At 40.3% G+C, this 115,343-nt stretch carries 118 protein-coding genes and 2 riboswitches (2 of these 120 running past the window's edge); of the genes, 40 read left to right on the top strand and 78 right to left on the bottom strand.

The window, feature by feature from the left end; genetic code table 11:
* The 3 genes from mobB to yjfP all read right to left on the bottom strand — a co-directional run.
* Positions 1-412, bottom strand: partial view of a molybdopterin-guanine dinucleotide biosynthesis protein B gene (gene mobB, locus ACZ42C_RS01345; RefSeq protein WP_461180223.1) — the 5' portion only. 116 nt of this gene lie to the left of the window's left edge; the window shows 412 of its 528 coding nt (coding positions 1-412); its start codon is at positions 410-412; the stop codon falls past the left edge of the window.
* Between the two features lie 153 nt (positions 413-565).
* A complete protein-coding gene (locus ACZ42C_RS01340) occupies positions 566-877 on the bottom strand; it encodes a metal-sulfur cluster assembly factor (protein ID WP_461180224.1) in 312 nt (103 codons plus the stop codon).
* Positions 878-951: 74 nt separating this feature from the next.
* A complete protein-coding gene (gene yjfP / locus ACZ42C_RS01335; protein ID WP_461180225.1) occupies positions 952-1,713 on the bottom strand; it encodes an esterase in 762 nt (253 codons plus the stop codon).
* Positions 1,714-1,881: 168 nt separating this feature from the next.
* Between yjfP and ACZ42C_RS01330 the strand changes: the two genes are divergently transcribed.
* From ACZ42C_RS01330 to ACZ42C_RS01315, 4 genes are all read left to right on the top strand, one after another.
* Positions 1,882-2,742, top strand: a complete 861-nt coding sequence (locus tag ACZ42C_RS01330) for a Cof-type HAD-IIB family hydrolase (protein ID WP_461180226.1) — start codon at positions 1,882-1,884, stop codon at positions 2,740-2,742.
* A 253-nt stretch (positions 2,743-2,995) separates the two neighbouring features.
* Positions 2,996-3,145, top strand: a complete 150-nt coding sequence (locus ACZ42C_RS01325; RefSeq protein ID WP_461180227.1) for a hypothetical protein — start codon at positions 2,996-2,998, stop codon at positions 3,143-3,145.
* A gap of 1 nt (position 3,146) precedes the next feature.
* Entirely contained in the window at positions 3,147-3,353 is a 207-nt protein-coding gene (locus tag ACZ42C_RS01320; RefSeq protein WP_461180228.1) for a DUF3813 family protein, read from the top strand.
* Positions 3,354-3,968: 615 nt separating this feature from the next.
* On the top strand, positions 3,969-4,232 hold the full coding sequence (locus tag ACZ42C_RS01315; protein WP_461180229.1) for a NifU N-terminal domain-containing protein: 264 nt from the start codon (positions 3,969-3,971) through the stop codon (positions 4,230-4,232).
* A gap of 207 nt (positions 4,233-4,439) precedes the next feature.
* Here ACZ42C_RS01315 and ACZ42C_RS01310 read toward each other — a convergent pair whose 3' ends face one another.
* On the bottom strand, positions 4,440-4,853 hold the full coding sequence (locus ACZ42C_RS01310; protein ID WP_461180230.1) for a hypothetical protein: 414 nt from the start codon (positions 4,851-4,853) through the stop codon (positions 4,440-4,442).
* Between the two features lie 15 nt (positions 4,854-4,868).
* Entirely contained in the window at positions 4,869-5,711 is an 843-nt protein-coding gene (locus tag ACZ42C_RS01305) for a YitT family protein (protein ID WP_461180231.1), read from the bottom strand.
* A 392-nt stretch (positions 5,712-6,103) separates the two neighbouring features.
* Here ACZ42C_RS01305 and ACZ42C_RS01300 point away from each other — a divergent pair, with 392 nt between their 5' ends.
* The 4 genes from ACZ42C_RS01300 to ACZ42C_RS01285 all read left to right on the top strand — a co-directional run bounded on the left by ACZ42C_RS01300 (position 6,104) and on the right by ACZ42C_RS01285 (position 9,887).
* On the top strand, positions 6,104-6,964 hold the full coding sequence (locus ACZ42C_RS01300; RefSeq protein ID WP_461180232.1) for a DegV family protein: 861 nt from the start codon (positions 6,104-6,106) through the stop codon (positions 6,962-6,964).
* Between the two features lie 296 nt (positions 6,965-7,260).
* Complete coding sequence (locus ACZ42C_RS01295; protein ID WP_461180233.1) at positions 7,261-8,475, top strand: hypothetical protein; 1,215 nt, start codon at positions 7,261-7,263, stop codon at positions 8,473-8,475.
* A gap of 133 nt (positions 8,476-8,608) precedes the next feature.
* Complete coding sequence (gene yppF, locus ACZ42C_RS01290; protein WP_461180234.1) at positions 8,609-8,809, top strand: YppF family protein; 201 nt, start codon at positions 8,609-8,611, stop codon at positions 8,807-8,809.
* 205 nt (positions 8,810-9,014) lie between these two features.
* Complete coding sequence (locus tag ACZ42C_RS01285; protein ID WP_461180235.1) at positions 9,015-9,887, top strand: SDR family oxidoreductase; 873 nt, start codon at positions 9,015-9,017, stop codon at positions 9,885-9,887.
* 53 nt (positions 9,888-9,940) lie between these two features.
* Here the strand turns inward: ACZ42C_RS01285 and ACZ42C_RS01280 are convergent, their stop codons facing one another.
* The 11 genes from ACZ42C_RS01280 to ACZ42C_RS01230 form a co-directional block, all read right to left on the bottom strand.
* Entirely contained in the window at positions 9,941-11,440 is a 1,500-nt protein-coding gene (locus tag ACZ42C_RS01280; RefSeq protein ID WP_461180236.1) for an alpha-amylase family glycosyl hydrolase, read from the bottom strand.
* 573 nt (positions 11,441-12,013) lie between these two features.
* Positions 12,014-12,376, bottom strand: coding sequence for a YisL family protein (locus ACZ42C_RS01275; RefSeq protein WP_461180237.1), 363 nt, complete (start codon positions 12,374-12,376; stop codon positions 12,014-12,016).
* Between the two features lie 274 nt (positions 12,377-12,650).
* Positions 12,651-13,208 (bottom strand): hypothetical protein, encoded by a 558-nt coding sequence (locus ACZ42C_RS01270; RefSeq protein ID WP_461180238.1) that lies wholly within the window; start codon positions 13,206-13,208, stop codon positions 12,651-12,653.
* A gap of 3 nt (positions 13,209-13,211) precedes the next feature.
* Positions 13,212-13,844, bottom strand: a complete 633-nt coding sequence (locus tag ACZ42C_RS01265) for an SCO family protein (protein ID WP_461180239.1) — start codon at positions 13,842-13,844, stop codon at positions 13,212-13,214.
* A gap of 214 nt (positions 13,845-14,058) precedes the next feature.
* Positions 14,059-15,741, bottom strand: coding sequence for a cbb3-type cytochrome c oxidase subunit I (locus ACZ42C_RS01260; protein WP_461180240.1), 1,683 nt, complete (start codon positions 15,739-15,741; stop codon positions 14,059-14,061).
* A gap of 19 nt (positions 15,742-15,760) precedes the next feature.
* Positions 15,761-16,228, bottom strand: coding sequence for a cytochrome c oxidase subunit II (locus ACZ42C_RS01255; protein WP_461180241.1), 468 nt, complete (start codon positions 16,226-16,228; stop codon positions 15,761-15,763).
* A gap of 13 nt (positions 16,229-16,241) precedes the next feature.
* The gene (locus ACZ42C_RS01250; protein WP_461180242.1) at positions 16,242-16,400 is read right to left on the bottom strand and encodes a hypothetical protein; all 159 of its coding nucleotides are present in this window, start codon (positions 16,398-16,400) and stop codon (positions 16,242-16,244) included.
* A gap of 478 nt (positions 16,401-16,878) precedes the next feature.
* The gene (gene addA / locus ACZ42C_RS01245; protein ID WP_461180243.1) at positions 16,879-20,607 is read right to left on the bottom strand and encodes a helicase-exonuclease AddAB subunit AddA; all 3,729 of its coding nucleotides are present in this window, start codon (positions 20,605-20,607) and stop codon (positions 16,879-16,881) included.
* Positions 20,607-24,098, bottom strand: coding sequence for a helicase-exonuclease AddAB subunit AddB (gene addB / locus ACZ42C_RS01240; RefSeq protein ID WP_461180244.1), 3,492 nt, complete (start codon positions 24,096-24,098; stop codon positions 20,607-20,609). Before addB ends, addA begins: the two co-directional genes overlap by 1 nt.
* A gap of 210 nt (positions 24,099-24,308) precedes the next feature.
* Positions 24,309-24,860 carry a signal peptidase I gene (lepB, locus tag ACZ42C_RS01235; RefSeq protein WP_461180245.1) on the bottom strand — a complete coding sequence of 184 codons (552 nt, stop codon included), beginning with the start codon at positions 24,858-24,860 and terminating at the stop codon, positions 24,309-24,311.
* 53 nt (positions 24,861-24,913) lie between these two features.
* Entirely contained in the window at positions 24,914-25,561 is a 648-nt protein-coding gene (locus ACZ42C_RS01230; RefSeq protein ID WP_461180246.1) for a TVP38/TMEM64 family protein, read from the bottom strand.
* Between the two features lie 320 nt (positions 25,562-25,881).
* Here ACZ42C_RS01230 and ACZ42C_RS01225 point away from each other — a divergent pair, with 320 nt between their 5' ends.
* A complete protein-coding gene (locus ACZ42C_RS01225; RefSeq protein WP_461180247.1) occupies positions 25,882-26,271 on the top strand; it encodes a YhjD family protein in 390 nt (129 codons plus the stop codon).
* Here ACZ42C_RS01225 and ACZ42C_RS01220 read toward each other — a convergent pair.
* Positions 26,219-26,737, bottom strand: coding sequence for a competence protein ComK (locus tag ACZ42C_RS01220; protein ID WP_461180248.1), 519 nt, complete (start codon positions 26,735-26,737; stop codon positions 26,219-26,221). The genes ACZ42C_RS01225 and ACZ42C_RS01220 overlap by 53 nt on opposite strands.
* Before the next feature lie 398 nt (positions 26,738-27,135).
* Positions 27,136-28,674: a fatty acid--CoA ligase family protein gene (locus ACZ42C_RS01215; protein WP_461180249.1), complete on the bottom strand. Its 1,539-nt coding sequence runs from the start codon at positions 28,672-28,674 to the stop codon at positions 27,136-27,138.
* 228 nt (positions 28,675-28,902) lie between these two features.
* Here ACZ42C_RS01215 and ACZ42C_RS01210 point away from each other — a divergent pair, with 228 nt between their 5' ends.
* Positions 28,903-30,435 carry a multicopper oxidase family protein gene (locus ACZ42C_RS01210; protein WP_461180250.1) on the top strand — a complete coding sequence of 511 codons (1,533 nt, stop codon included), beginning with the start codon at positions 28,903-28,905 and terminating at the stop codon, positions 30,433-30,435.
* Between the two features lie 181 nt (positions 30,436-30,616).
* On the opposite strand, the gene ACZ42C_RS01205 is transcribed toward ACZ42C_RS01210, so the two are convergent.
* From ACZ42C_RS01205 to ACZ42C_RS01195, 3 genes are all read right to left on the bottom strand, one after another.
* The gene (locus tag ACZ42C_RS01205; protein ID WP_461180251.1) at positions 30,617-31,777 is read right to left on the bottom strand and encodes an acyl-CoA dehydrogenase family protein; all 1,161 of its coding nucleotides are present in this window, start codon (positions 31,775-31,777) and stop codon (positions 30,617-30,619) included.
* A gap of 156 nt (positions 31,778-31,933) precedes the next feature.
* A complete protein-coding gene (locus ACZ42C_RS01200; protein WP_461180252.1) occupies positions 31,934-32,929 on the bottom strand; it encodes a lipoate--protein ligase in 996 nt (331 codons plus the stop codon).
* Positions 32,930-33,003: 74 nt separating this feature from the next.
* Positions 33,004-33,732, bottom strand: coding sequence for an MBL fold metallo-hydrolase (locus ACZ42C_RS01195; protein ID WP_461180253.1), 729 nt, complete (start codon positions 33,730-33,732; stop codon positions 33,004-33,006).
* A gap of 152 nt (positions 33,733-33,884) precedes the next feature.
* On the opposite strand from ACZ42C_RS01195, the gene yhfH reads away from it, so the two are divergent.
* Positions 33,885-34,013 (top strand): protein YhfH, encoded by a 129-nt coding sequence (gene yhfH / locus ACZ42C_RS01190; RefSeq protein WP_461180254.1) that lies wholly within the window; start codon positions 33,885-33,887, stop codon positions 34,011-34,013.
* A gap of 152 nt (positions 34,014-34,165) precedes the next feature.
* A complete protein-coding gene (pepF, locus tag ACZ42C_RS01185; RefSeq protein ID WP_461180255.1) occupies positions 34,166-35,980 on the top strand; it encodes an oligoendopeptidase F in 1,815 nt (604 codons plus the stop codon).
* 576 nt (positions 35,981-36,556) lie between these two features.
* Here the strand turns inward: pepF and hemY are convergent.
* The 4 genes from hemY to ACZ42C_RS01165 all read right to left on the bottom strand — a co-directional run bounded on the left by hemY (position 36,557) and on the right by ACZ42C_RS01165 (position 42,261).
* Positions 36,557-37,960, bottom strand: coding sequence for a protoporphyrinogen oxidase (gene hemY, locus ACZ42C_RS01180; RefSeq protein WP_461180256.1), 1,404 nt, complete (start codon positions 37,958-37,960; stop codon positions 36,557-36,559).
* A complete protein-coding gene (hemH, locus tag ACZ42C_RS01175) occupies positions 37,960-38,895 on the bottom strand; it encodes a ferrochelatase (protein ID WP_461180257.1) in 936 nt (311 codons plus the stop codon). The genes hemY and hemH overlap by 1 nt, the downstream gene beginning before the upstream one ends.
* A gap of 21 nt (positions 38,896-38,916) precedes the next feature.
* Positions 38,917-39,954 carry a uroporphyrinogen decarboxylase gene (hemE, locus tag ACZ42C_RS01170; RefSeq protein WP_461180296.1) on the bottom strand — a complete coding sequence of 346 codons (1,038 nt, stop codon included), beginning with the start codon at positions 39,952-39,954 and terminating at the stop codon, positions 38,917-38,919.
* 156 nt (positions 39,955-40,110) lie between these two features.
* The gene (locus ACZ42C_RS01165) at positions 40,111-42,261 is read right to left on the bottom strand and encodes a transglycosylase domain-containing protein (protein ID WP_461180258.1); all 2,151 of its coding nucleotides are present in this window, start codon (positions 42,259-42,261) and stop codon (positions 40,111-40,113) included.
* A 151-nt stretch (positions 42,262-42,412) separates the two neighbouring features.
* On the opposite strand from ACZ42C_RS01165, the gene ACZ42C_RS01160 reads away from it, so the two are divergent.
* Positions 42,413-42,919: an antibiotic biosynthesis monooxygenase family protein gene (locus ACZ42C_RS01160; RefSeq protein WP_461180259.1), complete on the top strand. Its 507-nt coding sequence runs from the start codon at positions 42,413-42,415 to the stop codon at positions 42,917-42,919.
* A gap of 106 nt (positions 42,920-43,025) precedes the next feature.
* On the opposite strand, the gene ACZ42C_RS01155 is transcribed toward ACZ42C_RS01160, so the two are convergent.
* The 8 genes from ACZ42C_RS01155 to ACZ42C_RS01120 all read right to left on the bottom strand — a co-directional run bounded on the left by ACZ42C_RS01155 (position 43,026) and on the right by ACZ42C_RS01120 (position 49,726).
* The gene (locus tag ACZ42C_RS01155; RefSeq protein WP_461180260.1) at positions 43,026-43,505 is read right to left on the bottom strand and encodes a thioredoxin family protein; all 480 of its coding nucleotides are present in this window, start codon (positions 43,503-43,505) and stop codon (positions 43,026-43,028) included.
* The gene (locus ACZ42C_RS01150; RefSeq protein ID WP_461180261.1) at positions 43,505-43,939 is read right to left on the bottom strand and encodes a disulfide oxidoreductase; all 435 of its coding nucleotides are present in this window, start codon (positions 43,937-43,939) and stop codon (positions 43,505-43,507) included. The genes ACZ42C_RS01155 and ACZ42C_RS01150 overlap by 1 nt, the downstream gene beginning before the upstream one ends.
* 160 nt (positions 43,940-44,099) lie before the next feature.
* Positions 44,100-44,741 carry a response regulator gene (locus tag ACZ42C_RS01145; RefSeq protein WP_461180262.1) on the bottom strand — a complete coding sequence of 214 codons (642 nt, stop codon included), beginning with the start codon at positions 44,739-44,741 and terminating at the stop codon, positions 44,100-44,102.
* Between the two features lie 37 nt (positions 44,742-44,778).
* Positions 44,779-45,819: a sensor histidine kinase gene (locus ACZ42C_RS01140; protein WP_461180263.1), complete on the bottom strand. Its 1,041-nt coding sequence runs from the start codon at positions 45,817-45,819 to the stop codon at positions 44,779-44,781.
* Positions 45,820-45,830: 11 nt separating this feature from the next.
* On the bottom strand, positions 45,831-46,586 hold the full coding sequence (liaF, locus tag ACZ42C_RS01135) for a cell wall-active antibiotics response protein LiaF (RefSeq protein ID WP_464891358.1): 756 nt from the start codon (positions 46,584-46,586) through the stop codon (positions 45,831-45,833).
* A 289-nt stretch (positions 46,587-46,875) separates the two neighbouring features.
* On the bottom strand, positions 46,876-47,526 hold the full coding sequence (locus tag ACZ42C_RS01130; protein WP_461180265.1) for a phosphatase PAP2 family protein: 651 nt from the start codon (positions 47,524-47,526) through the stop codon (positions 46,876-46,878).
* A 249-nt stretch (positions 47,527-47,775) separates the two neighbouring features.
* On the bottom strand, positions 47,776-48,987 hold the full coding sequence (locus tag ACZ42C_RS01125) for an ABC transporter permease (protein ID WP_461180266.1): 1,212 nt from the start codon (positions 48,985-48,987) through the stop codon (positions 47,776-47,778).
* On the bottom strand, positions 48,980-49,726 hold the full coding sequence (locus ACZ42C_RS01120; protein ID WP_461180267.1) for an ABC transporter ATP-binding protein: 747 nt from the start codon (positions 49,724-49,726) through the stop codon (positions 48,980-48,982). Before ACZ42C_RS01120 ends, ACZ42C_RS01125 begins: the two co-directional genes overlap by 8 nt.
* Before the next feature lie 595 nt (positions 49,727-50,321).
* Here ACZ42C_RS01120 and ACZ42C_RS01115 point away from each other — a divergent pair.
* The 3 genes from ACZ42C_RS01115 (at position 50,322) to ACZ42C_RS01105 (ending at position 52,020) form a co-directional block, all read left to right on the top strand.
* A complete protein-coding gene (locus tag ACZ42C_RS01115) occupies positions 50,322-50,750 on the top strand; it encodes an HIT family protein (RefSeq protein WP_461180268.1) in 429 nt (142 codons plus the stop codon).
* Positions 50,751-51,010: 260 nt separating this feature from the next.
* On the top strand, positions 51,011-51,532 hold the full coding sequence (locus tag ACZ42C_RS01110) for a tryptophan transporter (RefSeq protein WP_461180269.1): 522 nt from the start codon (positions 51,011-51,013) through the stop codon (positions 51,530-51,532).
* Positions 51,533-51,660: 128 nt separating this feature from the next.
* Positions 51,661-52,020 carry a YtxH domain-containing protein gene (locus ACZ42C_RS01105; RefSeq protein ID WP_461180270.1) on the top strand — a complete coding sequence of 120 codons (360 nt, stop codon included), beginning with the start codon at positions 51,661-51,663 and terminating at the stop codon, positions 52,018-52,020.
* Between the two features lie 180 nt (positions 52,021-52,200).
* Here the strand turns inward: ACZ42C_RS01105 and ACZ42C_RS01100 are convergent, their stop codons facing one another.
* From ACZ42C_RS01100 to ACZ42C_RS01090, 3 genes are all read right to left on the bottom strand, one after another.
* The gene (locus ACZ42C_RS01100; RefSeq protein ID WP_461180271.1) at positions 52,201-53,100 is read right to left on the bottom strand and encodes a glycine betaine ABC transporter substrate-binding protein; all 900 of its coding nucleotides are present in this window, start codon (positions 53,098-53,100) and stop codon (positions 52,201-52,203) included.
* A 74-nt stretch (positions 53,101-53,174) separates the two neighbouring features.
* Complete coding sequence (locus ACZ42C_RS01095; RefSeq protein WP_461180272.1) at positions 53,175-54,032, bottom strand: ABC transporter permease; 858 nt, start codon at positions 54,030-54,032, stop codon at positions 53,175-53,177.
* Positions 54,025-55,224: a quaternary amine ABC transporter ATP-binding protein gene (locus ACZ42C_RS01090; RefSeq protein WP_461180273.1), complete on the bottom strand. Its 1,200-nt coding sequence runs from the start codon at positions 55,222-55,224 to the stop codon at positions 54,025-54,027. The genes ACZ42C_RS01095 and ACZ42C_RS01090 overlap by 8 nt, the downstream gene beginning before the upstream one ends.
* 335 nt (positions 55,225-55,559) lie before the next feature.
* Between ACZ42C_RS01090 and ACZ42C_RS01085 the strand changes: the two genes are divergently transcribed.
* Entirely contained in the window at positions 55,560-56,051 is a 492-nt protein-coding gene (locus ACZ42C_RS01085; protein WP_461180274.1) for a GbsR/MarR family transcriptional regulator, read from the top strand.
* Positions 56,052-56,105: 54 nt separating this feature from the next.
* Here the strand turns inward: ACZ42C_RS01085 and ACZ42C_RS01080 are convergent, their stop codons facing one another.
* On the bottom strand, positions 56,106-56,462 hold the full coding sequence (locus ACZ42C_RS01080; protein WP_461180275.1) for a DUF1878 family protein: 357 nt from the start codon (positions 56,460-56,462) through the stop codon (positions 56,106-56,108).
* A 229-nt stretch (positions 56,463-56,691) separates the two neighbouring features.
* Here ACZ42C_RS01080 and ACZ42C_RS01075 point away from each other — a divergent pair, with 229 nt between their 5' ends.
* A complete protein-coding gene (locus ACZ42C_RS01075; protein ID WP_461180276.1) occupies positions 56,692-56,877 on the top strand; it encodes a hypothetical protein in 186 nt (61 codons plus the stop codon).
* A gap of 100 nt (positions 56,878-56,977) precedes the next feature.
* Positions 56,978-57,859, top strand: a complete 882-nt coding sequence (locus tag ACZ42C_RS01070; RefSeq protein WP_461180277.1) for a peptidylprolyl isomerase — start codon at positions 56,978-56,980, stop codon at positions 57,857-57,859.
* Between the two features lie 64 nt (positions 57,860-57,923).
* Here the strand turns inward: ACZ42C_RS01070 and ACZ42C_RS01065 are convergent, their stop codons facing one another.
* From ACZ42C_RS01065 to ACZ42C_RS01020, 10 genes are all read right to left on the bottom strand, one after another.
* A complete protein-coding gene (locus ACZ42C_RS01065; protein WP_461180278.1) occupies positions 57,924-58,115 on the bottom strand; it encodes a sporulation YhaL family protein in 192 nt (63 codons plus the stop codon).
* 69 nt (positions 58,116-58,184) lie between these two features.
* Positions 58,185-59,132, bottom strand: a complete 948-nt coding sequence (gene yhaM / locus ACZ42C_RS01060; protein WP_461180279.1) for a 3'-5' exoribonuclease YhaM — start codon at positions 59,130-59,132, stop codon at positions 58,185-58,187.
* 79 nt (positions 59,133-59,211) lie between these two features.
* Positions 59,212-59,715 (bottom strand): GbsR/MarR family transcriptional regulator, encoded by a 504-nt coding sequence (locus ACZ42C_RS01055; protein WP_461180297.1) that lies wholly within the window; start codon positions 59,713-59,715, stop codon positions 59,212-59,214.
* Positions 59,716-59,820: 105 nt separating this feature from the next.
* A complete protein-coding gene (locus ACZ42C_RS01050; protein WP_461180280.1) occupies positions 59,821-62,829 on the bottom strand; it encodes an ATP-binding protein in 3,009 nt (1,002 codons plus the stop codon).
* 10 nt (positions 62,830-62,839) lie between these two features.
* Entirely contained in the window at positions 62,840-64,060 is a 1,221-nt protein-coding gene (locus ACZ42C_RS01045; RefSeq protein ID WP_461180281.1) for a metallophosphoesterase family protein, read from the bottom strand.
* An 831-nt stretch (positions 64,061-64,891) separates the two neighbouring features.
* Positions 64,892-65,248 (bottom strand): DUF1801 domain-containing protein, encoded by a 357-nt coding sequence (locus ACZ42C_RS01040; RefSeq protein WP_461180282.1) that lies wholly within the window; start codon positions 65,246-65,248, stop codon positions 64,892-64,894.
* Between the two features lie 19 nt (positions 65,249-65,267).
* Entirely contained in the window at positions 65,268-66,521 is a 1,254-nt protein-coding gene (locus ACZ42C_RS01035) for an ABC transporter permease (protein WP_461180283.1), read from the bottom strand.
* Entirely contained in the window at positions 66,514-67,413 is a 900-nt protein-coding gene (locus ACZ42C_RS01030) for an ABC transporter ATP-binding protein (RefSeq protein WP_461180284.1), read from the bottom strand. The genes ACZ42C_RS01035 and ACZ42C_RS01030 overlap by 8 nt, the downstream gene beginning before the upstream one ends.
* 326 nt (positions 67,414-67,739) lie before the next feature.
* The gene (locus tag ACZ42C_RS01025) at positions 67,740-68,042 is read right to left on the bottom strand and encodes a hypothetical protein (RefSeq protein WP_461180285.1); all 303 of its coding nucleotides are present in this window, start codon (positions 68,040-68,042) and stop codon (positions 67,740-67,742) included.
* 6 nt (positions 68,043-68,048) lie between these two features.
* On the bottom strand, positions 68,049-68,267 hold the full coding sequence (locus ACZ42C_RS01020; protein ID WP_461180298.1) for a helix-turn-helix transcriptional regulator: 219 nt from the start codon (positions 68,265-68,267) through the stop codon (positions 68,049-68,051).
* Positions 68,268-68,504: 237 nt separating this feature from the next.
* Between ACZ42C_RS01020 and ACZ42C_RS01015 the strand changes: the two genes are divergently transcribed.
* The 4 genes from ACZ42C_RS01015 to ACZ42C_RS01000 all read left to right on the top strand — a co-directional run bounded on the left by ACZ42C_RS01015 (position 68,505) and on the right by ACZ42C_RS01000 (position 70,939).
* The gene (locus ACZ42C_RS01015) at positions 68,505-68,693 is read left to right on the top strand and encodes a YhzD family protein (protein WP_461180286.1); all 189 of its coding nucleotides are present in this window, start codon (positions 68,505-68,507) and stop codon (positions 68,691-68,693) included.
* A 164-nt stretch (positions 68,694-68,857) separates the two neighbouring features.
* Positions 68,858-69,403, top strand: coding sequence for a hypothetical protein (locus tag ACZ42C_RS01010; protein WP_461180287.1), 546 nt, complete (start codon positions 68,858-68,860; stop codon positions 69,401-69,403).
* 150 nt (positions 69,404-69,553) lie between these two features.
* A complete protein-coding gene (locus ACZ42C_RS01005) occupies positions 69,554-70,366 on the top strand; it encodes a hypothetical protein (RefSeq protein ID WP_461180288.1) in 813 nt (270 codons plus the stop codon).
* A gap of 192 nt (positions 70,367-70,558) precedes the next feature.
* Positions 70,559-70,939: a hypothetical protein gene (locus tag ACZ42C_RS01000; RefSeq protein ID WP_461180289.1), complete on the top strand. Its 381-nt coding sequence runs from the start codon at positions 70,559-70,561 to the stop codon at positions 70,937-70,939.
* Positions 70,940-71,139: 200 nt separating this feature from the next.
* On the opposite strand, the gene ACZ42C_RS00995 is transcribed toward ACZ42C_RS01000, so the two are convergent.
* Entirely contained in the window at positions 71,140-71,508 is a 369-nt protein-coding gene (locus tag ACZ42C_RS00995) for a hypothetical protein (RefSeq protein ID WP_461180290.1), read from the bottom strand.
* A gap of 295 nt (positions 71,509-71,803) precedes the next feature.
* Between ACZ42C_RS00995 and ACZ42C_RS00990 the strand changes: the two genes are divergently transcribed.
* The 7 genes from ACZ42C_RS00990 to ACZ42C_RS00960 all read left to right on the top strand — a co-directional run bounded on the left by ACZ42C_RS00990 (position 71,804) and on the right by ACZ42C_RS00960 (position 77,382).
* Positions 71,804-72,778 (top strand): hypothetical protein, encoded by a 975-nt coding sequence (locus ACZ42C_RS00990; RefSeq protein ID WP_461180291.1) that lies wholly within the window; start codon positions 71,804-71,806, stop codon positions 72,776-72,778.
* Positions 72,779-72,951: 173 nt separating this feature from the next.
* Complete coding sequence (locus ACZ42C_RS00985; RefSeq protein WP_464891285.1) at positions 72,952-73,530, top strand: hypothetical protein; 579 nt, start codon at positions 72,952-72,954, stop codon at positions 73,528-73,530.
* Between the two features lie 86 nt (positions 73,531-73,616).
* The gene (locus ACZ42C_RS00980; protein ID WP_461183789.1) at positions 73,617-74,903 is read left to right on the top strand and encodes a DDE-type integrase/transposase/recombinase; all 1,287 of its coding nucleotides are present in this window, start codon (positions 73,617-73,619) and stop codon (positions 74,901-74,903) included.
* Positions 74,896-75,696: an ExeA family protein gene (locus ACZ42C_RS00975; protein ID WP_461183788.1), complete on the top strand. Its 801-nt coding sequence runs from the start codon at positions 74,896-74,898 to the stop codon at positions 75,694-75,696. Before ACZ42C_RS00980 ends, ACZ42C_RS00975 begins: the two co-directional genes overlap by 8 nt.
* Positions 75,693-75,959, top strand: a complete 267-nt coding sequence (locus tag ACZ42C_RS00970) for a hypothetical protein (RefSeq protein ID WP_461183787.1) — start codon at positions 75,693-75,695, stop codon at positions 75,957-75,959. Before ACZ42C_RS00975 ends, ACZ42C_RS00970 begins: the two co-directional genes overlap by 4 nt.
* 359 nt (positions 75,960-76,318) lie before the next feature.
* Positions 76,319-76,669, top strand: coding sequence for a VOC family protein (locus tag ACZ42C_RS00965; protein ID WP_461183791.1), 351 nt, complete (start codon positions 76,319-76,321; stop codon positions 76,667-76,669).
* Positions 76,670-76,968: 299 nt separating this feature from the next.
* Positions 76,969-77,382, top strand: a complete 414-nt coding sequence (locus tag ACZ42C_RS00960; protein WP_461183792.1) for a hypothetical protein — start codon at positions 76,969-76,971, stop codon at positions 77,380-77,382.
* Positions 77,383-77,738: 356 nt separating this feature from the next.
* Here the strand turns inward: ACZ42C_RS00960 and ACZ42C_RS00955 are convergent, their stop codons facing one another.
* From ACZ42C_RS00955 to ACZ42C_RS00935, 5 genes are all read right to left on the bottom strand, one after another.
* Positions 77,739-78,131, bottom strand: coding sequence for a hypothetical protein (locus tag ACZ42C_RS00955; protein WP_461183793.1), 393 nt, complete (start codon positions 78,129-78,131; stop codon positions 77,739-77,741).
* A gap of 121 nt (positions 78,132-78,252) precedes the next feature.
* Positions 78,253-78,678, bottom strand: coding sequence for a hypothetical protein (locus ACZ42C_RS00950; RefSeq protein WP_461183794.1), 426 nt, complete (start codon positions 78,676-78,678; stop codon positions 78,253-78,255).
* Positions 78,679-78,844: 166 nt separating this feature from the next.
* Complete coding sequence (gene istB / locus ACZ42C_RS00945) at positions 78,845-79,615, bottom strand: IS21-like element helper ATPase IstB (protein WP_441163746.1); 771 nt, start codon at positions 79,613-79,615, stop codon at positions 78,845-78,847.
* Complete coding sequence (gene istA, locus ACZ42C_RS00940) at positions 79,612-81,198, bottom strand: IS21 family transposase (RefSeq protein ID WP_464891314.1); 1,587 nt, start codon at positions 81,196-81,198, stop codon at positions 79,612-79,614. The genes istB and istA overlap by 4 nt, the downstream gene beginning before the upstream one ends.
* Positions 81,199-81,370: 172 nt before the next feature.
* On the bottom strand, positions 81,371-81,700 hold the full coding sequence (locus ACZ42C_RS00935; RefSeq protein WP_461183839.1) for a hypothetical protein: 330 nt from the start codon (positions 81,698-81,700) through the stop codon (positions 81,371-81,373).
* 187 nt (positions 81,701-81,887) lie between these two features.
* On the opposite strand from ACZ42C_RS00935, the gene ACZ42C_RS00930 reads away from it, so the two are divergent.
* Positions 81,888-83,069, top strand: coding sequence for an IS256 family transposase (locus tag ACZ42C_RS00930; protein ID WP_464891313.1), 1,182 nt, complete (start codon positions 81,888-81,890; stop codon positions 83,067-83,069).
* A 366-nt stretch (positions 83,070-83,435) separates the two neighbouring features.
* Here ACZ42C_RS00930 and ACZ42C_RS00925 read toward each other — a convergent pair whose 3' ends face one another.
* The 4 genes from ACZ42C_RS00925 to ACZ42C_RS00910 form a co-directional block, all read right to left on the bottom strand.
* Positions 83,436-83,945 (bottom strand): hypothetical protein, encoded by a 510-nt coding sequence (locus ACZ42C_RS00925; protein WP_461182884.1) that lies wholly within the window; start codon positions 83,943-83,945, stop codon positions 83,436-83,438.
* A gap of 246 nt (positions 83,946-84,191) precedes the next feature.
* Complete coding sequence (locus ACZ42C_RS00920) at positions 84,192-84,962, bottom strand: enoyl-CoA hydratase (RefSeq protein WP_461182885.1); 771 nt, start codon at positions 84,960-84,962, stop codon at positions 84,192-84,194.
* A 204-nt stretch (positions 84,963-85,166) separates the two neighbouring features.
* Positions 85,167-86,201 carry an Rpn family recombination-promoting nuclease/putative transposase gene (locus ACZ42C_RS00915; RefSeq protein WP_461182886.1) on the bottom strand — a complete coding sequence of 345 codons (1,035 nt, stop codon included), beginning with the start codon at positions 86,199-86,201 and terminating at the stop codon, positions 85,167-85,169.
* A gap of 184 nt (positions 86,202-86,385) precedes the next feature.
* The gene (locus tag ACZ42C_RS00910) at positions 86,386-86,745 is read right to left on the bottom strand and encodes a YlbF/YmcA family competence regulator (RefSeq protein WP_461182887.1); all 360 of its coding nucleotides are present in this window, start codon (positions 86,743-86,745) and stop codon (positions 86,386-86,388) included.
* Positions 86,746-86,880: 135 nt separating this feature from the next.
* On the opposite strand from ACZ42C_RS00910, the gene ACZ42C_RS00905 reads away from it, so the two are divergent.
* The 3 genes from ACZ42C_RS00905 (at position 86,881) to ACZ42C_RS00895 (ending at position 89,200) form a co-directional block, all read left to right on the top strand.
* Positions 86,881-87,783 (top strand): PucR family transcriptional regulator, encoded by a 903-nt coding sequence (locus ACZ42C_RS00905; protein ID WP_461182888.1) that lies wholly within the window; start codon positions 86,881-86,883, stop codon positions 87,781-87,783.
* A gap of 85 nt (positions 87,784-87,868) precedes the next feature.
* On the top strand, positions 87,869-88,966 hold the full coding sequence (locus ACZ42C_RS00900) for an ABC transporter ATP-binding protein (RefSeq protein WP_461182889.1): 1,098 nt from the start codon (positions 87,869-87,871) through the stop codon (positions 88,964-88,966).
* 135 nt (positions 88,967-89,101) lie between these two features.
* Positions 89,102-89,200 carry a putative holin-like toxin gene (locus ACZ42C_RS00895; protein WP_461182890.1) on the top strand — a complete coding sequence of 33 codons (99 nt, stop codon included), beginning with the start codon at positions 89,102-89,104 and terminating at the stop codon, positions 89,198-89,200.
* Between the two features lie 387 nt (positions 89,201-89,587).
* Here ACZ42C_RS00895 and ACZ42C_RS00890 read toward each other — a convergent pair whose 3' ends face one another.
* From ACZ42C_RS00890 to ACZ42C_RS00830, 13 genes are all read right to left on the bottom strand, one after another.
* The gene (locus ACZ42C_RS00890) at positions 89,588-89,758 is read right to left on the bottom strand and encodes a hypothetical protein (protein WP_461182892.1); all 171 of its coding nucleotides are present in this window, start codon (positions 89,756-89,758) and stop codon (positions 89,588-89,590) included.
* Between the two features lie 225 nt (positions 89,759-89,983).
* On the bottom strand, positions 89,984-90,868 hold the full coding sequence (locus ACZ42C_RS00885; RefSeq protein ID WP_461182893.1) for a MetQ/NlpA family ABC transporter substrate-binding protein: 885 nt from the start codon (positions 90,866-90,868) through the stop codon (positions 89,984-89,986).
* A 308-nt stretch (positions 90,869-91,176) separates the two neighbouring features.
* A complete protein-coding gene (locus tag ACZ42C_RS00880; RefSeq protein WP_461182894.1) occupies positions 91,177-91,845 on the bottom strand; it encodes a methionine ABC transporter permease in 669 nt (222 codons plus the stop codon).
* Positions 91,835-92,866 carry a methionine ABC transporter ATP-binding protein gene (locus tag ACZ42C_RS00875; protein ID WP_461182895.1) on the bottom strand — a complete coding sequence of 344 codons (1,032 nt, stop codon included), beginning with the start codon at positions 92,864-92,866 and terminating at the stop codon, positions 91,835-91,837. Before ACZ42C_RS00875 ends, ACZ42C_RS00880 begins: the two co-directional genes overlap by 11 nt.
* 87 nt (positions 92,867-92,953) lie before the next feature.
* Positions 92,954-93,063, bottom strand: a riboswitch (SAM riboswitch).
* Between the two features lie 364 nt (positions 93,064-93,427).
* Positions 93,428-93,994, bottom strand: a complete 567-nt coding sequence (locus tag ACZ42C_RS00870) for a Uma2 family endonuclease (RefSeq protein WP_461182896.1) — start codon at positions 93,992-93,994, stop codon at positions 93,428-93,430.
* Between the two features lie 104 nt (positions 93,995-94,098).
* Entirely contained in the window at positions 94,099-94,413 is a 315-nt protein-coding gene (locus ACZ42C_RS00865) for a thioredoxin family protein (RefSeq protein ID WP_461182897.1), read from the bottom strand.
* A gap of 25 nt (positions 94,414-94,438) precedes the next feature.
* On the bottom strand, positions 94,439-94,804 hold the full coding sequence (locus ACZ42C_RS00860; RefSeq protein ID WP_461182898.1) for a toprim domain-containing protein: 366 nt from the start codon (positions 94,802-94,804) through the stop codon (positions 94,439-94,441).
* Positions 94,805-94,886: 82 nt separating this feature from the next.
* Positions 94,887-95,267, bottom strand: a complete 381-nt coding sequence (gene gcvH / locus ACZ42C_RS00855; protein WP_461182899.1) for a glycine cleavage system protein GcvH — start codon at positions 95,265-95,267, stop codon at positions 94,887-94,889.
* Positions 95,268-95,336: 69 nt separating this feature from the next.
* Complete coding sequence (locus ACZ42C_RS00850) at positions 95,337-95,693, bottom strand: arsenate reductase family protein (protein ID WP_461182900.1); 357 nt, start codon at positions 95,691-95,693, stop codon at positions 95,337-95,339.
* A gap of 157 nt (positions 95,694-95,850) precedes the next feature.
* A complete protein-coding gene (locus ACZ42C_RS00845; RefSeq protein WP_461182901.1) occupies positions 95,851-97,635 on the bottom strand; it encodes an acyl-CoA dehydrogenase family protein in 1,785 nt (594 codons plus the stop codon).
* Between the two features lie 70 nt (positions 97,636-97,705).
* Positions 97,706-98,881 carry an acetyl-CoA C-acetyltransferase gene (locus tag ACZ42C_RS00840; protein ID WP_461182902.1) on the bottom strand — a complete coding sequence of 392 codons (1,176 nt, stop codon included), beginning with the start codon at positions 98,879-98,881 and terminating at the stop codon, positions 97,706-97,708.
* A 19-nt stretch (positions 98,882-98,900) separates the two neighbouring features.
* On the bottom strand, positions 98,901-101,300 hold the full coding sequence (locus ACZ42C_RS00835) for a 3-hydroxyacyl-CoA dehydrogenase/enoyl-CoA hydratase family protein (RefSeq protein WP_461182903.1): 2,400 nt from the start codon (positions 101,298-101,300) through the stop codon (positions 98,901-98,903).
* A gap of 796 nt (positions 101,301-102,096) precedes the next feature.
* A complete protein-coding gene (locus ACZ42C_RS00830) occupies positions 102,097-102,546 on the bottom strand; it encodes a PCYCGC motif-containing (lipo)protein (RefSeq protein ID WP_461182904.1) in 450 nt (149 codons plus the stop codon).
* Positions 102,547-102,770: 224 nt separating this feature from the next.
* On the opposite strand from ACZ42C_RS00830, the gene ACZ42C_RS00825 reads away from it, so the two are divergent.
* The 6 genes from ACZ42C_RS00825 to ACZ42C_RS00800 all read left to right on the top strand — a co-directional run bounded on the left by ACZ42C_RS00825 (position 102,771) and on the right by ACZ42C_RS00800 (position 107,150).
* Positions 102,771-103,736, top strand: coding sequence for a metal ABC transporter solute-binding protein, Zn/Mn family (locus ACZ42C_RS00825; protein WP_461182905.1), 966 nt, complete (start codon positions 102,771-102,773; stop codon positions 103,734-103,736).
* 21 nt (positions 103,737-103,757) lie between these two features.
* A complete protein-coding gene (locus ACZ42C_RS00820) occupies positions 103,758-104,513 on the top strand; it encodes a metal ABC transporter ATP-binding protein (protein WP_461182906.1) in 756 nt (251 codons plus the stop codon).
* Between the two features lie 16 nt (positions 104,514-104,529).
* Entirely contained in the window at positions 104,530-105,402 is an 873-nt protein-coding gene (locus ACZ42C_RS00815) for a metal ABC transporter permease (RefSeq protein WP_461182907.1), read from the top strand.
* Positions 105,380-105,793 (top strand): Fur family transcriptional regulator, encoded by a 414-nt coding sequence (locus ACZ42C_RS00810; RefSeq protein ID WP_461182908.1) that lies wholly within the window; start codon positions 105,380-105,382, stop codon positions 105,791-105,793. Before ACZ42C_RS00815 ends, ACZ42C_RS00810 begins: the two co-directional genes overlap by 23 nt.
* A 326-nt stretch (positions 105,794-106,119) precedes the next feature.
* Complete coding sequence (locus tag ACZ42C_RS00805) at positions 106,120-106,572, top strand: SH3 domain-containing protein (protein WP_461182909.1); 453 nt, start codon at positions 106,120-106,122, stop codon at positions 106,570-106,572.
* A gap of 113 nt (positions 106,573-106,685) precedes the next feature.
* The gene (locus tag ACZ42C_RS00800; RefSeq protein WP_461182926.1) at positions 106,686-107,150 is read left to right on the top strand and encodes a L,D-transpeptidase family protein; all 465 of its coding nucleotides are present in this window, start codon (positions 106,686-106,688) and stop codon (positions 107,148-107,150) included.
* A 194-nt stretch (positions 107,151-107,344) separates the two neighbouring features.
* On the opposite strand, the gene ACZ42C_RS00795 is transcribed toward ACZ42C_RS00800, so the two are convergent.
* The 8 genes from ACZ42C_RS00795 to aceA all read right to left on the bottom strand — a co-directional run.
* Positions 107,345-108,151 (bottom strand): VLRF1 family aeRF1-type release factor, encoded by an 807-nt coding sequence (locus ACZ42C_RS00795; RefSeq protein WP_461182927.1) that lies wholly within the window; start codon positions 108,149-108,151, stop codon positions 107,345-107,347.
* A gap of 84 nt (positions 108,152-108,235) precedes the next feature.
* A complete protein-coding gene (locus ACZ42C_RS00790) occupies positions 108,236-108,550 on the bottom strand; it encodes a DMT family transporter (RefSeq protein WP_461182910.1) in 315 nt (104 codons plus the stop codon).
* Positions 108,550-108,891 carry a DMT family transporter gene (locus ACZ42C_RS00785; RefSeq protein ID WP_461182911.1) on the bottom strand — a complete coding sequence of 114 codons (342 nt, stop codon included), beginning with the start codon at positions 108,889-108,891 and terminating at the stop codon, positions 108,550-108,552. The genes ACZ42C_RS00790 and ACZ42C_RS00785 overlap by 1 nt, the downstream gene beginning before the upstream one ends.
* 90 nt (positions 108,892-108,981) lie before the next feature.
* Positions 108,982-109,076: riboswitch (guanidine-I (ykkC/yxkD leader) on the bottom strand.
* A gap of 31 nt (positions 109,077-109,107) precedes the next feature.
* Entirely contained in the window at positions 109,108-110,307 is a 1,200-nt protein-coding gene (locus tag ACZ42C_RS00780; protein ID WP_461182912.1) for a DUF4129 domain-containing protein, read from the bottom strand.
* Entirely contained in the window at positions 110,297-111,517 is a 1,221-nt protein-coding gene (locus ACZ42C_RS00775; RefSeq protein WP_461182913.1) for a DUF58 domain-containing protein, read from the bottom strand. Before ACZ42C_RS00775 ends, ACZ42C_RS00780 begins: the two co-directional genes overlap by 11 nt.
* Positions 111,514-112,458 (bottom strand): AAA family ATPase, encoded by a 945-nt coding sequence (locus ACZ42C_RS00770; protein ID WP_461182914.1) that lies wholly within the window; start codon positions 112,456-112,458, stop codon positions 111,514-111,516. The genes ACZ42C_RS00775 and ACZ42C_RS00770 overlap by 4 nt, the downstream gene beginning before the upstream one ends.
* Positions 112,459-112,654: 196 nt before the next feature.
* On the bottom strand, positions 112,655-113,923 hold the full coding sequence (locus ACZ42C_RS00765; protein WP_461182915.1) for a C40 family peptidase: 1,269 nt from the start codon (positions 113,921-113,923) through the stop codon (positions 112,655-112,657).
* Between the two features lie 299 nt (positions 113,924-114,222).
* Positions 114,223-115,343: the 3' portion of an isocitrate lyase gene (aceA, locus tag ACZ42C_RS00760; protein ID WP_461182916.1), read on the bottom strand. Its footprint extends 154 nt past the window's final position; 1,121 of the gene's 1,275 nt are visible here — the last part of the coding sequence; the start codon falls outside the window, past its right edge — the gene reads right to left on this strand; it ends in the stop codon at positions 114,223-114,225.

Below are 115,343 nucleotides of genomic sequence, written 5' to 3'. Positions count from 1 at the left end.
TAACTGCCATAATATGGGATAGTTTTAATAGAGCGAGATCTTCTTCATTTTTAATTATAATTATTTTTGGGAAACCTGCCTGTTTAAAGCCTTCCAGAAGAAGGATATCAATCGGCATAAAAGCGTATAAAGAAAGTAGCTCATCCAACGTATAATCCGATGTATCCGCCACTGTCAGCTGCAGCTGGTTTTCTCCCTGCACCGCACTGATTTGGGCACCTGCCTGTAAATGTCTGTAGCTGTCTGTTCCCTTTACTTTTTTTGGCTCCCCACCATGCCCATGATGCTTTAACGTTGCGGTCTGCTTATTCATGGCGGTAAAGTAACGGATCAGCTTTTCCATTACAGCTGTTTTTCCTGTATTCTTATACCCAACAATCTGGCAAATAGAAAAAGGATGCTCTCCTTGCATATTCATCCCTCATTTTTCAGGGGGTCAGACCCCCGCTGCACTAACACATTAAAGCGTTAACGCGTTAGCGGGGCGGGGGTCAGACCCCCACTCTAAAACTTTATGCGTGCTAAAAAAGGTTAATTCATTCTGTATGAATTAACCTTTTACCTATTAATCCGGTATACCTAAAGCAATTTTGGCGTAGCGGGACATCTTTTCCTTTCCCCAAGGCGGATCCCACACAATGTTTACTTCTATTTCTTTTACTTCCGGAATATCAGCAAGTGCGTGACGGACATCCTGCTCAATATGGCCTGCCAACGGGCATCCCATGGCAGTTAATGTCATGGTCACGGTACAAAGTCCATTATCATCTAAGTCTACATCATATATTAAACCCAGGTTAACGATATCAATACCCAATTCGGGGTCAATTACGTTTTCAAGGGCACCCATCAGATTTTCTTTTAACGCTTCGTCCATTGATCATCCCTCCTTCTTGATCCTACTTACATTTAAACATATTTTCTCCATTTTTTAAATGATATTACTCACACTTACAGGTGTTTTTCAAACCACTTTATCGTTTTCAGTATCGCATTTCTGCTTACTTTATGATCCTGATTGGCTTCCTTGATAAAGGAGATATCTTCTTTGTTCTTATATTGCCTGGAGACATCTTCATAAAATGTATAAGAATGGTCAAATGGAACCACAGCATCATTTTCTCCATGCCAAAATAATAATGGCCTGTTTTCCAGCTTTTCCGGTTGCAGAGACAAATCATACTGCTGCAGTTTTTCATATAATTCCTCAATCATTTCATCCGTTACGGGCAGGTTCCCTGTTTTCTTAAAGCTGTCAACCAATGTCTTTGCATAGGTCGTTATTTTTGGGGAGCCCATGAGAATGGCTGCTGTCTTAATCCATGAATATTGTGTGAGAGCAGCGGATGTAGTAATGCCTCCCATGCTCGTTCCAGCGATACCAATACGATCATCCATTATTAATCCCTTTTCATCCAGTTCTTTCTTCATACCTTCAAGTTCCACGACATTATTCATAACGATATCCCAGAAGGAAACCTGTTTTTTTTCCGAAGAAACATCCATCTCTCTTGCCCCATGATATTGGCTGTCGGGCAAAATTACTCTGCACCCCTTCTCAGCCAGTAAATAAGCTAGTGGAAGATTATGCTCCTTGGCACTCGTAAATCCATGAAAATAAATGACCGTTGGCAATGCATCCTTTTCTTTAGCAGCTTCCACTACATGTAATACGGGAATCTCATTTAGTTGCTGTTCAAATATACCGATCATCTTTTTACTCCTTTGTTCACTTTTATCACATATAAAAAATCGTATCTCTTTTCCCATTTCACTTCAACTTATTTATTCCTTTTTCAACCATTTTGCAAACCTGTAAAGGAAAATTTACTTTACATTACAAGCATCCACCTATAAACTATGGTAAATGAGGTGAACCTAATGAAAAACAGAAGACATTTAATTGCACTGGATTTGGATGGTACACTTTTGACGGATATGAAACTGATTAGCGAACGTACGAAAGAAACCTTATTAGCAGCTATGGAACAGGGTCATATTGTAGTTATTGCCACCGGCAGACCGCATCGGGCAAGTATGGAGTTTTATGAAGCGTTGGGGCTGAATACCCCAATGGTTAATTTTAATGGAGCTTTAATTCATCATCCGAAAGATGATAAGTGGCATGCCCTTCATAACCCAATGCCCGTAAATACCGCACATCAGATCATTGATGCCTGTTACGAATTGGATGTAAATAATATTCTCGCTGAAGTCATGGACCAGGTATACCTGGATCAATATAATCAGCAGATCATTGATATTTTCCAAGCAAACCCGGAACATTCTCCATTTAAGATCGGTAATTTAAAAAGTAACTTGTCGGAAGACCCGACTTCCGTACTCATCCATCCAAGGGAGGATCATATCATTGAGCTCAGAAGCCATTTGGATGATTTCCACGCAGAATTGATTGAACATAGGAAATGGGGAGCACCTTGGAATATCATAGAAATTGTAAAAAAAGGTATGAACAAGGCTGTCGGATTGCATAAAATTGCTAAATACTTCGATATTCCCCAGGAACGCATTATTGCTTTTGGGGATGAAGATAATGATCTGGAAATGATCGATTATGCAGGAGTCGGGGTGGCTATGGGAAATGCCATTGATGAACTTAAATCCATTGCCAAACATGTAACAGACACAAATGAAGCAAATGGGGTCGGAAATTTCCTTGACCAATATTTGAATCTTCAGGAAAAGTCACCTTCATTTTACAAAGCTGATTTGTACAAATAATCCTTTACGTTTTCAGTCACATACATTTGTCTTTTCCCGCTATGCTTAGGTCAATGCTTTGTCTGGCAATAATTACTTGCTATAGGAATTCTGCATTCATTCATACTAATAGTGAACGTAAATTGCGTTCACTTTTTTCACGGATTAAAAGCATCCGATTTGATTATGTGCTGTCTCAATTAGGTCAGGCTTTCCCCAAGTTTCTCCACTGCCTGACAAGTGTAGTTTCATTCCATGTGAAGGAGGAATCATCGTGGGAAAGAAGAGTAAGTCAAAGCGATTTAGTCAACAGAGCGCTGATTCTATCAAGAAACATGATGAACGGTTTCCTTACAGATCAACTTTTTCTGATGCAGAGCGTAAACGTGAGGAAGCAGATCACCATACTGTAGGAGGGTTTTAAGTTGCAAAACAATAACAACAACTTATTTCAACAGGCCAGAGACGCTGTCACAAACTTCATGAATAACCAAAACAGCCAGGCAAATGCCCAGGATAAACAGGCTGTACAAAATGCTATTCAGTCAGCCTATAACCAGGCAACACCTGAAGAAAAGCAGCAATTGCAACAGCTGGAAAATCAACTGAGGCAGCACAACGAAATGCAATAACCTCTGCACTACTGCTGTCGGCAATTTCCACTTCATTTGTTGATGAAACGGGTTTGCTATAACAGCAGCAGAGACTGTGACATAACAGTTTTATTGGAGAAAAAGCCTAACAAACCACTTGCCCAGCTTCGGGAATATACGGAGACTCCTTGAAAATGCTATGCATTTTCTCACGAAGATGTAATGCTGTCGAAGCTTTACTTGTCCAGCAGGATAAAAGGCATCGATGAGATCCCAATGATGGCCATTAAAAACGCCCTTTGCAGGCAACGTCGGCAGCATATACCTTGCAGGGGCAAGGACGCTCGTCAGCTACTGCGGCAAAGTAGACACTAAGAAAACGACCAATGGGAATTTGATGATTGCTTTTCGGTGGGACGAGCATATACGCGCAGTCCCGATGTCGCACTTGTGCCTTAGGTGAAAGCGAAGTATATTCCCGGAGCGGCCGGTGATACTCTATCACCATGATTTGTTCGGATTTTCTTCTAGTCATTAAAGTTATGTCACAGCCTCTTTTCCTTTCACTCATGTGTCATATTCCAGTATAATTTCTTTTTATATCGTACTTTTTCTGCTAATATAAAGGGGAATAGACATAAGGAGGTTTTATTTATGGCAATTCGTGCCGAAGCAACACCAAATCCGAATGCAATAAAATTCACGACGGATAAACTAATCTTTGAAGGTACCAACAGCATTTCCGTGATGCCTGGAGACAAAAGCGAACATGATATTCTAAATGACCTGATGGAAATAGAAGGTGTAGACAACGTGTTTGGGTACCAGAACTTTATTACGGTTAATAAACAATTTGATATGGAATGGGATGAATTAACTCCCAAAGTGGAAGAGGTATTTGAAAAACACGGCTATTAATATACATAGAGGCAGGAAACTTCTGCTTATACGAACCTTAAAGGTTTAGAGAGGCATTTGCGGTGCCTCTTTTTTATTATTTAATTTTATACCATTTGACTGCACACTCCTTCTGTTTTCAACTCGCAAAACAATGAACCTACAAATAACGAGACCGGTAAACAAGCCTCTGCTTGCTTACCGGTCTCGTATCCATCTCTGTCTCCATTATAAATCAATTGGGATAAAATTAGGATTTACCATGTCACCTTCACTATTTTTTCCATATAAAACAATGATTGGCGGTTCCTCGTTTTGCGAGTATTTCCCGGCTAGATCGAGTGTTAAATCAAATTCAATCCATTCGGTATCGGATGCTTCCAGGGACACATGTTCTTCCTCCATAATTACTTCCCCCTCTTCTTCCACCCGGTAATAAAATTCATTTTTCTCCGTGCTTGCTTCTCCGGTTACACTCACCTGAAGATCCTCTGCTTCCACATCTATATTCCGCAATTGAATGGAGTGTGCTTCCTCCTGATCAGGAACGTTCTCATTTCCTGTATCTTCCGTATCTGTACCAGCATCTCCACAAGCTCCGAGAAAAATAGTCACTATCATTAACAGCATCATGTACCTCATATTTTAATCTCCTTTTTAATCCCTTCTAAAGAAACCAAAAACTCCGGTTGTCTGCACTACATTTGTAAATGCATTTGGATCAATTTCATTAACGATACGTTCCAAATCATATAATTCATAACGTGTAATCACAAGATAAAGCATATGTTTATCTGACCTTGTATAGGCACCACGGGCCGGCAGGATAGTAATGCCGCGAACCATTGTCTGATGAATCGCTTTCTGCAGTTCATCCGCTTTATGCGTAATAATCATGGCAGTAACTTTTTCATGACGGGTGTGAATAGCATCAATCACTCGAGTTGTTACATATAATGTAAGCAGCGTGTACAGGGCGTTTTCCGGTTCATACAGGATCCCTGCAAACGCGATAATAATCGAGTTTAAAATCATAAAGTACATCCCGATTGGTTTATCATTCATACGTGACAATATCATGGCTACAATATCCATACCACCTGTAGATGCCCCGACTTTTAGCGTCAGACCAACGCCAATTCCGGCAAGTACACCACCAAACACGGCGTTTAGTATAATATCTTCGGATAGTGTGATTACCGGAAGCAATTCCAGGAATAATGTAGTAAACAAAACGGAAACAACACTGTATACCGTAAAACCCTTTCCTACCTTAAACCAGCCCAGAATAGCAACAGGAACGTTAAATAAGGCAAGTAAAATCCCTGTACTAATGCCAATTCCCACAAAGTCATGGAAAAAACTTGATGTCAATTGGGCAAAACCGGTAAATCCACTAGCATATACATTTGCACCAATTAGGAAAAAGTTCAGGGATATGGCATTTAAAATTGCTCCAAACACAACCCCGAACATTCGTTTCGCTTCAATGAGAAACATATTTTACCTCCTTCCAAGAACTCCTAAAACAATAAACCTTATGAATAAATATTCCATACACGTATTTTTCCAAACACCATCCAATATAAACTGCATGGATTGTACTGACATGAACCTGGTTCAGCAATGATATCTCTCATTTTATTAAAAACTTAAGCTTATCGCTAAAGGAATGCTTGGAAGCAGTTTTGTTTTCCGTAAGCATCTAATTGTCCGGAAGATAAGCCTTGAATTTTGACTGAACTGAAGAACTGTACGAGCATAGCTTATCCGATTGTACAGATATAAAAGTTTTATACTTTTTAAATCTGCAAAATTATCATGCAATATTTTTTGACTATATTTGAATCTGGCATTAAACTTAAAGTAAATATAAGAAAGAAGGTGAGAAAATGACGGTTAAAATAATTGCAGATTCTGCTTGTGATTTATCAACTACACATTATAACGAATATGATATTGAAATGATACCATTAACTGTTCATTTGGATGATAAAGAATACAGAGATGCAGTTGATATCGAACCAAAAACGGTCTACGATGCAATGAGAGAAGGTAAAATGACAAAAACATCCCAGGTATCTCCGCAAACATTCAAGGCCGTCTTTACTTCCTATGCCAAGGAGAATCAGTCATTTATTTATCTGTCCTTTTCATCCGAATTATCAGGTACATATCAAACCGCGAAAATGATGGAAACGGAGATAAAAGAAGAATATCCGGATGCTGATTTTCAAATAATTGATACGAAATGTGCATCGATTGGATACGGACTTGTTGTGCTGCATGCAGCAAAGTTGGCAAAAAAAGGAGCTTCATTGGAAGAAATCGCAGCTTCAGGTACAAAACATGCCCAACATATGGAACATATTTTCACTGTTGATGATCTGGAATATTTAAAGCGCGGAGGAAGGGTCAGCAAAACTGCTGCTTTTGTCGGTTCCCTGTTGAAAATTAAGCCACTACTTCATGTAGAAGATGGGAAACTAATCCCGCTTGAGAAGATTAGGGGTTCCAAAAAGGTTTTATCAAGAATGCTGGAAGTAATGGAAGAACGGGGGACAGACTTCTCCAACCAAACCATTGGCATCAGCCATGGGGATGACCTGGGAAGAGCAGAGCAATTGGCAGATATGATCAGGGAGAAATTCGGTGCTGACGATATACTGATTGAAATGGTCGGATCTGTCATCGGAGCCCATTCCGGTCCAGGTACCATTGCTCTATTTTTCCTCAATAAGACTGATCAATGATCAAGGAAGAAGAATTGAACCTTGTTTGTGCAACGTACTAGCACAAACTGCCTGATAAGACCTGACCCGATTAGCGGGTTGGGTTTTTTTGTAATGACTTGGATCCGGCAATCGAACGTTGTTTGCAATATCCTCCTTAACCATCTTCCATCCTAATAGCCCCCCCCGCCAAAATTGTTCTTTTTTCGCCATATTTTAATCATATTTTATTGACGTTTCGCACATTGTATAGACTTAATTTGCTTCATAATAGATGATAGTATTATACACCTTACCTATAAGTGAGCTGATTTCCAATGCCAAGGTATATTATCCATTTTACATTTATCTTTTTTATCATTACTGCTATATCCGGTGTATGGATGAGAGCTTTTGCCTATTATCCGGATTTCCCGGTACCTTACACCAATATTTTGCATGGACATTCCCATTTAGCCATCCTGGGATGGGCTTTTTTAGGAGTTTTTGCCATATTCCTTATTAATTACTGGCAGGATTTAAAGCAAAAGAAGCAGGCCATTGCCATTGCTGTTACACTATTTATTGTCACACTACTCATGTTTGCAGCCTTTATTTATCAGGGTTATGCTATGTTTTCCATCGCACTGTCCACCATGCATATTTTCATCGAGTACTGGGCTGCTGTTTTTATTTATCGCCAGCTGAAATCAAATCTGGATATTCCCCATACAGCCAAACTATATATAAAAGGGGCATTAATAGCATTGGTCGTCTCTTCGCTTGGCCCGTATGTAATAGCCTATGTTTCTGCCTCAGGCTTGAAGGAAAGTGCATTATATGAAATGGCAATCTATTTCTATTTGCATTTTCAATATAATGGCTGGCTCCTGTTATTTTTGATCGGGTTATTTATTATTATCCTTCACCTGAAAAAAATTACCCTATCCCCACCAATGCTGAAAATTGGTTTTTGGGTTTATTTTGTTGCACTGTTTCCAGGTTACTTTTTATCCGTTTTATGGGTGGAGGAATTAGGGATCAGTGCAGGAGTTATTGCTGCGGTCGGAGGAATTGGCCAATGGATCGGAGTTATTTATATCATTTTTGCGTATGTAAAATCACATCGTGAAATCAAAAGTTTTTATTCAAAGCTAACAACTATTTCATTGCAACTCAGCTTTTTATTGTTATTTCTGAAAAGTAGTATGGAATTGGGATTGCTCTTTCCATCCCTTTTACCGCTCATTTATGATTCCAGAAGCGTAATTATCGGTTATTTACATTTTACCCTGCTTGGATTTGTCAGCATATTTATGCTTACGCAATATTTAATGCAGGACTTATTAAAATCCACGAAACTAACCAAATACGGAGCTGTGATTTTCCTGATTGGTTTTCTTCTCAATGAAGGACTCCTGTTTGGCCAGGGGTTAACCGAATGGCTTCAAGTACAAGGGTTGCCTTTATTTAATTTGGGAGTGCTTACAGCAAGCATTATATTGACCTTGGGAATCTGCGTATTATGGCTATCATTTTGCCGAAATAAATAGCATATCCAACTGCATTCCCTCATAGTAATATAGCAGAGTCACATCATCACGCCTGGTCTTGGCCAAGTAGGGAAGACATCCTCGTTGCATGCAGGAAAAATTGCATCTGCTAAACAAATACAGGGGGGATACGATGCTGATAAGTGAGCTGGTCGATATGTATCAAAATGAATGTAATCATACTCCGGCCTCCGTGAATGACTTACTGGATTACTATCAAAGAAAATACATTAATGATGAAATTGATATTACCTACTATAGGGAAATTTACATGTTTTTAAGCAGACAAGGTGCTATTTCTGCACATGAAAAAGTATCATATGCAGCCCATTAATGATTGCAGTTTTTGACAGCATACAAAAACTGCTTTTTCTTTTGCAGACTAAAAGATATTTTTGAGACTAACTCCAGGCATCTTGTCATATTGGCAACAAACGGTAAATACAGGCTTTAAAAAAACCTGCCGTCCGTCCCCTCATGATTGAAATAATAAATTTTCGGGTAGATGGAAAGAAATATTATTCTGTGAGGTGGGTAACATGTGTATGGAAAAAAAAGACGGAAAAATAACCCCTCCGGCCCAAGAGCAATATAAACAGCCGGGGATTGAAGCAGAAATGCGGCCGGAACCCGACTATATCCGGGAAAATTATAGAGGAAGCGGCAAACTGAAAGGAAAAGTAGCTTTGATTACAGGTGGTGACAGCGGAATTGGACGAGCTGTCAGCGTTCATTTTGCCAGAGAGGGAGCTGACGTAGCTGTTATTTATCTGGATGAACATGAAGATGCAGAAGAAACAAAACGGCTGGTGGAAATGGAGGGGCAGCAATGCCTTTTAATCAACGGGGATATTGGCCAGCAATCCTTTTGTGAAGCCGCAGTAACAGAAACACTGAATAAGTTTCAAAAGATTAATATTCTCGTGAACAACGCAGCCGAACAACATCCACAGGAGAACTTTATGGATATTTCCAGTGAACAGCTGGAGCGAACATTCCGAACAAACGTGTTCAGCATGTTTTATATTACCAAAGCAGTTCTGCCAAATTTAAAAGAAGGAAGTTCAATTATTAATTCTTCCTCCATTACTGCTTACCAGGGAAGTACGGATTTAATTGATTATTCCGCAACAAAAGGAGCAATTGTCTCATTTACGAGATCATTATCCGAAGCTATGGCAGATCAGGGTATTCGGGTAAATGGGGTTGCTCCGGGCATGACCTGGACACCACTGATTCCGGCATCGTTCAGTGAAGAAAAAGTGGATGGTTTTGGCGGAAATGCACCGATGAAAAGACCGGGACAGCCGCAGGATTTGGCACCGGCCTATGTATATCTGGCATCCGAAGATTCCAGTTATGTCAGTGGTCAAATGATTCATGTAAATGGCGGCATTATAGTTGCAGGCTGACGCATTGTCAGCCTGCAGTTTAAATAAGGATATGCTTTTCCATATAGTGGGTTCTATTCCTGCGCCTCTCTTTGTTTTTGCTTTCGGCTCAACACAATAATAGCTCCGACAAAAATAATAAAGACTCCGGCCACAAATGATATAAACACCCAATTAATCCCGGTGTCAGGCTGAACTCTAAATATTTCGGCCGATTCTCGGGCAAGCCCTACTTTGAATTCCCCATTAGCATTTCCTCTAACAGTATGATCCTCCAAAAATCCTCTTAACTGCATGCCTTCGCCGATCCCATCCAGGGTAACTACCTGGGTTTCCACATCATTATTAATGGCGATATACATTTCTTCTCCATCCAGTGTTCTTTTGAAGACACTCATTGCACCACTGGAACCGACCAATTCAAAATCTCCATGCACCAGGACGGGAAAGTGCGCGCGTAGGGAAGAAACCCGATTATGAAACTCATCCAAATCAGGTTCTCCGCTATGAAACGGGACGAGGCTTCTCGTTTCTTCGACCTCTTTACCATACATGGGCAATTCAGAACCCTGCAGAAGAGACGGAACTCCAGGCGAAGTATACATATACGTAAGAGCCAACGTCCAAGTGGTCAATGAATTACGGCCGTTTTCCGCAAATAATTGCGTAAAGCGTTCTGTATAGAAGTCGTCTACAAATAGGATATCTTTTTCTGTACCGTGCTCATCATACGCCTGATATAATTCCGAGACCGGATTTTCTTCCTTGGCAAACACCTCAGTTATTGCTTCATACATACGATAATTTTCCACTGCATCAATAGCTGGAATTTCGTAAAGGTGTTCCACTTCTGCTGCCGGATCCAAGACATCCGCAAGTAAATAAAAGTCCTCATTGATACCTTTCAATTCATCAGAAAGGCTTTCCAAAAAGGCGGGATCAGTCTGATCTGCAGCATGAAATTTAAACCCGTCAATATCCGTTTCTTCCATCCAGAAAGTTGCTGCATCGGTAAGAAACTGTTGTACCTCCGGATTCTCCTGATTTAATGTTACTGCATTTTCGGACCAATCTGTCGTTACATTCATCTCTCCCTGTATCCAATCTTCCCTGTCTGAATCTTGGGCAATTGGATGACTTGATGCAACATAGTTGGTGACAAGTTCCAATATTACTTTTATTCCGCGTTCATGTGCTTCTTCAATCAATTCATGTAAATCATCCATATCTCCAAACTGATCTTCCACCTCGAAAAAATCCTCTATCCAGTAACCATGGTAACCATCAGGTGCATTTGCCATGATGGGGGATAGGGAAATAGCAGTATATCCCAGCTCTTCATATTCCGGCATTTTTGCTATGATACCTTGAAGATCCCCGCCATGGTATGCATAAGGATTATTGACATCCACCTGGTCATCCCGTTCAAAATCACCATTATTATACCGGTCCACAAGGATATCGTATATGATTTCATCCTGAATCAAGCTTTCTCCGTTGGCTGCTGATTGTGAAGGGTGGTATGTCATGAGGATCAGTAGAAATATAAGTAAAGAAATTATAAACTTTTTCATACAGCAGAATCCTCCATTTGTTAAAATACTCTTGTTCTATTATTACGATATTGGCCAAATAGTCAATGAAAAGGGAGGTATTGTCAGAAAACCTTCATAAATTATCCGGAAGCCAATGGATCATGGGGCAAAAGTCAATTTGCAGACGTGAATCAGTACCGGGTACATGACAGAACAAGTCCATATTACTGTGTAAATTTTTTATTCCTCTATAATGTTATGAATGAAGTTTTCACGTTCATTCACTCATCAGCCCTATCAGTCAACGAACGACACAAGTGTTCTTTTATTTATTCACTCAAAAGACTTAACAGGAGACTCCAGTGAACTGGAGCCCACTTTCTCTTTTAGTTCTCCCAAATTTATTGTAAATTAATATTGTAAAAAACCACTTTATTTCCTCCATGTTTGTTTTTTGGTCGAAAACATTTTAGCATTAGGCATGAAAAGGTGGTCTTCTTTTTACAATTATATTGAGTTTATCACATGACAGAGGTGTGGAAGCATTAATAGAATCAAAAGGACGCCTCACCTGAAGCATAACAGATGAAGCGTCCGCTTTTCCTGAATTCATTACATCGGCAGTCGCCAGAAGCCAAGAATTAATGTGATAAGCAAGGCAATAATCAACTGAATCCATACGCTTTTCACAGGTTTGCCCTTGTTGTTTTTCACTAGAATCATTTCCATTGCCGCAATCACCCAAATGCCTGCAAGCCCTTTTACAATGGCTTCGGGCAGCAAAGCGCCCATTTCGCCTCCGCCAAAATAATGGGCAAGTAAATCCCCGCCGGTATACAAAATAAGTAAGTAAACAAGTCTCAAAATCATGTGTAAGATCTTTCCGGGCTTCGCTTTTCCCTGATTATACAATACCAATGCAATGATAAATAGGATTAGTGCGAGCACCCAGCTGGTAATATGCATATGTGTCATTCATTTCATCCTCCAATTTCATCCAAGGCTACGAACATCATACCATGTTCCCGAAAAAAATCCTATAATTTACTTTTCCAAAAGCAAGGCAGTATGATGAAAATAATGGAAGATGTGAAGCAGTCTATTCTTTTTATTTAAAAAACCTTATTCATGCAAATGCTACAGGTTTTAATATTTAACAAAAAAAAGCGAGGCTGGCACCTAAATATTTTCACCGAAAAAAATGTTCCAGCCTCACTTTTATCTATATTTGGATTTTATCCCATATCTACTATTCGTATTCTGAATGATCGATAAAAAACTGTTGAATAATATATATAATCAGAGCTAATGCAATAAACCCAAAAGCCCAGCCAAGTGTAATTTGTTCAACGATTAAATAGTTATTGCATAATTGCGAGTCAGCAAAAATATAAACAACTGCCATGAGAATAAATAATATACTAAGAATACCCAATACAACATTTTTACCAAATACTGAAAGTTTGTTCCAGCTGTCGCGTAATGGGACTCCTACAAGAAAAGGCCAACTGATAAATTTAAATACTTGCACTGCGGGCACCGTAAGTGCTTCATCCATGGCGCGCGGAAGCAACCAATAGCTTACAACGATTAATAATAAGATAATACCGGGAATACCATTTTTATTATATTTTTCAAAAAAACCAGGGAACTTACGCTTTAAATAAGGATACATTAACATACCAGCGGCCGCCAATAACGGCATTTGCATATGCATGTGTATCGTCATATTAAATTCAAACAATGTTGCTACTGGAGGGAGCATTAGAAATATATACAGAATTAAACCATATTTGGTCTGTCTCATCGTTTATTCCCCCACTTCTGTTTCAAGAATGGAATTTACCTTATCAGCAGCTTCATCAATTAGTGTATAGTCCATGACATCTATTAAAGAACCTTCAGGATTCACCAAATAGAATGCGGAGTTATGCGTGAAATGACCGTTGTCTTCCGGTATTACTATTACGCCAAATTCATTCAATAAATTGTCCAACTGTGCTTGATCCGGAATCCGTGCCATTCTCCACGTCTCCCCATCAGCTTCAAAATAGCTTCGGTATTTATCCAGCACTTCCGGCGTATCCCGTTCAGGGTCGAAGCTTATCGTGAGAAATACAATATCTTCGCCAATATATTCTTCCGGAATCTGATCATATACTCCCGCCTGATTAACTTCCAGTTCAAGACATACATCTGTACAAGAGGTATAAATAAATGTTGCAAATACATACTTTCCTTCAAACTCGGAAAAATCATAGGTTCGTTCATTACTGTCTTCCAGTGTAACTAAAGGAAATTCAGGTTGGTCATCGATTAATTGGTTGGTCCTTGCAGTCTCTGCCGTATAAGCTGTAAAACCGTCGGTACCAACATAGAAGAGTCCTATTCCAAAGAGAACAACAAGGATAAGGGCAATGGTATTATGTTTATTTTTGATCATCATGATCACATCCTACATAGATTTTAACCATAGACTCAGGAGGCGTTATTCTTTAAAGTGGATGCTGAGAAAATCCGGCTTGGCACCAAGCCTTTATTTCTTATCTGCCAAACAATTCACGGTGACTTTATGCGGGGAAAAAGTGGTGAAGAGATAGCCCGCTTTATAAGACTATCTCTTTTTCGACCAACTTTGTGTTCTTTTCAATCACATTTTACCAAGGCTGAAATGGAGGTGATCCTGGAGGTGCGTTTACAATCATATCCACGATTGGTATGACATAACCCATGGAAATGATAGCAAATGCTACTACAACCCAAAGGCCCCAGCGTTCTGTCCATTTCGGAGTTTCAATATCATTTTCTTCCCGCTCTGCAATTGGGAATTCTGTTTCTCCTTTTGGTGCTTTGAACATTAAGTGGAATACGATATAAGTCATTAATGCCACACCGATAAACAATAACGTTCCACCGATACCGAGCATCATGAGGTACGGATCCCAGCTTAATGCTGTAGCGTTATCGCCATACGTGGAGAAGGAAGTTCTTCTTGGTGATCCAAGTAATCCAACCCAATGCATGGCACCAGACATCAATAACATTCCAATGGTCCAAACCCAAGTTTGAATCAGTCCTAATTTATTTAACCTCGGAGTAAGTGTCCTCTTTGTCAAATAAGGCAATAGCCAATAAGTGACACCAAAGAAAGTTAATGCCACCGTTACCCCAACAGTTAAGTGGAAATGACCAACTACCCATAATGAGTTATGCACAGTCTGGTTCAAGTGGTGGTTTGTTTGAGCAATACCACCTGCTCCACCTGGAATGAATGCAATCATGGCAATCATTGGAGCAAGGAAGCGGACGTCTGTCCAAGGTAATTTCTTAAGGAAACCGAAGATTCCTTTAGCACCTTTTCTTTTACCAGCTCTTGCAAATACAGCAAACATAGCAAATGCTGTCAGAAGTGAAGGAAGTGCAATGGATAAGCTCATGAATACGTGCATGAATTTAATGCCTTCCCCGATAGCAGGGTCAATAATTTGGTGGTGGAACCCACCAGGTACGTTCAGTACTACCGAAAGAATAACAACTACACGTGCCAACGTATCATTAAACAGCTTGCCGCCGACAAATTTCGGTACTGCTATATACCATGCAGATACAGCAACCAGGTACCATACGTTAACAGCTGTGTGACCGAATGCCCAGAATAGAGTTCGACTGAGCATGACGTTTACTGTTTCTACCCATCCGAAAGCCCAAGGAATTAACATCGCCATTTCTGCAGTTACTCCCAGACTTCCAAGGAATAAGAGCAAGAATGCACCTACGCCGAAGAACGTAAACAGTGGTAAATGTTGTCCTTTATTTTCTTTTTTCCATTGTACAGCAGACGTCCAGATTCCAGCGGCTGCTACCCAGATACCAACTACCATAATGGTTAAACCGACATAAAACCAAGGTGATGCCTGCATTGGCGGATAAAATGTGTACATAACGGATGAATTACCTGCAATCACTGTTGCAACTGTTATGGCCACACCGACAAGCATTAAGCCAAGTCCAGTCCATCCCATTTTTCTAACCTTTGGCGAGAGTCCTCCGTGTACGTGTGAAACCCCCGCGTAAAAATATCCGGTCATAAATAATGTTGTAAAGACAAGGACTAAAAGAATTCCGTGTGAAGTCAACACCTGGTAATAATCAAACCAAGGTGGAAGCTCATATAATCCCGCCCGATTCAACCCTTGAACCAATCCTAGAAATCCACCAATAAATAGTACAATAAATGCTAGACTAAAGTATGTTAATGACAATTTGGAGTCTTCTGGACTAACGCCTAATTTACTTTTTGTTTTATCAATCCAACTGTCTTTTAAAGTTGTTGCTTCCATGATATTTTTCCTCCCTTCTTTATTTAACCGTAATCGTTGTGCTCATATGCTGGTGACCAGAACCACAATACTCATTACAAATCACTAAATATTCGCCAGGCTCATCAAATGTTTCGGTGATCGTTTGTATATGTCCCGGTGTTACCATCGCATTTACGTTTGTCCCGGCAATTTGAAATCCATGTACAACGTCTTTGGATGTCATAACAAATTCCACTGTTGAACCTGCAGGGATTTCAATATCCCCCGGTGTGAACGAGAATATTTGCAAAGTCATAATGACCTGGTATTCATTTTCACCTGTCTCGTATACTCCAGGCTCTGAAAACAATTCATGTTCATCTACTTTTTGCGGATCAATTGTTTCCGTACCGCTTGGCGGCCCCATTCCCAAAGCAAATCCTTGATAACCTGTAATTACCATAGAAAGAACAAGCACACCGACACTGATTACTAACCAAATTTCTTCTTGACGTGGCATTTTCATATTTTAACCCTCCCTATAATCTGATCATATAAATTGCAAGCAGTAATACAATAAATGCGACTATTCCTCCGCCTACAAATAACAAGGCTGAATATAAAGCTGATTTTAGAGCATCCTGCTCTTCTTGTACTTCCATTTCCTGTTCCGGTTGCTTTCCAAGGTTTGTTTCCATTCAAGTCAACCTCCCTTTCGATTTCTTAACTCTATAATAATTTGAATTTGGTTTTCGAGAAGTGAACTAAATCACATGTGGGGAAAAAAATAAAATAGGATCTATTATGGTTTTTCACAATTTGTTCACTATTTATCAGCGGGGTAAAAATAGTGTAAACCTTGATATGAAAGGGGTTATAGCTTGTTTTATTTTTAAAAGGAAATAAAAGGAATTTAATTTATCCTATTTCCACTATAATTGCAGTGGATAACATGACAAAAATATGAACAGTGGTGTTACTTTTAAACTGAAAATGTGTAAATATGGAGGGAAAAGTGGATGAAAAACTTTAAGCGAAGTGAAATAAAGATGGAGACTTTTTAAAGACAACAATGGTTTTCGTAATCATACATTGTTAAAAAATATTTTATGTAACACCCGTCACATTTTGACATACCAAAAGCCAACCCCCAAACAGAAGGTTGGCTTCAATAACTTACTCTCCTGGCACTTCCAATAATAGCTGTCCGGAAAAGAAATATAAATAAGCTTCTTTTACAGGCTGTCTCCATATTTGTTCCACGGCTTGTCGGTACAGATTGAGCTGTGTTTCATAGCGTTTAATCAAACTTGCTTTCATCTCTGTATCCGTCTCTTCGGGAATGGCATCTGTTTTATAATCCAAAATGATCCACCCATCATCTTTCGGGATTAGGCAGTCAATGACACCCTGAATCAGCACCTGTTCTTCCGTGTCTGCAGTTAAACCGGCATAAACTTCATTTGCCGGCAAAGTAAGGCTGAATGGAACTTCACGGTACACCGGCTCAACTTCTCTCATGTATTCAGAGATCGGCGTCGTGAAAAATGAGGCTATGGCTGAATGATCTATGATGGCTGCCTGTTCCTCTGTTAAAATCTCCTTTTCTTTCAAGCTCTCTACAAAGGCTGCAATTTCTTCTTCCTTTAAGGCTTTCTCCATTGGTATATGCTGCATGACCGTGTGCATTGCTGTACCTTTTTCCGCCGATGTAATGGTCTTTTCCTTCTGCATGAAATTCGGACGTTTTACAATGGGGGCCTTATATTGCTGAACAAGCTGATCCGCACTGTATTCGTCCTTGATTTCCCGTTGTCTTTTTATTTCGGTTACGGTTTGTTTTGCCCTTAATTTTGTCGCTTCTTTTAATGCATATTCAAAGGATAGACGATGATCCACCTTTCTTTCCAGGTTTTCATCGGAAACGGGAGCTTTCTTCCAATTGACGATCACATCTCTTAAGTTTTCATGTTTTTCCTTCCGGGATTCATCCAAATTGGCAAGTTCACTTCCATGCATAACGGAAACGTCCCATTTGGAGGGATCCAGATTGATTTCATTTAAACCAGAGATTAATTGTTCTTCGCTGCGGAGTACATCATTATCCTTATGCCGAATCAGTGCAGGTCCCACCCAATCCAGATAGGTTTTGGATTCCATCCGAAAATGTGCCGGCAGCACCCATTCTCCATGATCCATCATTCTTTCCCACTTTTTCAGCTTATCTTCCAAGGAATTGACATTACCAACCATGACGAGTTTTTCTTTGGCTCTTGTTAATGCTACATATAAAACACGCATTTCTTCAGATAAAAGCTCCCGCTTCTTTTCCTGTTTTAACGCATGGTAAAAAAGCGTCGGATACGTAATGCGTTTTACCGGATCAATGTACTTGGAGGCAAATCCCATTTCCTTATGAAGTAAATATTGCTGATTTAAATCCATTAAATTGAATTGTTTATCCATCGCTCCCATCATGACCACCGGAAATTCCAGTCCCTTACTCTTATGAATGGTCATAATTCTTACTACATCTTCCTGTTCGCTCAGGGCTCTTGCGGCACCAAGATCATCATTGTTTTCCTCCATCCGTTCAATAAAGCGCAGGAAACGAAACAGTCCGCGGAATGATGTTTCTTCATACGTCCTCGCCCGATCGTACAATGCACGAAGATTAGCCTGGCGTTGACGCCCTCCCGGCATCCCGCCGACAAAATCGTAGTAGCCGGTCTCCATATAAATATGCCAAATTAATTCCGACAATGCCCCTTGCCTGGAAGCAAAACGGAATTTCTCCAATTTTTCTAAAAAGCTGGTGATTTTATCTGCCGAATTATCCTGATTAATCTTTATATATTTTTTCAGTGCATCATAATAATAGGAGCCTCTTTCCGCCAGCCGGACTGCTGCCAGTTCTTCCTCATTTAATCCGGCAATCGGAGAACGCAATACCGAAGCGAGTGGAATATCCTGCCTTGGATTATCAATTACTTTCAGAAAACTGATCATAACTTTTACTTCGATAGCATCAAAATATCCGGTGGAGAGCTCTGCATAAACGGGTATCCCCTGTTTTTTCAGTTCTTCCACGATAACCGGGCCCCAATTACTCATGGCACGAAGTAAGATGACAGCATCCCGGTATTGAAAGTCCCGCTGCATGCCAGTTGCTTTATCTACCACCTGCAGCGGCTTACCACCCTTTTGTCCTATCCAGGTTTTTATTTTTTCTGCAAAGACACGAGCTTCAAGCTGAGCCTTTTCCAAATCCTGATAATCCTCTTCTTCCTCTGAAACTGGTGTATTTTCTTCAGCTTCTCTGTCAATAATGACAAGTTCCGGATTTGGGTTGACATATGGCATCTCATCATACGTTTTATTACCATAAATTAATTCAGCATCTTCATCATAGTCAATTTCCCCCAGTTCCTGATCCAAAATTTGCCGAAAAATATAGTTTGCCCCCGTCAATACATGTTCCCTGCTGCGGAAATTCCGTGCGAGATCAATTCTTTCTGCGGGACTGGCAGCTTCGGCAAAACTTCTGTACTTTTGAATAAATAAATTTGGTTCTGCATGCCGGAAACGATAAATGCTTTGTTTTACATCACCAACCATAAACATATTTCCCGGTCCGGACCTGTCGCTGATTAAGGTTAAAAGTGTTTCCTGCACCAGATTTGTATCCTGGTATTCATCAATCAATAATTCGCTGAATTTATCCCTATAATAACGGGCTACTTTGGACGGCACCAGTTTGTCACTTGTGGCACTATCATCCAAAAACAGTTCCAGACAATAATGCTCCAAATCGGAAAAGTCCACGATGGCCTTTTCTTTTTTCATGCTGGTAAATTGGTCTTTGAAGGTTTTTACAAGTGATGTCAGCTTTTCGACAACCGGCGCCATTTCCTGCATATCTTCCACATGGCTGGACAGATTTCGCTTAAACCACTGATCTTTCATTTTATTCCAACGTTTCTTATAGCTGTCTCTCAGGTTTTTCACCTTTTCTTTCTTCCGTTCGTCGCATTCCATTTTTTTGCCTGATAACCTGACGAAAGTGCTGGAAGACATGTATTCCTGCAAGTCATCCCAGTTATCCAGGAGATCCAAGGCACCCTGCAAACCGGCAAGATCCTTTTCAATAGTATCTATATAGTGATAGGGTCCATCTGCTTCATTTGCTATATTCATTGCCAGCTGCATTTCATCGTGTAGCGCGGCAAATTGGCTCCGGACTTCTCTTTTTATAATCTCGAGCCAGGCCAGCTCCGATTCCTTCCATTCCTCTTTAATGTCATATGCTGTGGCAAGGTCATCCAGCCAGGCGTCCGGCCACGGGTTCTGAATGGCAAAATGATACAATGACAGAATTAATTCTTCAACAGCCGCATCACTCCGGTCATTGGAGAAACGATCCACTACATCGAAAAATCCTTCCTGTTCTATATCATCTGCCCCGTACCACTTCTCAAACAAATCCTCCATAACTTCCTGCTTCAACAGGTCTGCTTCCATTTCGTTTGCAATCCGAAAAGCAGGGTCCAAATCCAATAAATAGGCGTGCTGCTTAACAACATCCAGGCAAAAGGAGTGCAAGGTGGAAATAGAAGCACGCTGAAGCAGGGATAACTGTTTTTTTAAATGAATGGATGTTGGATCGGCTGCGACCGCGTTCTCCAGGGCAGCACCGACCCGGTTACGCATTTCCTGGGCGGCAGCATTCGTAAATGTTACGACAAGCAGGCTGTCAATATCCACCGGGTTTTCCTTATTTAATAGTTTTTGAATGATTCGCTCCACAAGAACCGCTGTTTTTCCCGATCCCGCTGCCGCAGCGACAAGCACATCCTTCCCTGATGTATAGATGGCTGCTTCCTGTTCTTTTGTCCATTGAACCATTATTTTTCCCTCCCTTCAGCTATTTTTTTTAAGATCTCATCATCTTTCATATCTGCTAATTGATGGTAATTATTTTCATCCAATGACGGGTCAAATTGACAGACGGAATGAAACGGACAAAAAGTGCATGCGATATGCTGCTTATGTTTATACGGATTTAAATGAACGTGCCCGTCCGTAAAATCCACGCCTGCATCCACCATCAGACTTTGCACATGGGATTGCAATTTTTCAAAGGTTTCCTCATCCGCAATTTTGGAGTTATAAAACCCGCCCGCTTTTTTAATGGCTGCAGGTACAATTTGGCTGTATCCCTGCTCCAGGTTGGTATCCATCATTTTTACCGCTTCTTCATCAGACAAAAGCAGCCCGTCCATTTTAAACTTCTTGAAAATCTCTTTTTCTATTTTTTCCTCATCTAATCTATCATTTCCGGAGATCATCGGATTATGCACATGGAAATACAATACCCCCGCAGGCGTTGCTTTTACACCAAGCCACTTTTCCGATTGGGACAATACAACATCCAGATAGGTGAGCATCTGCAGGGCCAGTCCATAGTATACTTCTACAAGACTCAGCCCCTTGGAGCTTGATTTGTAGTCAATAATTCTTAAGAGCAGCGGATCTGTATTTAATGATTTATCTACCCGGTCAATCCGTCCTCCAAGCACGAGTTCGTACCCATTAGGCAAACGCAGTTTCCGTGCATCCAGCGTTTGTCCTTTCCCAAATCCCAGCTCAAGTCCGATAGGGGAAAATTGGCTCTGCCTTGCCTGCTCACTTAGCACAAAGGCTGCCCTGGCAATGACCTGCTGCAGTTTTTGCTGTATATATTTATAACGGTTGGAGCTGTGCAATATTTGATGCTGCAGGACAGGGGCAAGCCGGGAAACAGCTTCATTTGCATATTGAGCCGTTTCCTGTTTGGAAAGTGATGCAAAATCCCTGTTCTCCTCCTGTATCCATTCAGTAATTGTTTTTAATGCTTCATGAAACAGCTGCCCAATATCCGGGGCGTCCAATTTATACGTTTTGCGTTCTTCCAGTTGCAGGCTGTATTTCGCAAAATGCTGATAGGAACAGCGGTAATATGTTTCCAGTCTGGATACACTGGCATTTACTTGTTTCGGGTACAGTTTCTCTGCTGTACCTGCCGATAAATTCCCCGGTCTGTTCTGATAAAACAAGCTCTGCAGTATTCTATAGGTGGTACTGTGTATCGTGTGGTTTTCCACGTACCAGTTTAATACATGCCACCATACATCCTTCACCGGATAACCTTTTCTATATCTCGCAAGCTGAGCAGTTAAAGCGGATCTTGTTTTCATTGGTGTTGTTATAAACTGATCTGCTTCCACCAATTCTTCAGGATCCTGCAGCAGCATATGGTCACAGCATACCGGGAATAAATCTTCCATCCGCTTAATAAGCTGGGATGGCATTTTTGCATTTCCCTCTTCGTCACTTAAAGGATAGCTGATCCAAAGTTGATCCTTGGCTGCTGTAAAGGCAATATACATATAAAACCAATCATCCAGCAGCTGCTGCCTGCTGCTTTCCGCCAGTTTGAGGCCATGTTCACCAAGCAGCTCTCTCTCTTCTTCATTAATAATTCCATCAGCAGGCGGCTTCATCGGCCAAATACCCTCATTAACTCCAAGCAGAAGAGCCACTTTAATGCCGCTGATCCGGGATCTGTCAATGGTGCCAACAATAACCTGATCCATGCTTGGCGGGACATGGGCAAATTTCAGTGCTTCCAATCCGGCATCCAATGTGGAACGGAAAGTAGCAAGTGTCATTTTTTCATCTCCTGCCATTTCCACCATTTCATCAAACAGCTGAATAATGGCATCCCATACCTGTTCCTGCTCGCGCCCTTTTTCAATTTCTCCCCTGTCGTCATATAACGTTCGCATTTCTTCCAGACGTTTAGGCACTCCAACAGACTCCAGCAGCATATATGTTATTTCACAAAATTCTTTTACCGTATTTGCATTTCGGATATCTTCGTCAAAACTTTGAAGGGCTTCTACTGCCTGCCAGCGATATTTATTGATTTTCTTTTGCATTTCCCTTTCTGCATCCGTTTGGCCCTTTTGTTCAAAACCGCGGAATCGCTGGAATTTCCATTCGTTTTCACCCAGCCATCGTTCCCTGGAAAGAATACCATATTCAAGCACATAATTCTCCAGTTCATCAATAGCATCATTGGTAAGCGGGTACTCTTTATCCGCAGCAGGGATAAACCCTGTCTTCAGCACCCTGAATACAGCGTCATACCGCCAGTTTCCCTCCACGATATCCATGGCGGAACGAATAAACTCAATGAGGGAATGATTGATCATTGTTCGTTTTTCGTCAATAAATACCGGTATATCATAGTCGGCAAATATTGTGGAAATTAAATCGTTGTACGTATCTGTTTGTCTTATCAATATCGCAATATCCTGATATCGATAATTTTCATCGCGGACGAGGCGAATAATTTCCTGTGCAGCTCCTTCAACTTCTGCTCGGGGATGTACTGCCTCTGCGATCCGGATCGGCACTTCCCCTTCATACTGCGGAGAAGGCAATGTGTTAAAATGCTGCTCCAAATGAGCAAAATAAGGACGATCTTTAAATCTTCCATTTGCAGGATCCAAAGCAACCGTATCTTCAATCCGAATGCCATTTTCCTCTGCCATTTGGGTAAGTACGTCATATGTTTCTGCCGTCTTGTAAAAAAGATCCAGTTCTGATGGCGATGTATGCCCGTCAGCATGATCCAATGTGAGACTGACAGTGACACGTTTACACTTTTTCATTATTGCTTCGATAACAAGTAATTCTTTTGGCGTAAAACTATGAAATCCGTCCAAATAGATTTCAGCATTCTCAAGCACAGCAGACACTTCAATTTTCTCAGCGAGGAGATGAAGCTGATCTTCACTGTCAATATAATTATCCTGCAGGGTGTAAAGTGATTTTTCATATATATATAACAGATCTGTCAGTTTATTTAACAGTGCGACCTCTTTAGGGTCTTTATGTACAAACCGGTCGATTTCTTCCATTTGGGCATAAAGCAATTCCGGAGTAACATTATAACGTTTAAATTCGGTGATGATATTTTCCAGTTGCTGCAGGAAACCCTGCTTTTCAATCGCCTTGCCAAACGTAAGCCAGTCACCTGTCTTCTCCTCAATAATTTTACGCAGCATCATCTGCGTACCGACAGAACTGATAAATTGCCTGGTGCCGCCGCCTGCTTCCTGGAGCACACGCCAGGCCAGCCTGGAAAAGCTGACAACCTGTGCACGGATACTTCCCGTTATATGTTCATCACGGAATAACGTGTATTCCTGCTGAAATGTCATCTGATCCGGAACAATATAAAAAATGGCAGGTCCCTGTGGATGCTCAAGCAACTTTTCCCTGATTTCATCCAGTGTTCTTCCGCTCTTTCCGGTGCCGGCCCTGCCAATCAAAAATCGGATTCCCATTCTGACTCCCCCCATCATTAGAAAACTTCACTTATCGCTAACAATAATTTTTCAAAGCGCATCCCTTACCCTTCGAAATAGACGTCCTCTCATCTTTTGGAAAATGCGTCAATTTCTACTAATTAAGTTCCCCGCATCTGCTTTCCAACATAGTTTCACGTATAAAAACTTCCATCTTCTATTTTACCAAAGATGGAAGTTTCGACATAGCTATTTACCCAGTGTGATACTTGCATTAGGAAGCGGCCAATAAGTCATACCGACTTTACCTACGACGGTTTCCTCATCAATAAAACCAAATGACCTGCTGTCCAGACTATCCTGCCGGTTATCTCCAAGCACGAAAAGTTTCCCTTCAGGCACTTCCGTTTCACCTGTCAACTCCTTCAGAGTAAAGTCTTCCGTAAAAGGAACAGCACTGCTTGCCATTTTATAAGAGTCAAGAAAATCCTCTTCTACATACTCCCCATTCACATACAACTGATCGTTTTTATATTCTATTTCGTCTCCCGGTGTTCCAATGACCCTTTTTACATAGTCGTCTTGTTCATTTGCTTGAAAAACGACTACGTCAAATCGTTCAGCTTCCTGCAAGTCATAAATTAATTTATTGACGATGAGCAAATTGCCATCATCCAATGTTGGCTGCATCGATTCTCCAACAACCGAATAATTTGCAAATATGACTCCTCTCAGGACAATACCGAGGATTAAAGTAATTACAATGACTAAGACCAATCTTGGGTAGTTTATTTTTCTCATGGTTATCTTCCTCCAAAAACCATTCTACCCTTTTTTTTGACGGTTTAATCGTCTTAAAGCCCGGCCCCGTCCTGTATTGACGTTTTTTTCCCGATTCTTTGTTCCATATACTTGCCGAACATCCAAAATAATATAATACATAATCCAACGACAATTGTCCGAATTGGATGTTGTGCAAAATCCTTTACACTTGAACCTATATAAGAGATGGAAAAAATCATCACTGCCTTCCCTAAAAACACTGCCAGGATAAATTGCTGCACAGTGATTTTTGATAACCCGGCAACGATATTAATAACAGCAGAGGGAGAAAACGGGAAGCACAAAAGTAAAAACAGCGGCCCGAATCCATGCCTTTCCACCCATATGGTCACCTTTGCAACCTGTTTATTATTCCGGATCTTTTTTAGCAGACGACTATTTCCCAAACCGCGGATGATAAAGAATACCAGGAGGGTCCCAATGGATGTACCTGTCCAGGATAATAAAAAACCTTTCAGCAAACCATAAGCTGCCGCATTTACCATCACAAACACAACCAGCGGCAGAAACGGCAGAAAAGCCTCGATCAATGGCAGGAAAAACCCCGGTAAGGGCCCCAGAGATTTATAGAAGTTCAATGCTTCCATCATCTTTTCATTTAATTGATGACTCTCGTGCACAGACCCCCATTCGGAAAACTGGATATTCATTATAAGCATGTAGCTAAAACCCCTTAATGTGCATTGGCAATTCAATGGGCTGGAACGGCCTTCTCTGTTTTTATTTTCCCCTATCATTCATCCCTTATGCTTCAAGTGGTCATACGTTCTTTTCATTGCATCCATTCAAAGGTATTTTCCTTGATAAAACTGTTTTCAAAGAACTTCTAACCACTCACACTCCCCGACATGCCATGCCATAACAACGGAAGAGCTACTTTCTTTTCATTGTTGTATAATTTTTCTATTGTATTTTTCCGTTGGGATTGCATATAATGTAAACAAGAGAACACTTGTTCCTTTATTGGAGGGAATTAACTATGCGGTATCTTCAGGATGATGAATCAAGGGTTATGATTCGTTTCCTCTTTTTATCCATGGCCATGGTCGTCATCGAGCAGGACATGGAGCATGTGGAAACCGGTTCATTTAAAATTAAAGAACCTTACCGGCAGTTGTTAAAAGAAATGCTGCTTATTGCTTCAGGTGAACGAAAACAGTTGAGGAAAGTCATGTTGCAGAAAAAAATGCAAGTGGTGAGGCTGCATAAAAATGATTCTTTTACCACCTATTTATTTGTCTGTAAGGGAATGGAAGAAAAAAGAAATTTTTTTAATCCGGCAATCAGAAAAAAGGTGGAAGAAATATTGCAGGAGCTTATGCATAAGGCTCTGCTACCATCCCGGGAGTATGTTTCTTCAAATACTTGATTCGATGGTCCAGTATATAACGAAACTGTGCCGTCCGCTGGATTTGATTTTGAATCGACCCATAGGAGACGTGAAGGTACACCCGCTGAGTATTTTTTAATATAATTTCCGTGCCTTTACCTGCTTTTTTTACATGTTCAATATGGGAATGGCCAATCCACGAGCAGAAGGTGTTAAGCGGAGATGTTGTCGGAAAGAAATACATACCACTCAAGGGGTCAATCGCAATTGGGGATTTGTAATTGATCCCGCAAACATCCCGTGTTCCTTCCTGTCTGCCTTTCAGACTGGATCCAAAAAATTTGCAGGCCTGTTCAATCACCTTGGTTGGAGAATGCGCGACAATATATTTGGTCTCCTCCTCAAATATCTGTGAAGCGATATTGCCATTTCTGTCACGATGTGTAATAACAGCCATCGTTTCGGGAGTAACTTCCGGAGTTTCATCACATAAATTGTAAAACATCCAATCAATCCTTTCATTTTAACAATGAAAAGAAAGTAGCTATCTACCAATCTACCAAATTTGACCGCAAAAAGAAAGAAGAAAGATTGAATTTTTTAAAATATTTTAGATTTTTATGTTTTTCTATGCTCATCCTTCTCTTTGTTTTCAAGTTGCTTGGTTTCAGCAACCGAAAAGTCAGGGTTTAATAAAGTAAAAGTAGCCAATTCCAGATTATTTTTTTCCTTATTCACTTTGCATACACTCCTCTTTCCATAGTATGGCTTATTTTTAAATAATTATACCTTTCCTGATGAAATGTCTTAGATTCGTGAAGGGCCTTATTTTTTCTCTTTTCAAGAAAAAATTGGGGAGCAGCGTCCCCAATTTATGTTCACAGTTAATATATGTTTGTAATGTTAATTTGTTACTTTGTCCCGAAGATTTTTTCGGAGTATTTTTCCTGTTGTATTTTTTGGCAGTTCATCAAGAAATTCTATCTTTGCCGGAACCTTATAGGTTACCAGCTGCTCTTTACAATACTCTATTAAATTCTCTTCCGTTAATTTTGGATCATCAGCCACAACAAAGCTTACGACAATTTCCCCGCTTTCTTCATGTGGCGCCCCGATCACGGCCACTTCACTGACGTTCGGATGAGAATAAAGCACTTCCTCCACTTCTCTCGGATATACATTATAACCACCAACGAGGATCAAATCTTTTTTCCGGTCCACAATATAGAAATATCCTTCATCATCCATACGTGCCATATCCCCGGTATACAGCCATCCGTCCTTTAACGTCATCGCTGTTTCTTCCGGCAGTTTGTAGTATCCAAGCATTACATTTGGCCCGCGGACGATTAATTCCCCAACTTCCCCGGGCGCCAGTTCTTCCCCGAATTCATCCACCACCTTGTTCTCCACATTGACAATGCTTTTTCCGATGGAACCCGGTTTCCGCGGACGATCCAACGGGTTGAAACAGGTTACCGGAGAAGCTTCGGAAAGACCGTATCCTTCCTGAACCTGTACATCAAAGGTTTGTTCAAATTCTTTTAGTAAAGCAACCGGCATGGAGGCTCCGCCGGAAATAAACAGGCGCATATTAGAGAATATACCCTTATTTTCTTTCCCGCTTTGCAGTAAATAATTATACATGGTAGGTACACCGGCAAATACAGTCGCATCATATGCTTCTGTCAAACGGAATACTTCCTGCGGGGAGAACTTAGGAAGAATAACGACCGTTCCCCCATTCATCAGTGGAGCATTCAATGCAACCGTTAAACAAAAGACGTGGAACATCGGCAATGCAGCAATGACTTTATCATCTCCGCTGATAGCCAAATAATCAGCTGTATCCTTGGCATTGGAGTAAAGATTTTTATGGGATAGCATGGCGCCTTTTGGCCTCCCGGTCGTTCCCGACGTATAAAGAATGAGTGCTAAATCATCCTCGTTCAATTCTGGTCCCTCAAAATGGGTACTGCCATCCTGGATCAGCTGTGTAAACGATCTCAATTTTGGCTGCAGGGAGCTTTCTTCCAGTTTTACATCACTTCCTGATTCACAGGATATGTAATGGTTTACATTTTGCAGATCTTCTTTCATGGCCTCGAATTTTTCAAGTAATACATCCATAGTAATTACTGCCTTCACATCGCCATTCTTTAAAATAAACGTCATTTCATGCGGTGTGTATAATGGGTTAATTGGTATCACAACCAAACCCAACCGGAGCGCTCCGTAAAGAGCAATGATAAAATACGGGCTATTTCCTACCACCAATGCAATATGGTCACCTTTCCTATAACCCAATTCTTCCATTCGTGATGCAAACTTTCTAACAGATCCTTCCAACTCCCGATAGCTTGTTTCTTTGTCCTGAAAAATATACGCTGTTTTATCAGGCATATTTTTTGCCGTAACAGCCAATTGGTCACTTAGATTCATACGTCACCTCTCCCCTGAATGAATAATCATTCATTTCTTTGTTGCCATTTAATTATAAATTACTAAACTATAATATTCAAGTGGAAGCAAACCGATCGATCGCTCCATTTGACAAAACCAGAAAGTTCATATTTTCTGGTGGGACGAGCATTGAGCCCAGTACCCCGCCCTTCCATTTTTCATGTGTGATGCATTACTTATAAGTAGAAAGAAATGGAGGTGAATATATTGCGTCCAAAACTGGAAAAGTTTGTTGATGCCCTGCCTATGGCAAGGGTTGCAAGACCAAAAAAGCGTACGAAAGAAGGGACTCATTATGAAATAACAATGGAGCAGTTCCGTAAAAAATTACATCGGGATTTACCGCCAACAACTTTATGGGGCTATAACAGACAATTTCCCGGACCTATCATTGAAGCATTTCGGGATGAGCCAGTCCATGTAAAATGGCAAAACAATCTGCCAAGCAGACATTTATTGCCAGTTGATAAATCCATTCATCAGCTCGATCAGCTGCCGACCGTCCGAACCGTTGTACATTTACATGGTATCGAAACCAAGCCTGACAGTGATGGCCATCCGGAAGCCTGGTACACGAGAGGATATAGAGAAACAGGAGACTTCTTCACACGCAAGACCTTTACGTATCCCAACCATCAGCGGGGGGCATTACTTTGGTATCATGATCATGCGATGGGTATCACGCGTTTGAACGTATACGCCGGACTTGCCGGGATGTATATTCTTCGGGATGAACATGAAAAAGCATTAAACCTCCCTTCAGGAGAATACGAAATACCGTTAAGCATTACTGATCGCAGCTTCAATCGCGATGGTTCATTATTTTATCCATCACAGCCTGACGATGCAGAAGAAAACTTTCCTAACCCTTCTATCCTGCCTGCTTTTTTAGGTGATGCAATTCTTGCAAATGGAAAAGTCTGGCCATATGTGGAGGTTGAACCGCGGAAATATCGCTTCCGTATTTTAAACGGATCAAATACAAGAACTTATCAACTTCACCTTGACTCTGGTGATACACTGCATCAAATTGGCTCTGATGGAGGTTTGCTGAGAAGACGTGTTGATATGAAAGAAATTGGATTACAGCCTGCAGAAAGAGTTGATGTCATTATTGATTTTTCAAAAGCTGAGGGAAGAACCATTGTATTAAAAAATAACTTAGGTCCAAACGCTGATTCGGAAGATGATATGAGCAATATTTTGCAATTTCGGGTTACAAAGCCATTAAAGCATAAAGATTTAAGTAAACTGCCGACAAACTTATCTGTAATTCCTTCTCTCAAACAAAATAACATTTCTGCCCTTCGCAATTTGAAGTTAATGGGCGAAACAGATGAATTCGGCCGACCTGTGTTGATTTTAAACAATAAAAAATGGCATGATCCGGTTACAGAGAACCCTCGGCTCGGTGCTACAGAGATTTGGGCTTTTACAAACGTTACTGCCTTTTCCCATCCAATACACATCCACCTCATACAATTTCAAGTACTGGATCATCAGCCATTCGACCTCGAACGATATAACCTGGATGGAAAAATTAATTTCACCGGGCCACCACAAGCACCAGCACCTAACCACCGAGGACTTAAAGATACAATCGAAGTGCCCGCAGCAACAATAACCCGAGTCATCGCTAAGTTCGCACCATACGCCGGTGAATTCGTCTGGCATTGCCATATATTAGAACATGAAGATTATGACATGATGCGACCCTACCTCGTCAAAAAAGATAAATAAAGCTACAAAGGGACACGGTTTGCAATGAAAACCGGTCCCTCTGTACCTGCAGCAAATAACTTTTACATTTGCAGCCAGCTATTTGGTATTCTAGGTGGTCGCCTATTCCTATACGGCAGAAGAGCATACATTTTCTTCAACGATTCACACAAATGCCCGAAGAGGTTACCTGAAAATTTTTCTATTTAGCATTGTTTTTGATCGATTGATCAGCTAGCTGCATGATCGTCATATCATCCATCGGAGGATTGTGCAAACCAGCCCGCACATCCCGATAATACCGCTGCAGATTGCTTTTTTGCGACAAACTGCGCGCACCGACAATTCTCATGGCAAGATCCACAGCCTCTACCGCTTTGTTCGTAACAGATAATTTTACTGCCCCCAGTTCCGGCCCCATTGTTTTTCTTACTTCTTCACTGCTTTCATCCCACTTTTTGGCGATGGAATGGAGAAAATGTTGGGATTCCATAAGCAGCAATTCGATTTCGCCCATTTTCTGTTTTACATTCGGCAATTCGGAAATGGTGCCGGTAATACTGTTTGGCGAATAGCCTGTTGCAAATTCCACCGCTTCTTTTTGTGCAGCTTGCGCAATTCCCAAATAGCAGGCAGGAATATGAAGCAGCCACCCGGCAGGAGTTCTTTTCTTTGACGACAGCATTTCTACAAGATCATTTTCTTCCACTTCCACATTTTCCAAAACCAGGTCGTGACTGCCGCTGCCGCGCATGGCAATCGAGTCCCATGTTTCTTCCACTTTCACGCCAGGACGGTCCCGTCTGATAAGGAAGCTGCCTACTTTGTCTGTCCCTTCTATCGAGGCGCTGACCGCAAAGTAACGGAGAATCGGGGCCATGGTAGTAAATGTCTTTCGACCATTGATCACCCACCCGTTTTCCCCTTGCTTTGCACTTGTTTCCGGCCTGCCTCCCCGTGTTGGGCTTCCCGTTGCCGGTTCAGTTGCTGCATTATTAAACAGTGCCCCGCTTTCTATGACCTCTTTCGCTACAGAAGCGTATGTTTCTTCTTTCCAAACGTCGTTTTCCCCCAGGTGTTTCATTAATCCCATATGCCATCCTATGGATAATGCGGTCGAGCCATCCGCCTTTCCGAGTATTTGCTGATAGGTTAACATTTCATTCAGGGAAATACCTCCACCTCCATATTTCTTTGGTATCGTTAAGGCCGGGTATCCAATCGTTTGCATATCTTCAAAGTTTTCAAATGGAAACGTGACGTCCTGATCATGCTTTTTCGCACGGTCACCAAAAGAGGCAGCTGTTTTGGCCAGGAGTGTTATTCTTTCTTCTTTTGTTTTAAGATCCAACATATTTGTCATCACTTTCATCCTCCATCCTGCTTAAATCCATTTAATCTTAGTAAAACAATATGTATAATCCTTTTCATTGTTTCACGATGAATAATAAAATTCAATTCTTTCACATCACTGCAATATGAAAAGTCAGACTGCCCAATAAAGCAGTCTGACTGAACTTTAATAGATAAGATTAATGAAATCTTCCTTGGTTATTTTTCCAAGGTAATGAGGCACATCAACATCTTCCAATGCTTCCTCAATAGCCTGACGGTTATGCCGGACACCTGTTAATTTGTCTTCAATAACTTTCACTTCCCCTATACCAAAGAAATCACCGTATATTTTACAGTTTTCAATGATACCCTTTTTCACATCCAAACGAACGTCCACCAGACCGGCGTCAAATTTATGGGATTCCTGAATATTGAAATCAGGAGACTTTCCGTAATTCCAGTCCCACTTTTGGTAACGTTCTTCAGATATTTTATGGATATTTTTCCAATCTTCTTCCGTTAATTCATAGCGGGGAACCTTTTCCACATCTTCCACATCGAAAACATAACGTAAAATCAGTTCTTTAAATTCCTGCATGGTGATTTTTTCATCCATATATTCAGAGATATTGGCCACGCGGCTGCGGATGGATTTAATACCTTTTGATTCTATCTTTTCTTTCCTGACTTTTAAAGCTGAAACGACATTTTCTATCTCCGAATCAAGCATTAAGGTTCCATGGCTGAACATGCGACCTTTAGTCGAAAACATCGCATTTCCGGAGATTTTTCTGCCTTCCACAGCCAGGTCATTTCTTCCCTGCATTTCTGCCGGTACTCCATGCTTATTTAACGCTTCCACCATAGGCTTGGTAAACTTGGCAAAATTTTGGAAGCTTTCCCCGTCATCTTTTGTAATAAAGCTGAAATTCAGATTGCCTTCATCATGGTACACCGCACCGCCTCCGGACAGGCGGCGGACTACTTTAATATTGTTTTTATCAACATATTCCGTGTTTATCTCCTCAATCGTATTTTGATTGCGGCCGATGATGATCGATGGCTCATTTACATAAAATAAAAGATATGTATCTTTCTCTCCAAAATTCTGTAAAATATATTCTTCAATGGCAAGGTTAATGCGTGGATCGGTAATACCTTTATTATCAATAAATTTCATAATGTGCCTACCTCCTGATTTTATCTATAATTTAATTGTAATGTAAAAGATTTTTTGAATCAAAAGTTTCAGCTCTATTTCCACACCAAACCTTCTTCAGCCAGCCGGATTTTCCCTTGATAATATTGTTTGGCTTCTTCCATTAATTGCTGATGATTGCCAAATTGAGGCAAATGACTGAGCATTAATTCTTTGACGGCTGCTTTTTCTGCTATTTTACCGCCTTCCTCACTCGTCATATGCCCTGCCTGTGCAGCGTTTCCTCCAGCATAGAAATTACAGTCTGTAATCAGGAGATCGGCATCCGCGGCAAAGTCAAACCATGCTTCCTGATAAGAAGTATCTGCTGTATATACAATTGATTTCTCTCCATCGGTAATCCGCATTCCATAGCAAGGCACTGGATGGATTGACTTTTGAAAAGTAATGAAGAAGGGTCCGATCTTCAAACTTCCATCAGGGTCATAGGCGTACCCTTCCGTAAATTTATGGGATAAAGATTCAAAACCTGCACGATCTTCCTTATGTCCATAAACAGGGAGCACTTTCTCCTCCTCTGTTACATAATAGTTCACCAATCTGGCATATTGCAGCACACCAATGTCTGCAATGTGATCCTGATGGTAGTGTGAAATGATAACAGCATCCAGATCTCCCGGTGATATATAATTTTGCAGTTTTGATAACGAGCCACTCCCGGCGTCAATCATAAGAGAAAAATTATCTTTCTCTAATAAATAACAGGATGTAGCCCCATTTTTGGCAGGGTAACCACCCCAAAACCCTATGACTGTCAGCTTCATTGTTAGTCCTCCTATGTCTTTTGTATATAAATATAGTATAACCTTCCAGCACAATGATGAAAAATTTTTAAAAATGTTCTAATACAGTGTTGCAAAATACGCTCTGTTGTAATACAATATAATTAATCAAACACAACGAGGAGGATTTACAGATGGTAAACGTCGTTGAATTCTTTAGAAACCTGCCCAAGAAAAAATGTAGTAAATGCGGTCATGACATGCATGAGAAAGCGGATTGCTACGGCAACCTATGCGATGATTGTGATCATCCTGCGAGATAGGAGTTCCTTGTGAAAGCCATTGTTATAACCTAAACTGTTATACCGATCCAAATTTTAAAACAGCTGTTTTATAATAGCTGTTTTCTTTTTGGCTAAAAACCGATGAAATGATATAATTATTTTTAGTTTCGAAATAATTACACGGAAGGGGAATGATCATGTCTACCGCAAAAAGACAGACTCGCTCGGAAGTATCCGAGGAACAAACATGGGATTTAACAGATCTATTTGCATCAGAAGAAGCTTGGAATACAGCGTTACATAAATTGCAGGAAGATGTACATCTTGTTGAACAGTATAAAGGTAAATTAGCTGACGGAGCCACTATGCTGCTCAACTGTCTGGAAGCATTGGAGTCTTATCAGGAGCGGCTCGTCCGGGTGGCAACATATGCCAATTTACGGGCAAGCAGTGATGGGAGTAATCCTGATAATCAGCGTGATGCAGCTATCGTCGCAGCGTCTCTTGCAGAAATCAGTACAAAATTATCCTTTTTTCAATCAGAATTGCTGGAAGTCCCTGCAGATAAAATAAAACAGTTTTTGAGTGAGGAACCAAAACTGCAAAACTATGAAAAAGTACTGCAGGATACTTTGGAAAAAAAACCATATACACTGGCTCCGGAACTGGAGGAAACATTGGCTGCACTAAGCGAAGTGCATGACGCCCCCTATATGATTTACAACCGGAGTAAATCTTCAGACATGGAATTTGAGGCGATTAAAGACCAGGACGGGAAGGAACACCCGATGTCAGCGGCATTATATGAAGATCGCTATGAATTAACTTCAGATACCACATTGAGGCGCAATGCGTATAGATCCTTTACCAAAACATTAAATCAGTACAAAAATACGATTGCAGCGAATTACGCCACTGAAGTAACGAAACAGATTACCATGTCGCGTCTCCGTTCCTATGATTCCGTGACAGATATGCTCCTTCAGCCGCAGCAGGTAACGAAGGAGATGTATTATAATCAACTGGACGTCCTGCAGCGGGCGCTTGCACCACATATGAGACGGTATGCCAAGCTGCTGAAAGAAAAGCTTGGACTGGAGGAATTGCGTTATTCTGACCTGAAAGCACCCATTGACCCGGAGTTCACTCCTGTCACAACGTATGAAGATGCAACTTCCACGATTTTGGATGCACTCGAAGTCATGGGGCCGGAATATACGGAAATAATGAAACGTGCGATAAATGAACGCTGGGTGGATTATGCCGATAATGTCGGCAAAGCGACCGGTGCCTTCTGTTCAAGCCCTTATGGTGTTCATCCGTATATACTCATCACCTGGACTGATAACATGCGAGGGGCATTTGTTTTAGCACATGAGCTCGGCCATGCAGGACATTTTTATCTGGCGGGAAAAAACCAAACATTGGCAAACACCCGTCCTTCCACGTATTTTGTGGAAGCACCATCTACTTTAAATGAATTGCTGCTCGCCGACCATTTAAAGAAAAATACCGATGATCCAAGAATGAAACGCTGGATTGTCTCTCAGCTTTTGGGAACTTATTACCATAATTTTGTCACCCATTTATTGGAGGGGGAATTCCAGCGCAGAGTGTACACGCTTGCTGAAGAAGGGACACCTTTAACAGAATCGGTCCTGACCCGGCAAAAAAGAGAAGCACTGGAAGACTTCTGGGGAGATGCGGTGACATTCGACGAAGGAGCAGGGCTTACTTGGATGCGCCAGCCGCATTATTATATGGGACTTTATCCATACACCTATTCCGCCGGCTTAACAGTATCTACCGCTGTCGCTCAAAAAATCCGGACGGAAGGTGATCAGGCAGTTGATCGCTGGCTTGACGTACTTAGATTAGGAGGAAGCTTGAAACCGTTGGACCTGATTAAAAAAGCAGGTGTGGACATGACAAATGCTGAAACCATTCAACAGGCTGTAGCATTCGTCGGTTCCCTGGTGGATGAATTGGAAAAAAGCTATGAATAATTAACCGGTAACTGTTATTGGGATGAGGCTGGGACATAACTTTAACGTCTAGAAGAAAATCCGGACAAATCATGGTGATAGAGTATCACCGGCCGCTCTGGTAATACACTTCGCTTTCACCACGGGCACAAGTGCGACATCTAATCAAACTCCCGTTGGTCGTTTTCTTAGTGTCTTCTTTGCCGCAGGCGGCTGATGAGCCTCCTTGCCCCGACAAGGGGTATGCCGACGTTGCCCGCAAAGGGCGTTTTTAGTCGGCCTTCATTAATGTTGCCCTGCGGGGTCTCATCGATGCCTTTTATCCTGCTGGGCAAGTGGTTTGTTTGGTTTTTTCTCCAATAAAGTTAGTTATGTCCCAGCCTCACTTTTCTTGCTTGGGGAGCATATATAAATACGATGATTTTCTTTGAAAATGGACTTTATAAAATGATAACAGACTTTTGTCGAGCTAATCTTACACTATTATGTCCTACATTAACTCCATATAGAACATTTTTTAAAATAACAATGCAGGAAGAATAACGACCCACATAGGAAAAAAACAGCAGAGAAGTTCCCTTCCCTGCTACTTTCAAATTATTTATGCAAATAATTCAGCACCTCTTGCACAGCCTGTTCTCCCTGATTGATACAATCCGGGATGCCTACTCCTTCAAAAGAGCATCCTGTTAAGAATACTCCCGGAATCGACCGTGCTGCCTCGTTCCGAACTGCGGAAATACGCTCTTTATGGCCAACAGTATACTGCGGCATCGCGTTCTTCCACCTTGAAACGACACTGAATTCCGGATCTTTTTTTATCTTCATTGTTTTGCGCAAATCATTTAAAACAATATCCGTAATTTCCTCATCCGAATAATTGACCACGTCCTGATCATTCGGTCTGCCGACATACGCACGAAGGAGCACCTTTCCTTCCGGTGTCGTGGCAGGCCATTTTTTATGTGTCCAGGTACATGCGGTGATGCGGTGATCACTGTTTCTGGAGACGACAAAGCCGGTGCCGTCAATATCCTTTTTAATGGCCGACCGGTCAAATGCCATGGCAACGTTTGCTACAGATGTAGCCGGCATATCGTTTAATGTCCTGAAAAAATCATACTGGCTGAACACTTTTGGAATGGTGTGATGCGGCGTCGTCATGACAACCGCATCTGCTTTTGCCACTTCGCCATTGCTTAAAAGCAAATGATACAATGTATCTTTTTTCTCGATATGGTCCACTGCCACATTGACATTCACTTTTACATCAGTCAGCTTTTTCTCCATTTCTTTCACAAGAACTTCAAGCCCTTCTGCAAAGGAAAAAAACATCCCGGGCTTTTTGCCCGCCGGCTTTTTTGGGGCAGGCATGCTTTCCTGCAATCCTTTAATGAGACTCCGATGCTTCTGCTCCAGATGATAAAAGTTTGGAAATGTTGCCATGAGACTCATATCATCAATATCGCCTGCATAGATCCCTGATAATAATGGTTCAATAAGATTTTCCACAAGCTCATCACCAAACCGGCGGCGGAAAAAACCGCCCAATGACTGGTCACTGACTGCTTTCCCCTTTGGCAGCACATAATCAGCACCCGCCCTCAGTTTCCCTTTCATGGAGAAAATACCCGAAAACAGAAATGGTTTTGCCTGTGTTGGAACTCCCATAAACGAGCCGCTCGGCATTTTATGCAACTTGTTGCGGACTAAAATATAAGATTGTCCTGTTCCATTGCGAATTAGTTCATCTTCCAATCCAAGATCCTTTGCAAGCTTTACAGCAGGCTCTTTTCTTGCCAGAAAGGAATCCGGTCCTTGTTCAATGATGAAGCCGTTCTTTTTTTTCGTTTTTATTTTCCCGCCCAAGCGGTCACTTGCTTCAATTAATTGAACAGAATAGGGGAGGCTATGCTTCCTGATTTCCTTCTGCAAATAGTAGGCAGCGGATAAACCTGTTATCCCGCCGCCTACAATCACTATATTTTTATTATTTGCCATTATGCTTCACTCTTTACTTTTCTTAATACAACATCCCTCAGTGTATCTATAAATTGCGAATCCGCATTTGGCATGTCCGGCCGGTAGTAATTTGCACTGATCTCATCACATACCACTTTACATTCATAATCATTATCATATAAAACTTCCAGATGATCTGCTACAAACCCGACAGGTGCATAAACGTAGGATGTATAGCCTTTTTGCTCAAACAGATCCCTGGTTAGATCCTGGACATCCGGGCCGAGCCATGGGTCCGGTGTATTTCCTTCACTTTGCCAGCCGACTTCATAATTTTTCACACCGGCCTCTTTTGCAATTAATTCTGCTGTTTCTTCCAGCTGCTTCACGTATGGGTCGCCATCTTTTAGAATTTTCTCGGGTAGACTGTGCGCAGAAACAATGAGTACTGCTTTTTCCCGCTCAGTGTCATCCATGCCGGAGTATATGTCTCTAATGTTATCGGCCCAGAACTTAATAAACCCTGGTTCATTGTACCAACTTTCGACAGATTTAATATTTATTTCATGCTTATCGGCTTCTTCCTGTGCCCGGCCATTATAAGACTTAACACTAAACGTGGAATAATGCGGAGCGAGCACAATGGAAACAGCTTCTTTAATGCCGTCCTTCGCCATTTCCTCCACAGCATCTTCAATAAATGGCGTAATATGTTTTAATCCGATATATGCTTTAAACTCAATTTCATCCTGTGCTTCATTCACACTTTTTTCAAGTGCATATGCCTGCTCTTCTGTAATTTTCGCGAGTGGCGAAATTCCACCTATTGCCTTATAACGGTCCTTTAAGTCCTGAAGCGCACCCGGCTCAGGCTTTCTTCCATGACGGATGTGCGTATAGTATGGTTCGATGTCTTCTTCTTTGTACGGTGTCCCATAAGCCATCACAAGTAATCCCATTTTTCTTTTTTCCATATTCAAGCACCTCTTTTATCATTATTGCTGTTTAGAATGTGAGTGAATTAACTCCGTTAGTTTTTTTAATGTAGCAGGCTTAATATCCGGTGTAACACCATGTCCCAGATTAAATACATATCTTCCCTGCTCTTTGCCTTCATCAAGTATATCTTTTGTACGGGTTTCAATAGTTTCCCAATCCGATAGTAAAATGGCTGGGTCCAGATTACCCTGCAGTACTTTCGTTACTCCCATTTGACGTGCTTCCGTGATGGAAGTTCTCCAGTCCAAACCAATCACATCAACCGGAAGATCATTCCATTCCATTAAAAGATGTCTTGCTCCTACGCCAAATAAAATAAGGGGGACGTTTTCCTCTTTTAGTTTCGTAAAGATCCTGTTCATAATCGGTTTAATAAACACACGATAGTCGGGTGCGTTCAAAACGCCTGCCCATGAATCAAAAACCTGAATTGCTTTGGCTCCGGCTTTAACCTGGGCTTTTACATAAGTTATGCTCATGTCTGCCAGCTTATCCATTAACGCAAACCATGTTGCAGGGTCACGATACATTAAAGATTTAGTTTTACTGTAATTTTTGGAAGGGCCACCTTCAATCATATAACTGGCTAATGTGAATGGTGCTCCTGTAAAACCAATCAGCGGTACTTCAAGCTGCTCTTCTGTTAGTAGACGGATCGTGTCCAATACATAGGGCACATCGTTTTCCGGAATAATTTTCCCAAGCATCTCAACATCACGCATGGTTTCTATCGGGTTATGAATAACCGGCCCAATGCCTGATTTGATTTCCACATCTATTCCAAGCGCCGGCAGCGGTGACATAATATCTTTATACAAGATTGCTGCATCCACACCATACTGCTCGACCGGCAGCCTGGTCACATAAGCACAAAGCTCCGGCTGATGCGTAATTTCAAACAAGGAGTATTTTTCTTTGAGCTCCCTGTATTCAGGCTGTGACCTGCCGGCCTGACGCATAAACCAGGCGGGGGTGTAATCTGTTTTTTCCCCATTATAAGCTCTTAGTATCGTATCATTTACATTTTTCACTATTATTTTCACCCTTTAAGTTGTTATCAACCATTATTAACTATATCTTTTCCCATTACAAATGTATAGGTAAGTGAAAAGATTGTCATGAATTTGTCTCATTTGTTACCTATTATAGGCAAACAAATCATTTATGAGTACAGAGGAGATCATTATTCGCTACCATGCAAAAGATACGGCAGGAGATCTTTTCCCTTCCTCTTTTGTCAATGGATTGAAGGGGACGACATAATAGCTTCCTGAATTAAATAATGCTCGATCTATTGTATATTCTGTTTCTCCTTCGATTTCTCCGACTCGTTTATCAATGCCATCCCTTTCCTCGTATATACGATACACGACCCGATCGTCATCAGAGCCCTGCCATTTTAATATCCCTTGCACGAGAGAAAGACTTCCAAATGCATATGTTGCTTCTATTTCGGTCACTTCCGGCAATTGAATCGGTTTAGGCAGAGCTCTTACATTTTCTGGCCTAACAAAGCTGTCTGCCAGCGGCTGCTGTTTATCCACCTCCGTTAAAATAGCCTTTGTCAGTTTCGTAGCATATTCACTTCCGCCTGTCAGATAGTGATCTTCATCCAAGCGATCGTATCCTATCCATGAAGCTGTAACGTATTCCGGTGTGTATCCAGCAAACCAGGCATCATTCGTTTTCCCTTCCACAAAAGGGTGCTGGGTAGAACCAGTCTTACCGGCCAGTGCCTTTTCATAGGTACCGGCAGAGGCTGTTCCCTTTTCTACGGTTTCCATTAAAATTTCCGTCATATTCCAGGCTACCTGCGGAGTAAACACTTCTTTTGTTTTCGGATTTGCCTGGAAGAGTAACTCCTGATCTTTACTGTAAATCCTTTCTATCGTATAGGAATCAATCACCTCACCATATTTTGAAAAACCTGCGTAGCTTTCCATTAATTGCTTCGGCGTGATCCCTTCTGACAATCCCCCCAAAGCAATGGCTAACCCGTCATCTTCCAACATAATATCCATTTTCTGTAAATAGTTTTTGGCATATGGTATGCCAATTTGGTCCAGCAGCCACACGGACGGAGCGTTTTTTGAATACACAATGGCATCATACAATGTTACCGCTCCATCATAAGTATTTGTAACATTGGAAGCACTGTAGCCATCATATTCCGTTAATTGGTCCGGTATGAGTGTATATGGTGTAAATTGCTCATTTTGCATCATGGCAGGGCCGTAGACAGCAATTGGTTTTATCGTGGATCCAGGCTGCCTGTTTACAGTAACTCTATTCAAGTCCCCCAGCTGATACTCCCTGCCGCCAATTGCTGACACAATTCTGCCTGTTTCCTGCTCCATCATAACAAATGCGCCTTCCACACCATCCCTATTTCCTGGGAAATAGTCATCCTTCTGAAATTGGCCATAGGCCGCTTTTTGTGCAGTTTCATCCACGTTAACGATAATCCGATATCCCCCGCGGCGTATTTCTTCTGCTGATAAATCATGTACTTCCCGGGCTTCTTTCATGACCAAATCTATATAGCTGTCCATCCATGGGGATGCCTGTTGGTCTTCAACATTTAAACCAAGTGGTTTATTTTGTTCCTTCATCTTTTGTTCCATCGAAAGTAATCCAGTATCTTCCATGGAATGAAGTACAATATTTCTTCTTTCCAACGCTTTTTCCGGATATTCAATCGGTGAATAACCGTTGGGCGCTTTTGCAAGACCTGCCAGCATTGCACCTTCTGCTACTGTTAAATCTCCTGCTGTTTTGGAAAAGAAATAATTAGAGGCTGCTTCCACACCGTATAATCCATTACCAAAATAAATCTCATTTAAATATAATTCCAATATGTGGTCCTTGGAATACTGCTGTTCCAGATATATGGAGGCCATAACTTCCTTTGTTTTCCGCATCCATGATTTCTCATTGGTTAAGAACAGGTTTTTAGCCACCTGCTGTGTAATGGTGCTGGCCCCTTCCAGCTTTTCCATGGCGATCAGGTCCCTGGCCAACGCCCTGACTACAGACCTGAAGTCAACTCCCGCATGATCGTAAAACCGTCTGTCTTCAATAGAAATAAAAGCCTGCTGCACATGTTCCGGAATCTGATCAATAGGCAGAATGAGCCGGTTTTCATTATACAGCTTTCCAACCACTTCGCCTTCTCGTGTTTCTATGGTTGTGGCAGCATCCAATACCAGATTCTCTTCATCCACAACAAGTCTTCCGCCAAATAAAATGAATGAAAAACCAATTAAACCCAACAGAAGAATCAATCCTGTGGTAAATAAAGCCCACTTCATTTTCTTTGGTATGTTAAAATATTTATTCATGTTTATGTGTTCACCTCTACACAATGTCCTTTATATTATACGATAGATTAAGAGATACATAAAGTATCAGGGATTAATGTTAAAGATTTGACTAACCCCTGTTTTTCTGAAGTATTATATAAGTAGAAGGAAAAGGAAAGGAGCTTTTCAGATGAAAGCCTTTATGACAAACGGCACCGAAGATTTTTTGAAAAAACTGATGGGTAAGCACCCAAAGATTAACTTTCATTTCATGAAAAATGCGAATGGCGCACTTTCCTACTATGAAGGTGAAAATAAAAAAGTCTTTTCTGCTGGGCGGCAATATGAAGTGGTCATTCAAACAGGAGAATTTCAGGAAGAAGGATATGTGGTGATGAATAACATCACCGTCACCAAGGATGGCAGAGCGCCTTTTGAAGATAGGTTTAAAAGGCGAAAAAATAAAGTGGAGGATATGCCAGGTTTTCAGGCTTTTCGCTTTCTAAGACCAAAAAAAGGAAATACTTACGTAGTAATGACCCAATGGAATTCTGTCAGCGATTTTGAAAACTGGAAGGAATCCGATCAGTTTAAAAAGGCACATAAAGATCAGTCAACGAAACCCCCTGCGTATTTTGCCGACAAGCCTTTTATTACCACATACCATATGCGTGTGGAAGAAGAGGAAACGGAATGATACCAGCCAGACTTATGCAAAAGTACGTACCCTCCCCCCCTAACAATACCGGCAGAAGAAGAAGCCATCAGCTCCCTAATAGCTGATGGCTTTTTACTACGTTCTATTAATTATGCACATATTCATCAAAGAATGCCTGGAACTCTTCTTCGGGACGCTGACCAACGATACGAGCTACTTCTTCCCCATTTTCATAATGTATGAGAGTTGGTGTTGATTCGATGGCATAACGCCTTCCTTCCTGTCCGAATTCCAATAGATTAAATTGCTTCATATCGATATTGTTCTCTTCGGCAAGCGGCTTCAGATACGGTGTAGTTTCCACACAGAATTGACAAGTCGGACTAAAGAAATATACTGTCACGTCTTCCCCGCTGTCGACCTGTTCACTGAGTTCATCCGGCAAAATAATATTATCATAATTTGGATCTCCCAATTGGTCAATGGTCGGCCCCTCCAGGTCGGTTGTTCCATATGGATTATCATTTGTTTCCAACGCCTGGTTATTTTGGTAAGTAACGACAAAGTATAAGGCACCAAATAAAACAACTATTACCCCAACAAAGATTAATACTTTCTTTTGCACTAACTTTTCCTCCTTTGCTCTTTCAATAGGAGCAGATGTAAAATAAATATAACGACAAATGCTGTACCCGCCAGAAATGGAATGGTAATAAAACCAAAGTAATTCACATACTCGAAATTACATGGGATGAGTCCACATGCATCACCTGCACCTTGCAATACTGGCATTTTTTGCACCAGGTAATGATATAAGGAAACAAGCATCCCGATCCCACTTAAAATTAAACCGGGTAAAGCAATGGATACTTCTTTTTTAAACATGGCTACCCCGTAAATCACAACAAGCGGATACATGAATATGCGCTGTACCCAACACAATTCACAAGGGATGTATCCTAAAACTTCCGAATAAAACAGACTGCCTGCCAATGCAATAAATGCCTGCGCCCAAATCAGCATCAGCAGGTTTTCTGCCCGCTTCGTCAAATTCGACATAGGCAAGATTCCTCTCTTAAGTGTACATTAGTATTATACAAACAATACCGGATAAAAACAAAGGGCTTGCCCAATATAATTCTTACATTTCATTGAACAAGCTTATTATACTTTAATTATACAAGGTTACATTTAGTAAGTAAAAGGTCTTATCTTATTTTTATCCATCTACTTCCCCGATCAGCTGATTTTTGTGGGCGTAAACAGCTGCCTGTGTCCGGTCATGGACTTCCAGCTTGGACAAGATATTGCTTACATGGGTTTTCACTGTTTTAATACCAATGTACAGCTTCTCACTAATTTCCTGATTTGTCATCCCATTTCCAATACAAATCAGTACCTCCAGCTCTCTTTCCGTTAAGTCATCATGCAGCTTCCTTTTTTCCCTGCGAAAATTAGTCATCATCTTACCAGCTACTTTCGGTTCAATTACATTTTCTCCGACTGCTGCTTTTTTTATAGCATCAGCAATCTCGGTGGCGGAAGAAGTTTTTAAAATATAGCTGAACGCCCCTGCTTCAATAGCCGGAAACACCTGTTCATCATCATAGTAGCTTGTAAGAATTATAATTTTACATCCCGGGTGTTTTTCCATTACCTGCTTCGTTGCTTCGATCCCTGTTCCATTCTCCATAATTAAATCCATCAGCACCACTTCCGGTTTTTTTTCAACAATTAACGCTGCCCCTTCATTGCCACTGGAAGCTTCCCCGATTACATCAATGCCGTCCTCTGTTTGCAGGTATGCGATGATGCCCTTTCGAACTACCTCATGATCATCCACTACAATTACACTGACCAATTTCTCCACCCCATTTATTAAATTAAGAGCATTCCGATTACAATGGAATACGTATATCAATATACGTCCCCTCATCCAATTTTGTACGTATGGTAAACCTGCCCCCAAGCTCCTCTGTTCTTTCACGCATTGTTTTCAGTCCATAGGAAGCTTTTTTTCCGGAATCGTGCTCCAAATCAAAGCCTTTTCCATTATCTCTAATATGTACAAATAATTCCCTTGCTTTTGCCGATACCTCTATTTTAACCAACGTGGCATTGGCATGACGCAAGATATTTGAGAGCGCTTCCTGCACAATCCGAAATACATGCTCTTCCACCGTATCCGACAGTATCAGGTCTGATTCAAGTTCCAGCTGGAATTCAATACTGCTTTTTTGTTTCAGCTCTTCGACCAGCTTTTGAATACCTGTTGAAAGTGAGTCACCGGATAATTGGACAGGCCTCAGATGCAAAAGCAACGCACGCATTTCGGTCTGTGTCTGTGAACCTGCTTTAACTACCTCTGTCAATTGTTCTTTCGCTTTTTCCGGGTGTTGTTCCATTTGTCTAAGCGCCGCTTCCGACATCATCGTAAGTGCAAAAAGCTGCTGACTTACTGCATCATGCAGATCCCTGGCCAATCTCTGTCTTTCTTCAATAACGGCAGACTTATGTGCACTTTTCGCCAATTCCGACTTTTCATCAGCCATTCGCTGCAATGATTTTACTTGATCCTGCAGCTTTACTCCCAGCTCATTTAATTCATCCCCGATCCTGGTAATCTCGTCGTTTTCTTCAAGAAAATCAACACTCGAACCGTATTGGCCATTTGCAAATTGTTTAATTACAGCTGAAATGGCGTTCAACTTTGATTTCATACCGCCGCTTGTTGCAAAACTCGTGTATAAAGCAATAACGATACCCAGCACAAACTGCAGCGAAATAAATAAAAAAATGCTGCCTGCTGTCAGCCATTTCGGTTCAAATAGTACATAGACAGTCAATAGTATAGCCAAAATCGTTACAGTTGTAATAAACCATCCATTTAAATGAGAGCGGATAAAAAGGAAACGGACACTGGAAAATTTTTTCTTCATTTTAAACCCCTCTATGCCTGATCAATTCGAATCGATCCGGCTTTTAATTTAATGGTAAAATCGATTTTTTGTATAGCAGTATCATAGTTGACTGTTTCATATTGAAGTGATCGCTGAATTCCATCCTGTCGTTGTCCGACAATTTCAATCTCGCCTGCTTTCACCGACGCATCCACTCGAAAGTCCACATTCTCAGGTAAAATTATATTTACATCCCCTGCGAGTGAATTAATCATGATCGGGATTTTTTCTTCAGGGATAAAAGCTTTTGTAAAATCAAAATAATAATCTCCTGCCATATTACTTATGTTCATCGGCTCCACCTTCCAATTCGGTGAATTATATTCATGGGAGCCAACAAAAGATTTGCTCGGACTGTAATATGCTTTCTTCCCCCCATTGTTTTTCAGTACAACCACTCTGTTCGATGAAACCCCGAAAATCATAAAACCAATATAAACAATCAATAAAGGCCATAATTTTAAGACATCACGAAAGACAAAAGAAATAACATCGAACCGGTCAAGGAGCAACAATGTGCCAAAGATAAGAAAAAAGGAGCCGAATACCCACGTTCCTCCCTGCCTTTTTAAATAATCAATCAGCCATTTAGAGCCGATGACTACAAAAAACACCGGATAAATGTAAGCCCATACCGTACTGAAATCATATTCTACTAAACCCAGATTAGTAAGGACGAGCACTATTCCAACAACAACGAGAAATATGGCCAGAAAATAACGGATAAATCTCCTCAATTTATTCACCCCTTTCAACATACTAACAATATAAACTTCAGGACAGATAGCAGTTAATGAAATAATTATACCATTATTAATGATAGTGACGTATGCCATTTACTTCAACAGCAATAAATAAGGCGGTATTCCAATCGTTTCCGAGAAATAATCAAAAACATGAATTGATTTAATACAGGAGCTTTACATTCTTTTCGATTTTCTGAAGTATGTCCATGTTTTGGTTCCCCTTAGATCCTCTGCTTTTATTTTACTTTACAGCCATTCCAGGAGAAACCGGCTGAAGGTTGCACTTAACTCAGTCTCTGGACGGAGATTGCCGTTTATGAAGATCCTCATATAAATAAATAAAGCCAATAAGCAATAGAAAACCTATGATGAAACCTGCAACGATATCTGTAAGAAAGTGAACGTTAATGACATAGCGGCTTATACCAATCAAAAAAATCAGTAGAGCAAAAAAGCTCTGGACTACCAATTTAATCTTTGGCGAATTTATTTTTTTCGCAATAAAAAAAGCCAATAAACCGTAACACACCATCGGTATCATGGAATGACCCGACGGAAAACTGTACCCCTCCGCATTGGCAGCCGCATAGATGCTCGGCCTTTCTCTCTCCACAGCATGTTTAATCAGTAAATTAAATAGGTGGGTAAGCAACGTCCCGCCGGAAAAAATAAGTGCCGGCAACCAATTTTTAAATTGGATCCATAAAATGATAGCAACAGTAACAACAAATGGTACGAGAAACCACCTGGAACCCATTTCAGTAATATATCGAAAAAATATATACATGTACGTATCACTAAACCAATCCACCTGGTCCCTTGTCCATAAGTCAACGTAAGGCATATCCCCCTGTAAAATACGAACAACCCATAAACCGATCGTGATTATAACAAAAATTAATAGAAATAATAAAATCCAATAACTCCGATTTATTTTCAATTTCCTGCCTCCTCAACAACACCTGAACGCTTCTTCGTGGAAATATTAAAAAAGAAGAGCATAACCACGGGGATTGAGCTCCAAAGAGGCAACATATAGACGAAGAGAGTTAATATCTATTGGCTCACCTGTAATGGCTCCCCGTACAAGTAAACCCTTCTAGGCTGGTCATCCTGAAGGGTTTACTTGTCTGGAATTCATTACTGTATCCAAAGTTATATTTCTTCTTCCTTTTCTCCCCGTTTAACTTTAAACAAGCTTTTTTTTCACATATCCATGGATAAATACATAATTAAAAAGAATCCCTGAAACGAGCATAATCGCAGTATAGATATACAATTCCATCACTAAAAACATCAGTGAAAAGACGAATGTTTGAATCAATGTTAATTGAAACAGTAATTGTATCAACGATTTTTTACGAATATAAGGTTCCACCGGGTAAAGATCCAACCACATAATCGTCCGATGATGTTTATACAAACTCATCATCTGAAAACTGCTTAAATACAAAAACAAAACACCAAGCAACACTTTCAAGGTTTCATTTGGAATAAAGTAAATTGCAATTAGCCCGATTAGTAATAAGCGGAAATACATCCCGAGATAATCCCCGCTCCGAATAAAGGTAATTCGATATAAGTAGTCATATGTATGCTTTTTTATTAAGGGCAATTTACTGAAAAGCGACACCAGCCACGCCCGCTTTTTAATAGGAGACTTCAAATGCGGTACATCGGCAAACATATTGGCAAGCCGGTAAAACGCCTGCATTCGCTGGTTGTCTTTTTCCACAAGCAGCATCCAGTTAATCCCTGCCTGCTTTCCGGCTAACGAAAAATCATAGAGAAATACAATGGCAAATAAAACGGTTGCTATTCCTGCCAAAAGCATAGCTCCGTTGACCATAAAATAAAAAACAGCCACATTCAGCACGACGCGAATAACCATTTCAAACTGCCGCAGTCTTGGGTTTCTTACTTTTTGCATCCACCAGTTTGCTATTAAATTTCCTATTTTAAAAATAAGTAAAACAGCAATCGTCCATAAATATACATTGCCGGCCCGCTCGGGAAAAGAAGCAAAGTACAATGGCCCCAGCGCGGCAGCTATCAGGAAGATCACATACAGTTGAATAAGAAAACTATATACAAGTGAATTGCGGAAGTAGGCATTCATTTTGCTTTCGGCAGCGATTAAAAAAACCAGATCCGGCTCTTTTAACAACGTACGCACAGGACTATAGCCGGCGATCAATCCAAAAACAACACCAATAATGATGGAGGTTGGAAAATTATCCGGCAGCTCGGCCAAAGCCTGTTGGTAATAATACGCTGCTACGGCAATGAAAAAAAACGTGGCAAACGCAATATGCCCATTAAAAATATACCGTAAATACCGGCTTGTCTCTTTTAAATGAGCAGAAATTCTTTTTTTATAAAAAGCATGGGAATCAAACATGGCTATCTTCTTCCTTTGTCAGCTCCACGTATAAATCATCGAGGGCAGCATTGGGCATATGAAAGCTTTCCCGTAACTCTTCTAGCGTCCCCATTGCCCGGATTTCTCCTTCATGCAAAATAACAAATCGGTCACAATAGCGTTCAGCTGTTGCAAGAATATGCGTGGACATTAATACACCGGATCCGTTATTTTTCATTTCGCCCATCATCTGCAAGTAGGATTGAATACCCAATGGATCCAAGCCGACAAACGGCTCATCAACAATATACAAAGGAGGCTCAATTAAAAACGCACACATGATCATTACTTTTTGCCTCATCCCTTTGGAAAAATGAACGGGAAACCAGTGCATCCTCTTTTCCATACGGAATTCCTTTGCCAATACACCTACCCTTTTTTCGTATGTTTCTTCCGGAATACCATAAGCCATCGCTGTCAAACGAAGATGTTCAGATAACGTTAACTCATCATATAAGATAGGCATTTCCGGTATATAACCGATTTGTGAACGGTACACTTCCGGGTTTTCCTGAAAGGTTTGTCCATTTACAGCAACTGTGCCTTTTTTGGCCTGCATTAATCCGATGACATGCTTAATCGTCGTACTCTTCCCGGCACCATTCAAACCAATTAACCCGACAATTTCTTTTGGCTTTACATCAAAGGAAATTCCGTGCAAAACATTTTTATGTGTATAACCACCATGCAGGTTATCTATACGTAATAATGGTTCCACCATAGTCCACCTCTTTCTCTGTCATTAATTTTACCATTACTAAAAGAAAAATCCCAACTAAACCGTCAGACGGAAAACGACAATTTTTTTAGTTTTTTATGTATATATTTGCAGAAAAGGATCCATACTATTTAATGAAAAGTGGAGATCACCAAACGTGCCAAACACAAAATGAGGTGTTAGCGATCGGCAACTAATGAAGTTTCGTGTGATTTCACACAAATGAGGTGTTAGTGATCGATACTCTAATATAGGTTTTGTAAGTAACATGGAAGGTGTTTTAAGAAAACAATCTAATGCAATAAAACCCTTTTGCCGGAAGAAGACTCACCGAAATGAGTTACCGACAAAAAGGTTTTTGTAATCATTAGGTTAAGTGGCGTCAAAGCTGTTTAATCGATTGCATTACGAAGTCCCCACATTAGATTAATTTCCAAATCTCCACTTTTCCCTGCAGGCTGGTCCAACTGGGCCAGCCCTGTTTGTTTTTTTATCTTACCTCCCACAACTGATGACATAAAAACACAGAATACTTTACTTTCTCTGCAATTCCTTTATACAATGAAGATAAACTGATAGGGAGTAGTGATAAAAAATGGCACATGAAGATTGCATTTTCTGCAAGATCATTAATGGGGACTTGCCATCTGCAAAAGTGTATGAGGACGATCACGTGTACGCTTTTCTGGATCTCAGCCAGGTTACCAAAGGACATACATTGGTCATACCCAAAACACATACGAAAAATATTTACGAAACTCCACCGGAAGTGGCAAAAGAACTATTTGCCCGAATACCGATTATTGCAAATGCTGTAAAAGAAACGTACAAACCGATCGGCATGAATTTACTTAACAATAATGAAGCGCCGGCAGACCAATCTGTTTTTCACCTCCATATTCATATCATCCCACGCTATGGTGATGGGGACGGGTATTCATCCAATTGGATCACCCATAATGATGATTACACACCGGAAAAATTACAGGAAATGGCGAAAGAAATTAGTGCACAGGTCAAATAAAATACTGATAGCATATTGCGGCACAGGACAAGCAACTTATTATCGCTATCAAAGCAATGCTTTCAAATTGAAGAAATAGCTAATTTTCTTGCTTTTCTTATAAAAATATAAACGAAAGCTTTTTATTAGCTGCAGGATCTGTTATAATAATGATAAGTTTTCGCAACTGACAATGAGTGTACAGTTGGAAAACAGATCTTCCGCTCTTTTTAAGAAGAACGGAAAAAAAGACGAGTATAGCGAGAAGAGGAGAGGTAAAATTGAATACGAGAATTTTGGTCATTTTGTCACTGCTGGTAGGTATCGGTGCCGTGCTGCACGCTGTAGTTCCGCCTATTTTATTTGGGGTAAAGCCGGATATGATTCTGGCAATGATGTTTTTGGGAATTATTTTATTTCCAAAGATGAAGTATGTAATTGTTTTGGCCCTGGCTACAGGAGTTATTTCCGCGCTGACAACTTCTGCACCAGGCGGTCAAATCGCCAACTTCATTGATAAACCAATTACAGCGCTGGTTTTCTTTGCTTTGTTCCTGTTAATCAGAAATAAGGTAAAAGACCAGATCAGTGCACCGGTATTAACTGCTGTCGGTACAATGGTCAGCGGTTCCATATTCCTTAGTGTTGCATTATTCATTGTAGGATTAATGGAAGGCGGATTCTTTGCATTATTTATTGGTGTTGTTTTACCTGCTGCGGTAGTGAACACGCTGATTATGGCCGTTGTTTATCCAATAGTGCAAGGGATAATGAAAAGATCTCGACCAATAGAAATTGCGTAATTAAAGGAATGGCACCCTCTGGCACTTGTTTGTCAGAGGCTTTCTTTTTTTAAAGTGATATTTTACGTTTGATGACACCTCGAAAAGAGGAAAAAGAAATAGAAAGATGCGAAAGGAGTTAAAACGATATGGCAAATGGAAAATCATTGCTCCTCGGCTTTTTGGTTGGTGGAACAGTGACAGTTGCAGCTACTTTATTAACCACTCCGGCTTCCGGCAGAGATATGAGAAACCGGGTAAAGGACCAGGGTGCAGAGTGGAAATCACTTGTCGGTAACCTGAAAGAAGATGGCGAACGCCTTAAAGAGCAGCTGTTTAAAACGTCACAGGAAGGCAGTATATTAATTAAGGATTTAACCCAGGAGATGAAAAAAACTGTTATGGATTGGAAAGAAACAGTGGAACCTCATCAGGAAAACATTCATAATTACCTGGCGCAAATTGAAAGCAGTTTAAAAGATCTTGAAGAAAAAGTAAAAAGTCAATAATATGCTGTTTACAACATCAGGGTATTAACATACATCAAGCCTGCAGTATTTCTTATTCTTAAGACTTAAAAAGTTTTACATCCGCGAATCGACTTTCCTGCTAAAGCCATATACTTTCTTAACGTAAAAAAAGAAGGCAGCCGCCTGGTTTCCACCAATGCGGCTGCCTCTTTTTATTACTTATTGAACCCATTCATCTACAACATCTTGATTTTCTTCCACCCAAGCTGCTGCTGCATCTTCAGGGGATGCTCCCTCGGAAATTTCCAGCATTACTTCTTCCATTGCTTCACTTTCCCAATAGAAGTTCTCAAGGATGGAATATGCTTCAGGCATATCTTCTGCCAATCCTTCACGAGCCATTGTTTCAATGGTTTCCGCTTCTCCAAAGGTTCCTTCAGGATCCTCGAGATACTTTAAGTCATAGGCAGCGAATTTCCAGTGTGGGGACCAGCCTGTTACAATAATTTCTTCCTCATTATTGATAGCTGTACCAAGCTCTGTCGCCATTGCACCGCTGGAGGATGTTTGCACTTCCCATCCGTCCAAATTATAATCTTCCAGTGATTGTTCCGATGCCGCTACTACGCCTGCACCAGGCTCAATACCTGTAATAATCTGGCCTGCTTCATCCTGCAGGTCCGCAATGGAATCAACATCCATGTACTCAGGGACTACAAGACCAATTTTTGCACCCTCCAGGTTTACACCCACTTCGTCTACTTGATCCCCGTATTCTTCATACTGTGCCGCGTGTGTTGCCGGAAGCCATGCTGCTACCATAGCATCTGCTTCACCAGTAGCTACAGCTTCCCACATAACCGCATTATCCAGTGGTGTAACAGTAACATCAAAACCTTCGTCTTCCAGAACTTTACCGATTACGTGTGTAGATGCAATCTCTGTATCCCACTCCACATAAACCAGTTCAATCTCACCGCCATCACCATTGGCTGCACCATTTTCATCTGCAGTATCGCCATTATCACCGGTGTCTTCCTCATCTGCACCGCAAGCAGCTGCAAATAATGTTAATGAAAGTCCCGCCACAAGGCCAAGACGTTTCCATTTTTTAAACATAAATATGAACTCCCCTTTTCTTATATTTTATTTATATGGAAACTTTTCTTTTGCAAGAAAAGGTACCAACAATATTAAGCATCTCTTTCTTTATTCATATTTTGCGTAATACGGTCCATAATTATTGCCAGAATAACAATACCTACACCGGCAACAAATCCAGGTCCAACCTGTGCACGCTGAAGTGCTGACAGAACCTCTCTTCCAAGACCAGGTGCACCGATCATGGAGGCGATCACCACCATGGATAATGCAAGCATTACCGTTTGGTTAATGCCCGCCATAATAGTTGCTCTGGCCATCGGTAACTGTACCTTAAACAATTTCTGGGCACCTGTACTTCCAAATGCTTCGGAAGCCTCGACCAATTCTTTTGAAACCTGACGGATTCCCAGGTTTGTAAAACGCACCGTTGGCGGCGTTGCAAAAATCAAGGATGCAAATACTCCCGGCACCATTCCGATGCCGAAAAACGCAACCGCCGGGATTAGATATACGAATGCCGGCATCGTCTGCATGAAATCGAGTATAGGCGTAATAATTGCCTCTGCCGTCCGGCTTTTCGACATTAAGATGCCGATTGGAACACCTATTATAACAGATAAGAGACTTGCAAGCAGCACCAGCGTAAAAGTGCTGATTAAATGTTCCCATAGACCTTGGTTATAAATTAACCATAGACCTACAATCGAAAAAGCAGCGAGTCCAAATTTTTTCCCTGAAATAAAGAAAGCAATAACGGCAACGATCAAAATGATAATAATGGCCGGTATTCCCAGCAGCAAATCTGAAGTAAAGTCCATAAAATTACCGAAATGTTCTTTTATCGGGTCAAATAATATGGAAAATGTATTTGTCACCCAATCCGTAAAACTGCTGGTCCATTCGGAAAGCGGTATTCTTGGTATAGATCCCATTATATTATCAAGCATTTTCCATATTCACCTCGCCATCACTGGATAGTGCAGCCAACACAGCACCCCGTACAATAATTCCTTTAAGTTTTCCATCTTCCACCACTGCCACTGGCATTGGTGCATCGTGAATAAGATCAAAAATTTCATTGAGTGAGGTGTCTTTATCCACTTTTGGTATGTTATTCGTTAAAATTTCTTTCAAATCATTTATATTTTTCTTTCTTGCGTCAGAGGCATCATCAGCGGTAACATAACCCTTTAAGTTCCGCTTGTTGTCAATCACATACATGCCTGACAGACCTTCCTCCCTCATGCGCTCCAACGCTACACGGGGACCATGTTTTTCAATATTGACTGTTTCCGGCCGCTTCATAATGTGTTGAGCAGTTAATACTTTGGAACGGTCGATGTCTTCCACGAATTTTTCCACATAATCATTTTCAGGATGGACGAGAATTTCTTCCGGTGAACCGATTTGAACGATGGAACCGTCCTTCATCAAAGCTATCCTGTCACCTATCCGCAAAGCCTCGTCCAAGTCATGCGTAATAAATATTATTGTCTTTTTCATTTTTTCCTGCAAATCCATCAGTTCATCCTGCATATCTTTGCGGATTAATGGATCCAATGCCGAAAAAGCTTCGTCCATTAACAGTACTTCCGGATCATTTGCCAATGCACGTGCAAGGCCTACACGTTGTTGCATACCACCTGAAAGCTGACTTGGTTTTTGATTCAAGTAGCCACCGAGGCCAACCAGTTCCAAAGCTTCTGTCGCTTTCTTTCTACGTTCTTCTTTTGGAACGTTTTGGATTTCCAAGCCGAATTCAGCATTTTCCAGAATAGTTCGGTGTGGGAACAGAGCAAACTTTTGAAAAACCATTCCCAGCTTCTCTCTTCGGACATTTCGAAGGTCTTTCTTATCCATTGCAGCCAGGTTTTCACCTTCAATTTCGATGCTGCCTTCCGTGGGCTCAATCAACCTGTTAATTAACCGTACCAATGTTGATTTCCCGCTTCCCGAGAGTCCCATAATAACAAATACTTCTCCGGCTTCCACAGAAAATGTTGCACGATTTACACCTACCGTGCAGCCTGTTTCTTTCAATATTTCTTCTTTGGATAAGCCTTTATCCAGAAGCTCGACTGCCTGTTTTACGTTTTTCCCGAAGACCTTTGAAAGGTTCTTCGCTTCAATAATCGGCAAAACTTCTCACCCTTTCGAATATTACTTTACTCCTAGGTTTTTAGACTCAGTCAAAAAGCATATAAACGTAATTGTAGTTGCTTGGATGTACATAAATCTATATTTAAATCCGTACCGTTTGACCTACTCCAATACTATAAACTTTTTATCCGTACAATTCAAATGTTGAAATCTATTATTTTAGTATAAATTTTACGTACAGTTTATTCTGTATGAAAATTATACGCTATATGCTTTTATTAACGTTTAATTTCTCCAATTTACTCCCCGATTATCCATTTTTAATGAATTGCAATTTAGTGTAACCTTAAATTAACAACAGTGAGGGTGATAAAATGAACCAACCTCGGACAGAACAAATTACGGATAAAATCATGCAGGAGTTCGCCAAAACACTTGAAATGTTCGACTTGTCTCCATCAGAAGCTCGATTGTTTGCTTACCTGTACATTTCGGAAAAAGCACTTACACTGGACGAAATGGCAGTAGCATTGGGGAAAAGCAAGACGTCAATGAGCACCAACATACGAAGTCTGTATGAAATAAATCTGGTAACGAGAGTATGGAAAAAAGGTGTCAGAAAGGATCACTATCAGGCGAATCCCCAGCTTTTCAAGGCTTTTATGAATACTTATATCAGCAAATGGGTGGATGCAGCTACCCATCAAATGCAATCGCTGAAAGAGATTAATCATTTTTTGGATGAATATAAATCAGATGGTACTTCTGCGGAGCTCGTTAATATAGAAGACCGCCTGGAAGACATTATTGATTTTCATCAGCGGATTGAGGTTTTATTTAAGGAATTGAAAGTGGAAGAGAGTTAGGCAGGAACAAATTATATGCAGTATTAAAAGGCCAACAGGAAAGTGATGGTATGTTCACGATCTGTGTTGGCCTTTTCTTTTATCCATTTCGATAATATTACTGAATTCACGCATCAAAGCAGGATAATGTCCTTCCTGCTGCAGCGCAAGTATCGTTTGATCCGGATCAAGCTTTTCATTCAGCATACCTGCATATTCCACAAGCAACGGGGTGAAATCCAAAAAACCTTCCTCCTTTTGCTGTTCATATCGCTCGTTCAATTTATTTAACTGGAGAAATAATTCCTCGGATTCTTCTTTGGTCAGGTTATTTTCGATGATTAATTTCACAACGGGATAGTTGTCCAAATTCAATATTTTCGATAATAATTGGACATGAAAGGATGCCGTCTCATCTTTTGCTTCGCTCAACTTAACCTACCCCTTTCCGTATAGTTACACCTTTTATAATTATACGTGATTCATGTGAACAAAAAAAGTTAAAATCACCTTTTGTACGGGAATTTGTTTAAAAGCTCCATTCGGGCATCAAAAAATTCTTTTTGGTACTGTTCATATTGGTCATCATTTGATAAAGTTAATAGAAGGATGTAATTATAAAGCCGATTTATATTTCCATCCTGTTTTAGGGGGGGTTACCATGAGCTATACATTTATTATTTATGCATTTATCGTACTATTTATTTTTAACTCATTAACACATTCATTTTGTACAAAGACCGAAATGGAAGCTGCCAAGCAGAATAAAATATTCCGCGTAACAAATATTATGATTGTCATCTTATTGGTGAATGCATATGTAAGGATATTAAATGTCACGGTGTAATAGGAACAGGAACTGACAAAGGACTGTTATCTTCATAGCAGAATATGTTATATTTAATCATAGTTAAAAACTCAAGCAAAAATTATAGGAGCGTGCACGAATGAAGAAAATGGCAATACCTGCCGTTCTGGCAGCGGGAATTCTTACACTATCAGCTTGTACTGATTCAGATTCCGAAGTTGTTGTGGAAAGTGATGCAGGTAATATAACGAAAGAAGAGTTTTATGAAGAGCTAAAAAATCGAAATGGTGAAGCTGTTCTCAATGAAATGGTGACTATTCAAGTACTTGAAGAGAATTATGAAATAGATGAGAACGAAGTGGAAGAAGAGCTTGAATCCATGCAGGAACAATTGGGAGAACAATTTGAAATGTGGATGCAGCAGCAGGGAATTCAGGATGAAGATGAATTGCGTGAAGTACTTCGATTGAGTTTACTGCAGGAACAGGCCATTTCCGAAGATATTGAAATTACAGATGAAGATATCCAGGAAAGATACGAGCGTATGAATACTGAGATTGATGCCCAGCATATTTTGGTGAATGATGAAGAAACAGCAAATGAAGTCTTGGACAGGCTTGATGATGGCGATGACTTTGAAGAACTTGCCAGTGAATACTCAACAGATGAATCAAATGCCGAAGATGGCGGAAACCTGGGGTATTTCTCCACAGGTATGATGGTTCCGGAATTTGAAGATGCTGCCTTTACTATGGAAGAAGGGGAAATCAGTGATCCTGTCGCAACCCAATACGGTTTTCATATCATTAAAGTAAATGATATCCGCGAATCAGAGGAAAATATCGGCGAGCTGGAGGATATGGAGGAAGAAATCCGCCGCCAACTGCTTAATGAAAGAATGGATCCTATGGCAGCACAGGAGAAGATAAATAATTTAATTGAAGAATCCAATGTAGAAGTAAATATCAGTGATTTTGAAAATATGTTTGAACAGGAAGAAATGGAAGAAGCGCAAGGGTAAGATACTAATAAATAAAGCTGATACAGGACTGTATCAGCTTTATTTATTATCATCGGTTATTTTCCTACTGGGATGATACTTGCTGTTTTCTCTTTTCCTTTTCCGCCTCTATCCGTTCCATATAAATCCGCCCTTCTTTTTCAATGAAGTGCTCTTCCAGTTTCTGCTCAGCCCTCATTGCCCGAAACGCCATAAATCCGCTTAAAAAAATGAATAGAATCATCATAAAAACCCACCATGGGATACCGAGAATCATTTTTCTGCCTCCCTTGTCCATCATTCCTATCATAAGTATATGAACAAGACGGTGAAAAAATGACCATCCTTAACTCTCTTCAAATAATGGCTTGTAAAATGACCGATTATCCATCGCGAACAATCTTTCTGTAAATTCTCCCGGTTTCACCTTATCCAATGCCCGGTTTAACATATTCATTTTTGCGTCAATCAAATCAATAAGATGGAGTAATTCAGCCTCTTTCACGAGCGGAGGTATCGGGCTTCCCCACTCTGCCTTCCCGTGATGGCTCAATACAAGATGCTGTAGGATGCGTACCTCTTCACCCTCAATTTGAAGTTCTCTCGCCATAACCCCAATCTCTTCCACCATCATTGGAATATGTCCCAATAATTTTCCTTCCACCGTATAGGAAGTGGTGACCACACCGGACAGTTCCTTTATTTTCCCGAGATCATGAAGGATGATGCCCGCATACAATAGATCTTTATTAAGTTCCGGATATAGCTTATGCAACTCTTTCGCCATGGCCAGCATGCTGACAATGTGATGAGCAAGACCGGAAGCGTATTCGTGATGATTTTTTGCTGCTGCCGGATAAGTTAATAATGCCTCCTGGTACTTTTTAATGAATGCCCGGACAATTCGCTGCAGGGCAGGATTATTCATTTCAAAAATGGCTTCGGTCAGCTTTTCCGTTAAAAACTGTTTTTCCACAGGTGCCTTTTCCACAAAATCGGTAACATAGACCTGATCCGTCGGCTGAGCCAGTCTTACAGATAATATCTTCAGTTGCGGCTTACCACGGAACTGATTGATTTCCCCGGTTAATTTTATAATCTGTTCCGGTATAAACAATGCTTCATCCTCTTTGGTTGCGTCCCAGAGTTTAGCCTCTATTTCACCTGACGCATCCCGCAAAATCAATGTCAAAAAAGGTTTCCCATTGCTTGTAACACCTTTGGAAACCTCCTTAATCAGCATAAAATCATCAAAAGTATCTCCTACACTTAAATAACCTATCCCTTTTTTCATCGTCTCCCCCCTTGACAACAAAACTTTGTCAGTCTATGTAGTAAGATGGAGTTGCAAGAGCAAATTCCCCCATCTCCCTTTACTGTTTATTTTTAGGAATATAATCAAAAATTTCTCCGGATTCCACGACATTTATAAATTTCATCAGCCATTTATAATAATTTTTTGCATTATGGAGTTTCTCTATATCACTGACTATTTTTTCTTTTAACGTTTCATCGGTTGTTTTCGAGAGAATCTCTTCCAGTTCCTCCATCGTTTCCTCCACTTCTTCAATATTGGATTCCGTATGGTTTTTCCAACGATTTCCAAATAATGAAGTGAACGATTTATACCAGTCTTCCTCAGACCGATAGAGATCTTTCCTTACTCCCTTTTTATATGCCGGTTCCACCATTTTCATATCCGCCAGTGCTCTGACACCGGTGGACATACTCGTTTTGCTCATAACAAGTGCATCCCGCATATCATCCAGTGTCATCGGCTCGTCTGCGAAATATAATACACCGTATAACCTGCCTACTGAAGAGGTGATTCCATATAGATTCATATTTTTGGCAATCACCTGTATAAATTTTTCCATGGTTTCGTCATAGTTTTCCCAGTCCTGAGTCACATCGTTTTCCGGCAATGGGATCCCTCCAAGTGCAATAATTAATATGGAATAAGTTTATCATTATTTTTTCTTTTATGCGAACGGAATTCCCTGAACATTGACCGTTTTTGCCCTATTTTTTGAAAGCTCTTCCATTTTGCTCTTACTCTCCAACTCAATTACTTGCGATGATGTAACCAAATTGGCTACTTCTTTCCTGCAGGTAAAAATGATCATCTGCTGTTTATTATCAGATATGCCGGAAAGCAATTCCATCATCCGCTTCGTACGGATGTTATCAAAATGAATAAAGGCATCGTCAATGATAAAAGGGATACGGTATTCCCTGCTCATAATATTGCTGATAGCCAGTCGTAATGAAACATAAAGCTGATCCACCGTACCTCTGGATAGTTCATTGACATGATACCTTATGCCGTTTCTGGACACTGCATAAAAGGATTTCTCTTTGTCCGGGGCAAACACTTTCGTATAACCACCATCAGTCAGTGCTGCAAAATATTCCGTTGTTTTTTTCATCACCTGATCGAGGTATTTGTCCCGGTAATTTCGCTTCGTTTCCAATAGCATCTCTTTAGCCGTTTTGAATACTGCCCATTTCTTCATAAGATGCTTCAGTTCTTCCTGTCCCATCTCCATTTCATGCATGAGAGAAGAATAACTTTCCGATGCTTCCATTTGATCCAGTTTTGCATATACCCCTGCCAATTCATCCCGTTTCACATCCAATGTCAATTCAAGTTCTTCCATGGTTTCTTTCGTATTCTGTTGTCTGTTGATTAAAGTACTCTCAACCGGCTGATCAAGGAGCAGACTTTCCAGATCTGTTTCCGGTAGAAAACGGGACAGTTGCGCTTTTGCTTTCAGTTTCCCCTCTTCATATGCCGCTTTCTCTTCTATCTGCTTTGCTTTTTCATAGAATTCATCCTCTGAGGAGACTTCTGCATAAGAAAATAAATCGTCCATTTCTTTTTCGTACACTTGCCGTTTTTGTTTTAGTCTGCCCTGGTTTTGTATGTTTTCATCCAATAGCTCATTGTAATATTCCATCTGCTTTTTACTGTTATTTGCACTTTCCCATATTTTTTCCAGGCTTTCCAGTGCGGCTTCCACTGGCAATGTTTCCTCTGGAAAGAAAGCTTTCACCTCATTCTCAAGGTAGGCATTTTCTTCTATTATTTCGTCCATGTTTTCGAGTATCCGTCTTTTATCCCGGATTAACTGTAAGATTTGCTTCAACCGGTGATATACTTCCGGCCAGTAGCGTACATCCAGCTTTTGAAGAAACGGATATTGTCTCCATTGCTCAGCCAATTGTTTATGCAGCTGCTTGTTCTTTTCTTCCATGAAGCTTCTCTTCTCTTCCCATTTCAGCCGCTCAAGATACAATTTCTTCCCCTGATCTTCCAACGCTCTCCATTGCAGCTCCAAGTCCTCATGGCAGGCTAACAGCTGCTCCGCTTCCTCTTTCTCATCCAAGGTTATATCCGGTCGTTGCAGCTCACGCACGTTTTTTTCAAGTAATACAGTCATTTCCTTCAAAGACTTTCTTTCACCGTACCACATGATGATCCCAATCAGGATGGAAGCCATCATGAAAAAATACAGCATGGACAAATCGAGAAAGATTCCTGACCCGCCAAGTACAAGCCCCAGTAATAGGCTGCCGGCTAAAAGTCTATTGGCATGTTTCATCTTATTCTGTTTATTTTTCTCCAGCTCTTTTTGTTGATTGTTCGCATTTTCCTGCCATTTGATGAACTGACTTTGTTCCTGAAAACTTTTTATTCTATCTTCCAGTTCCTTTTTATGATGTTCCGGCAACATTTCAGCTTTCAGTTTTTCTTTTTTCTGTGTAACAAAATGCTCCTGCCTGTCCAATTCTTCTTTTTCCTGATCCGTCTTTTCCTGTTCCAGACTGTTTGTTTCCGTATTGTTTTTTAGATCCTGCCACTGGCGTTCCACATGAAAAGGCAGGTGCAAGGCAGCAAGCTCCTCTTCTGCGATAGGGATATCCAGCTGTTCCAGTTCATTGTCTATCTGTGCATTTATTTTCTTAAGACTTTCTTCATGCTGCTGAAACGCTCTATTCCGAAGCTCATGGTTATCTTTCATTTTCAGCAGACGGGTAACCCGATCCCAGGGGAATTTAGCCAATTCCTCCTGCAGAGAAGCAACTTTTTGTTTATACTTTTGCTCGTTATCCTGTAAAACATTTTGTTCGCTTTTTAACGGTAGCCATTGGTCCTTGATTTTCTCCAGTCTGGAAATACCCTGCTCCGGGAATGGAATCGTATCCGGGTATGCTGCCAGATGTTTCTCTGCAGTCAAATAATCCTGTATATATGGGAGTGCCTGCTGCTGTTGTTCGATCCATTTTACTGTTTTTCTTTTTTGGTGAAGGCTTTCCTGATACGCTGAAATCTCCCCGTTCAATTCGCTTTGCCTATCCTTCAGCTCTTTGTAGGTTTCCTCCGTACGCTTTGCCTCTTGAAGTTGTGTATGTAAGTGATCCAGTGAGGTTAACTGCTTATTGATCAAAGGTTTTGTCCCTCTTTGCTTGTACAAGTCCCCGATTTGCTGTTCCAGCTTTTTTTCAACAGCATAGATCTTTGTGGAGCCGGTCATGCCAATCCCGAGAAGTATTTCGGCCAGATCATCCTCTTTCATATTGTTCATTACCTGCAAATCCATGGAGGAAAAGGAAAATATAGACTGATAGGTTTTCTTTGTCATCCCTTTTAAGCGTTCATCCAGCCATGCTTCATCAAATGCTTTTCCATCCTCTGTATAACAGGTGGCCGCTCCATTGTTTACTTCATCCAGTCGTTCAATGGTGAACACACCTGTATCCAGGTCTTCCACCGTTAACCTGCCGCCCATTTTCCCGCTCGTTTTCGGCCGGTAAAAATTCCGCTGTTTCGGTGGCAATCCAAATAACATGAAAAGGACAAACTGCTGCAGCGTCGATTTTCCCGATTCATTTTCTCCATAAATACAAGTAAATCCATCTTCATGAAAATCAATGCTGTAATCTATCCACTTTCCAAACCCATAAATAGTTGCGCTTAGGATTTTCAACTTTCTCACCTCATTCCTTCAACAGTTCATACATTAATAATTGTTCGGCTTTATTTTTAATTTCCTGTTCATCTTCAGCAGACAGCTGATCTGCATATTTGCGCGCCTGCCGCTGTTGATATAATTCTTTTAAGTACGGGTGAATGGCAGTCTCAGAAAATTGCCGATGCAGTTCGCCAAAAAAATGATCATCCTTCCAACTATTGTCGTACATGTTTATTGACCGGTTGCGAACACGAAAAATGTAACGCCAATTTTGTTCATGTACGGTTATCTCATTGATCAGTTCCACTGCTTCATCCACCAGACCGGCATTCTCCCAATCCCGAAGCTGCGTATGATCGCTGAACAGTCTTAAATCAATCAAGGCAGGTTCTGCCAGTTGCAACTTTTCCATTTCCTCACGAAGCTTCTGTTCCAGCTGATGAATTTCTTTTACCTTACTCACATCTATCTCAACGGAAAGGAATTGAATGGTTTGTAAAGGTATGAAATCCATGGATACATCATTTTCAGTCACAATAACATGATAACAGCCTTTCTCCCCTGTTTCTTTCCGGTTTCTTCCTTGAATATTTCCGGAATAGACAACAGGTGGGTCCCACTGTAGGATCTGCCGCTGATGAATGTGGCCGAGCGCCCAATAATGAAAACCTTTCTCCGCTAATTCACGTGTTTGGAAAGGTGCATATGTATCATGCTCCGTATTTGATTCCACACTCCCATGCAGCATTGCTATATGAAAGGGAACATCCCGGTCTGCCACCTCGTATTCAACTGCCTTATTCCTGGTTACCGCCCGATTTTCATAGCTGAACCCGTATATAGCAGCAAGCTTTTCATTATTTTTCTTAAATGTGAAATGGCTGACATCTTCTCCGGGAAAAATAAAAACATTGTCCGGATACGTTACAGGATGAGCATTTCCTTTTATGTAATCATGATTGCCGTAGGATAGATAAACAGGAATATGATGCTGCTTCAGCTTTTCAAATCCGTTCCTTAACCTGACTTGGGCTTTTAAGCTCTGTTTTTCATTATCAAATAAATCTCCGGCAAGCAGCACAAAGTCCACCTGTCTATCAATTGCTGCATCCACTAAATTCCCGAACGCTTTAAACGTACTTTCCCGGATATCTTCAAAGATAACATCCGGCGTATGTGCCAGCCCGCCGAATGGACTGTCCAAATGCAAGTCGGCAGCGTGAATGAAAGACACCTGTTTCGCCACGGATCCGCCTCCTTTCAGAGTTTTACTTAAACTCATTTTAGCAAACCCGGGAACAGAATGCACGTTCTATAAACTCAAAGGTGTGCCTATGGTGTGCCATTGTGGAAAACTTGCAAAATGACGTACCGTTGGGCGTTTCTATAGTATGCCATTGTGAGGAATAACACATAATGACAGTCCATTGAGCGTTGCTATGATGTCTCATTGTGGAAAAAACACAAAATGACGCACCATTGAGCGTTGCTATGGTGTCTCATTGTAGAAAAAACACAAAATGACGTACCATTGAGTGCAGCTATGGTGTCTCATTGTGACAAAAACACAAAATGACGTACCATTGAGATCCCCTATAGTAGGTCATTATGACAAAAACTCAAGATGACCTACCATTCACCGCTCCTATAGTAGGCCATTGTGAGGAAAACTCAAAATGACGTACCATTGAGACCCGCTATAGTAGGCCATTGTGAGGAAAACTCAAAATGACGTACCATTGAGACCCCCTATAGTAGGCCATTATGACAAAAACACAAAATGACGTACCATTGAGACCCCCTATAGTAGGCCATTATGACAAAAACACAAAATGACGTACTATTGAGACCCCCTATAGTAGGCCATTATGACAAAAACACAAAATGACGTACTATTGAGTCCCCCTATGGCACCCCTTTGTATGAAAATGCGCTGTAATTGCTAGACAGTCCTTCGCTAATAATATGGTTCAGTACAATAATGCAAGGTAAAAAAGAAATCGATATAAAAATACCTGACTCCTGCAAAAATAATAATGACCCGGTTTCACCATAAACCGGGCCATTATATATTGCATCAACCGTCATATTTAATTGCTTCTCTAATCAAATCCCTAAATTTCTCCGGCTGGATATCTTCCATCTTTCTGATCCGGATATGCCGCATTTTTTTGCCTTCCCCTTCCAGAAGGTTATTTTCATCCTGAAGACTGGCACCTGAATAAAACCCAAGATTCACATGTTTTTTGGCTGTTTGCAGGTAACATATATCTGTGTTGCTCCTGGAGAAACAAGGCATTTTCCATTTTATTTCCTCTTTCAGTTCACCATCTGTTTCATGGATCAGCTTCCGCAGGCTTTCCGTCATTTCTTTTATATCTTCGGGTAATGCATCGATATATTCATCGACCTTCGCACTTCTACTGTTATCCATCTACACACCTCCAAACACACTATTTATCTTTTTTCGATAAAGCCATCGCTTTTTTAAAGTCTTTCAGTGAGGAGGATTTTCCATACATCAGCACCCCGCCTTTATATACTCGTGCCCCGATCAGGCCCAAAACAACAATCGTTCCTATTAATATACCGATAGATAGAGCCACTTCCCATGCCGGTATATCCAGCATACCTACCCGCAAAAACATGACCATTGGCGTAAAGAATGGAATGTAGGAAGTAACTGTTACAAAGGTGGCATCCGGTATACTGATTCCAAACATCGCAATGAAAAAGGCAATTAGAATCAGAAAAATCATTGGCATAAGCAGCTGCTGCACATCCTCCACTCTGCTGACCAAAGATCCCAGCATAGCGGCCATGGTGGCATACAGGAGATATCCCAGCAGGAAAAATACAATCGCATAAACATAAATGGATATGGATGTATCCTGGATGCCAAACACTTCAAAGAATCCTCCTGTCAGTTCATCCTGCTTGGAGGAAATCAACACATAACCGACACCGACAAACAGGACGACCTGCGTTAAACCCAGTAGTGCAACTCCTAATATTTTGGCAAACATATGTGTAACCGGTGGAGCACTGGAGACAAGGATTTCCATTACCCTTGAAGATTTTTCCGTGGCCACATCGGTTGCAATCATTTGTCCATATACAATTACGGCCATATAGAGAAGAAACAGCATGATATAGACGATGCCTCTAGCCTGGCTCAGCTCCTCTTCTGTTCTGGAACCTTCATCCAATGCCACTGTTTGAAACGATGCTGGTGCATAGATGTCAGCAAGCGCCTGTTCATCCATTCCCGATTGCTGGGTTGCAATGGCAACTTTTAATTGTTGGAACTGCTGCTCGAGCATCAGTTGATTACCATTGCCGGAAACGCTGTTCGCATAATAGGTGGCGCCCGGTATCCCTTCTTCATCTGCCTCCAATGTCATGAGTGCATCAAATTCACCTTCCTGCACCATTTCTTTTGCTTCCTCTTCCGTTCCGTCATAGGCAATTATTTCCACGGATTCACCAGCATTTTCTACCTGCTGGCTAAATGACTCGAGGAATTCGCCGGATTCATCAATCACTGCAACTTGATCATCACTCTCGTCGCCAAAAACATCTATAATGGATTGAATGTTTGCTAAACTAATAATAAATAATAATGTGATTGCAGTACTGATTATAAAAGATTTTGATTTCACCCGGGTCATGTATGTATGAGACAAGATGATCCAGAACTTATTCATAGGAAGCACCCACTTTCTCAATGAAAATATCATTTAATGAAGGTTCTTCCAAATCAAATTTACGGACGAACCCTTTTCCTTGTAATGCGACAAGTATGTCCTGGGAAACCTCTTCATTTTCAATTTGCAGTTCGCACCCCTCGGTTGTTTTTTTATAGGATACGACACCACGGAAATCACGAAGAAATTCCAGTGGAAATGCTGCATGCACCACAAGGTTTTTCTTTCCGAATGATTCTTTAACCTCACGCAATGATCCCTGAACAACCGGACTGCCTTTATGTAATATACAGAGATGCTTGCACATTTCTTCCACATGATCCATCTGATGGGAAGAAAATACAATGGAAGTTCCCTGCTCCTTTAAATCCACCACTGCCGCTTTTAGCATTTCCACATTAATCGGGTCGAGTCCGGAAAATGGCTCATCCAGTATGAGCAATTCAGGTTTATGTAGCACAGCGGAAATAAACTGGATTTTTTGCTGGTTCCCCTTAGACAATTCTTCCACTTTTTTATTTAAATACTCCGGCACTTTAAACCGTTCCAGCCAGCTGTCCAGTTCTGTCAGAACATCATTTTTCTTCATTCCTCTCAGCCTGCCAAGATATATCAGCTGTTCTTTCACCGTTAATTTCGGATATAAGCCCCTTTCCTCGGGTAAATAGCCGATCACATGGCTTTTATCATAATTGATCGTGCTGCCGTTCCATGTTATGGTACCTTCCGTCGCATCCAGTAAACCCAATATCATACGAAAGGTCGTGGTCTTCCCTGCCCCATTTCCGCCTAAAAACCCGAACATTTCCTTTTCCGGGATTTCCAGTGAAAGACGGTTCACGGCAGTGTCTTTCCCAAATCGCTTTGTTACATTGTCCAATAGTAATGTCATTTTCAATCCCCTTTCCCCTTCTTTGTTTACGTATGCCCCGATAAATAGTTTCATCTTTTAAAAATACTTTATAGAAAGCAATTAAGATTAATTTTTGCGGGCTTATAAATTGGTTGACTGCTTTATGTATAATTTACCTCATATCCTCTATATTGATAAAGAATAAACCCCGGTAATTAGTATGTGCTGCAAAAGTTGCTCTTTAACTTCGCCCTTTTATTTTATCAGTTGAACTGTCTTGCTTTTTGTTCTGCCAATCTCGTAATGCTCATTTCCTATTAGCAAACAAGACAGTCCGCTGTGGGTTAGAAAGCTTTTTGGAACAATTAATTTCGCCGTTTCTGTATCAATATCGCCATTCCATGCACAATGAATATGGTGACTACAATCACCCACATGATCGTTCGATAAGTTTCATAATCCAGCTGTGATATGAAATCTGAATACAGCTCTGTCAGAAGCCAGGCAATCGGAAAAATCGGAAATGCCATCATATATGCCTGGTTAAGGATTTGCTGACCGCGCTCATCCTTTCCCTCCTCACCGAATTGAAATCGAAAAATGATAAAAAGGGAAAAGAAAAATACTGTCACAAATATGATATAAGCAATAACTTTTATCATTTCCATATCGTCTCACTCCTCTGTAATATACTGAAAAACTTCAGTGATATCCTTCTCAAATAAATTTGCAACTTCAAAAGCCAGTTTCAATGATGGATTGTAGCGATTATTTTCCATAGAAATTATGGTTTGCCTGCTGACTCCCAATTTTTCAGCGACTACTTTTTGTGACCATTTCTTTTCAGCCCGCAGCACTGCAATGCGATTACGAAGTGTTCCTGTTTCTTTCAAAGGCAAATATAAAACCTCCCTCTTTATAAGAGTAATATTTTTTTAACATAAAGTCAATCATTTTTTACATTTAGTTAAAAATACATTACCATACAAGTTAAAACTATGTTTAATTCCGGCTGCGGCTCCATTTCACTTTTCATTTTCGGAAAAAATAGGTACGATAGAAGCAGAATGAATTACTTTTGCATCAAGGAATCTCACACAGTATTTACAGGACTTCGGGGAGGAAAAAACATGCAAAGAACGTATGCATTAACAGTATTTGATCAATCAGGGGAAAAATTGCTGGATGAATCTTTTACAGCAAAAAATGATGAAGAAGCGAAAGAAATCGGCCAGGCCAGGTTGGAGGAAGAAGGGCACACTGAACGAACCCACCGCTGCGTATCACCGGAAGCCAAATTGATTCTTTTTCACAGATAGGATCATGGACAGGATTTGTTTTGAGTCACAGAGAAACAGAAAGCGTTCTCTGTGACTTTTAGTGATGTGCGGAGAAGGAATACAGTACATTTGTTGCTCTTACCCACAAATTTCCTCATTAAACAGTAATTATCGATTTCATCAGTAAAAGAGAGGTATTTACCATGTTTCAAAAACTTTTTTCACGAGTCCATATGATTATAACGAGATTTTCCATATATTCCCTGCTGAAATCGCAGGGGTCCAACTTAAAAAAAAGCAATTCCAATGTAAACATCACCATGATCCTGAAACAATATGAAGATAACCTCGTTCAATATCATAATCTGAATGATGATTTATCAAGAGGCAAAATAACTGCCCAATCAAAGAATGGCCAGCGGCTGGTATCTGCATTTGATGCCAACCACGGCAATAAGGACGAAGAAGATTTTTATTTCCGGGTAGCCGAAGACTGGGTAAGCGGCTTCGGAAAAAAGCTGCAGCAACTATCTTTCCTGTTCATTTTGCTATTTTTGATTTGGTATGCTGCAGGCCTATTCCTGGAGCAGTATATAGGTGGCTTTTTAGGATCACTTTTTATATTCGGATTAATTTTAATTCCTCTTTTCGGCTTTCTTTTTGCCAGCATGGGAAAAGGGTGGAAAAAGTACATTTTTATCGCATTACACATCCTCTTCTTATTTGCCGGTGTCATGACCGTTGTATAACGTGATCAACATGGAATGTCTGTAAATAGGTGCCAATAGATACATAGAATTAAGTTTGACCTGACTTGTAATGTTTAGATCCCATTAATAATACATTCCAAATAATATGATGTAAAAGTAGAAATTTGTGTGCAGACGGGGGGATATATATTGATCGCAGAAATGTACAAACGGCGTGAAAAGCTGGGGTATTTTTTCTTGGGATACACTATATTGATCATGCTTTGGTGGATCATATTTCAGACGCCCAATACATCAGGGGAGTGGCTGGAAATGTTGGTTTTTCTTGTACCGCTTGGATTCATTTTCTCCATTATCATCATGAGCCGTTCCCATTACAAATCAGTAAAAGACATAGCGATTCCGCATTCACAGCAGGAAATACTGGACCTGAATCATGTAGTGATAAAAAAAGATGCAGCCTTCACACCAAGGTTACTCCTTTTTGAAAACAATGGACATTATATCGGGATGATCAAACCAGTGATGATGCCATGGTGGATGTATCCGTTTCAATTTTTTTACGATGCCTTGCTTCAATTTCTTCCGTTAACATATGGTTTTATATCACATAAGGGAGAAACCCTGTTTACTTTCCGGAAAAAAGGATGGCTGAAACAGACGAAGCTGACAATATTTAACAGGGATAAAAAGAAAATTGGTATCTACGTACAGGAAGAACTGAAATCTCTATTTCAGATTAAAGGCACATTATTTAACGAACAAAAGAAGCAGATTCTATCCATTAAAGCATCTGGTTTTTCCGGGAGTTTCAGCTGGAATGATGAAGAAGGAAATCAGTGGGCGTACTTTTATAATGGAAAATTTCCCCATGAGTACACAAATTTATTCAGAGATATACAAAATGATATTGTCGCGTTGTCGGATACGCTTTCTAAAGAGGATAAGATCCGGCTTTTGGCGATTATTGGGTATTTGTTTATAATACGAATGAAACAGTGAAGCTGCTTTTTCAGTTATGAAACTTCCCGTAGTTTTCCTCATGTAAAACATGCAGTTTTTAAAACCATATTTGTCAATACATGTTCCCATTATGGTATTTTTAAATTAACTTCAAAAATACATGCGTTAAGTTCTTTATTTAATTCATTGGACATAGTATATACCAATTACTTAACGAAATGGGTCTAAAATATGAGAAAAACTATCATTGGATTAATTATAATGACTTCATTGATGTTCTTTATATTTGTATTTGTAAAAGAAAATAGTGCAAACACCACCAATAATGATAAAGAAAAAATGGCAAGTGATGAAGAATATCATCAAATCGTAGAATCCCAAATTTTAACGGAGATTGGAAACACCCTTTATGAAGAAAAAGGTTATTCATTTGGCATAGAATATGATGTTCTTTATGATAAGCGTGTTGATGTAACAATTAAGATAGCAAATAAAAAAGTAACCGAAAATATTGATAAAGAAATACAGGAAATAGCAAAACAGATCATAGAAAAAAACGAATTTGATCCACAATTATTTAGTATTACTGTAAAAAACTATGAAAATTATTAAATAAAGATATCATACCCTGCCATACTTCTGAGCACCTCATATATAATTTTACCTACACATGTATCAAATCATTATAAATATATATGAGCTTTTTAACTTACTGTGATATGGTTTATCTCATATATGGGTAACAAGTATAGGCAGTACAAAAAGATGATATAGATGGTTCTGCTCAATTGAAATATCAAAATAACTATAAACTATAAACGAAAAAGCACTGCATCATTATCCGAGCATGGAGAATATTGATAAACATATGCACGATAATAACCATCACTAAAAGTCATTGACCGATAAAGCACTCCACTACTAGGTATATTAAAATAATCTACAAAACTGTAATTACCGTCATCCCATGAGTGTACAGAAAACTGAACTCTATTACCTGGAGTACCAGTTATTTCAAAAGTTACTCTATTCGTATCCTTATTTTGATAAAGAAGACTTATATCTATGTTTCTACATGCTTCTGCAGGGTTTAAAGAGTCTGCATTAACTGATTTGGTTGGTAATGAAATAGATATAATTATCATCAAAACAGCCAACATACTTAAAATACATTTTTTCATAATGATTCCCCTTTTTATAATTTAAATTCTATACCATCTTAAAATATTAAATTCTACATTATTGTAGAAAAAACCTATTTTCTTAAAAATTTGAAATATAAAAATGTTATACAGCACTTGAACAAATCACAAAATAAAAATAGCTCAATATGTATTGAAGGACAACACAAAATAGGAAGTGAGAGGTTTAAAGGAAATCCCTTCTTACCCGGAAGGAATTTAGATGTTGCATGTCGAATAGAATGTTAAGTGCAATTTTTGCACAATGTATATTTCTTCAAGTAAGGTGTTGACAATGAAAAAAGAATCTTTCGGAAAACTTAAAACATATTTGTTGATCATCCTTTCTTTGGTCCTCATCATCACCGGCGTGCAACTATATCAGGCAAACCAGGAAAGTCAGCGTCAATTTGAATCATTTTTGAACCAGTTTTATTTTAAATTAGAATCAACAATAAGCTCTTTGGATTCAGTACTAGAACAGCAGTTGGAAGGAAATGATTTGGAACGGGCTCTGCTTCAGCTCGATCGGGATCTGGAACAAGCAGCTCTCATACTGAATGCGGGCAATCTTTTTGTTGATCGGGCAATCGGCAGTCATATATTTTCAAACCACCCAATTAATCATTTTGCTGATCATAATACGCTGACCGACGAGGAATTGCATTATCTGGAAAATCTGAAAAAGGATCTGGAGACCATACATACTGGTCTGTACTCGTATGAAACCGGGCAGGAGAACCCGAATCTGAGCGTCCATCGATTTAATGACATCATAAAAGGATCAGCCCATGAATCGGGCTTTTTAACAGAGCATAAGTCTGTAGCGGTTCCCTTCCAAGTAATTGATCCGGGAGAAGCACCGGAACGTATTCAGAAATGGTTGGAGAGAAATGAAACAGAGGAACAGCATAAAGTCTTCCTTGCTAAAGGCAAAACATATGTCGTCATTGTGGCCGGACAAGGACAAGACCAATTAAACCAAGTGGAAATAACTGATATGGCGCTGAAACGTGGCGGGGTGGATGTTACCCATCAAACTGTGCAAAGTAATGATTCCAGTCATAAAGACATAGTAGCAATTGCCGAGTTGGAGGAGATGGAACGATCTTTTCAATTTACTACGTCTGTGGAGCCCAAGTCTGTGAAGACCGACGATGTATTTGAAAGTACAAATAATGCCAATGCAGAGTATTCCAGTGCCCAAGCAAGTTTTCATTTGGTTCGACCTGAAAAGTTGTCAGAAGATGGCGTGATTGTGGACGAATGAATGATGAAAAGGGAACTAAAATACATTATGGATTTTGACTTGGACAATTGATGTAAAACGTCACTTTATTCCCTCCGAAATAGGGGCATTCTATTCAAATTCCTCCAGATTAATTATTTACTTCCCTGAAGTAATGTGCTAAATTTTTTGCATATTATAAGGGGGAGTTTTTTATGATGATACCACATTATTTTGGAAAAAGTCTTAAAGGTTATGCTTTAGAGGGGAAAGATAATGATTTCCCAAGGTATGAAAGGTGTCCCGGCTGTAATTGTATTGCTGAGGGCAACCTGCACCGTAACGGATATTATTTTCGTTATGGAATTGATAGGGAGGCAGATCAGTGTATACCGATATGTCGAATGAGATGTTTGGCTTGTAAGGTAAACATTTCTATTCTTCCTGAGTTTCTTATTCCGTATTTTCAACATACCTTGGATACGGTCATTCATAATATACACCGTATCATTGATGGGGAGAAATTGGATGGTTGTCGCCAGCAGTTTGCCCAGCACTTCAAGCGTTTTAAAGAAAGGCTACCTTGGATACATAGTTTTTTTGTGGACGAGGGGCATCAATTAGGGTTTTCCCGGGACATAAAAAAAGAAGCCCAAAAATACGTGAAAATGATCCTGGATTTAGGCGAATCCACCTTCTTTCGAAGGTCCTGGGGTCATTTGTCATCATATTTTATGGGCAAATTAATTTTACCATATTTATCGCCTGAAAAAAATAAAATCAGTCCCACATAAATATTGCCTATGAATCTCTTGTCGGAAAAGGTAGAATAAAAGCAATGGATAACCGGTTGTCCTTCTATTCAAAGGAGGAAAAATTCATGAATGAAAAAACACGGGAAGAAATTGCTTTATTTCGCTATGGCCTGATTGCCCCGCTTTTCAATGGGCAAAGGGAGCCAAAGGAATATTTTCAGGAATTGGAGGGGAAAGTTCACCAGGTTCCTTACTACGGGGAACGAAAAATTGCGGCTAAGACGATGCAGGAATGGCTTCTTCATTATCGGAGAAATGGGTTTGAAGCATTAAAGCCCAAAAGACGGGCAGATCGCGGGAATTCTCGCCGACTCTCTCCCGATGATAAGGATCACATTCTCAAAATAAGAAAAGAAGAATTTTTTCACATGCCGGTCAGTGTGTTTTACGAACAGCTGATTAACCGCGGAGAGGTTCATAAACATGAGGTATCCTATTCGACCATTAACCGATTACTCAAAAAACATAACCTGGCCGGAAGGAATCACATGAGCTTTCACCCGGAAAAAGAACGGAAGCGTTTTGCCTATGACAAAGTCAATGTGCTATGGCAGGCAGACCTGTCACATGGACCATATATACCCATCGATGGGAAGATGAAGAAAACCTTTCTAATCGCCTATATCGATGATTGTTCCAGGATCGTGCCATATGCCGAATTTTTCTCTTCCGAGAAGTTTGATGGATTAAGAGAAGTGACAAAAGAAGCGCTAGTGCGACGTGGAAAGCCAACCATGATTTATGCGGACAACGGAAAGATTTATAGATCAGAAACGCTGCAGTATGCCTGTGCGGAGTTGGGGATCACACTGGTGCATACGCAACCATACGATCCAAAAAGCAAAGGGAAAATAGAAAGACTATTCAAAACAATACAAACACGGTTTTATCCGTTATTAAAAAGTGATCCGGCTCATTCTCTGGAAGAATTAAATAAAAGATTTGGGCGGTGGCTGGAGGAGGATTACCACCGAAAGCCACACGCCTCACTTGATGGAGAATCACCCCATCAAATATTTCATTCACAGTTAGATCATATCACATTTTTAGATGATCTATCCATATTAGAAACAATTTTTTTAAAAAAAGCAGAGAGAAAAGTGAAATTGGATGGAACGATTACGTTAGAAAAGCAATTATATGAGGTTCCCGCTGCATATATTGGGCAAAAGATTGAACTTCGACTTGATGATCAAGCAGTTTATGTATTTGAGGATGGAAAGCAAGTGGCTGAAGCTATTCCGGTTTCCATGGGAGATAACGCGCACGTCAAACGAGGGCCATTACCATCTCCGTTCGCTGTCACGGATACAACAGATGAAGATGAAGGGGAGGAAACGGCTCATGTATAAATCCTTTTATTCACTGGCAAAAACCCCATTTCTCAAGGATGTGAAACATGCCGACGCTTTTGAATCCACTATTTATCAAGAAGCGTTAAACGGGTTGTCATATTTACAAAAGTCCAAAGGCATTGGTTTAATTATTGGTGATCCGGGTGCCGGGAAAACATTTACACTGCGTTCATTTAAGGAGTCACTTAATCCGGCGTTATATCATGTGGTCTATTTTCCATTGTCTACCGGAGGTGTAATGGATTTTTACCGGGGACTCGCTTATGGTTTGGGGGAAGAACCAAAGTTTCGTAAAGTAGATTTGTTTCGCCAGATTCAATCAGGAATTGAACAAATGGCGCAGGAACGTAAAGTTACCCCTGTTTTTATACTGGATGAGATGCATATGGCAAAAGATGCTTTTTTACAGGATTTGGCAATACTTTTTAATTTTCAGATGGATTCATCGAATCCATTTATTCTCATATTGGCCGGACTACCACATTTAAAAACACGACTGAATTTGAATCATCACCGGCCATTGGCTCAACGAATCATTATGAAGTATCAAATTCAACCATTAAGTAAAGAGGATGTGTATGCGTATATAGAGCACCATTTAGAACTGGCAGGATCCAGAATGCCGATTTTCAGTTCCACCGCCCTGGAAGCAATCGCTTTGCGATCACAAGGCTGGCCGCGTGTCATCAATACATTAACAATGAACTGCCTTTTGTACGGGGCACAACAGAAGAAAGAACAAATTGATGAGGAAATCGTCCGTCTGGCAGCTGAGGAAAGGGCTTTATGATGGTTGAAGGTATTATGATTTTTCATATGGGTTTCTGGAAAATATGGATTGATCAAGAGGAGTACGTAGCGTACGAAGGATTGCCTATAGAAATAAAGATACAGAATCATTATGTGAAAGTTAATATAGGAAAAGATTATACTGAATACAATTCGTGGTTTGTGGAGTTTACTGAAGATGTTGCTTTTAATCTTCGGGAGTTTGAGGCTTATAAAGTAAGAGTAGTGTCCATAAATTTATTGAAAGAAGAGGATGTCCTTTAAGAGGCATCCTTTTTTCATAAAAAAACAGAAGAGAAATAAAGTGATTATTTATTGCCAAAGCTGGAATAAAGTGGGAAAAATAGCACATTACTTCAGATATTCCACTGTATTAATTTGAAATTAGGGACCTGAGATAATGTGCTAGTTTACACAATTGAGTTAAAAACAATCTGCGGTTGTACTATACTTTACGAAAGAAAATATAAAACTTCATACCTTTCAAACGCTTTCATTCACGTATCCAGGAGATGAACGAACAATCCAGTTACGGAGCTGAGGTTGCCTCAAACTGAGATATTAAATAAATCTCTAATTGGAAAATAGAACTTCATTATAAAATATACAGGGGGGCGAGGAACATGAGCGTTCTTTTCAGGGTTGAATTGTATGTAAAAGACATCGAAAAATCTTTAAAATTTTACCAGGACATTATCGGATTGGAACTGTATGGCAGGGGTAAACGGGGCGCACGTTTCAATTATGATTGTTTTTCATTGTTACTGACGTCTGATTCAGCTTTGGAAGACAACCATTACTTTAACAATAAGGTTAAAACTGACAAAAAAGGAAATGGTTTTGAACTAATTATCGTTGTAGATGAATTGGAAAAAGTGTACCAACGATGCCTTGACAACAATTATCCCATTGAGGTTGACGTGGAAAAATACCCATGGGATATGAGAGGTTTTAAATCAATCTCTAAGTGTTGAAGCTTATCCAGTCATTCATCCAATTGGTCAGGAAACTTTCTCATTATATGCAGCATTCCCCACTGGCGTATTTGAATATGCTATAGACATTGACCGTGCTGCTTCACTCATAAAAGAAAAAAATATTAAACCAGTAACGTTCTCTCCATCAAGTATTATTGATTCTGTTGACCCAGGAAACATAAATAAAGAGCCAGATCAGATAAAACCAAATCATAAAAATCCTGTAATGATACTTCAAAGTCACTATCCAGTAACAGAATATATTGTTCAAAACATACTATACAAGGGGGGGTTATATGAAAAATATACTTAGTATGCTATTCATTTTGATTTTTATTCCAGCCTGCACAAGTGATGAACCAACAGTTTACGATTCGGAAGGAGAAAGTGAATCATGGAGAGGTACTTTACTGATTAAAGAAGCGGAGCCATCTGATGAAGCAAATGAAGAGCAAGTTGGTTGGGAATTTGAATACTTGGGGGATAATCCAGATACTGTCCATTCAATAGAACTTACTTACCCAACAGACTCCAGTATTGCACAAATAACGATTCCCTATGAACAATTATCTGACATCAACACAATCAATGACACATTACCTGACCAAAGGTTTTTATCACGAATATATATCAATGAAGAGGTTGATTTTGAGATTAGTTGGGTCAGCGAAAATAAGGAAAAGATAGAAACTATTGTTTTTAGTTTTTAAGAGTGTTACTTGGATAGTAAAATTTTTGTGAATGAATTTAACTGGTGTTAGTTGAAGAACAAGTAATATTAAATCAGAGCTTGGATTTCCAAGCTCTTTTCCCCTCCCAAGTAGATGACCTCATTTTAATTAAATTCTTTCGAGGTTCGTCCTAATCGCTGAGCTGGTGTTAGTGATTTTTTTATCTGAAGTTTTGAATTGAATGGTAGACAGAAATTATAATAGGTTCTCAAAATGTGGTAGCGTACTAAGAGTATTTAGGATTAAAGTAAAATGTTGATATTGATATTAGTTGAAAAGTTGAACTCCCCTAAATTATCGGATTATTTAACTAACTCTCTTTATCTTTAATTAGTTTAAGAGTGTTCAACAAGAGCACTTAATGAACCAGCTATTTTAAACGGTACTTTTTCATTTTCTTCAACTACACTTCCATCAAAGTCAATCTCCAAATCACCAGCTTCAATACCCTCTTTGAGTACAAACGGAATTGAAAATTCTTTTGTTTCAGTAGATTTAATTTTGAGGTCTTCCATAAATTTAAACGTTTCTCTTTCAGCATTACTGTTATTTGAATTTATCACATCCAAGGGGTAGCTTATTTTCAAAGAAAGGTTTTCTAAATCATAGCCAGTTTCATTTGTTATTTTGATTGTATTAGATTGTAATTCATCGTTTGAATTAGTATTGACTTCAAAAATAATATTTTCATCATCAAATGCCTCTGTTTTTTCTGAACAGCCAACCATCACACCAAGAATTATTATTATACAAAATAAAACTGTATTTTTTTCATGTTTACTCCATACATTCTCTATGAAGAATTTTAGGTTCTCACTTTAAAAATTCATTACCTACTGAAAGACCTTTTCACTCAACTACTTCCATGATAACTTTTTCAGCGTATGAATCGAATTCATCTTTCCATTCCATGTCAATCGCCACGTCGTAATCATATTCATAAGCATGATAAAAACGATGGTTAAACAATTCAACAGAAACTTCTTCCTCTTCCAACACCTCTTGAGGGGACCCAAATGCACTGTCACTCCATGGCCGTTCAATAAAAAAACTATAGGATTCAACATCTTCATAATCGCCAGGATACGTTAATGTGATTGTGGCTTTTTCAAAATGTTCATCCGTTTCTTCCAATAGTTCAACAAAAATTGAAGCCTCCCAATGATCTGAGTCCCCTTCATATAAAACCTGGTCTGATTCCTCTTCATTTGATTGACATCCGACCAAAAAGGAATTCATAAGAAACCCAGCCGTTAACAAAAGAAATACTCGCAATTAATTCACTCCTCTGTTTCTAGTCCTTAGACAGGCTTAAAAACCTTGTAAGTATGTAAACTACAAATAATGATTTACAGAGAATACTCAAATATAGTATCACCTTTTTTATTTAACCCAAATATCTCTTTGTAACCGTCAAGTGAAAATGGACACTTTTTGCTAATTAATTCTGGACACTTTTTTCCATAAAAATGGAAGAACGATGTTTCATCCGATAACTGTCATCATTTTGAAAATGAAGTACTTCTGCACGGTGTAAAAGTCTGTCCAGGATGGCTGTTGTTAGTCCGGGATCTCCTAATAATTCTCCCCATTCATTCGGCCCTTTATTTGATGTTAATATCACGGAAGCCTTGTCATAAAGGTCGTTGATCAGGTGAAAAAATAGATTTGCTTCCCGTGTATCCATGGCCATGAACATTAAGTCATCAATGATGACGAGATTGGCGCCCCGGATGCGTTTCATCCTTGTCTGGGACTTTCTTGTAACTTCCTCCGTCTTTAACGTATGAATAAGTTGACCCATGGATATGAAGGCAACCTTATAACCCTGATGGATTGCTTCTATTCCCAATCCCGTTGCCAAGTGAGTTTTCCCCACGCCCGGAGGGCCCAAAATAATTAAATTGTACAGCTGGTCCAGCCATGTAAACTCGGTTAGTTGCTGGAGCTGTTTCTTGCTTAAGGATTGTTGTTCATCCAACTCAAACGCCTCTATCGTTTTGTAAGTAGGGAATGCTGCCCATTTCAAACGTTTTTCAATTTGTTTCTCTTCGCGGCGTTTCTGTTCATATGCAGTTAGATGATGTAAGAAAGTCCGGTATGTCCAATCTTCTGATTCAGCTTGCTGAATCAGAGAAGGCAAATGTGCTGCCGTCTCTGATAGCCTTAAAGAACGAAGTTGTTGTTGTAACTGTTCAAGAGAATATTTCATACCGTTACACCTTCTTTTAACACATTTAGATAACGATCCAATTCCCTTGTCTCTGCCTTTGTGTTTAATAATGCCGGATCAACGTAATGCAGTGTTTTGATTTCCTCACTTGCAGCTGTTTGGTCGGAATCGGATGGATGCTGCCGCTGAACGAATGCCACCACATCACGAAACTCTGTTGCGCTGTACAATCCGCGCTTTACACATTCTGATAACGCTTCGTTTCGGATGGCTTGATCCACCGACTGAGAAGCTTTTAATACCATCTTTAACTGATCTCTCACATAACGCGGATATCTTTGATGAATCTCCTCCAGGAAAGCCGTGGCTGTTTCCTTATCCTCAAACCCTTCGGAAACAGTGGCAATATAAGCTGGAATGCCTTTGGAACGATCCCGCATATGTTGGGTAGCCTGTATAAGTTTCCCTTTTTCAGTAGAAATGAGATGATCTGCAATAATCGGCCCATCCGATTGCTCTCGTATAACTAAACGGTTTCCATCTGTTACCTCGATAATGACCACTTTATTTTTTTCATAGGTACCAAGAGGAACCGAGTAGCGATTGGATTCATACATAATCGTATTGTCCTTTCGCACCGTTCTTGTTATACTTGAGGCAATACTTGTTATATGAATTTCTTTGGTGACTGGTCTGAGGTGTTGCTTCTCTAATTTGAACACTTCAGCCGGTCTCTTTTTTGTTGTATTATGCACGTTCCCATTTCCTGTTCTCTCCAGCCATGCTAAGCAATCATCATTCCATTTGTCTATGTGTTGAAATACTCGGTTTCTGGCGAAGTTTTTCTTTACAAAGCCAACCACATTTTCAATTCTCCCTTTGCTCTCCGGATCGGCTTTCCTACAGATAAAAAATTTAAGTTTACGCTCATCGCGGTAAGCCTGGAACTCACTTGTCAGTATTAAATCACCTGCATTCTCACTCACCACGAGCAGGGAATCCTGGTCATAGACAAGTTCATAGGGGATGCCGCCATAATACTGAAATACATGTTCATGCGCTTGAATCACATCTTTTGTGGTAAATGGCCTGTCCAACCACTCTACATATTTATATCTGGAGTGCGAAAGCACGAAACTGATAAAGTATAGCTTGATTACCTTTCCTTGAGACGTTTTCTGTTTTGTTTCCCCAAAATCAACTTGCGCCTGTTCGCCCATTGGCGGATCAGGAATAGCTTGATAGACACGTTTAGGCTCTGTTTTAGGAATATCATACTTATTTCTAAGGTCTTTGACATAACTTCTCACTGTGCTGTCTCCAACGACTAACTTGGGAAATCTCTCCTTCAGCCAGTCATGGATCTGTGATGCCGATAGGTCAGGATGTTCACTAAGCCACGTGTGAATGAGCATTTCATATGGATCCAATTTCCTGGCTCGCGTTTTGGTGGATGCCATCCACTCCGTAATTTCCTCCGGTGACTTCTCCAGGTATTTATACACTGTTGTCCTTGATACTCCAAGCTTTCTGGCAATTCGCCGTATCTTAAATCCCTGTTCTTTTAATTGCTTGATCTTCATGTACATTTCTAGAATTTCCACCTTTTCTCTTTCCCCCATTACATATAATCAACATAAATGATTATATCCTAATGAAGCGAATTTTTATTGGGCAACGGCCGCCGCGATGCATTTGAGAGATGCTGCCCCTCCCCGGGGCAGCATCTCTCAAATGCAAATACTCCCCCAAAAAAGTGTCCATTCTTATCTAGCAGAAATGGTCTATTATAGTTTAGCAGTTACACTCTTGTACGGAGGTTTCGTTTCCAACCTCGTAATCAATGAATAATGTTTGATTGTCACCTAATTTCATTATTTTTTGTATGTTATTATCATAGTTAATTCTAATTTCAGCAATTTCTTTATTGTTAATGTAACCAGCTGTTATCATAAAGTGTTGCTCAACATCATCTCTAGAAACAACCGCCAGATTGTGCTTAGTAAAAGGAACATCAGTATCCACTGTAGCTAGATCAATCTCAAGAACTTCCCATTCATCTTCAAGCATTGATGAATAAGCAATTCCTTGATGTAGACCACCTTTATCGTTAAATGAAAACACAGCAAATGCTTCACTGTCATTAAACAGGACTTCTGATATGTGTATTTGTTCAACATTATTCTTTTGGCTTACTTCGTTTGTAATCCTTTCGATGACGTAAAATAGTTTGTGTAAATTATTTGAGACAAAAAACGAGGTAGGGTACCCTCGGAATTGGCTAAAATTCTAAGAGAGGAGAAACCCTACCATGTCTCATAGTATAACCAATAATGACTTTATGAATCAACTTGACACACTTGTTCGTGACTTTGTCAAAGAGCACCTGGAAACCATTATGAAAGAAGAAATGGAACAGTTTTTTAAGGTGGAGCACCCTGAACTGAAACAGGTGAAAAACGGGTACTACACACGCACTCTCGACACCAAGCACGGTCATATCGATGACCTTGCTGTTCCGCGTGATCGCAACGGTGAATTTAAGACGGAGTTGTTTGATCCTTACCAGCGCCGTGACCAATGGGTTGGAGAAACGGTCACGAGAATGTACCAGAAAGGCATCAGCACCCGTGAAATCGGTCAAATGATCGAGCACATGTTGGGTTCTGCTTATTCGGCAACAACGGTAAGCAATATAACGGATGTCACACTGGAAAATATCGAATCATGGCAAGAGCGCAAGCTGCAGAAACGCTATTCGGTTCTTTATCTTGATGGAACCTATCTCAAGCTGCGTCGCGATGACGTTGATAACGAAGTCGTCTACCTGGTCATTGGCATCACCGAAGATGGTTATCGCGAGATTCTCGGTTTCTATGTCGGCGGCCAAGAAAGTTCACTCGGTTGGAAAGAAATCCTTCTTGACCTTTACAAGCGTGGTGCCGAGGAAGTGCTGCTTGGTGTATTTGACGGCCTGCCTGGTTTAGAAGACGCAATGAAAGAAGTTTATCCAAAGGCTGATGTGCAACGCTGTGTCGTTCACAAAATCCGAAATGCCATAAATGCCGTGCGCAAAAAAGACCAAACGGCCGTTGCCGAGGATCTAAAGCCCATTTACGAGGCAAGTACAAGAGAAGAAGCCAAAAAGCAATTCCAGACTTTTAAACATGCTTGGGAGGCTAAGCATCCTAAAATCGTCAAATCGTGGGAGAAAGACTTAGATGTGCTTCTGACGTTTTTAAATTACCCGTCATCCATCCAGCGCATGATCTACACGACAAACATCATTGAGCGAACGATGAAGGAAATCAAAAAACGTACCAAGACGATGAACAGCCTGCCCAGCGAAAAGGCGGCAGAGAAAGTGGTTTATCTCCAATCCATTGACTACAATCAAAAATGGGCAGAACGGAAACTGCGAGGCTTTGCGAGTGCTTATCAACCGCTTCAAGACATGTTTGAAGCAAGATATGGAAAAACAAGCAAAGTGTAACCGGGAGAATTTTCAGACATCATCCCCCGGGTACCCGGGGGATGATGTCTGCTCCCCCACCAATTCTGTGGAATACCCTATTAAAATTTACACATACTTCTTGACGGAACCATCCTTTCAATTAGTTCTTGTTCTGTATGGCTATAAGCTTTATTTACCTTTTGTTCAGAACGTTGATTATCTTGACAAGCAACAATTTATAGTACAGGAATAAAAATAATAAAGATTTTATAAATATTTTCGTTTTTCGATTCATATTTACCACCTTTACAACTTAGTATTTTATTACTTTTTTTAATTTTGGCCTTTATACTTGAGATGTAACAGATGGAACTGCAATAGATGAACCTAAAATAGATCCTGCATTTACAGGTCACTGAATTGAGGTGGACTTTCAAAAAATCCATTTAACTCTTCTATCGAAATAGGGTTTTTCATACTAGAATGATCCTCAAATAAAACACTCTGAAGATATGAAAGTTGCTCTTTTAAAAGTATTAAATACTCTTCTTCTTCTTCCGTTAAACTACCATCTTTTGCATAAGTGCCGAAATGTTGTGTAGAAAAATAAGTTACAAATTTAATATCCTCTGACAAAAAGTGATGTGCAGAATAAAATAGCACCTCTAACCTATTAAAGATCGTGTCAATATGATTAAGATATGCATGTACATCTCCGTGTCGCGTTGAATTTACAGAAAGAGCTTGATTCATTCGAACTTGCACATTGTTTAATTCTGTATCGAGTTGAATGATGAAATTTTCATATTTGTTTTGATTAACACTAGTTTCATAAATATTGAGGGAAATAAGAATAAAAGAGCACATGAAAAAGAGCACAATAAATTTCTTTAGAGGTACATCATACTTATACACATTACCACCTCAAAAATTAGTTACAGTTACTACTATTTTATCACACTTTTTGAACGTGGAAAAACAGATGGTGATTGGAAGGTACAAACGGGAGTCGAATAAAAAAGTTTGGGGATAATCATGACTTGTTTAGAGGCGGCTTCCGTCAACAATGTACAGGTCAAGTTAATAAAAAACAGCACCGATGAAAAAGATAATTTCTCCATCGGTGTTGTTCATTTTAAAACAGACTAATGCTTTCCTATACTACTTCCCTCTAAACACCGGCTTCCGTTTCTCAAGAAAAGCCGCCACACCTTCCTTATGATCTTCCGTACCGCGAAGCTCCCACTGGGCCTTTTTCTCTTCTTCCAGGTAGTAAATTAAATCTTTTTCTTTTGCAGCATGATAGATTTGCTTTGTTTTCAGCATTGCTATTATTGGTGTAGTCAGCAGCTTATCGGCAAATCCTTTTGCATAATCGCCTACTTTTTCATCCGTGGTCATGTCCACAAGACCCATTTGTTTGGCTTTTATACCTTTTACCTGTTTCAAACCCCATGTGAATTCTTTCGCTTTCTGTGTGCCGATTCTTTCCTGCAGCCAGAAATGGCCGCCTCCATCCGGTCCGAGTCCAATGCCGATAAACAACATGCCGAGCTTGGCGTCATTTTGTGCAATAACGTAATCTGCACTTAGTGCCAGACTGAGACCAAGTCCCACAGCTGAACCCTGGATTGCCGAAACAACAATTTTGGGCATCATGTATAACTTTAAGGCAATTTTACCAATGGTATCCATGACTTCATCAAAAAATTTCTTCTCGGAAAAATCCTTCATCATGGAAATGTCCCCGCCTGCACAAAAGGCATTTCCTTCACCGGAAAGGATTAAAATCTTATCCTCGCTTTTTTCAGCTTCTTCAACCGCTTTCAGTAAGTCCACCAGCATTTCTTTATTTAATGCATTATACCGTTCCGGACGGTTGAAATGAATGTACGAAATATTATTTTGTCTATTAAACGAAACCAAACTCATTGCTGATCCCCCTTGTAAAATATCGCTCCTAACATATTTCGACATTTAATGAAGAAATCCTGCTTAGAACTTAATATTTAAAGTTTCTCTGGTCCACTTTAGAGGCAGTTATCAATCAGATCAAATCATACATTACTTGGATATATGAAGAAGGAGCATACTCCCAGTTGAGCATGCTCCTTCTTCATATATTTGATACAGGGGTTACTTCTGCATATCCCGTTGCATATCAACAACTTTCTGCTTTGCCAGTCCGGTGGAATCTGCAACGTTTTCAATCTCCATGCCTTTTTCCAACAGCCGACGGGCAATGCTTTCTGCCTTTTGTTGCTCTGCTTTTCTTTCTGCTTCCTGTATTCGCAATTCAGCTTCACGCTTTGCTGCTTCTTCATCCATAATACGTCTTAACCTGGCATCATAATATTGCCGTTGTTCCTGTTCCATGCTCAATTCCTCCCAGTTTTGAAAGACATCCCTTAATGATTCATCTTCCAAAGCGATCTCTTCCAATTCTTGATAAATATCCTCGTAGACCTTCCCATTTCTCGAATCTACCATACCAAGCAGCAAGAGCCATTTTGCAAGTGCATTATTCCATGGATCCAATCTATCCTCTTTCCAGTGCTTTATTAACTTTCCCATTTCAAGGAAATGAAACTCCATTACATTTGTCAATTTGAATTGCTCTTCATCTTCATACAAATGATAGGAAGTATGGAATCGTTCTGTTTGCTCAAACAAATCGAAGTTCAGAATATTAATTGCAATTATCGGTCGCAATTCTGTGTATCCCATTCCTTTTTGCAGCGGTTCTGTATATACCTTGGACCAGTAATAAAGAGATCGTTTAACCATATTATATTGATTTGTGAACTGAATTTCCACATTAACCAGTTTATCGTCTTCTGTCTTTACCAATAGGTCCAACCTTGACTGTTTATCATCCACATATTCTCTGCCAAATTCTACATTCTCAAATAAAATATCTTTAATCCGGTTTCTTTCCGTTTTCTGTAAAATTGCATTCAGAAAAACTACGGTAATATCTTTATTCTTCTCATTGCCAAAAAACTGTTTGAACGCATAATCCACTTTGAGATCCATGAGCTTCTTAAGGGAGATGCGTTTTAGTAATCTTAGCCTGGGTTTTCCTTTAAGATATTCATTTCGGTTTTCCTTTACTGAAATCATTGCAGTGTAATTAGAGGCTCTTTGATAGTACGGGGTAACCAATTCCATTTTAACACTTCCTTGTTTTATTGTGAGGACTAAACGGGGAGTATTTCTAGTTAGAATATATCAAAATCAATAAACACAAACAAGTGTTTCGTTGCAATTATATATATATATATCTTAGAGACCGTAAAAAATCCCGGAATCAATAAAACCCGCAGTCCTATGCCTGCGAGTCTCTATGTAAAAACTATTCAGATGTCTGTTCGTCTGTTCCGTACAATTCTTCCAGTGGTTTCGTGATAATACGGCTTATATCGTTAATGACCATGTTCAAACGCTGTTCTTCTTCCATCAGCTTGGAAATATCTTCATGCTGCTGAACCAGTTCCACAACCTGCCTGGCCTGATCCACTTCTTCCTCTGAAATATCTTCACCCTGCATTTGTTTTTCCTGCAGTTCCATTTGAACATGACGGAAACGATCAAACATCTGCTTTGCCTGCGGATCATTCATTACTGCTTCGAAAGCGGTTTTCAAATTATGAAATTCATCACTCTCACGGATTGCTTTTTCCAAATCATATGCACTATCATACATATTAGGCATATATAAAATCCTCCTCTAAATTACAACTTTTATTACCCATCAACTATAACAAACTGAGGATGCCATGTATAGCAAGAAGGGAAAGGCAATATTTTCTCTTTTTTCAGTACGTTTAAAGAAATGGAGCTGCCAATTATGATGATTCATCTGAAAAAAATTTTTCCCTCCCTGATACGTTATCATGAAAAATCACCGGACATATCTGATGCCTATCAATGGTTTGTTACAGACAACGGGGAGATTATCGGAATACAAAAAAATGAATTAACACCAAAAGATATGAAACTGCTTACTGCTTTTTTATCGCCATATAACAACAAAATGCCGATTCCCACAAAAGCAGAAAAGTATTGGCTTGACCTGCTGCATGATGATTCAGGCGGAAATATTGCCGGCGACACTAAGCAAACTCCATTCCGGTTTGTTTATTTTTCAATTAAGAAAAACCAGATCCCCGCTCCTGCTTTTAAAGCAGCTATTCATGAATTATTTGCCGAACCTGTTCCGATTCTTTGGGAAAATGAGCATGAAGGAATAATGGTGGACGAGTTAAAATTACAGCCGGACGAAAGAATTTCCTATGAACAGATTATTGATATTTTAATGAGTGATTTGAATGGTGCGATTCATTTCTATGTCGGTGCCTATATGGATGATTTATACAACGTAAAAGATTACTATACTTCCATCATTCAGGGGGCAAAAAGTGTCTTCGCTTATACAAGTAAGTCTGTAATAACCTATGCGGAAGCTGTTCCTTTTATGTTAATGGATCAGACGGAAGGCAGTTTTAAACAATTACTGGCATCTACAATATTAAAGGAATTTGCAGATGAGGAAGATTTTCTCCATATGCTGCAAACCTTCATAGGCTGCAATTTAAACATCACACTAACAGCAAAAGAATTATATATGCACCGGAACACCCTCCAGTACAGACTGGACAAATTCCAGGAAAAAACCGGCATGGATGTCCGCGAATTCCATCAGGCTTTCACCGTATATTTAGCATTACTCGCCAACATGCACAAAGAATAACATCAGCTTTGTGCATGTTTACCATTTTCATAGATTCCTCGTTTCTATACAATGAACGTAACATGTATAGAGATGGGGGAAAAGAATGGCTGAATTACGATTGGAAAATATTAAGAAAGTGTATGACAAAGATGTACTGGCAGTGGATGATTTCAATTTACATATTAAGGACAAGGAATTTATTGTATTTGTCGGTCCATCCGGTTGCGGTAAATCGACCACACTAAGAATGATTGCCGGTCTGGAGGAAATTACAGAAGGTGAATTTTATATTGATGATAAAAAAATGAACCAGGTGGCGCCGAAAGACCGGGATATCGCAATGGTTTTTCAAAATTATGCGTTATATCCGCACATGAATGTCTATGATAATATGGCTTTTGGTCTCAAGCTCCGTAAATTTAAAAAAGACGAGATTAAAGAACGGGTGGATAATGCAGCGGAAATTTTAGGATTAAAAGAATACCTGGACCGTAAACCAAAAGCGCTTTCCGGCGGGCAGCGCCAGCGTGTTGCTTTGGGAAGAGCCATCGTGCGCGATGCAAAAGTATTTTTAATGGATGAACCATTGTCCAACCTGGATGCCAAATTACGGGTACAGATGCGTGCAGAGATTCAAAAGCTTCACCAGCGCCTGCAGACAACAACGATCTATGTAACCCATGACCAGACGGAAGCAATGACGATGGCCACCAGACTTGTCGTGATGAAAGACGGCATTATCCAGCAGGTTGGTGCGCCGAAAGAAGTATATGATGCGCCGGAAAATGTATTTGTCGGCGGATTTATCGGATCTCCTTCCATGAACTTTTTCTCAGGTAAACTAACAGATGGTCTGTTTGATCTGGGGAACGTAAAAATTAAAGTTCCAGAAGACAAATTGAAGTTATTGAAGGATCAGAATTACGAAGGGAAAGATCTTATTTTAGGTGTCCGGCCTGAGGATATCCATGATGATACTGAATTTCTCGAAGCGAATCCTGGTTCAACCGTCACCGCAACCATTGATGTGGCAGAATTAATGGGAGCGGAATCCTACCTCTATTCTAAAATAGATGAGCAGGATTTTGTAGCCCGGGTTGATTCCCGCACCGACGTTTCAGGAGGCAAGCAAGTGAACCTGGCCTTTGACATGACAAACGCGCATTTCTTTGATGCGGATACGGAGGATCGCATTAGATAAATATACTGATGCTAATGGTAAGCTTGGGTCTGTATTAAATATGGAAGTCAGTTTTATATTCATATAGTATAATAAAAGAACAGTAGCTCTCATGGATGGGTTGGCATCACCTCCGTATAAAAGGAGGTGGTGTCGATGACAGTATTTCAAACGCTAATATTGATGATTGCTTTTTCCAGCTTGATCGTAACCGTACGGTCATTTCATCAAAAAAATAATCCACCCCTGAGTTGAAGACTCTGGTGGATTATTTTTGCCAAACGCCAATCCCCTTGCAGGAAATCAAGCTATTTTTGTGGATCGTTAGCGTATTAGCGCTGACGATCTTGTCATTATTATATTTACTTCTACTTATAATATACCGTATTTTAATCAAAGTTAAAACATTTTATTATTTGACAGGTGTCATCTAATTAACTTCAATCATATAACTTGATTCATTATAATAGGTTTCCGTTACACTTCCGGTAAGATCCCAGTCTGAAAAATAATATGTAAAAATATATATTCCTATTGCAAGCCCAATAATCAATATGATGATATAAGCTGCATTCTTTTTCATTAACTCTTTTCAGATGCAAAAAAAACTGATGCCCACCCGGGAGCATCAGTTTTTTTAGATTATCTTTGAATTTGACTATCAATATCCGTAGTTAAATGCTTACATGCTTCATATTCTTTTTCTCTTCTTTTCTCCACATCAAGGCGTTTATCCAGCTTTCTTTCATACTCTGCAAACCCCATTTTATGGGACTGCTGCATTGCCTTTTCCATTTCCTGCGTGTGATTCACGCGTATGCCACTATGAATAGTGAACCATCCTTTCGTTTTCTGTCCATAACAAGGTTATCACAAGGACGATTCCCTCTACAATGTAGATTTAAACGTATCTCATACGATTACACAACATATTATTGATTGTGACATTTATTGTTATAGTCATTCATAAACATTTGGCTAATTTCTCGCGTATAATATACCATGCTTTCAATTTGCAGAGAAATAATCCACCACTGATTAGTTGTTTCCTCCAACCGGAACAACTGCTCCATCATAGTTTTCCAAAATAAAATTCTGGATTTCCTCTGATTGCAATACTTCCACCAGCTTATTCAAAGTCTCATCCTCCAAGTCCTCAGCACGCACACCAATCACATTCACATATGGAGAATCTTCCCCTTCAATAAACAATGCGTCCTCAAGCGGATTAAGGTCGGCATCAATCGCATAGTTAGTATTGATGGCTACCAGCGCATCTTCTTCGGCAAAATATTGCTCAGGCAGTAATGCAGGATCTACATCCGGTGAAAAAGTCAGATTATGCGGATTGTCTTCAATATCATCCAGAGAAAGTTCCTCAGGATCAGTGCCTTCCGGAAGTGTAATCAGACCTTCTGACTCAAATAATGCCAAAATACGACCGTGGTCTGCTACAGAATTACTAATAATTACCTCTGCCCCGTCTGGAATCTCATCCACACTTGCTATTCCCTGGGAATAAACACCCATCGGCTCAACATGAATGCCATCAATATAATCCAATTCATACCCTGTATCACTAACCGTCTGTTCTAAATAGGGGATATGCTGAAAATAGTTTGCATCCAGTTCTCCACTTGCCAAGTCATCATTTGGAAAGACATAATCCTGATACTCTTCAATATTTAATGTAATACCTTCTTCTTCAAGCAGGGGTTGCGCTTCTTCAAGGATTTCTGCATGTGGTGTACTGGAGGCGCCTATGGTAATTTCCACAGGTTCTGTTTCTTCAGTTGCCTCATCTTCGGTTGTATCCGCATCATCAGCTGCGCCATTTTCCGTGGTGTCATTCTCGGAATCTCCTCCACAGGCAGCCAGGAATAATATTAATAGAACAGATAAAAATACTAGTATTTTTTTCATAAGTCATTCTTCTCCTTTGATGTGTTTTTTATGATAAATAGGATTCACCTAATTATTCATTATTCAACATACTATAAAACTTGTAAGCTTTGGATAATTTGGCAAAGGTATTTAGCCACGTCCAGCTCCAATGCCCAGCGATAGCGGGTCTTTACGGTGGGGCGAGGAACGACTGTACCGCAGTCCCAGACTTCCTTCACCTCCGTCCGATTGGTCAACATCGACTCCTTTCGTTGTCGTGTTTCCTTTATCTCCTGCGGCTCAGTCCACTCTATACGTCGCTAAACGGGCATTTCCACCTTTAGTCTCTAACGTTTATCCAGTTTTTTCGTAATGAAATCACCGATAAACTGGAACAGAAACACGATGATTACGATCAAAATGGTAGAAACAAGCACGATGTCCCAGTCCCTGCGCTGGAAGCCAAAGTAATAAGCATAGTTTCCAAGTCCTCCTGCTCCGATGGCACCGGCCATAGCAGTATAGCCGATTAAGGCAATGGCTGTCACCGTTAAGCCTGAAACAAGTGCAGGCATGGATTCGGGGAGCAGCACTTTAAATATAATGGTGGAAGTTTTTGCCCCCATGGATTTTGCTGCCTCAATGACACCTTTATCCACTTCCTTTAAAGCAATTTCCACGAGTCTCCCATAAAACGGTGCCGACCCGATGATCAATGCCGGCAAAGCAGCAGTGGGCCCGCGAAGGGTTCCTACCAGTAAATTAGTAAATGGAAATAATAACAAAATCAAAATAATAAATGGAATTGCCCGAAATACGTTTACAATAGTAGCTGTAATCATATTTAAATACTTGTTTTGCCAAATTCCGCCTTTATTTGTCATATATAACAGTAAACCAAGCATAATCCCGAGAACGAGCGTACCTGCCAGTGCAACAATGGTCATATAAAGTGTTTCATAAGTTGCTTCAATCAAGTCCTGGGCATCCAGATTGGAAAAGAAATTATCCATCATATCCGACATCCTCCATTTCCACAGAGGTATCTTCCTGAATAAAACGGGCAGCCTTATTTATTTCTTCTTCATTTCCTTCCAGCTGTACAATTAAAGTTCCATATGCGCCAGCCTGGGTTTGCGTAATTTTCCCCTGCAAAATATTAATTTCAATATCAAATTGCTTGGCCAGTTGGCTGATCAAGGCCTGATTGGTTGTTTCACCGACAAAATGGAGACGGACGACTTTGCCTGTTTCATATGTTTGAAGCAGGTAGTCCATGCTCTCATCCTCATCATTTGTCCCCATGACCTGTTCCACAAATTTCTTTGTCACCAATTGCTTTGGCTTGGAGAAAACATCGAGCACATCACCCTGCTCGACAATTTTTCCATTTTCCATCACCGCCACCCGGTTACAGATTTTACGAATAACATGCATTTCATGGGTAATCAATATAATCGTTAAATCAAGCTTCTCATTAATATCCACGAGCAGATCCAGAATGGAATTGGTCGTTTCCGGATCAAGTGCAGAAGTCGCCTCATCACACAGCAATACTTTTGGGTCATTTGCCAAAGCTCTGGCTATGCCGACCCGCTGCTTTTGCCCGCCGCTCAGTTGGGAAGGATATGCTTCTTCCCTGCCGGAAAGACCAACCAAATTGATAAGGTTTTGTACTTTTTCTTTGCGCTCTGCTTTGGAAATCCCGGCTATTTCCAGCGGAAAAGCAATATTATCCTCCACTGTCCGGGACCAAAGCAGATTGAAATGTTGAAAAATCATGCCAATATCCTGTCTGGCAAGGCATAACTCTTTACTGTTTAATGCAGTGATTTCCTTTTCGCCCATGACTACCCGTCCGCCGGTAGGCTCCTCCAGACGGTTAAGCAAGCGGACAAACGTACTTTTTCCCGCCCCGCTGTAGCCAATGACACCAAAGATTTCACCTTCATGAATCGAAAGGGTCAAATCATCTACAGCCGTTATTTTTTTCTTATTTGAAGCAAATACTTTACTCAACCCTTCGATGGATATCACAGTAATCCCCCTAACTTATCTCGGCCAAAAAATCAAAAACGCCTTTCTGCCGGAGAACAGAAAGACGCAATAATCGGTCTTTACGTTCTCTCATCTGTCAAAGCGATTGCTTTGCAGGAATTGGCACCTTTCAAATTCAGGATTTGAAGGTTGCCGCGGGTTCACAGGGCCAGCCCCTCCACCGCTCAGGATAAGAGATGAACATTTTATTTCGGATGATAAATAGTATAATAGCACTATTCCTTATAAGTGTCAATCAGTAGTTGTTGTCGTAAAAATAAATAAATTTGTACATCCAATCCCAGTAATTATTGCACAGGATTTTATATTAGGTTACGCTAAACAATATTTAATCTTCTTCGCTCTTTAGTATGGGAATCGAAGTTAGAATAGGAGATTTTATTTGGAGAAGCGGGCATGATAACATCGAATGCGTGAGCCAACATTCCTTAATGCTTGGCGGCTTGGCTCATAATTCATGCCCGCAGAGGCTCCATGTCAAATCGACTTTGATTCTACTTTCTGACTGTACTCTCAACACTAAATAGCGGAGAGCCATATTTAATCTTTAAAAATATTTGCAATATCCACCTTGAAACCTTCAAGAAATTTAGAGGTGATTTCTCCAGTATTTGTTTTTATGTCATGCTGCTCATACATTTTGTCATCATTAAGCGTGTATACAGTTATGGTACCCAGCATCGGATTAACAATCCAATACTCTTCTACACCATAGTTCATATAGATATTTAATTTTGTAATCAAATCATGTGATTGATTGGACTTGCTGAGAATTTCCACAATCAGATTTGGCACCCCGACATATCTGGCATCCGTAAAACCAGCCTTGTCACAAATTATACTAATGTCGGGAATGACAACTTTGGAATCTTCTATTTCTTCGCTTTTTAATTCAATGTCATATGGCGCATGAAATAATTCACATGACTTACCTTCAAGAAAAACGCCAAACTTGGCTTCCAGTTTTCTGGTTATACGTTGATGTTTGGTAGAAGGAGATGGCGACATGTAAATAAACCCATCAATATATTCCAATAAAGCATCAGAGTTTTCCCGTATTTGAAAGTATTCTTCAATGGAAACTGAATCACTTCGGTATTGATTCATTTTATTTCCCTCACTTTTTATCTGCTGATTTTATTTTACCACGATTTGTAACCGTCTACAGCAGAAATTAAAAAAAGGTATAGGGATTTTTTAGACAATACCTGCTAATTCTTCGCAAACATCTCCGGTCTGTACTCATATAAATACGTATAAATATTGGGGATTGAATAAAAGGTATACACTTTTTCTTGTATCTTGCCGTCTCTTTTGATAAGCAGGCAAGGCACGCTTTCTATCTTTTTTTCCTGCATGAATTCCGGGTAAAAAGAGGCGTTCATTTCATGAAAAACATCCTCCTGATGGACAGATTCAATTTTTTCCAGCATGGATCTGGCTAGATTGCATGTACCGCAAAAAGGGGTATAAATATATAATAAATAATCATTCTGTTCCAGTTCCTCTAATGTTGCTTGTTTCAAAAAAATCACCTTTGCTTTTAAGTTTCTAGTATTCCCTGTCAATCAGAAAAAAAGGATCCACTTTTATGTGTTTACCTAAAAGTGCTGCTGCCAAAACATGCCCGGGCGTTGTTGCAACTTCCCGGTATTCACTGCTCACATAAATATGCTCCGCATGCGGAAGTTCCCGTGCCAGCTGTTTGCGGAGCTCTATACCCGGCTCGTCTTCATCTGTCAAAATATAGACTTCTTTATGATCCAGTTCATATTCATCCAAAAGTTCATCAAACTTTTCCACCCCAAGTGTACCGTTCGTACAAATAATCGTAAGATCCTCGGCAATTACTTTATCGAGCTCCCTTTTATCTGTCAACCCTTCCACAATAATGATTTTTTCCGACTCATTCATCATGCTGACATAGCACTCCTACTAAATAAGTAATAAAAACAAGGCTGACATGTAAACGCCAGCCAGGTAGTTACCGATGAATTAACTATTCACTTATTTCTGCTTCATAGCCTTCCGCTGACAGCAAATCATCCAATTCAGACTCTTGGGATAGTTCCACAACAACCATCCAGGCATTTTCATATGGTGACTCGTTCACAAATTCCGGGCTATCCTCCAGCTCTTCATTGACTTCCACAACAGTGCCGCTGACAGGTGCGTATAATTCGGATACTGTTTTTACCGATTCTACACTTCCAAACGGTTCGTTCAGTTCCAGCTCGTCTCCAACTTCGGGAAGTTCCACAAATACTACGTCACCAAGCTCATCCTGGGCAAAATCCGTAATCCCGATCCGAACTTTGTCTCCTTCTTTTTTTATCCACTCATGTTCTTTTGAGTACAATAGATCTTTCGGTGTGTCCATGTCAATCCCTCCAATAAATAATCATACTTCAACTATACTAATTAATCAGCCGTTTATCCAGTTCTTTTTCTAAAGCCATGTTTCTTCAAATGTTTCCTCTTTAAAACCAATAGTTACCTTTTCCCCATCCGTAACAATTGGCCGCTTAATCAGCATACCGTCCGATGCCAATATTTCCGCCATTTCTTCCATGCTTGCATCTTTTATTTTATCCTTTATGTTTAATTCCCGGTATTTTTTGCCGCTCGTATTAAAAAACTTCTTGGCAGGCAGACCACTTTTTGCCATAAAGTCTTCAAGATCACTTTGAGACGGCGGGTTCTCCACAATATGTATGCTATCGTATGCTATGTCATTTTCATCCAGCCATTTTTTTGCTTTCCTGCATGTACCGCATTTGGGATACCAGTAAAATTTAAGTGCCATAATCGACCCTCCTTTGTCTCATCCACGTTTATTATACCAAATATATAGAGGCATATTCTACAAATTCAACTGTTCATCATGCGTTTTGCATAATACTGGAATAAATAGAAAAGGACCCTCGCCTGAAAAGGACAAGGATCCTGTGTAATCTCTTCTATTAAACTACATACTTCTCTTCTTCAATAATCTTCGCAGCAATCTCACGCTTCTTCGCAATCACATTTGTTGGTGTATGACGTGTCAACTTGCGCAGGGAAGAAAGCATCATTCTTAGTGAGTCTCCTTCTTCTACAGCGATAAGGATTTCTTTCGCATCTGCTTCAATCCGATTAAATGCTTCCTGTGCATATACTTGTGTATATAGTAACTTCTGTTTATTCTTGTCTTCGCCGGATTTGCCGATCGCTTTTTCCGTGCGCAGAATGGCTGCTTCCATGTTGTATACTTCTGCCACCATATCTGCCAGGTTAGCCAGGATTTCCTGTTCGTTTTCAATTTTCTTCATATATTTCTGTGCTGCCAGCCCTGCACCGAGAAGAACAATTTTCTTCGCGTTAGTGAGTAAATGTTTTTCCTGTTCCAACGCTTCTGTTCCTACTTCTTCTGGCATCATCATCATGATTTCTTCCTGGAGGCTTTGTGCTTTTTCGAATAAAGGAAGTTCACCTTTCATTGCTTTTTTCAGCAGTGTGCCGGGAACAAGCAGACGGTTAATTTCGTTTGTTCCTTCAAAGATCCGGTTGATACGGGAATCACGGTACATACGCTCCACTTCATATTCCTGCATAAATCCGTACCCACCATGCATTTGAACTGCTTCGTCCGCTACATAGTCGAGCAGCTCTGTCGCCATATATTTATTCATGGAACATTCGATTTGATACTCAGCAATCGCTCTTGCTACTTCGCGTCCATCTTTTAATTGTTCATCTGTCAAGGCCCCCATACGCTGCTCGAACAAACCTACGGTGCGGTATACCGAGCTCTCGTTGGCATACGTTTCCGCTGCCATCGTTCCCAGCTTTTCCTGTGTTAATGGGAAGCTGGAGATTGGCGTATCAAACTGTTTACGCTCATTGACATATTTGGTAGCTAATTCAATTCCCTGTTTGGCACCGCCAACACCACCAATAGCAAGTTTATAGCGACCTACATTCAGGATATTAAATGCAATAATATGGCCGCGGCCTTTTTCACCAAGCAGATTCTCTACAGGTACTTCTGCATCTTCAAGCACCAGGGTACGGGTGGAAGAACTTTTAATTCCCATCTTCTTTTCTTCCGGTCCAGTGGAAACACCCGGGAACTCACGCTCGACAATAAATGCAGAGAAATGCTCACCATCAATTTTTGCATACACAATAAACACGTCTGCAAACGCAGAGTTCGTAATCCATTGTTTTTCCCCGTTTAAAATATAATGGGTACCTGCTTCATTCAGTTTGGCTGTTGCTTTAGCCCCAAGGGCATCGGAGCCTGAACTTGGCTCTGTCAGCGCATAGGCTGCCAGTAGTTCACCTGTTGCCAGCTTTGGCAAGTATTTTTCTTTCTGCTCGTCGTTACCAAAGAATACGATAGGCAGGGAACCGATGCCAACATGTGCCCCGTGGGTGACGGAAAAACCGCCTGCACGGGAAAATTTTTCGGTGATTAAGGAAGAACTGATTTTATCAAGACCCAGTCCGCCATATTCTTCAGGTACATCTGCCCCTAGCAGCCCCAGTTCTCCGGCTTTCTTTAATAGATCAACAGAATGCTCAAATTCATGATTTTCCAGATTGTCCACTTTGGGTAAAACTTCCCCGGCAACAAAATCTTCTGTTGTTTTGGCAATCATATGATGTTCTTCTGAAAAATCCTCCGGTGTAATTACATCTTCTCCGGTTAAGTCCTCAACAAGGAACCCTCCGCCTTTGAATAATTTATCTTTTGTTTCACTCATGTTTATCTTTCCTTTCCATTGGGAGTAATTTTTAAAATTACTATTCTTTCAAGCTAATAATTTCATAGGTTTACAGCAGTTCGAAAACGCCGGCAGCACCCATTCCTCCGCCGATACACATCGTAACAACACCAAACTGCTCATTGCGTCGTTTCATTTCATTGATCAGAGTCAATGTCAATTTTGTCCCTGTCATACCAAGCGGGTGGCCAAGTGCAATAGCTCCGCCATTAACATTTACTTTGGTCGTATCAAGGTCCAATGCTTCAATAACTCGGACAGATTGGGAAGCAAATGCTTCGTTAAGCTCGAACAAACCAACGTCCGATAAATCCAGACCGGCAATCTTCAATGCTTTTGGTATAGCTTCAACAGGGCCCACACCCATAATTTCCGGTTCTACTCCAGCTACTGCAAAAGAACGGAATTTCACAAGTGGTGTTAATCCTTCGCCCTCTGCTTTTTCCCGGTCCATGACCAATACTGTACCTGCTCCGTCACTCATTTGTGAAGAGTTTCCTGCAGTGACTGACCCTTGTGCATGGAAGGCAGGTCGCAGTTTTGCCAGGATTTCCGGTGTGGTATCTGCACGTACCCCTTCGTCCATCTCAAACAGGGATGTTTTTTCTTGCATCTTGTTCTTCTCACCAATAACACGCTGGGTTACTTCCACAGGTACAATCTCATCCTTAAATTTGCCTTCTTCCATCGCTTTCGCCGCACGCTGATGACTTTGCGCCGCAAATCTGTCCTGATCTTCCCTTGATATATTGAAGCGGTTTGCCACTTCTTCCGCTGTATGCCCCATTCCCATATAGTACCCGGGGGCATCCTGAACCAGCGTTGGATTTGGTTTAATTACATGACCGCCCATCGGGATGAGGCTCATCGATTCTGCTCCCCCGGCGATGATCGTATCACTGGCTCCGACCATAATCCGCTCGGCTGCATAAGCAATACTTTGCAAGCCTGATGAACAATAACGATTAATCGTAATTCCCGGCACGTCATTTCTTAGTCCGGCAAGACCGGCAATATTGCGTGCCATATTCATTCCCTGTTCCGCTTCCGGCATGGCACAGCCGATAATAACATCATCAATATTTCCATCATAATTGTCAGCACGTTTTAGTGTTTCTTTAATCGTCAATGCGGCCAAATCATCCGGACGTGTGTCTGCAAGTGATCCTTTATTCGCTTTGCCTACAGGGGTTCTTGCTCCTGCAACAATTACTGCTTCCTTCACATTTCTTCCCCCTCTTCTATTAATTGCGTAATGGTTTTCCTTTTAATAACATGTGCTGCATTCTTTGCTGTGTAAGTGGTTCTCCGATTAAGCTTAAGAACGCTTCTCTTTCCAAATCAAGCATTACCTGTTCGTCAATAACGGTCCCCTCTTTTATACGACCGCCTGATAATACATATGCCAACTTTTCGGCTATTTTCACATCATGATCTGACGCGTATCCGCTGAATTGAAGTGATTTTGCTCCAAGCAGCATGGCTGCATAGCCCGCATCTCCAACAACAGGGATTTTTTCCCTTTGCGGTGCCTGGTATCCGGCTTTTGCCAGTGCCAATACTTTTTCCTTCGCGTCATGAAGCAGATGATCCGGATTTTTACTGATGGCGTCATTTGCGTCCAGGAAGCCATTTTCACGGGCTTCTTCCGCTGACGTGGATACTTTCGCCATGGCTACTTTTTCAAATACATCATTCGCAACTTTGGATAAATCAAAATCAATTCCCTGCGGCAGATTGCGGAGTTCTTTCAGATAGAGTTCTTTTGTTCCGCCACCGCCCGGGATTAATCCAACACCAAATTCAACGAGTCCCATATAGGTTTCCGGTGAAGCCTGAATTGCCGCTGCCGGCAGGGAAACTTCCGCACCGCCGCCAAGCGTCATATTAAATGGCGCAGCAACTACAGGTTTATTGGAATATTTAATGTTTGTTCCCATGTCCTGGAACTGACGGACAACCATATCCAGTTCAAAGAAATTTTCATCCTGTGCTTCCATTAACATTAATGCCAGGTTGGCACCTACAGTAAAATTTTTCCCCTGGTTTCCTATGACTAGTCCTTCATAATTTTTATCCACTTCTTCTATGGCATAATTGATTATTTGCATCGTATCCAGGCCGAGCGCATTACTCTTGGAATGGAACTCCACAGCAGCTACCCCGTCTCCAAGATCAATCATGCTGGCTCCGGCATTCTTTTTAATGACGCCTTTTGTATCTTTTAAGCGTTTCAGATTGATTTCTTTCGGATTGAACTGTTGCTGCTTATATTCACCCTGGTCGTAATAATACACATTTCCGTTTTCCTGTTTATAGAAGGATTCATTGCCTGCTTCCAGCATGTTCAGCACCCACTCGGGTACCGTTTCTCCTTCTTTCTGCATACGCTCCACTGATTTTTTCAAGCCAATGGCATCCCAGGATTCAAACGGTCCCATCTCCCAACCGAATCCCCATTTCATTGCCTGGTCAATGGAGAGTATGTCATCGGCTATTTCCCCTGTTAACTCAGCGGAATAAATCAGTGCCGGCTTGATGACAGACCAGACAAGATCTCCGGCTCTATCACCTTTTGCGGATACAAGTGTTTTCAATTTGCGTTTTGATCCTTTTTCCTGCTTGGCTGCTTCAGTTGCACTGGTTTTCAGTTTTTTGCGGTCTTCATATTCCAAGGATTCCGGATTCAATTCATAAATGACACTGCCGTCTTTTCCTTTTTTCTTCAGGAAAAACCCTTGCCCGCTTTTGGCGCCGAGCCAGCCTTTCTCATTCATTGTCTTCATGAATTCCGGTACATCAAACACTTCTTTTTCGTCGCCTTCCACCTGATCATACACATTTTTTGCAACATGGAGGAAGGTATCCAAACCAACTACATCCAGTGTCCGGAATGTAGCACTCTTTGGACGGCCGATCATCGGGCCGGTTACAGAATCAACCTCGCCTACACTGTAATTTCCTTTCAGCATTTCCCTTACTGTAACGAGAAGGCCATAAGTCCCAATGCGGTTTGCGATAAAGTTCGGTGTGTCTTTCGCTTCAACGACCCCTTTGCCTAATGTATCTTCTGCAAAGGTTTTCATAAATTTCAAGACTTCCGGATCCGTGTCTTTTGTCGGGATCACTTCAAGCAATTTCAGATAGCGGGGCGGATTGAAAAAGTGTGTACCGAGAAAATGCTTGCGGAAATCCTCGGATCGCCCTTCAGCCATTGCTTCTACTGAAATCCCTGATGTATTTGAGCTGACAATCGTGCCTTCTTTCCGATGTTCTTCCACACTGGCATACACTTTTTTCTTAATGTCCAGATTTTCCACAACGACTTCAATGATCCAGTCCACTTCAGATAACTTTTCCATGTCGTCATCCATGTTTCCTGTCGTAATCAGCTCCAGACTTTTCTTCGTTGTGATTGGACTTGGTTTTTGTTTTAACAATGCTTTCTTGCTGTCTTCGGCTATACGGTTGCGAACCTTTCTGTCTTCCAGAGTCAGCCCCTGTTTCTCTTCTTTTTTCGTTAGTTCCTTTGGTACGATGTCAAGCATCAATGTCGGAATGCCTGTGTTGGCCAAGTGAGCTGCAATGGCAGAGCCCATGACACCTGACCCCAGAACAGCAGCACGCTTGATGGAACGAGTCATATTTTATCCTCCAATCATATTTTGAATGAATCCTCATTCATTTTTATTGCGAAAAATAAAGATAGTTTCCTATCTGTCTATAACACTACTATAAATTATCCGACGATTTTTCGCAATAAATAAGAGCAATTATTTTTAAAAGCACATTGATTTAATTTCAGTTAAAGAGAAAACCAACAGCTTCGGTATCCGATATATACTGCACTTATTAGGTTTGGGTCTTTTTCAGGTAATTAGAAACAGTATAGAACCCTTTATTTGAATTTCCCTATCGAAATGATCCTCTCTAACCCGATGAAGGTCAGTTTGAGCGGGGTTCAACACTGTAATGACCTTCATAAACTCCATGAACGTTAATTTGATGCTGTTTCTACTCTGTAATGAGCTTCATAAACTCCATGAACGTTAATTTGATGCTGTTTCTACTCTGAAATGAACTTCATAACCTCCATGAACGTTAATTTGAGGGAATTTCTACTCTGAAATGTTCTTCATAAACTCAATGAACATTAATTTGATGCTGTTTCTACTCTGTAATGATCTTCATAACCTCCATGAACGTTAATTTGATGCTGTTTCTACTCTGAAATGACCTTCATAAACTCGATGAACGTTAATTTGAGGGAATTTCTACTCTGTAATGACCTTCATAAACTCCATGAACGTTAATTTGATGCTGTTTCTACTCTGTAATGATCTTCATAAACTCAATGAACGTTATTTTGAGGGAATTTCTACTCTGTAATGACCTTCATAACCTCCATGAACGTTAATTTGATGCTGTTTCTTTCATAACCTATCCCTTTGGAATTGGAGTAGGAGTCGGTCCTACACTGCTGCCAGTATATTTTTGGTCAATGTAATCGCGAATTTCCGGTAAGGATTCCCCCTCGTCGTATTTCGCCATTGCTTCTTCTACGGTTTCTATACAGATCGCACAGCCGAATCCCATGTTGTCCAACGCTGCAATATTATCGTTATAACTTTCTACAAAGCAGTGTCTGACATGTTCATGCCCGTTACTTTCATAACAACCGCAATAACATGGCATATAGTCAAGCACTTCAGGGTGTTCCATAGCCATTTCATATGCACCCTGGACCCTCAGATCATCCACCTCATTTAAAAGTTGTGCCATTATCGGTGACCAGGCTCCTTTTTCCATATTGTAGGCCAGCCCTTCCAGTGAATCATCTATTTGAGAAGGGTTTTCAGTCACAGTCTCTTCAGCATTTGAACATGCCACCAGTCCCAAAACCTACCCGAAAATATAAATAGAAATTTTTTCATCTATAATACTCCTCTTTTTCAATTTCTTCTATGATACTATCGCTCGACAGTTAATTAAGTGGGGAAAATCACATTGGTTGTGACTACTTAATTAAACTAATCCATAATCATTCCTATTTACAAATCGTAACCATTACGATATAATACGAGAATACGAGTTAACTATTCGAGGTGAACGTTATGAAAATACTAAAACTAATTTTTTTCATCATGGCTGCAGGATTTATAATAGCGGGCTGTACTCAATCCAATCAGGCTTCGACGACAAATAATGATGATGAAGAGCTTACGATATATACAACCATTTACCCAATTCAATATGCTGCAGAGCGGATTGGTGGAGAGAAAGTTATGGTGGAATCTGTGCTTCCACCTGGGGTTGACGCCCACACCTATGAGCCGGCGACAAAGGATATGACGAAAATTGCCGATGGAGATGCCTTTTTCTATTTGGGTGCGGGTATGGAAGCATTTGCTGAAACAGCAGCAAGTGCACTTGCATCTCAGGATACTGCGTTAATTGAACTCGGTCAGCACGAGGAACTGTTTCATACGGAAAACAGGACAGATCAACATCACGAAGATCATGAGCATGAAGATGAACACCACGGACATGACCACGGTGACCATGATCCGCATATATGGATTGACCCTTTAAAAATGCTCGATATGGCAACAATAATAAAAGACGAAATGATTTCCTTGTATCCGGAACAAGAAGATTTGTTTAAGGAAAATTATGCGGTGCTGAAAGAGGATCTACAAGAACTCCATGAAGCCTTTGCTTCTATTTTGGATGAAAAAGAAAATAAACGTATTCTCGTCTCTCACGCTGCTTTTGGTTATTGGGAAAACCGCTATGGTATGGAACAGATTTCCATCCATGGAATTTCCACGAGCAATGAGCCATCACAAAAAGAATTGACGGAGATTATTAATACAGCGGAAGAGCATCATATGGAATATATTATTTTTGAGCAAAATGTTTCCACCCGGGTGGCAGAAATAATCCAGGAGCAAATCGGTGCAGAAACTTTGGTCATTCATAATTTATCCGTATTGACAGATGAAGATATTGAAGCAAATGAAGATTACCTTACTTTAATGGAAAAAAATTTAAAAGTTCTGGACCAGGCAACCAATTAATTGGAAGGGAGGCATTCGAAAATGACAGCACCTGTTGTTTCCATGCATCATATTACGCATGCTTACGACCAAAAGAAAGTGTTGGATAATATAAACTTTGAAATTCCCCGGGGATCATTTATGGGATTGGTCGGCCCGAACGGTGGCGGGAAAACCACACTAATCCGTATTCTACTTGGACTATTAAAACCAAATGAAGGATCAATCAAGCTGTTCAATCAGCCAATTCATAAATTTAAACAATGGAATAAGATTGGATTTGTATCCCAAAAAGCCAACACTTTTAATCGGGGGTTTCCCGCTACGGCGTTTGAAGTGGTGTCCATGGGGCTGACAGCTAAAATCGGTTATTTGCGATTCTTTAATAAGAAGCATAGAGCATTGGTTCTTGATGCCCTCGAACAGGTCGGCATGCTTGAATATGCTTATGAAAATGTCGGGAATTTATCCGGCGGGCAGCAGCAGCGCATTTTTATAGCGCGTTCCCTTGTCAATGATCCAGAACTCCTGATCCTCGATGAACCAACTGTCGGGGTGGATTATGAAAATGTTCAACGTTTTTATGAATTATTGCATCAATTAAATGACGAAAAAAATATAACATTATTGCTCGTAACCCACGACACCGGCACGATGACCGAGCATGCAACGGATATTGTCTGTTTAAATCAGACATTACATTTTCACGGGAAACCGGAAGAGTACACATCACTCCCTGCAGAGGAACTTTCCAAATTTTACGGTCATCCTGTTCAGGTAGTAACGCACAATCATTAATGTTGGAGGAAGCCTTATGCTAGCAGACTTTTTTGAATATGATTTTTTACGCCATACCTTTTTCACTGGTATTCTGATCGGCATTATCGCACCACTGCTTGGCACATTCATTGTTGTCAGAAGGCTTTCCTTAATTGCAGATGCGCTTTCCCACGTCACTTTGGCAGGGATCGCATTTGGTATGCTGCTGGAAAAAAGGTTCGGTTTCGTCTTGATTACCCCTTTATACAGCGGGATGGCCTTTTCGGTCTTAGGGTCGATTTTAATCGAAAAACTCCGTTCCGTATATAAAGCCTACCAGGAAATTGCCATTCCGATTATTTTATCAGGTGGGGTCGGACTAACGGTTATTTTTATTTCCATGGCGGATGGATTTAATACTGACCTATTTAACTATTTATTTGGTTCGGTATCTGCAGTAAGCAGACAGGACTTCTATACGATTGCCGGAATTTCAGTTCTCATTGTTGTGATCGTGTACCTGTTTTATAAGGAACTGCTGACACTATCCTTCGATGAGGAGCATGCCACAACTTCCGGAATTCATGCAAAAAGGATTCATCTTTTATTTATCGTGCTTACGGCCCTTGTCATTGCTGCGTCCATGCGCATCGTCGGTGTCCTTCTTGTTTCTGCATTAATGACTTTACCTGTAGCAGCCAGCATGCGTTTGGCCAGAGGTTTTAAACAGATGCTGTTTTTATCTGTTGTATTTGGTGAAATAGCTGTTATTATAGGGTTAATAAGCGGTTATTATTTAAACATTCCGCCCGGCGGAACAATTGTCATGACAGCAATCATTATTTTGCTGCTTTCTATCGGTGTGAAACGATTTTCTTTTAGAAATAAGAAAGTGAGTGAAACAAATGGATACGAAGGAAGCAATTGATCTTCTCAAGGAAAAAGGCTATAAAACAACAGGAAGAAGAAAAGAGATTCTTACCTATTTCGAGGCGGAAGATGGCTACCGCACTGCGAAGGATTTAATAACACATCTTGAAGCCAGGCATAACTCCATTAGCTTTGATACTATTTACCGGAATCTGCACCTTTACAGTGAGCACGGTATTTTGGAAACAACCGAGCTAAACGGGGAAAAGCATTTTCGGATGAATTGCACCCACCATCACCATCATCATTTCATTTGCAAGGACTGCGGGAAAACAAAAGAAATTAACGTTTGCCCGATGGATGAAGTGGAAAACTCATTAAAAAATTATGCTATTGAAGGACATAAATTTGAGATTTATGGATTATGTCCGATTTGTCAGACGGCGTGAATTGAATAATGTAAAAGAAGCTGCAGGTTATGACCCTGGAGCTTTTTTATATTGGTTATTGTGCTTTTTTGATTCGTGACTTTTATAATAGATCACATAATTTGCCGTTCCTTTTTACCTATATATCTACAAAATTCTAATAATTTAGTGTATACTAGCCTTTAGACTTAGTCAAAAAAGATGGAGGCGAGTATATGAAAATAGGTAAAAGAGAATTTATTTATGGAGGGGCAGCCATTGTATTAACTGCATTTATATTATTAATTGTTATTATGCAAAATAATTTTAACAAAGCACCCGAAACAGCATAAAAAGATGCACAATCCTTGGAGAATCATAAGGTATCCGAAATACATATTACAGAAAAAGATATAAAAGATGTTGAAGTGGAAAGGAAAGACCTTGAAGAAAAGGATGAAGAAGTAACACCGGAGGAAGAACCGGAAGCTGAAATTACCTATCAGACCAGGTACGTAAATATTTCTTCACTAAATGTTCGTTCCGGACCCGGTGTCGATCATGATGCTGTTGGTATTGTAACTATTAACCAAGAACTGGAAGCAGAAGACAGCAGTGGATGGGTAAAAGTAAAGACAGAAGACATTTCAGGTTATGTGAACAGTAAATATCTTTCTGAAGAAGAGGTTGTTTTACAAGCAGTTCTGATGATACAAAAAATGAACCCGAAGAACAATCTGACATATACAAGGAAGATGAATCAACCGAACAAGAGCAAGAGGACACCACCTCTCAGCCTGAAAATGATGCGGAAAAGCTAACAACAATAGATGGAAATAATCAACTTATACTTGTTACAACGGATGGATACAACACAAGCAACGCTACGGTACAAACTTTTGAGCGGGATGGAGCAGGTAAATGGCAGCGAGTGATGAATGTATCTGGTTTTATTGGTATGAATGGGTTTGCCGATAATAAAGTAGAAGGAGACGGAAAAAGCCCTACAGGGAAGTATACTATTGGCACTGCATTTGGCCAGCATGGAAACCCTGGCACAAAACTGAATTACAGAGGAATTACAGATGATGATGTGTGGGTAGATGATCCGGACTCTCCCCTATATAACACTTGGCAATCAAGAGAAGAAACAAGTGATCAGTGGAATAGTGCAGAAGATATGAAAATTGACCTGTACAGGCATGGATTTGTTATCAACTATAATACACAGCAGGAACCTGGAAAAGGTAGTGCTATCTTTTTTCATATAGCAAATGGACATACACTAGGATGTACAGGTGTGTCTGAGGGGAATATGGTTTCTATTCTTCAATGGCTGGACCCGGCAGAAAATCCGGTTATTATTCAGACACCCGTTAGTGAGATGGGAAGATATTAGATCTTTGTAATCGCAGAGTATTAATTACTTCTGCTATTTTTTTGAGGATTGCTGGACGGTGATGAACACTATTGTTCTAAAGATACCAATAAGATCTCACATACTTATAAAAAAGTTAACCTGCGTCTACATAAAGACTCCAGAACACTAAATTAGCATGCGAAATCTACATTCGCATGCTAATTTTTCTTATTCTATCCAAACACTTCTTCCAGCACTTTAGATTCCTCATGATCAAGCATATTCTTTTGTATCATAGCGTCAACCGGTTTGTTCATTTGACTCTTCAATTCTTTGGAGGCGTCAGCTTCTCCAACTACATATATTTTCTCCCATTCATTGTCTTTCGCCCGTTTATCCAGTTTTGGTGCAATCTTTTTATACCACCGCTGTTGGTTTGCCTCAAACCGCGCTTCAAAATTATCTTTCTGCAGATTCGTCCTGCCCGGGCCAAATGGTGAAGCATTTCCTTTTCGCGGCCCCTGTTTTTCCCGCCAGTCATCCGTATCAAGGTCGAGTTCATATGAGGCGGTGTCCTGAATTTCATTTAAATAGGAATCAATGATTTTGACCTCGTTTTGCTGTACTAGAATAATACCCGATTTTGGATATTTTTCCCGCAGTTCATGCAATTGATCCAGTACCGGTGTTTCCTGCCAGTAAAAATCAGTTTTCAAGCGCATTTGCACGCGCTCTGCGAACCAGACCTCCTCATCCGCTGTTGCAATAATCACAACTCCACGGCGGAATTCCTGCTCATTTCCCCGAATGAACCGTTCCACTTTTTCTTTGACAGCCTGAAAATTTTCCCATTCTTCTTTATTGTCATCTTCCTTGAGATATTGTTCAAAGTTTCTTATTCCATTTTTAAAATGTATTTTCCATTCGCCACCCTGCTGTTCGGGGTCGGACGGATCAGTGTTTAAGTACATAGTGAACACTTTACTCGCTCCATCCCTGCGCACGTTTTGTAATTCTTTTAATCGTTTGTGCAAGTCCATCATTTAATGGAAAGCCTCCTTGTATATAGGTAATCTTTTAATAATATTTAACCTATTTTCAGAGGCGGTAAACATAGCGGTCAGCTAAGAAAGCAGTCTCAATCCTACTGCAGCGCTGAGAATAAAGCCGATAAATAAAAGTCTCTTCCAATCCTTGGATTCTCCTAAAAAAATCATTCCAACAACAGCACTACCCACCGTGCCCATTCCTGTCCATACCGCATAGGCGGTACTCATTGCAATCGTCTCCATAGCAATGGATAACAACATAAAACTGATCATAAATCCCCCGGCCATAATACTGAAGGAGACAAAATTCCTGTGCCGGTTAAACCGGTCTATTCCCATGACACCCACCACTTCCGTTAAACCTGCCATAACGAGAATAATCCAATCCATCAGCCTCTGCCCCCTTTCCCTTCGACTGCCGGTGTAACTGTTTTTAACCCGAATACACCGGTAACGAGTAAAGCAATGAGAAGTATCTTAGCGATTTGGAATGGTTCATCGAAGACGACAATTTCGACGATCACCGTTCCTGCTGTGCCAAGACCGGCAAAAACTGCATATGCCGTACCCACCGGCAACCTGCTTGAAGCAGCAATTAATAAATGAAAACTAGCATAAATACAAATGACTGTTAAAATCCAGGTAAACGTATTATAGGCATGGCTCAACCCAACTACCCATCCCACCTCAAAGGCAGATGCCACGAAAATCATATTCCAGTATTTATTCATTTTTATCACTCCTGTATGCTAAAAAAATTTGCGCATGCTCATTGTAATCGCATACTGAATGAAAAAGCCCGGAAAGATACCAAAATGATATCCTCCCGGGCTTTTATCCCTCCGTGTACACACCATGTGCGTTTTCTCTCGGACCTGACCAATAATTATATTGCGGAACCCTAGAAAACTAGCTGGTACATATTATAAATCTTCCAGGTCCCCTGGTCAACTTTCATCCATCTCCCTTTCTTTCAATTCCTTTTCCATTTTCCTGATTTGTTCCTTTAATTGATTTACTTCCTTTTCACTGACATCTGCTTCCCCATATCTGACTCTTTCATAAATGGTAAAGTCTGCTGCAAGGCCAATTCTTTCCATCCAGTCTTCCACGGTTTCAAATTGTCTTCTTCCCCTACGATGCTTGGAAGCTGTCCGTTCAAACTGGTAAACCATTTTCCGAACAGGATGGTCTGGTTTTTTTAAAAATGAATTTCTCCATCGGGCAAAGGAGGATGTGGACGATTGTGGAGCCATCTCTTCGCTGCTATATGAAACAGAATCATTTTTTTCTACTTTTTTAAAACGGTTGTGACGGTTTTTCCATATCCAAAATATCAGTATAGATAGAAAAAGAAGAGCTATAGCTATGAGCACATATGGTGTAATCACTTCAATGAAGGATTGACCTTCCATTTCATTCCAATATTCAGCAGCAGGATTCTCTCCGCCCTCCTGCAGTTCCTCTTCCATGCGTTCCATTTCCTGCGGTTCCAAAAAGTCAAAGAGCTGTGCAAAACCTGCAATAATGCCGCCAATTATGTCTAAGATTCCTTGAAAGGCTGTTACAATAATAAACCTGATGCCCTCAAATATCAGGAATAATAATCCTGCGCCGGCTGCCAACAACCCAAGAAAATAAACGGATAATTTCTTATCCAGTTCTTTCCGTTCGCTTTTATGAATGACCATCAAATGACTGGTGATATAGCCAAATATAACAGTCACAAACAAAAGCAGTGGGTATATCATGATTCTCTTATCCTGGATGAGAATACTATTCAGTGCAATTAATCCCAGCGTAATCAAGATATAATTATTTTCCCTGCTAATTGCCTCTTCCCTGCGTATATTAATATACCGCCAAATAAATACACCTGTAAAAAGAATCGTCAGTATGAGGGGATAATCCCATAAATAAAAAACGGTAAATAGAAATGGGGCAAACAATATATACCATAAATAACTCACCGTAAACTTAGCCAGTATGGAAAAAATAATACATACGATCAGCACTATGACAATATAATTTCCGTAAGGCACCCACATGAAACGATGGTGAAAAAAAGGAAGCACAAGTAAAAATAAAATAATCATTTCACTTAAAAAATGGTAGGCATAGGTTAAAATAGGATGATTATTTCGCATTGCTCATCCTCCCGTCCCTTGTCAATGGACGAACAATGGCTTCGTCACCTGCATCTGATATATGAAACACACTATGCTTTGCCTGTTTCCAGGATTTCATTAATTCAGCCGTACCAGAAGGAACTTCCCCGATAATAACTATTGTTTTCGGTTTGTAAAAATGTTTTCCAAGCCGGTGAAGCATCTGGTTAAACGGGACAATCATGGTCTGCTTATGTACTCTTGCCAGCATCTCGAGGGCATGGCCATAATGCATTTGGCCAGCTCCCTCCGGCAAATGAATATACGGGACCTTCCCTGGTTTTCTTGTATTCAAAAAAATTTCAAAGGGAACATCTTTTTCCGTTGCATAATGACAAAGATATGCAGTATAAGATAGTAGTCTTTCCATATTTTTATTAAACGCAGACATATTCAAATGATTCTGCTGTCCGATATTTACAATAAAAACAAAGGATCTGTCGACCATTTTTTCATATACATTTGTTTGCAGTTTTTGTGCCTTTACCGAGGCGTTCCAATTAATTCTTTGGAATGGATCGCTATAACTGTAGTCTCTTGTGCCCCGGGGACTTTGCACATCTTCAAATGGCGAAAATGCAGCATAGCCGCTGCCGGGCATCATATGAAAACCAGCCTCCACTCCTTGTACCGGCAGAAGTTCAGGAAGTACGATATATTCCGTGTAATAAAATTTTCTGTATTTCATGGTGACCCGATCAAAATTAAATAGGTGAGGGAATATAAGCGTAATATCATTGATTTTCGCCACTCCCCTATGCTCTGCACGAACAGGCAATTCAATGATCGTCTTTTTTCTGCGTAATATAGATAATGGGAAATGGATTGTTTTCCAATATTTCTTTTCATTTGTAACATGGTCATATGCTTTCACGGCTGATCCTGCCTGTAAATTCATTTCCCCATTGACAAATGGAAATATTGATCTGTTTTCCAGCTCAAGTGTCAGTTTTGCTTCATCTCCAGGAAATAATTTGATTGTTTTCTTTGGATTTTGCAAGACCAGCTTTTTCACAATGTCCTTATCATACTTCCGGTAGATCAGCGCAAAAACAATAAATAATCCTACTGCAATAAAAGCAATAGCATGTTGAAATAGAATTCCTATCAAAAAAAACACAAGAATGGCAGCTATTACATAGTCATAACTTTTCAGTTGCTGAGAACCGAATTCCCTTTGCCACGTCATTCACTTACGGCTCCTTCTTCCACTGGTACAGCTACCATCCGAATGATCTCATCCACAACCTGGGCAGGTGTTTTTTTAACGGAACCATCCATTGTCAATATAAGCCTGTGTTCGAATACATATGGCACAAGTTTTTTAACATCATCCGGTGTAACATAATCCCTGTTTTGCAGAAAAGCAAAGGCTTGAGCTGCGCGCATTAAAGCCAGCATTCCTCTTGGACTCACTCCCAGCTCTACATCATCATGTTCTCTGGATGCGTGAATAAGTGAGAGTAAGTAATCGGAAACAACCTCGGACATGGTGATCTGCTGGACCTGCTCCTGCATTTCCCTGATCTCTTCAAGCGTCAGAGAGACATCTATATCGTCAAAAGGGTCCCTTGTACGGTATGTATGTAAAATATTTTTCTCTTCTTCCTTGGACGGATAGCCCAGGTCAATTTTTAATAGGAAACGATCCAATTGTGCTTCCGGCAGTGGAAATGTACCATAATTACTTTCAACCGGGTTCTGTGTCGCGATAACAGTAAATGGTCTATCCACCGTAATGGTTTCCCCGTCAATCGTTGCCTGGTATTCTTCCATTACTTCAAGCAAACTGGACTGTGTTTTAGGTGTAGCCCGGTTGATTTCATCCGCCAGCAGGACATCTGTCACGACAGGCCCGATGCGCAGCTCAAATTCCTGTGTTTTCGGATTGAAAAAACGAATACCTGTTACATCACTCGGCAGAACATCCGGTGTAAACTGCACCCTGCTGAAGTTTCCGTCCATGACTTTTGCAAAGCTTTTTGCCAGTTTCGTTTTACCTGTCCCCGGCACACTCTCCAAAAGCACATGCCCCTGGGCCAGCAATGCTACATACAATAAATCAATCACCTCTTGTTTCCCGTAAATGACCTTATTTAATGCTTCTCTTGCCCGATTCATTTTTTCCATAGTTCAACCCCCTGTTCATCTTAAGTGACTGCTTATTTTCATTATACTAAAAAATATTCAATAATTCATACGAGTGAAAGGAAAAGAGTTTGATGGAAGTAGACCATAATAATCTCAATGTGAAGGGCAGAGCCATAAAAAAAGATTGAAAAAATCCACCTTTATTTAAAAAAGGTGGATTTTTATAGCTTATTTTTTAGTTTACGCGACGTACATGCCCGTCAAATCTTTCTCCCCAATATCCGCTTGTCATACTTGCTACATCAACACCTGTTGAACTTTGGGATCCGATAAATTGTCCGTTTCCTACATAAATTCCAACGTGTGAGCCGCCTCTGAAGAATACAAGATCTCCAGGTTGCATATCACCGGTAGATACTCTTGTTCCTGTATTTGCCAAAGCCCCTGTAAAGGATGGAATCGACTTGCCTGATTGTGCAAATGCCCATGATACAAATCCGGAACAATCAAATCCACTTGGGTCTTTACCAGCCCAAACATACGGTGTTCCCATTTGGCTGTATGCTGCTTCAATTGCACTTCCGCCACTAGGAGACGGATTATTCGTTTCTGTGCTTGTCTGTGTTATATTTCCGCTTGAATCGCCGGAATCACCTGATTCAGAGGAAGAACCTCCTTCAGACTGCGAACTTTCTTCTGAAGCTACTGCTGTTTCCGCCGGTGCAGGCGCTGGCTGTCTGGCAGCTTCAATGTTTTCCCTTACTTCTCTTTCCAATGATGCCAAACTGCTGTCTTCCATTTCCAATTCTTCCACTAATGCAGTTAATTCGTTTTCTTTATCTTTCAATTCCTGTTTCTTTTCTTCATTTTCCTCTTGCTGTGCTTCAATCGCACCCAGAATATCTTCCAGATCCTGTTTCATTGCTTTCAACTCATCCAGCTTGTCCAATACCTGATCCTGTTTATCCTTTACTTGACTCTTATCTTCTTCCTGCTGTTCAATTAATTTTGTATCCGAATCGGCAATTTTATTTACTGCTGAAACACGGTTAATGAAATCACTAAAACTTTGTGCACCGAAAATCACTTCCAGGTAGTTGATATCCCCTCCGCTTTTCTGATAGGAAACCATACGGTCTTTCAGGATATCATGACGCTTTTCAATCGCTTTTTCCAATTCTTCAATTTCTGCTTCCAAAGCATCTACTTCTTCTTCTGTTTTGGCAATGTCTTCTTCTGTCTCATCCATCGCTTGTCTATTTCGTTCCAACGCTTCGGATACACGTTCAATTTCATCATTTAACTCTTCCAATTCTATCAGCACATCTGCGATTTCCGCTTCAGCATCTGATAGACTCTCTCTCAATTCTGCTCTCTCATCCTGTATTTCCGACTGTCTTTCTTCCAGCTCTTCCACTGTATTTGCGTGCGCAGTTGTACTGAAAAACGCACTCCCCAAACCTACCACAGCAACTGTGGACAAAGTAATAATCGACTTTCTCAATTGTATTCCCCGCTTCCCTTTCCCACCCTGTTTATGTATGTACTACCTCTATGTATCTATTTCAAAGGTGGGATATATATATATTATGTACTATGTAATCTATTTTCTAGACAATTCGTAGTATACCATCAAAAGTTTTCATAGAGATTATAGTAATGTTACAATTGTATTTCATTTGTGACACGAAACGTCTTTTTATATTAAAAAAGTACTTATCCCCTGCGACGGGAATAAGCACTTTTAGACATTATCCTGGAAATATCCGGTTTCAAAACTTATTTCGTAGGGTGCGAAGAATTCTACTTTGTAAATTGTGCCTCTTCTGTTGACCCTTTTAAAGCTGCGGTGGAAGAAGTACCTCCTGAAATCACCTGAGCTACCTCGTCGAAGTACCCTGTACCTACTTCACGCTGATGGCGGGTAGCAGTATAACCGTATTGCTCGCTGTCAAATTCTTCCTGCTGCAACTCGGAATATGCCGCCATTCCATTATCTTTGTATTTTCTGGCAAGATCGAACATACTGTGGTTCAAAGCATGGAATCCGGCTAATGTAACAAATTGGAACTTATAGCCCATTTTACCCAGTTCTCTCTGAAATTCCTCAATTTCTTTGTCTGATAGTTTCTTTTTCCAGTTAAATGATGGTGAACAGTTATATGCCAGCAATTTGTTCGGGTATTTTTCATGGATAGCATCAGCAAACCGCTGTGCTTCCTCCAGATTTGGCTCTGCAGTCTCACACCAGATTAAATCTGCATATGGAGCATATGCAAGCCCTCTCGCAATCGCCTGATCCAGGCCTGCTTTTGTTTTGTAAAAGCCTTCTGTTGTTCTTTCCCCGGTAATAAACTCGTGATCATATTCATCCACATCACTTGTTATCATATCCGCTGCATTGGCATCTGTTCTCGCCATAATGATGGTCGGTGTTCCCATTACGTCAGCGGCAAATCTGGCTGCGATTAAATTTCTAACCGCATTTTGTGTAGGGAGCAATACTTTACCACCCAAGTGACCGCATTTTTTCTCGGAGGAAAGCTGGTCTTCAAAGTGAACAGCTGCTGCTCCGGATTCTATCATGGATTTCATTAGTTCAAATACATTTAACTGACCCCCGAATCCTGCTTCCGCATCCGCAACAATTGGTGCAAACCAATCAATTTCCTCATTTCCTTCAGAATAATGTACCTGATCTGCTCTTTGAAGCGCCTGGTTAATTCTTTTGACAACATTCGGAACACTATTTACCGGGTATAAGCTTTGATCCGGATACATTTGACCTGCCATGTTGGCATCAGCGGCTACCTGCCAGCCGCTTAAATAAATAGCCTTTAATCCTGCTTTTACTTGTTGTACTGCCTGATTTCCGGTTAAGGCGCCAAGCGTATTTACAAAATCCTCCTCGTTGATCAGTTTCC

This window comes from Virgibacillus kimchii (genome assembly GCF_055379185.1).
Note: the sequence above shows the minus strand (reverse complement) of the source record. Positions and strands in the feature narration are given on the sequence as shown.

Bases quoted from the DNA above. Each gene is read 5' to 3' on its own strand.
- ACZ42C_RS01340 (WP_461180224.1), bottom strand. From the start codon at position 877: ATGGACGAAGCGTTAAAAGAAAATCTGATGGGTGCCCTTGAAAACGTA.
- yjfP (WP_461180225.1), bottom strand. From the start codon at position 1,713: ATGATCGGTATATTTGAACAGCAACTAAATGAGATTCCCGTATTACAT.
- ACZ42C_RS01330 (WP_461180226.1), top strand. From the start codon at position 1,882: ATGAAAAACAGAAGACATTTAATTGCACTGGATTTGGATGGTACACTT.
- ACZ42C_RS01315 (WP_461180229.1), top strand. From the start codon at position 3,969: ATGGCAATTCGTGCCGAAGCAACACCAAATCCGAATGCAATAAAATTC.
- ACZ42C_RS01310 (WP_461180230.1), bottom strand. From the start codon at position 4,853: ATGAGGTACATGATGCTGTTAATGATAGTGACTATTTTTCTCGGAGCT.
- ACZ42C_RS01305 (WP_461180231.1), bottom strand. From the start codon at position 5,711: ATGTTTCTCATTGAAGCGAAACGAATGTTCGGGGTTGTGTTTGGAGCA.
- ACZ42C_RS01300 (WP_461180232.1), top strand. From the start codon at position 6,104: ATGACGGTTAAAATAATTGCAGATTCTGCTTGTGATTTATCAACTACA.
- ACZ42C_RS01295 (WP_461180233.1), top strand. From the start codon at position 7,261: ATGCCAAGGTATATTATCCATTTTACATTTATCTTTTTTATCATTACT.
- yppF (WP_461180234.1), top strand. From the start codon at position 8,609: ATGCTGATAAGTGAGCTGGTCGATATGTATCAAAATGAATGTAATCAT.
- ACZ42C_RS01285 (WP_461180235.1), top strand. From the start codon at position 9,015: ATGTGTATGGAAAAAAAAGACGGAAAAATAACCCCTCCGGCCCAAGAG.
- ACZ42C_RS01280 (WP_461180236.1), bottom strand. From the start codon at position 11,440: ATGAAAAAGTTTATAATTTCTTTACTTATATTTCTACTGATCCTCATG.
- ACZ42C_RS01275 (WP_461180237.1), bottom strand. From the start codon at position 12,376: ATGACACATATGCATATTACCAGCTGGGTGCTCGCACTAATCCTATTT.
- ACZ42C_RS01270 (WP_461180238.1), bottom strand. From the start codon at position 13,208: ATGAGACAGACCAAATATGGTTTAATTCTGTATATATTTCTAATGCTC.
- ACZ42C_RS01265 (WP_461180239.1), bottom strand. From the start codon at position 13,844: ATGATCAAAAATAAACATAATACCATTGCCCTTATCCTTGTTGTTCTC.
- ACZ42C_RS01260 (WP_461180240.1), bottom strand. From the start codon at position 15,741: ATGGAAGCAACAACTTTAAAAGACAGTTGGATTGATAAAACAAAAAGT.
- ACZ42C_RS01255 (WP_461180241.1), bottom strand. From the start codon at position 16,228: ATGAAAATGCCACGTCAAGAAGAAATTTGGTTAGTAATCAGTGTCGGT.
- ACZ42C_RS01250 (WP_461180242.1), bottom strand. From the start codon at position 16,400: ATGGAAACAAACCTTGGAAAGCAACCGGAACAGGAAATGGAAGTACAA.
- addA (WP_461180243.1), bottom strand. From the start codon at position 20,607: ATGGTTCAATGGACAAAAGAACAGGAAGCAGCCATCTATACATCAGGG.
- addB (WP_461180244.1), bottom strand. From the start codon at position 24,098: ATGGGAATCCGATTTTTGATTGGCAGGGCCGGCACCGGAAAGAGCGGA.
- lepB (WP_461180245.1), bottom strand. From the start codon at position 24,860: ATGAGAAAAATAAACTACCCAAGATTGGTCTTAGTCATTGTAATTACT.
- ACZ42C_RS01230 (WP_461180246.1), bottom strand. From the start codon at position 25,561: ATGCTTATAATGAATATCCAGTTTTCCGAATGGGGGTCTGTGCACGAG.
- ACZ42C_RS01225 (WP_461180247.1), top strand. From the start codon at position 25,882: ATGCGGTATCTTCAGGATGATGAATCAAGGGTTATGATTCGTTTCCTC.
- ACZ42C_RS01220 (WP_461180248.1), bottom strand. From the start codon at position 26,737: ATGTTTTACAATTTATGTGATGAAACTCCGGAAGTTACTCCCGAAACG.
- ACZ42C_RS01215 (WP_461180249.1), bottom strand. From the start codon at position 28,674: ATGAATCTAAGTGACCAATTGGCTGTTACGGCAAAAAATATGCCTGAT.
- ACZ42C_RS01205 (WP_461180251.1), bottom strand. From the start codon at position 31,777: ATGACAAATATGTTGGATCTTAAAACAAAAGAAGAAAGAATAACACTC.
- ACZ42C_RS01200 (WP_461180252.1), bottom strand. From the start codon at position 32,929: ATGAAATTTATTGATAATAAAGGTATTACCGATCCACGCATTAACCTT.
- ACZ42C_RS01195 (WP_461180253.1), bottom strand. From the start codon at position 33,732: ATGAAGCTGACAGTCATAGGGTTTTGGGGTGGTTACCCTGCCAAAAAT.
- yhfH (WP_461180254.1), top strand. From the start codon at position 33,885: ATGGTAAACGTCGTTGAATTCTTTAGAAACCTGCCCAAGAAAAAATGT.
- pepF (WP_461180255.1), top strand. From the start codon at position 34,166: ATGATCATGTCTACCGCAAAAAGACAGACTCGCTCGGAAGTATCCGAG.
- hemY (WP_461180256.1), bottom strand. From the start codon at position 37,960: ATGGCAAATAATAAAAATATAGTGATTGTAGGCGGCGGGATAACAGGT.
- hemH (WP_461180257.1), bottom strand. From the start codon at position 38,895: ATGGAAAAAAGAAAAATGGGATTACTTGTGATGGCTTATGGGACACCG.
- ACZ42C_RS01165 (WP_461180258.1), bottom strand. From the start codon at position 42,261: ATGAATAAATATTTTAACATACCAAAGAAAATGAAGTGGGCTTTATTT.
- ACZ42C_RS01160 (WP_461180259.1), top strand. From the start codon at position 42,413: ATGAAAGCCTTTATGACAAACGGCACCGAAGATTTTTTGAAAAAACTG.
- ACZ42C_RS01150 (WP_461180261.1), bottom strand. From the start codon at position 43,939: ATGTCGAATTTGACGAAGCGGGCAGAAAACCTGCTGATGCTGATTTGG.
- ACZ42C_RS01140 (WP_461180263.1), bottom strand. From the start codon at position 45,819: ATGAAGAAAAAATTTTCCAGTGTCCGTTTCCTTTTTATCCGCTCTCAT.
- ACZ42C_RS01125 (WP_461180266.1), bottom strand. From the start codon at position 48,987: ATGTTTGATTCCCATGCTTTTTATAAAAAAAGAATTTCTGCTCATTTA.
- ACZ42C_RS01115 (WP_461180268.1), top strand. From the start codon at position 50,322: ATGGCACATGAAGATTGCATTTTCTGCAAGATCATTAATGGGGACTTG.
- ACZ42C_RS01105 (WP_461180270.1), top strand. From the start codon at position 51,661: ATGGCAAATGGAAAATCATTGCTCCTCGGCTTTTTGGTTGGTGGAACA.
- ACZ42C_RS01100 (WP_461180271.1), bottom strand. From the start codon at position 53,100: ATGTTTAAAAAATGGAAACGTCTTGGCCTTGTGGCGGGACTTTCATTA.
- ACZ42C_RS01095 (WP_461180272.1), bottom strand. From the start codon at position 54,032: ATGCTTGATAATATAATGGGATCTATACCAAGAATACCGCTTTCCGAA.
- ACZ42C_RS01085 (WP_461180274.1), top strand. From the start codon at position 55,560: ATGAACCAACCTCGGACAGAACAAATTACGGATAAAATCATGCAGGAG.
- ACZ42C_RS01075 (WP_461180276.1), top strand. From the start codon at position 56,692: ATGAGCTATACATTTATTATTTATGCATTTATCGTACTATTTATTTTT.
- ACZ42C_RS01070 (WP_461180277.1), top strand. From the start codon at position 56,978: ATGAAGAAAATGGCAATACCTGCCGTTCTGGCAGCGGGAATTCTTACA.
- ACZ42C_RS01065 (WP_461180278.1), bottom strand. From the start codon at position 58,115: ATGATTCTCGGTATCCCATGGTGGGTTTTTATGATGATTCTATTCATT.
- yhaM (WP_461180279.1), bottom strand. From the start codon at position 59,132: ATGAAAAAAGGGATAGGTTATTTAAGTGTAGGAGATACTTTTGATGAT.
- ACZ42C_RS01055 (WP_461180297.1), bottom strand. From the start codon at position 59,715: ATGGAAAAATTTATACAGGTGATTGCCAAAAATATGAATCTATATGGA.
- ACZ42C_RS01040 (WP_461180282.1), bottom strand. From the start codon at position 65,248: ATGGATAACAGTAGAAGTGCGAAGGTCGATGAATATATCGATGCATTA.
- ACZ42C_RS01035 (WP_461180283.1), bottom strand. From the start codon at position 66,521: ATGAATAAGTTCTGGATCATCTTGTCTCATACATACATGACCCGGGTG.
- ACZ42C_RS01030 (WP_461180284.1), bottom strand. From the start codon at position 67,413: ATGACATTACTATTGGACAATGTAACAAAGCGATTTGGGAAAGACACT.
- ACZ42C_RS01025 (WP_461180285.1), bottom strand. From the start codon at position 68,042: ATGGAAATGATAAAAGTTATTGCTTATATCATATTTGTGACAGTATTT.
- ACZ42C_RS01015 (WP_461180286.1), top strand. From the start codon at position 68,505: ATGCAAAGAACGTATGCATTAACAGTATTTGATCAATCAGGGGAAAAA.
- ACZ42C_RS01010 (WP_461180287.1), top strand. From the start codon at position 68,858: ATGTTTCAAAAACTTTTTTCACGAGTCCATATGATTATAACGAGATTT.
- ACZ42C_RS01000 (WP_461180289.1), top strand. From the start codon at position 70,559: ATGAGAAAAACTATCATTGGATTAATTATAATGACTTCATTGATGTTC.
- ACZ42C_RS00995 (WP_461180290.1), bottom strand. From the start codon at position 71,508: ATGAAAAAATGTATTTTAAGTATGTTGGCTGTTTTGATGATAATTATA.
- ACZ42C_RS00990 (WP_461180291.1), top strand. From the start codon at position 71,804: ATGAAAAAAGAATCTTTCGGAAAACTTAAAACATATTTGTTGATCATC.
- ACZ42C_RS00985 (WP_464891285.1), top strand. From the start codon at position 72,952: ATGATGATACCACATTATTTTGGAAAAAGTCTTAAAGGTTATGCTTTA.
- ACZ42C_RS00980 (WP_461183789.1), top strand. From the start codon at position 73,617: ATGAATGAAAAAACACGGGAAGAAATTGCTTTATTTCGCTATGGCCTG.
- ACZ42C_RS00975 (WP_461183788.1), top strand. From the start codon at position 74,896: ATGTATAAATCCTTTTATTCACTGGCAAAAACCCCATTTCTCAAGGAT.
- ACZ42C_RS00970 (WP_461183787.1), top strand. From the start codon at position 75,693: ATGATGGTTGAAGGTATTATGATTTTTCATATGGGTTTCTGGAAAATA.
- ACZ42C_RS00965 (WP_461183791.1), top strand. From the start codon at position 76,319: ATGAGCGTTCTTTTCAGGGTTGAATTGTATGTAAAAGACATCGAAAAA.
- ACZ42C_RS00960 (WP_461183792.1), top strand. From the start codon at position 76,969: ATGAAAAATATACTTAGTATGCTATTCATTTTGATTTTTATTCCAGCC.
- ACZ42C_RS00955 (WP_461183793.1), bottom strand. From the start codon at position 78,131: ATGGTTGGCTGTTCAGAAAAAACAGAGGCATTTGATGATGAAAATATT.
- istB (WP_441163746.1), bottom strand. From the start codon at position 79,615: ATGAAATATTCTCTTGAACAGTTACAACAACAACTTCGTTCTTTAAGG.
- istA (WP_464891314.1), bottom strand. From the start codon at position 81,198: ATGGGGGAAAGAGAAAAGGTGGAAATTCTAGAAATGTACATGAAGATC.
- ACZ42C_RS00930 (WP_464891313.1), top strand. From the start codon at position 81,888: ATGTCTCATAGTATAACCAATAATGACTTTATGAATCAACTTGACACA.
- ACZ42C_RS00920 (WP_461182885.1), bottom strand. From the start codon at position 84,962: ATGAGTTTGGTTTCGTTTAATAGACAAAATAATATTTCGTACATTCAT.
- ACZ42C_RS00915 (WP_461182886.1), bottom strand. From the start codon at position 86,201: ATGGAATTGGTTACCCCGTACTATCAAAGAGCCTCTAATTACACTGCA.
- ACZ42C_RS00910 (WP_461182887.1), bottom strand. From the start codon at position 86,745: ATGCCTAATATGTATGATAGTGCATATGATTTGGAAAAAGCAATCCGT.
- ACZ42C_RS00905 (WP_461182888.1), top strand. From the start codon at position 86,881: ATGATGATTCATCTGAAAAAAATTTTTCCCTCCCTGATACGTTATCAT.
- ACZ42C_RS00900 (WP_461182889.1), top strand. From the start codon at position 87,869: ATGGCTGAATTACGATTGGAAAATATTAAGAAAGTGTATGACAAAGAT.
- ACZ42C_RS00895 (WP_461182890.1), top strand. From the start codon at position 89,102: ATGACAGTATTTCAAACGCTAATATTGATGATTGCTTTTTCCAGCTTG.
- ACZ42C_RS00885 (WP_461182893.1), bottom strand. From the start codon at position 90,868: ATGAAAAAAATACTAGTATTTTTATCTGTTCTATTAATATTATTCCTG.
- ACZ42C_RS00880 (WP_461182894.1), bottom strand. From the start codon at position 91,845: ATGATGGATAATTTCTTTTCCAATCTGGATGCCCAGGACTTGATTGAA.
- ACZ42C_RS00870 (WP_461182896.1), bottom strand. From the start codon at position 93,994: ATGAATCAATACCGAAGTGATTCAGTTTCCATTGAAGAATACTTTCAA.
- ACZ42C_RS00860 (WP_461182898.1), bottom strand. From the start codon at position 94,804: ATGATGAATGAGTCGGAAAAAATCATTATTGTGGAAGGGTTGACAGAT.
- gcvH (WP_461182899.1), bottom strand. From the start codon at position 95,267: ATGGACACACCGAAAGATCTATTGTACTCAAAAGAACATGAGTGGATA.
- ACZ42C_RS00850 (WP_461182900.1), bottom strand. From the start codon at position 95,693: ATGGCACTTAAATTTTACTGGTATCCCAAATGCGGTACATGCAGGAAA.
- ACZ42C_RS00845 (WP_461182901.1), bottom strand. From the start codon at position 97,635: ATGAGTGAAACAAAAGATAAATTATTCAAAGGCGGAGGGTTCCTTGTT.
- ACZ42C_RS00835 (WP_461182903.1), bottom strand. From the start codon at position 101,300: ATGACTCGTTCCATCAAGCGTGCTGCTGTTCTGGGGTCAGGTGTCATG.
- ACZ42C_RS00825 (WP_461182905.1), top strand. From the start codon at position 102,771: ATGAAAATACTAAAACTAATTTTTTTCATCATGGCTGCAGGATTTATA.
- ACZ42C_RS00820 (WP_461182906.1), top strand. From the start codon at position 103,758: ATGACAGCACCTGTTGTTTCCATGCATCATATTACGCATGCTTACGAC.
- ACZ42C_RS00815 (WP_461182907.1), top strand. From the start codon at position 104,530: ATGCTAGCAGACTTTTTTGAATATGATTTTTTACGCCATACCTTTTTC.
- ACZ42C_RS00810 (WP_461182908.1), top strand. From the start codon at position 105,380: ATGGATACGAAGGAAGCAATTGATCTTCTCAAGGAAAAAGGCTATAAA.
- ACZ42C_RS00800 (WP_461182926.1), top strand. From the start codon at position 106,686: ATGAATGTATCTGGTTTTATTGGTATGAATGGGTTTGCCGATAATAAA.
- ACZ42C_RS00795 (WP_461182927.1), bottom strand. From the start codon at position 108,151: ATGGACTTGCACAAACGATTAAAAGAATTACAAAACGTGCGCAGGGAT.
- ACZ42C_RS00790 (WP_461182910.1), bottom strand. From the start codon at position 108,550: ATGGATTGGATTATTCTCGTTATGGCAGGTTTAACGGAAGTGGTGGGT.
- ACZ42C_RS00785 (WP_461182911.1), bottom strand. From the start codon at position 108,891: ATGAATAAATACTGGAATATGATTTTCGTGGCATCTGCCTTTGAGGTG.
- ACZ42C_RS00780 (WP_461182912.1), bottom strand. From the start codon at position 110,307: ATGCGAAATAATCATCCTATTTTAACCTATGCCTACCATTTTTTAAGT.
- ACZ42C_RS00775 (WP_461182913.1), bottom strand. From the start codon at position 111,517: ATGACGTGGCAAAGGGAATTCGGTTCTCAGCAACTGAAAAGTTATGAC.
- ACZ42C_RS00770 (WP_461182914.1), bottom strand. From the start codon at position 112,458: ATGGAAAAAATGAATCGGGCAAGAGAAGCATTAAATAAGGTCATTTAC.